Origin of the sequence: Bacteroides intestinalis DSM 17393 (assembly GCF_000172175.1) — a bacterium.
Taxonomy (GTDB): Bacteria; Bacteroidota; Bacteroidia; order Bacteroidales; family Bacteroidaceae; genus Bacteroides; species Bacteroides intestinalis.
This window is the reverse complement of record NZ_ABJL02000008.1, coordinates 748,324-863,666: the sequence shown is the minus strand read 5'-3', so window position 1 is coordinate 863,666 and position 115,343 is coordinate 748,324. Positions and strand designations below refer to the sequence as shown.

The window sequence follows — 115,343 nt, the reverse complement described above, 5'->3', positions numbered from 1 at the left end:
AGACTGGTTCAAGTTCATAAAGTCCATATCCATGGTATCCCAAGGAATTTCTTTGTTGAACTGAGTATGGAAGTGCAGCAACGGCTTCTTCAGTTCCTGCAAACCGTGAATCCACATCTTGGCAGGAGAGAAAGTGTGCATCCAAGTGATAACACCGATACATTTCTCATCATTGTTAGCAGCTTTGAAAGCCTCAGTAACTTCTTTAGAAGAGTTTACCGTACCTTTATAAACCACCTTTACTGGCAATTTACCGCTGGCGTTCAATCCGGCTACCATTTCATTACTGTGTGCGTCTACTGCGATAACTGCGTCACCTCCGTACAGGAGCTGTGCTCCGGTTACGAACCATACTTCATATTGATCAAATGCGTTCATAATTCTTTAATTTTTAGTTGTTAATTTTTAATTGTCGATTGTTTACTGTCCATAGTAAGCGTTAGGCCCATGCTTGCGGTTGAAATGCTTTTCTACCAACAGCGGATTCATGGTCAGTTTCGGATTGACGGCGTATGCAATGCTTGCCATCTTGGCCACTTGTTCCATTACCACTGCGTTGTGTACAGCATCGTGCGCATCTTTTCCCCAAGAGAAGGGGCCGTGATTCTTTACCAGTACTCCCGGTGTGTGTACAGGGTTCAGCCCTTCAAAGCGCTTTACAATTACATTTCCGGTTTCCATTTCATACGCTCCTTCCACTTCTTCCTTTGTCATATCTGCCGTGCAAGGTATGGCATCGTGGAAGTAATCTGCGTGTGTCGTTCCGATATTCGGAATGTCACATCCGGCTTGCGCCCAGGCAGTAGCGTAAGTAGAGTGGGTGTGTACCACACCACCGATTTCAGGGAAAGCCTTGTAGAGTACCACGTGGGTCGGAGTGTCTGAAGACGGTTTCAATCGTCCTTCTACCACTTTGCCATCGAGGTCAACCACCACCATATCTTCCGCCTTCATGTCGTCATAACTTACACCACTGGGTTTGATGACTACCAGCCCTGTTTCACGGTCGATAGCCGATACATTTCCCCAGGTGAAGATAACCAGTCCATGCTTCACCAGTTCAAGGTTAGCATGGAATACCTTTTCTTTCAGTTCTTCCAGCATAATTTATAATTTAAAATTCGGTGCCTTGCGGTATGCCTTCTCATTGAATTTATATAAGGCAGCTCCGCGTTTGGAACCTGTTTTATCAATTTTATCTGTTTTTTCAATGTAGTCCATTTCGGCTATCCGTTTACGGAAGTTACGCTTGTCTATCTGTTCACCGTAAATAGCTTCGTAGAGGCTTTGCAGTTGAGACAGCGTGAATAACTTCGGTAACAGGTTGAAGCCGATAGGCTCTGTGGATGCTTTCTGTTGCATCAATTCCCGTGCCTGTTTCACCATTTGCGGATGGTCGAAGATCAAAGGCGGTAATTCATTGATGTTTACCCAGTAGGCATTATGCTGGTGCACCAGTTCGCGGTCGTACTCGTTGATGTTGATCAGTGCATAGTAGGCAATGGAGATAACACGTTCTCCCGGGTCACGTTCAACTTCACCGAACGACCCAACTTGCTCCATATATACATTTTCCAAACCGGTGAGTTCCGCTAGTACACGTTTGGCAGCATCATCCACACTTTCACCTTGTTGTACGAATCCACCCATCAGAGACCATTCACCCATTGCCGGCTGAAAGTTTCGTTTCAGTAACAGCAGGTTCAGTTCTCCTTCGTTGAAACCGAAGATGATGCAGTCGATACCAACGTAAAAGGTCGGATTTGAACTATAATAGTTGTTTGTCATATATCTTTGAACTACGAGCTACAAGCTACAAGTGGGCTGCGCTATCATGCCGGATGGCACTCGTAGCCCGTAGCTTGTAACTATTTTACCAGAAATAGATATAGAAAGCGGCAGTGATACCCAGGATAATAATCGTATGGATAATATCCCAATGGTTCCAGCTGGCGCGTGTCTCTGCCAATTGTGCCGGAGTAGAGGTACCGAATACCAATCCCCGTATTTTTTCTTCAGTCGGTGCTTCTGTTGCCAAGCTTACTACAATCACTACAATGATGCAGAACAGGAACATCCATCCGCAGAAGAACAACCAGTTCATATCATAGAACAGATATTTGAATGTACCGCCAGCTACATCTCCTGCATTACTGTAATATACTTTTGCTCCCAGACGTGTCAAACCGATTACCATACCGGCGATCAATCCCCACATACCACCTTGTGCAGAAGTACGCTTCCAGCAGATACCCAACAGGAAGGCTGCGGCGATACCCGGTGCCAATACAGACTGTACATCTTGCAGGTAAGTATAAAGTACATCACCTACGCTACGCATGATAGGTATCCACAAAATACCCAGAATTACAATCACTACAGTTGCCATCTGGCCGATAACCACCAGTTTCTTTTCAGAAGTTTTCGGTTTGAAGCGTTTGTAGAAGTCAATTGTAAACAGCATGGCAGATGAGTTGAACAAAGATGCCAACGAACTCATCAAAGCTGCAAGGATACCGCAAACCACCAAACCTTTCACACCAGCCGGTAACAACTTGGCTACCAGTGTCGGGAAAGCTGCATCGGCATTGGCGCTACCATTGGCCAACATCGGCAAGAAACCTTCACCGCCTGCACCGAGGTACTTCTGATGAAGTGCAAAAGCAATCATACCCGGAATCAAGAACAAGAATACAGGTAACAATTTCAGATAAGCTCCAAAGATAGTACCGCGGCGTGCTTCTTTCTGGTTCTTACCTGAAAGCACACGTTGTACGATGAACTGGTCAGTACACCAGTACCAGAAACCGATGATAGCTGATCCGATTAGTGCTCCCAACCAAGGGAAGTTCGGGTCACTGTTACTACGGATTAATTCCGTCATGGTGTTGCCCTGATCATTAACTGTTACCGCACCACAAATTCTCATCATTTCATCCCATCCACCCAGTTCTTTGAAACCGAGTACAAGGATAATCAGCGACCCTAACAACAAAATCGGTGTCTGCAATACAGAAGTATAAAGTACCGACTTCATACCTCCAAAGATCGTATATAATGCAGTGATCAAAACCAGACCGATAGCTGCAATCCAGAAGAAGTCGATTCCCCAGAGTTCTTCAATGCCGAATACCTGTTGGAATACCAAACCACCGGCATATACTGTAACTGCTACCTTAGTCAATACATAACTGATCAAGGAGATTACGGATAATATAGTACGGGATTGCGGATTATAACGACGTTCCAAGAATTCCGGCATCGTATATACCATACTTCTTGAATAGAAAGGTACGAATACCCATCCTAAAATAAGAATCATCCATCCCTGAATTTCCCAGTGTGCCATAGCCATACCACTGGATGCACCGGCGCCTGCCAGTCCGATCAAGTGTTCCGAACCGATGTTTGATGCAAAAATAGATGCACCAATCGCAATCCATGTAGCGTCACGTCCACCCAGAAAATAATCCGCTGAGTCATTTTGTTTCTGTTTGACAACCCAAACAATAATACCAATCAGAGCTAAAGCAAAGGCTCCAATTACGATCCAATCTAATGCTTCCACAATTCTAATATTTAAAAGTTAACTATTATTTCTCTACTGAGAATTTGAAAATACATTCGCTGTTGTATGTCTGTCCCGGTTCCAATACCACGCTGGGCCATTCCGGCTTATTAGGACTGTCGGGATAGTGTTGTGTTTCCAAGCATACGGAAGCACGTTGGTTGTAAGTGATGCCTTTTTTACCTGTTACAGTTCCATCAAGGAAGTTACCGGTATAAACTTGTATACCCGGTTCGTTGGTATATACTTCCAGAGTAATACCGCTTTCAGGTGAAGTCAGTTTTGCTGCTAATTGAGCAATGTCTCCATTTGTGTTCAGCACCCAGTTGTGGTCATAGCCATTTCCGTTTTTCAACTGAACAAAGTCGAAGTTAGTGATGTCTTGTCCTATCGTTTTAGGAGTAGTGAAGTCCATCGGAGTATCTTTCACCGTTACAATTTCTCCGGTAGTCATGAAAGTGCTGTCCACTGGAGTGTAGTTGTCTGCATTTACATATAAGATATGATCTGTTGCAGCTTTTGAAGGATTACCGGATAAGTTGAAGTAAGAGTGGTTGGTCATGTTGATGACTGTCTTCTTATCTGTAGTAGCGCTATACTTTATATCTATAGCGTTGTCATCTGTTAGTTTGAAAAGAACTTTGGCTGTTACATTACCGGGGAAGTTTTCATCTCCGTCCGGTGAAATACGGGTCAGTTCTAGTGTAGTTTCATCAATCGGGTTGGCCTCATATACTTGGTATTGCCAGCCTTTAGGACCGCCATGCAAGCAATGTCCGAAGTTATTTTGCGGTAATTGGATAGTGTCTCCGTCCAGTACGATTCTTCCCTGGTTGATGCGGTTTGCATAACGACCGATGGAAGCGCCGAAGTCACTTGGGATGTTTACATAGTCGGCAATGCTGTCGAAACCCAGAACAACGTCCTGCATATTCCCGTTTTTGTCGGGAACCATAATAGAAACGATACGTCCTCCAAAGTTAGTGATGCATACTTCCATGCCCGACTTGTTCTTCAAGGTGTAAAGATCTGTTTTGGCATTGTTCACTTCTGTTTGAAAATTCACCGGATTCAGACCGGACAAAGTCAACTCCTGAGCTGGCTTGTTATTGCACGCAGATAACATCAATGCGGCAATTCCTGCAAGTAGAAAACTGTTTTTCATGGTTCTATTTTTAATGTAAATGAGATAATTATCCGATTTTGGGTGTAAAAGTAACACTTTATTTGAGTGTATTAGCTACACTTGTATATGTTATGTAACATAAAAGTAAAAAAACAGCCTCAAATGTCGGGTTGTTGAGGCTGTTTTTAGAGCCCAGATTTACCAATTCCCTACCAAGTCCGTATCAGCTCCTTACCAACTCCCTATCAAGTCCAAATGTATAGACACGAAGCAGATACGGACCAGATACGGTTCATATACTATCCGGATATGGACGGAATCTTATTTTATTTCTTCTTTTTACCCCAATACGTCTTGCTGTTGGTATACCCTGCATAAACAATTGTATGAGTTCTCGGGCTGGCTTCCCAATCCACTTCCCGTTGCAGACATACTTCCACTCCATTGCTGAATGTGATGCGCTGGTTGTCGGCATCATAGTTCCACGTTGCGCCTTTCCAAGAACCATCGGTTACTTTATGATCGGCAGAAAGTGTCATTGTATTGGATGTTTTCTGCTTTCCGTAAGAGTAGGAGAGGTCTATATGTTCCCAACTCCCTGTCAGTTCATCTTCTGTTATAGGCAGTTGGGGCACGGCGCCATAACGTTCCGGCATTACTACCGGCCATCCCGTACTGGTCCATTTGATGGAACGTACATGCCCCATCATCACGGCATTGCTCGCATTGATACCCGGTATATCTTTGGGCAGACGTCCTTGCGAGGCATAATACCAATTCCCATTTCCATCGTCAAAAATAGCACAGTGAGCGATACCTACCCATCCGTTGCTGTTGCTGAACTTGTAGGGGTGTGTAACGATGGGGAGCATTTCGCCGCCGAATCTGGTGAGATCTGTTCCGTCAATGCCTAAGTAAGGACCCAGAATGCTTTGAGAACGACACACGCGTGTGTTATAAGGTACATCCAATGCATCATAAGCCATGAACAGGTAATAATATCCAGTGTTTGGATTATAAATGATTTCCGGTCCTTCGGATGCCTGCCAGCGATTCCCAATTTGGCGGGTGACGAGTAGTTGCCCGTAAGGAGCTATATCTTCTTCCGTTCCCCAAGGCTTGGGCAATGTATTCAGTGGCTTTCCGGTGGCTGCATCTACTTCCAGCGCCGCTATGCCGCTATGCCATGAGCCGTAAACCAGATAGTGCTTGCCATCTTTGTCGATAATATAACTGGGGTCGATTGCATTCCATTTATAATAGCAATTTGTCCAGTCATCGGGCTTGACGTTGAAATTTAATTCTTTATCAGAGGCATTTGTGATGACGTATCCTTTGTCTTCCCAACCTCCATTATTGGCAGGGTCGGTGTTTTCCATCATGCCGATAAAGGCACGTTCGCCCCAAGTGTTCTCACCGTTGAGCAAGCCCGGGCATACGATGGAATAGTACATGCGGTAAAGCCCGTTTCTGACTTTCCGGACACAAGGTGCCCAATAACCAAAGGTATTTATGGCAGGCTGAACTTCATTCAACCCCATGGCTTTGCGTATTTCGTTCAATTTAGGAATCACCCAGCCGGGTAGTGAGTTCATGGTACCTCCCATGTATTCCCAATTCACGAGGTCTTTGGATCGACGGCAGTGAAAATGTCCGCCGTATTCATGCGCATTGCCATACGAGGCATCCGTCTGATACATATAATAATAACCGTCTTCAGCTAGTACTATACTGGGGTCATGTACATTGGCTAAATTCCATTGGCTTCTGTTGCTCCAGTCTGCAATGCTGGTATAATCATCAGGATAGGAAGGAGCTATGTATTTATCCAATTCGGAAGTAATGCTGCGGGCTGCTGTTGTGAATGAAATTTCTGTTGAATAGACTGGATTTCCATTGGCTACAGTAGCAAAAGCCTTGGCATAGTATTTAGTTTCAGGCTCAAGTTCCGTTATGGTCAGGTTGAGTGACAGACCTGCGCTGCTCATTTCAACAGTCCGGTTGGAAATGGTCGGATTAGACTGGGTATCATAACAAATACCTTTCTTTAAGATAGCGGATGGGGTATTTGTTGTGATAGTCGCAATTATAGTTGCTCTATCTTCCGTAACATTTGACACAGATGGTGCCGAAATGGAAATAGTTGTCTCGTCTATGTCAGGCTCATTGCTTTCGCTGCTGCACGCTCCTGATAAAACTGAATAACTGAAGAGTAATAGGGTCCACTTGAAGAACTTCATAAGTAAATTGTTATTGGTAAATTAGTACTATAGAGAAACAAATTACGAGTTACAATTTAAAAGCATTGCTTTTATAATTGTAACTCGTAATTAATATAGTTTTATTCAGTAGGTGTCTCTTCAGAAGGTGTTTCCGGTTCTGTTACTCCTACAGTCATTTCCACTTCAGGCGAATAAACTACTCCATTAGGGTAAAGAGTAGCAAAAGCCCGTACATAATATACAGTATTGTCTGCCAACTCAGTCAGAGTTGCTTCCATCTTTCCATTCTCAGGAAGAGTTTTCACTGTGGCACTGTAGATGGTAGGATTCTTGGAGGTATCATAGCAGAAACCATAGGCCATTACTCTGATAGTGCCTTCATCCAGATCTTTTTGACTGACCATTACATCAGAAGTTGCTATGGCAGTAGGGGCTGCAATCTCGGTCAGTACGGGAGTACCGAGTGAGAGTTCACCGTAATCGTTATCATCGTCGTCACAAGCGGTAAAACCGATTAGCAGTGAGCAACTTACCACTAGTATACTTAACCATTTATTAAGTTTCATATTTTCGGAGTTTTAATGAGTTTATTTTTTTATTGCATTTCCCAGCCGGGATTTTGTCCTAAGTTAGGCAATCTCTTGATTTCGGCATCCGGTATGGGGAAGTAGTAGTTTTTCGGACTGTTGAAAGCACGTGATTGGTGCATTTCCGCCGGACCGTAATTGAACACCGTACTTTGCCCCGGAGTTACAGCTACACCGTAAAGGTTATAAACCTGCTGGTAGTAGGGCAGATTCTTTTCGCTGGCGGCACTTTTGCTTTCGAATAACTTCCAGCGGCGCTCGTCGAAGAAACGATGGTCCTCGAAGCAAAGTTCGATGCGGCGTTCGTTGCGGATACGTTCGCGAAGCTGCGACTGGCTCATTCCACTGTAGGGTGGCATGCCTACACGGGCACGCACTTCGTTCACATATTGATAAGCATTGTCCGGACCTTCAGCTTCGTTGATGGCTTCGGCAGCATTCAGCAATACTTCGGCATAGCGGAAGATAGGACAGGCGTGTGTATAAGTAGTCGGACTCTTGAACGACATATTATTCAGGAACTTCTTAGTATAGTATCCGGTGAGTGTTCCACCGTGCAGTTCATGATAATCTTTGCCGGAACCATAAGTAACATCTACTTCACGTTCTTCATCTTGTTTTGCATCTCCCCAGATAGAACCGTGGTGCAGAATGGTTTGCTCCAAACGTGGGTCACGGTTGGCGTACGGATTCTGCGGATCGTAAGACGGATCTTTATCTATAGGAAGACCATTTTTAGTTTCATAGCTATCCACCAAGTTCTGTGTCGGATTGGTACGTCCGGTTGAGTTTACACTACCACTGAATCCGCAGGGAGCTAGGAACAGTTCAATTTCACGGGTTTGCCATTCTGAACGGCTCAAGATATACTCGTTGTTCAGGTGAGGCGTGGAAACGAAACATTCATAATAGTTCTTGTCCGTATCATTATCTGCCGTAGTATACAGTCTGTACGGATTGCTCTGGGTTCTGTTTTTCGTGATGAAGTCTGTTGCAGCCGTTGCAGCTTCCCTCCATAGGGAAGCGTCATTGTTAGGATTGTGCAAAGGTGATGCTCTGTACAACAATGCTCTTGCTTTCAATGCATACGCTGCAGCACCGTTCACACGTCCCCAGTTCAGCTCTTCCTGTGCATACCGGAAAGGCAACACGTCTTTTATCTTATCACATTCGTCAGCAATCCATTTCAGTGCATCGGCGCAATTGGTGCGTGCCATGTTCATTTGTTCCGGATTGGTGTATTCGAAAATGATGGGCTCGCCGTTCTCATCTTCACCTACGATGGGGATATCGCCGAACCAACTGGCCTGGTCGAAGTGGAAGATGGCACGGAGCAGTCGGGCTTCAGCCATGTAACGGTCGTACAAACGGTTGTCGTCACCCTCCATTTCAGTATTCTTCACAACGCTTTCGCGGGCATACTTCAGAAAGTTGTTGGCGGCACGGATGCCTTTGAAGTTCTTTGGCCAGAAATCTTCTGCAAACGAATGTTTGGTTGCGGAATAAGCGTCTGTCAATACACTGTGATAGTAATGTACACTCCAGAAAGAGAGTGCATTATCCGTCATACAGTCGCGTGATGCACCACGGAACTGGCCATCTGTATAACCTACGAACGCATCCGGTAGGTAGGTATATATATTTGCCAGATAGCCGCGGGTATTCTCAAATTTCTGGAACACCTGTTCCGCATCCAGGGTCAAGTCTACCTCTTTGTCTAAGAAGTCGCTGCAAGAGGTGAAATTTACAGCCAGCAGTGCGGCTGCCATATATTTGAATATCTTTTTCATATTTCTCTGTTTTTCATATTAGAAACCAATGTTTATACCGAATGTAAATGTCCGGGTTTTTGGATACCACCATACGTAGCTCATCGGTTTTTCCGGGTCACAACCATCGGGTACGCTGCTCCATGTGCAGAGGTTATATCCGCTGAAGTAGAGACGGCACTTGGTCAGGTTGGCCTTTGCAATCAACCGTTTGGGTAATGAATAACCTACTTCGACGTTGCGGAGTGACAAGAAGTTGCCGTTTACAATCCAAATGTCATTCTGATAAGTTCCCGTATCGCGGTCACTGTCGATGGCATTATAACTACCGTAAGTAGGACGAGGATAGGTTGCATTCACGTTGCGCGGATCAAGCGGATCGTCTGTATAGTAACCCCATGTTTTTACCACTTCGTGGGTACCTTGATTACCCCATCCTGACCAGGCAACAGCCGGAGACAAGAATACATCACGGTTCAGATAAGCGGTGAATACGGCACGGGCATCGAAACCTTTCCATTCGAAACCGAAGTTAAGGGTCGGAATCAACTCGGGGATAATGGTGTATGTATCCGGTATCATGTCGTTAGAGTCAATCTGGCGGTCGCCATTTAAATCTTTGAATACGGCTGTACCGAGTTTCTGTGTACCATTGGAGGCTGCATTATACGGATATTTTTCCGGATGGTCAATAGCATCCTGCTGGCTGGTTGCAATCAGGTTGGCGTCGCTGGCCCATTGAATGAATTTGTAACGGTTCCAACCGCCGACACCGTTGTTGAATGAACTTTCATACAAACCGGCTACAGAAGTGTAGTCATAGATACGATTGCCTGTTTTACGTTGCCATTCCACGTTAGGTTCTGTTTCGTCCATTTCAGTAATCTTATTCGTATTGTAGGTTAACATACCTTCAATATAGTAGTTGAAATCACCAATATGATGACGATGTCCGAGTGTAACTTCAAAACCTTTCGTTTCAGCTTTTCCGTATGAGTCTTTTGCTACGGAGATTCCTAAAAGAGAAGGTACACTGGTGCGAGTAACCAGAATGTTAGAACGCCATTCTTGGAAAGCATCTACCGAACCATAGATCTTTTTATTCCAGAAGTCGAAGTCCAACCCGATATTCAGCATGTCCGAGATTTCCCATTTGTTATTGGCGTTACCAGCCATTGTTTCCGCAAATCCGTTGATGTAAGAACCGGAATATCCAAAACCGTAACCGGTAGCGGAACCATACGTATTTTGATAAGCGTAACGACCTCCACCTGTGGTCGATTGTCCGGCACGACCGTAAGAAGCGCGAAGTTTCAAGAGGTTGATATTTTTATTTTTCAGCCAAGGCTCTTCGGAAGCTACCCAACCTGCGGATGCACCGTAGAAAGTTCCCCAACGTTGGTCTTCCCTGAAATTATCACAACCCATACGTGAGATGTTTCCAGAGAAGATATAACGGTTGGCGTAGTCGTAAGTTACTTGTCCGTTGTATGAAAGATAACGGTTGGAAGATGCATATCCGTTCGATTGGTTACGGTAAGCGCGAGCGAATGCGCGGGCTTCAACGGTGTGTTGACCGAATTTGTTGCTGTAACCTAAACCTCCCATTAGGTTCAGATTGTAGTAGAACTCACGCTGGTTAGGAGTCGGATCACTCAATGCGGAATACGTAGTGTACTGCGTATATTTGAATTGTGACGGATCGGTTACGTCCATATTCATATAATCATAGTTATATGAATTAACACTGTTCCTTTGAGTGGATTCGAACGTTTCATAGGAATCAAAACTAATGGTTGCATTCACTTTCAGACCTTTCAATATGGGGCTTAAGTCACCGTTGACGTTCAGTGTAGAATACAAATTACGACGACGGTTCTTTTCCTGACCCGAAGCGGCGAGGTAGCGACCTGCATTGTTAGCGGTACTGGAGGCGTAGATCTGACCATTCGGTGTGTATACCGGTTCCATAGGGTTGGCTTCAACTACTCCGAATGTAGCCAGATTGAATACACTTTCTGTGGGTTGTGTAATGTTGTCGATACGTCCACCTAAGTCAAGAGATACGTTGAGGTGCTTGGTTACATCAATGTCGATGTTCGAACGTAAGTTCCAGCGGTTCAGCGTATGGCCGGTATTATAATTCTTATTATAATTAGTCCACTTGTCATTCCACATGCCTTCCTGACGGAGGTAAGAGAATGAAACATAATAGCGGGCACGTTCGTTACCACCACTGATTTGCAGGTTAGTCTTGTACATAGGAGCTGTTTCGCGATAAAGTTCGTCGGCCCAACTGGTATTGAAGTATCTGTATTGGTCGATACCTTCCAGTGTTTCTCCGTTGCATACGCGGCGGTACATTTCAATTTGTTCGTCGGTGTACATGGGATCCTGACCATCCAAATATTTCACCCGGTTGCGTGTCAGAGCCATGTTATAGGAATTCTGGTTTTCCATCTTGTTGCTCAACATTTGGAAACCTACCTCTTGCGTGAAGTCGATATTCGTCTTTCCGGCACTACCGCGTTTGGTAGTTACCAAGATTGCACCATTGGCACCACGCATGCCGTAAATAGCAGTAGCAGCAGCATCTTTCAGGATGGTGATGTTCTCAATAGGGAACGCATCGAGGAAAGAAAGGTCACGTTCCATATTATCCACTATAACCAGCGGAGCACGTGCGCCGGTGTTCATGGTACGGATACCACGGATATACATGGCTGTTTCCGTCCATCCCGGTTCACTGGACCATTCGTAAGTTTCCATACCGGTAACGGTAGAGGTGAATGCATTCTGAAGCACTGTGATAGGATGCTTTTGCAATTCTTCACCGGTTACTACAGAGGTTGATTCGGTAACCAGCTTTTTGGCTTTACGTCCAAATGCAATAGGAGTAGTGTGGAGGTATTCGTCAAGGTCTGATTCCAGTTCAATCTTGAAACCTTCATTAAAGTCTACCGCTACTTGTGCATTCTTATATCCCACGCTGCTGATGCATATTTCATCCGACGCTCTTACATTCTTCAAACTGAAGTACCCGTTCTCGTCGGAGAGGACGATGCGGCTTTCTTCGGCTACATTCACCACGGCTCCGGCAATAGGATTGCCTTCCGTGTCCACAATACGGCCTTTCAACGTCTGTGTGTTCTGTGCCCAGACAGCGCCGGTGGCAAGGAGTAAAGTTACCAGCAGCAAGGCTTTGCCTGCTCCGGTTATTTTCTTTATGATATGATTCAAATTATACATATTCTATATTTGATTTAAGGATTACCATTCCGGATTGTTTTCAATTCCTGTTTTCCAGTATTCACCTTCAGGGATAGGATAGAGGTACATCTTCTTTTGGAACACGCGTTCTTGGGCCACTTTGCGGGTGATGGTTCCATTGGCAGCTACATCGATGCCGATGATATTGCGTCCCAATGCCTCTTCTGCTACATTCCAGCGGCGTACGTCCCATGCGCGATGTTCTTCGAATGCCAATTCTACCGTGCGTTCTTTGCGGATGAAGTTGCGCATTTTCTCTTTGGTGTTCAGATCTGCACGGTTGGCAACATTACCGGTGATGCCTGCGCGATGACGAATTAGGTCGAGTTGGTCGTATACTTCCTTACAAGGACCTTGTACTTCATTCAGCGCTTCGGCATAATTCAGTAGAATTTCCGCATAACGGATAATTGTCCAGAGGCGACGTGAATTACCGCTATGGTTTGCACTCAGGATGGTTTCCGGCATGTATTTGCGTACATAATAGCCGGTCGGGGTAGCGTTAGCATTTCCTACAGGATTATCACGTTGTCCTTTGACAACATTGATTACTCCATTTCCCCAGGATACACCATTATAAAGAATGGAAGCTGCCAGACGTCCGTCACGATTGGCCCACATATTGGCATCGCTGTAACCACTTGCGGCGTTGACGCTCGGATTAACCCCGTTATAAACCGGAGCGCCGGTTTCGTCGTACTCCTGAAAAGGAGAATTACCGTCAATCATGTCATACATGTCTATTAGGTTTTGGGACGGGCAGAGACCGCCATTACCTCCTTCACCTACCGGGACATCATAGCGAATGTTATTCCATGAGATGGTTCCATCGTTACGATAGAAGATCATTTCTTTGTTGCTTTCTTCGTATGGAGTCAACAACCAGGCATTGGTTAATGCTGTCTTTGAGTCCGTACCTTGCATCAACGAGTAGTTACCGCCGTAGGTTTCGATGAAACCTTTTGCTGCATCGGCTGCCTGTTGCCACGTGATGCTTGATTCGCTACTGTAGCGCGGGCTTGCCATATACAGCATAATACGGCTATAAAGCGCGCGAGCCATAGGTTGTCCGATACGTCCTGCAACATCTTTGTCTGAAGCATCTTCATAAACCATTAGACCTTTTTCACATTCGCTCAGTTCTTTTAGAATAAAGTCAACAACATATTCCTTTATACTTGGACGGCTTGTATAATTACTCAATAAATCACCATTAGGGTCGAGTACTTCTGTTACTATAGGAATAGGACCGTAACGTAGGAAGAGTTCCCAATAGAACCAAGCACGCAAGAAACGCGCTTCAGAGATGATATAAGTTTTGTGTTTGATATACTCATCTTCTTTCAGGTCTATACTTTTGGGGACGCTTTCTATGCGTGTAAGTATCATGTTGCATTTGCGAATACCACGGTAATAATGTTCCCAAGTACCGCTTAGTTCGGATGCTCCGCCGTTGCCGTAATAATTACCTATATTGAATGTTGTACGCACACCACCGGTCGCGTAACTGGTTTCTGCCAGGTCTGTAGCAGCATCCAGCCATGAATTATTGATGCGGCAAGCACCGTGGCGCAGAAAGTTGTAGGTATCGTAATGGAACTGTAACATTAGGTTCCAGTCGCTGAATACTTCTTCGCCCGTCAACTCATTACTGGGCTGCTTGTCGAGGAAGCCTCCAAACATATCTTCGCAGGAAGTAAGTGTGGCAGAGGCGATGCTCAGGGCAAATATGCCATATAATAATGTCTTCTTCATTTTATCAGAATTTAATGTTTACACCAAAGTTCACAGTCTTCATAATCGGATAGCGGTTGGAACCGTTACTTTCCGGGTCACACAGATCATCCAAATGATCCCAAGTGATGAGGTTGTTACCGTTTACATAGAGGCGGCAGTCACTCATGCCTACTTTTTCTATCCATTTGGTAGGCAATGTATAGCTCAACTCAATGTTCTTTAGACGCATGAAAGCACCGTTCTTCAGGAAGAAGGAGTTTTGGCGTTGGTTGTGGTCACCGTAACTATCGTAGTGCAGCAATGGATATTTGGCACTTGCCAAATTCTCGGATTCCGATTTAGTAGGATTCCAACGATCCAGATGGTGTTCTTTCACTTTACCGCCACTGACGAAGGCATACATAGCTTCTGCATCATAATAACGACTTACGTGATCAACACCTTGGAACATCACACTGAAACCAATGCCTTTGTAATTGCATCCCAAGGTAAGTGCATACGTATTTTCAGGTACATCGCTATAACCAATGAATGTTTCGTCTCGTTCGTCAATAAAACCATCATTATTCATATCGCGATATTTCAAATCGCCTACCTGTACATTACCAAAGGTTGATGTCGGGAAATTAGGATCAGCCACGTCGGCAGCAGTTACGAAGCCGTCGCATACCAGTCCGTAGTACTGACCGATAGGATGACCTTCGCGCTTGCGATAGTCTGTTTTTAGTGCTGGCTCATCCATATTCTTAATTTCATTCTTGGCATGAGAGAAAGTCAGACCAACGTTGTATTGAAACTCCTTTCCGATATGATTATTATGCTTTAACTCAATCTCGAAACCGCTGTTTACGGTTTCACCCAAGTTACCGGCAGCCATTGTTACGCCTACCCATTCAGGACGTGTCAGGTAGTTGGTTAGGATGTCGTTACGCTTTTCATGGAAAAGATCGATATTACCATTCAGTAATCCGTTCCATAATCCGAACTCTAAACCGACATTGTACTTGTGAGCACGTTCCCAAGTAACGCCATAGTTAGGGTATTGTGTTTCGTAGATGCCGGACTTACCACTGGTGCCGAACATATAGTCATTGCTGATCTGGCTCCATTTCTCTTCATAGAGGAAGCGTTGTGCCACTCCGCCTACGGTATATACATCGTTACCTACCTGACCGTAAGAAGCACGCAACTTCAGGTTGTTCAACCACTCCTTAGTGTTCTCCATGAAAGATTCATTACTGATGCGCCAACCTAAAGAGAAAGCGGGGAAGAAACCAAAACGTTTGCCTTTCATGAAGTTTTCCGAACCGTTGTAACCGAAGTTAACCTCTGCCAGATAACGATCGTCGTAGCCATAAGTGGCACGACCTACCAGACCTTGATAACGCTTGGCAAGATCAGCTCTATAGCGATAGTCATTTTGATTGTAGAGCACCATAGCTGTTACATCATGTCTGCCGAATTTGCGGGCATAGTTGATTTGCGCTTCCATGTAAAGCTTATAGATTGTGTAAGAATCTTTGCTACCTGCTAATTCGCCATCAGCATCGAAGCGATTGTAAGCATCGATATTTCCGAAATCATCGCGGTTGTTCAGCTCGTAAGTGGCGAAAGTGGCCTGGTAAAGAGTTTTGTCGTAGGAGTTATAGTCGAATGAAGCCATACCCTTTACGCTTAATCCTTCAGTCAGCCAGTCCATCTTGTAATCAAGGATAAAGTTGGTTTCATTGATGGTATTTGTAGCTTTGTAATATCCGCCTTTGGTCAGGGATGCTACGATATTTTTCTGATACTGTGAGCTACCACCATAGATAGTTTCCTGTTTTTCACCGTTTTGTACTACTGTAGATACAGGGAAAAGCCATCCGGGGGTGTGGTTCATTTCATAGAATATCTGGCTATAATCAGATCTTTCAGTCGTATTGGAACCTTTACGTTCTTCAAAACGAGTACCGAAGTTGACAGAGAAAGTCAAATCTTTCGTCAGGAACAAGTCCATATTAGCGCGGAATGCATAACGACGGAAGCTTGGGCTTGAAGAATTGCCATATTTGTCATTACTCAAATTCTTAATCAACCCTTTTTGGTCGTATAGTTCACCGGAAGCATAATAGCGCATACGTTTTGTACCGCCACGTACACTGACGTTATAACGTTGTGCGGGAGAAGAACTCTTCAATACCTCATCATACCAGTCTACATTGGGATATAGCATTGCCTCTAAGCCGCTCAATTCGCCGGCAACCGATCTGCGATACATTTCCAAGTCGTTGGCAGAGAACTGTGAAGGAAGTCCGTCGTTGGCGAGGGCTTCTTCCAGCAGGTTGACAGACTGGTAAGAGTTCAGGTAAGTATCCGTGCGCGTTGGACTTTGTATCTGCCAGTTGGCGGTCAGGCTTACTTCCGGTTTCTGTTCTCTACCACGTTTGGTCGTAATCAACATAACGCCGTTTGCGCCACGTACACCATAAACGGCTGTTGCCGAAGCATCTTTCAATACTGAAATCGTCTCAATATCGTCCGGGGCTATCTGTGAGAATTCGCGTTCCACGCCATCTACCAATACAAGTGGTTGGGCATCACCGGCAAATGTAGCACGACCACGGATATAGATTTGTGTATCATCCGAACCGGGAGCACCGGAAGTCTGTGATGTGATGACACCTGATATCTTACCGGCAATGGCTTGGGATACGTTGGCGGCAGGAGATTGGAGCAACTCCTTGGAAGATACTTGCGAGATAGCTCCCACAACACTTTCCTTTTTCTGTGCACCATAACCCACTACCACAACTTCTTCCAGCATTTCTGAGTCTTCTTTCAGTGTCACGACAAAAGAAGTCTTGCCTACTGTGTTGATTTCTTGCGTCTGATAACCGACGAAAGAGATTTGCAACACGGCTTTGTCGCCTACTGTTAATTTGAAATTTCCGTCAAAATCTGTTATAGTACCATTGGCAGTACCTTTTTCAACTACGCTGGCACCTATGACAGTTTCTCCGGTGACGTCTTTTACGACACCTGTAACTTGCTTTGACTGGGCGAACAACATTTGTCCTGCCAGTAGGAAGACGAATGCCAGCAGCATACCCGCCAAACGTGGGGCTGTTGATATTGTGATTGTTTTATTGTCCATAATATATTCTTGTTTATAGAGGTTATTACTTGAATAACGGAGTGTACAGATAGCAATTTGAATTATCCATCTTGAGATGAGCTCCATCCACAATAAGGAATGCCCGTACTGTCTGGTTTCCATCACCGCAGTCTGTCACAAAAGCTTCTTTATACACATTGCCATTTTTGCTGGTAGCTACCGCAATGGCTGTTACCGTAGTACCATTACGCTGGATGTCAATGACTACTGTGGCTCCTTCCATGTCGGCACGGAAAGCATCCCAGTCACCGTACCCCTCGCTGGTCCATGTACCCGAGGCATAACTGTCACCCCATCCGTAAAGATCGGAACGAATGACGAAGTATTCGGCATAACCATTGCCATTCCGCTCGGCATCGGTACAGAGGCAGAGATTCCAGTTGTTCCAGTTGCCGATGCCATTGGTATGGTTCTCGAATTCGAGATGCAGATTCTGTCCGACGGGGATCTGGAAATAGTCTGAGAATTCTGTCCACCAGGCAGCCGAACAGTCTTCGGCACCAATAGTAGTCTTTGTCAGTGGCACTGTGGTCAACGCTGCGGTTTCTTCAGTGTCGAATACTATGTGTGACCCATCCATTATAAAGAAGCCGCGAACTACTTGTGTACCGTCACCGCAAGTGGTGGTAAAAGTTTCTTTGTATACGTTGCCGTTGATGGCTTTGGCTATTGCCTCTACAATTGCCGTTGCTCCGTTGCGTTGGACAGTCACAGTCACTTCTGCACCTTCCATGTCAGCACGGAATGCATCCCAGTCACCGTAGCCCTCATTAGTCCATGTACCTGAGGCATAACTGTCGCCCCATCCGTAAAGGTCGGAGCGGATAACAAAGTATTCGGCATAACCATTGCCATCCCGCTCGGCATCGGTACAGAGACAGAAGCACCAGTTGTTCCAGTTGCCAGCACCGCTGGTGTAGTTGGTGAATTTGAATTTCATGTTACCGTCGGCGGGCATCCTGAAATAATTGGAGAATACTGTCCACCAAGCTGCTGAATTATCTTCTGCACCTACAGTGATGATGGGGTCACCCACAAGATATTCGAATGCTCCCTCTCCTATGTTCGGCATCTGGCATTGGCTGTCGGTAATTTGGTTGCGGTAAATTGAGATATCGTCTATCCACATCTCTTGTGTGGGAGAATCTGAACCATAACCTATATATATATAAGGTGTACCGGCCATGAACTGTACAATTTTTCCGAAGTCAAAGTTTGATTTTTGTACAGTCTTGTCAATGCGTTGTTTGCCATCCACGTGGATGCTATAACCGTCATTGCGGACAGTGATGGCCATGTAGTGCCATTCTCCGGTCGGTAACAGCAATGGATTTTTGGATACTTTGTTCGTTTCGGGGTTGTTGACCTCGTATTCACCGTCCACACCTTCATACTTCAGCCAGCCGTTGGCGGTGAGGAACATGCGCTGTGTACCGTTGCTGTTTTGGAAAGAGAAGAGGGCACCGACCAAGTCCGGCTCCAACTCTTCTTCCGTTTCTTCGTCAATGCGGAGTGCCTGCTTCACCCAGAATGTCAGTGACACGCCATTTTGTACTTCCACGCTATTCAGTGGATTGAACATACGGGCATAGCCATCAGGTAGGTGAAGTGCTTTACCGTGTACATTGTCGTCTTCAATCTCAGCTATGTCTCCACCTTCGTAGGCATAATAGTTGAGGCTTTGAGGATCAAAATCTTTATCCTCAAAAGTAATCTTCGCGACTTGCTCTAATTTGGGATTTTTCTGATTTCCTGCCGGAGGATCCATTTGCCCCCAATCTTCGCAGGCCCAAAATGAAAGGACTGTAAATGCCGCCAGAATGGGTACCGGCCATTTTCTTGTCTTCATAATACAGATATTAATGGTTTAACAATATTAGTTATACTACATTCATATTTTAAGTAGTGATGCAAAAGTAAGCTCAAAAGGTGTTTTGGAGGTGGACAAATGAATATTTGAGGTGGACAAATGAATATTAAGTGTGAAAATTACAATTATAATTCGGTTTCAGTATATATTACGATACTTCAGGCTTATTGTACTGTAAATAAAAAGAAAACAGGAGAAAACGTAGGTAAGGAAGACGCCAAAAGGGTGTAGCCCTAACCACCAAAGGGTGTAGCCATATAGGGGAAAGGGTGTAGCCATCCCGACCTTAAGGCTACACCCTTTTTAATCATGCTCACAGGTACTTCTCAATGGGATAATGGTATGTTTGACAACAAGGGTTATATATGTTTTTATTCTAATAGTGTCAATATCTTTGTCCCGTTCCGGCGGATTTGTAATCCGCCGACCTTACTCTTCTTCATTCAGCAATGCGCTTGGTGTCGTATTAAACTGCTTGCTGAAACAGCGGGCGAAATACTTGGGGTCATTAAAGCCTACTTCATACGCTATTTCAGCAATATTCATCTGTTTTGTTTCCCGGTTTTTGAGGAGTAGTTCCCGGGCGGTGTTTAATCTGTAGTTACGTATGAATTGTCCCGCAGATTGCCCGATGAGGCTTTGAAGCTTTTTATTCAGCAGACTTTTGCTGACTCCAACGGCCTCACTGAAATCACTTACTTCAAAGTAAGGGTTTTTATAGTGTTCTTTTATGGCTTCCATCACTTGGTTGATGAATTTCTTGTCACCGGATTCCTCCTCTATATTCAGTGCTTCCACATCCATGTTCGTCTTGAACTTCCGTTGGTAGCGTCTGCGATTATCTAGGATGTTTTCGATACGGGTCAGTAACAGAGTTTCATCGAAAGGTTTTAGCAGATATTCGTCTACGCCCGTGCGGTAACTTTCCAGTCGGGTTTCTGGTGAGGTCTTTGCGGTCAGCATCAGGAAGGGGATATGTGAGATGGCAAATGCTTCTTTGACCCGGCGCGATAGCTCTATACCATCCATTACGGGCATCATCAGGTCGCTGATGATAAAATCTACCGACTGGTTGTTCAATACATCAAGGGCTTCTGCCCCGTTGGTAGCTTCGAGTACATTATAATAATCACGGAGAATGGAACGGATGTATCCTCTCATGTCTGCATTATCTTCCACTACAAGAATGGTCAGGGCCAGCCGTTCTTTGGGTAATTCATTCTTTTCCGTTGTTGCTGCTGGTGGTATATTGTTATCAACGATCAGTTGGTCGCTTATGTTTTCTTCTTTTGGAAGTGGGAGTAGGATGCGGAAGGAGCAGCCGATAGTATGGTTATTACGAACGCAGATTTCTCCATCGTGCATCTTCACGATGCGTTTGCAAAGATATAACCCGATTCCTGTACCCGTTTGGCCGTATACAGGATATTTCGCTTGCTTCTTGGATTGATAGAAACGGTTGAATATTTGTTCGGTGTCTGGCTCTTGAATACCTGTTCCCGTGTCACTGACGCAGAGATAAAGTTTTTCTTCTTTATCGTCTTTAGCCGGAAGGGTGGCTATATATATGGATATGCTTCCGCCATCCGGTGTAAATTTAATGGCATTGCTTAGCAGATTGGTAATAACCTTGTGCATCGCTTCTTCATCAAAGAAGATTTCGGAACTTTTCATGTGGAAATAGTGTTTTATTGAAATATTCCGTTCTCCGGCAAATACTTCAAAAGGAGTAAGCAATGAATGTATAAAACTCACAAAGTCACCTTTTGTCGCAACGATATTAAGCTTACCGGATTCTATTTTCCGGAAATCCATCAGTTGGTTGACAAGGGATAGCAGATATTTGGAGTTACGTTCCACGAAGTTTAACTGTTCTATTACCTGCGGATTATAACTTAGTTTTAGTGCACGCTCGATAGGGCCGATAATTAAAGTTATCGGTGTCCGGAATTCATGCGTTATGTTAGTGAAGAAAGCTATCTTGTCTAATGCCAATTCTTGTACTTTGCGTGCCATACGGCTCAATTGTACTTTTTGCCGGGTGATTTTCTCGTTTTGCAGTGTCAGCATCCTGTTCTGTCGGGAGAGTTCTTCCGTCTGGTTCTCTAATAATTGTTTTTGTTGTTCCAGTTGGTAGGTGCGTTCTTCTACAGTGCGGTGCAATAACTCCCTCTGGCGTTTGAAGTTTCGTATGCGCCATTGGTAAGTTTGCCAAGTGGCAAGTAGTGCCAAAACTACAAGAAGCAATATGAACCAAGTTGTTTTATAGAAATAGGGTAGGATGGTGATTTTTAGCTCTGCCATGTTCTCTGTCCCGTCTCCTCCATCAGGTGTATATTTCACTTGTAGGGTATAGCTACCCGGACGCAAGTTGGTGTAGCTTGCAAACCGTCTGTTTCCGGGTGCCTGTATCCATTTGTCTTCAAAACCAAGTAGGCGGTAGCTATAAGTGGCTGTATTATCCGGTTCAAAATTCAAGGCGGAGAATTCCAACGAGAAGGACTTCTCTTTCTCATGGAGTTTTATTTCTTGAGTTACGGCAATGTCTTTGGGGAGATATTTATTGCCGGGCAGGATATTTTCATTTCCGATTCTCAACCGCGTGAAGCGTATGTTGGCAGGTTGAACAGTAACAACAGGCAGATTGCTATCGATGGCTGTCAGTCCTGCTACGCTGCCGAAATAGAGTGTACCGTCCGAAGAACGGTATGAGGCATTCCAATAGAATTGTGCATCCGGAAAGCCATCCTGTTTGGTGTAATTGGTGAAACGGTTCTCGTTTGGGTGGAAGCAGGAAAGTCCGTTATTAGTTCCTATCCAGATACTTCCATTGATATCTTCTTCCAGACTTCGTACATTGTTGTTGATTAAACCTTGGTCCGTATTATAAGATATGAATTTTTCTTTGCCTTGCTTATCAATTATCCGTTTATATATGCCATATCCATTACTGCCCAGCCATAATGTACCATCTTTAGCTTCGCAAAAGCAACTGATTTTCTCTATCAGTCCCGATTGGGGATTATCGAGCTTATAGTTTAAGTGACGATGCTGGAATTCTCCTTCCTTTGACTGGGGAGATCGGGTATTAAGATCTATGATGTAGACTCCTTCCGTAGAACCTACCCACAGCTTATTTTCTTTGTCGATAATGGCGCCGAGACAACCGCGGATGTTTTCTGCCATACGGTTAGCAAAAGGGGAAATGAACTTTTGAGTTGCCATATCATAGAAAAAGAGTCCTCGATTGGCGCCTATCCACATTCCATTATTGGTAGGGTCATAAACGAGTACTGCTATGAAGAATAATGGAAATCCTGTTTCCGGGTGGGTATATATCACTTGGAGGGGACGATTCGGTGCTTTAGGATTCATTATGTTGATTCCGCCACCCCAGGTACCTACCCATAGCCGGCCTTGGTTGTCGTTGACCAGACTGCTGACTGAGTTATGGCTTATCTCACCACGTTCCCATCTGTAATGGATAAACTGCTCGGTTCCTTGTTTTTTCAGATTCAGTCCTCCCTCTACTGTGCCTACCCACAAACTGCCTTCTTTATCTTCATAAATGACATTTACTGGGTTGTCGGACAAGCTTGCGGGATTTTCTTTATCATGTTGGTAATTGTGTATCACCAAGCGTTTCGGAGTCAGTTTATTGATTCCACCACTTTCAGTGCCGAACCAAATGTGTTGCCCGTCTACTCTTATACAATTAATAAAGTTGCTGTTCAATAGGCTGTTACTGGTTGAACTATGAGTAAGGCGTTCGAAGTTATCAGTGATAGGATTGTAGATGTTGGCTCCGCGTAAAGTTCCTGCAATCAACTGTTTATCATCGGTGATGGCAAGATTGGTCAGATAGTTTTGCGATAAAGAATGAGGGTCATTCTGATTATTCTCATACAGTTTTCTTGTATTGTTGCTTTTGTTGTAACGGAACAATCCTATGTGTGTAGCTATCCAGACTTCATTTTCTTTGGCTATCATGTCCTTGAAATATATGCCAGGCCAAAAAGTCAGTTGCTCTGATATAGAACTTTTTTCTAACTGTCCCTGTGGTGTCGGGGTTATTTTATAGATAGTACCATTGATACCGGTCCATATCTTGCCATCTTCGTCGATATCTTTTAATATAAGGTCCGGTTCATCCTGCTCAGGTAAATCTAATGTGGATAATGTATCTATGCCACCTTCGGCATCGAAAGTTATCCGGTGAAGTGCATTGTCGCATTGCAACCAGATGCAACCTTGCGAATCAAGAATGACGATATAGGTGGGGTGATTTATAAACCGGGGTAAAAGTCCTTTAGGGTCATTGGGTATTACAGATTGTAGAGTAGATAAATCGATAATATCTGTGCCTCCTTCGGATACGATCCAAAGACGGTGGAATCTGTCTTCATATACATTGTGGATAAAATTACTCTTGAGCTTGCTGTGAGGAGTGTTGGGATTGAAATGAATGAATTCATAGCCATCATAACGTGACAGTCCGCCTCCGGCAGTGGATATCCACAGAAAGCCACGGGTGTCTTTATAAATGTCATCGATGAAATTGTGAGGTAATCCGTCATCCATGGTGATATAAGAAACGTTGTATCGATCTGCAAAATGTTCTTGTGCCTGTAAGGATACGGACATTATAAAACAACTATATATAATAAGGTATATAAAGGAGTGGGCTTTCATATTGTTTCGTATTATTAAAACAAAGTTAGGAGATTATCCGGTTATTTTAAAATTTAGTGTGTTCTTTTAATCAGAATTGTTGGATTGTCCACCTTAAATATCCATTTGTCCACCTTCCGGTATTCAGCAGGGCGTATTTTTGCAACAGAATTTATTATTTGCTGATATTATGAGAAACTTACTACACGTAGCTGTACTGCTGATGGGCAGCCTGTTTGCTGGTTGCACCTCTTCTGTTTTTGCCCCTATTGATTCACCTAATCCGTGGGCAGATGATTACTCTCCATTATCTTCCATGGAGAATTACCAATTATGGGGAACCTACAACGTGCATGACCCGTCTTGCCATAAGATAGGCGATTATTACTATATGTATTCCACGGATGCTATCTTCCGGGAAAATCGTAAAGAAGCAAAAGAAAAGGGTGTGCCTTTGGGCTTTATTCAGATGCGCCGTTCCAAAGATCTGGTGAATTGGGAATTTCTGGGTTGGGCATTGCCCGAGATTCCGCAGGAAGCGGTAGAGTGGGTACGCTCTCATGCAGGAGGGCATGGGGCGACAAATATCTGGGCACCTTATATCATTCCTTATAATAATAAGTATAGATTGTATTACTGTGTTTCAGCGTTTGGACGAAAGACTTCCTATATCGGATTGGCAGAATCAGATTCGCCCGAAGGTCCTTGGACGTTGGCCGGGTGTGCTGCTAAGACAGATGATACGACAGCCATGAATGCTATTGATCCCACTATTACTGTAGATCCTTCAAATGGTAAGTGGTGGATGCATTACGGTTCATTCTTCGGTGGTCTGTATTGTGTGGAACTGAATCCGGAAACCGGTCTTCCTATGCTGGATGGTGACAGGGGGCATCTGGTAGCCCGTCGCGCCAATTATAAAAAGGATAATCTGGAAGCTCCGGAAATTATCTATAATCCGGATTTGAAAGAATACTATCTGTTTGTATCATACGATCCGTTAATGACAACCTACAATGTACGTGTAGGACGTTCAGACAAAGCGGAAGGACCGTTCATTGATTACTTCGGAAAAGAGCTGAAAGATACGACGAATAACTTTCCTATCCTGACAGCTCCTTACCGTTTCAAGAGCCATCCGGGTTGGGCGGGCACAGCGCATTGTGCTGTATTCACTTCAGATGACGGACAATATTTCATGGCTCATCAGGGACGCTTGTCACCGCAAAACCAGATGATGGATCTCCATGTGCGACAAGTCTTTTTTACTAAAGACGGATGGCCTGTCGTATCGCCTGAACGTTATGCTGGTAGTAATCCCCGGGAGTTCTCTGCGGCAGATTTAGTGGGCGAGTGGGAAATTATCCGTGTACAGGAACCTCTGTATGAACGCAAACTGGAAGCCGGACAGATATTGTGGGGTGAAGGTGAACTGCAAGATGAAGAATGGAACATGTCCCACCTCTTATATCTGGAGAAAGATGGAAAGTTAGGAGAAGATCAAGGAACCTGGGATTTTGCCAAAGAAGACCAATCCTTACAACTGACACTCAATGGAGAAGTGGTGAGGAACCTGATTGTGTTTGCAGGGCACGACTGGGAGAATGAAACGGAAACTGTCCTCTTTACAGGGCTGGATAGCCGTGGGCGCTCCGTATGGGGAAAAAGAACTAAATAACCAATTATAATTTTTATTTTGAAACCATGAAAAGATACACTGGATTATTAGCGGCGCTGACCCTTACCGCAGGTATGGCGCTTCAGGCACAAACCAATGAGTTTGTGATACAAACCAAGAAACTGGGCGCAGAGATTCAGTCTACTATGTATGGGTTGTTCTTTGAGGATATCAACTATGCCGCTGACGGCGGACTTTATGCCGAGTTAGTGAAGAACCGTTCGTTTGAGTTCCCACAACATCTGATGGGATGGAAAACCTTTGGTAATGTAACGCTTCAAGATGACGGTCCTTTTGAAAGGAATCCGCACTATGTCCGTTTGGCTGACCCGGGCCATCCGCATAAGCATACGGGATTGGATAATGAAGGTTTCTTCGGTATCGGTGTAAAAGCAGGAGAGGAGTATCGCTTCTCTGTTTGGGCACGTTTGCCCCAAGGCGGAACATCCGAAAAAATCCGTATTGAACTTGTAGATACTAAATCTATGGGTGAGCACCATGCTTTTGCTACTGAGACATTGACGGTTGATTCGAAAGAATGGAAAAAGTATCAGGTTATCCTAAAGCCGGGTGTAACTGATCCGAAGGCGACTCTTCGTATTTTCCTGGCATCAAAGGGTACGGTTGATTTGGAGCATGTCTCTCTTTTCCCGGTCGATACCTGGAAGGGACATGAGAATGGTTTGCGTAAAGACCTTGCGCAAGCTTTGGCTGATATCAAGCCGGGTGTGTTCCGCTTTCCCGGTGGATGTATTGTAGAAGGGACAGATTTAGCTACACGCTATGACTGGAAGAAGTCTGTAGGTCCGGTAGAGAACCGCCCGTTGAATGAGAACCGTTGGGAATATACTTTCCCGCATCGTTTCTATCCCGATTATTTCCAAAGCTACGGATTGGGATTCTTTGAATTCTTCCAGCTTTCGGAGGAAATAGGAGCAGAGCCGCTTCCTGTGTTGAGTTGTGGTCTGTCTTGCCAGTTCCAGAATTCTGATGCAGAGGCACATGTGGCTGTTTGCGATTTGGATAGCTATGTGCAGGATGCTCTTGATCTGATTGAATTTGCCAATGGTGATGTGACAACAAAGTGGGGAAAACTTCGTGCAGATATGGGACACCCTGCACCGTTCAACCTGAAGTTCATTGGTATTGGTAACGAACAATGGGGACCGGAATATCCTGAACATCTCGAACCATTTATTAAAGCTATCCGTAAAGCTTATCCCGATATCAAGATTATCGGAAGTTCGGGGCCTGATTCTGAAGGAAAGCAGTTTGAATATTTGTGGCCGGAAATGAAGCGTTTGAAAGTGGATCTGGTGGATGAACATTTCTATCGTCCTGAGAACTGGTTCCTGAATCAGGGAACACGTTATGATAACTATGACCGTAAAGGTCCGAAAGTATTCGCCGGTGAATATGCTTGTCATGGTAAAGGTAAGAAGTGGAACCATTTCAATGCTGCCTTGCTTGAAGCTGCTTTTATGACGGGATTGGAACGTAATGCCGATATTGTACACATGGCTACTTATGCTCCTCTGTTTGCTCATGTAGAAGGATGGCAATGGCGTCCAGATATGATCTGGTTTGATAATCTGAACTCGGTACGTACTGTAAGTTACTATGTTCAGCAACTCTACGGGCACCATAAAGGCACCAACGTACTTTCCCTTACTATGGATAAAAAGCCTGTAGCAGGTACTGAGGGACAGAATGGCTTGTTTGCAAGTGCTGTTTATGATAAGGATAAAAAAGAGATTATAGTGAAAGTGGCCAATACTTCCGATAAAGCTCAGCCCTTATCATTGAAGTTTGAAGGATTGAAGAAGCAAGATGTATTGTCTGACGGTCGTTGTATAAAGCTTCGTTCAACTGATTCCAATAAAGATAATACGATTGAACAGCCATCTGCTATTCAGCCCCAGGAAATTCCGGTTTCTATTGACGGACAGGTACTGGAGGTAGAGCTCGAACCCAATACATTTGCTGTCTACATTTTTAAGAAAGGATGAAATTAATGAATAAAGTAAGGTTAGATAAGGTTAGATTTTTGGTTGTTTCTTTTGTACTGGTAGCCTCACAAGGGCTATCAGCACAAAAAGACACCACTTTTGTAGCGAAAGGAAATCCGATTGTCAAGTATAAATATACGGCTGATCCGGGTGCGATGGTATATGACGGCAGAGTGTATATTTATGCCGGACACGATGAATGTCCTCCACCTGCTGAACATTATCTCCTGAATGAATGGTGTGTCTTTTCTTCATCCGACATGAAGACATGGACGGAACATCCTGTACCTTTGAAAGCTAAGGATTTCTCTTGGGCAAAAGGAGAAGCATGGGCAAGTCAGGTTATCGAACGTGATGGTAAATTCTATTGGTATGTTACCGTGGAGCATAAGGATATTCCCGGAAAGTCTATCGGCGTGGCTGTTTCAGATTCTCCGTTAGGTCCTTTTGTCGATGCACGTGGTTCTGCTCTGATTACCAATAATATGACGGTGGAACGTACTAAAATCTACTGGGATGACATTGATCCGACAATCTTTATTGATGATGACGGGCAGGCGTACCTGTATTGGGGAAATACTCAGTGCTATTATGCCAAACTGAAAAATAATATGATTGAGTTGGATGGTCCGATTGTTCATGTGGATATACCTCGTTTTACGGAGGCTCCTTGGATACATAAACGTGGTGATTGGTATTATCTCTCTTATGCGTCTGAATTTCCCGAGAAGATTTGCTATGCAATGAGCCGGAGTATCACAGGGCCTTGGGAATATAAAGGTATCCTGAATGAAATAGCTGGTAATTCCAATACCAACCATCAGGCGATTATTGAGTTTAAAGGTGACTGGTACTTTATTTATCACAATGGAGGTATTAATCCGACAGGTGGAAGCTATAGACGTTCTGTATGCATAGATCGTTTGTATTACAATGAAGATGGAACCATGAAGCGGATTCAGATGACAACAGAAGGAGTGCAATAGGTTTAGATATTAGAATATACTGAAGGTTAGATTAGTTGATTAGTTTATTTGAAAAGGCTGAAAAGAGAAGGGCGTCTCCCCGTGATGGGAAGACGCCCTTTTAAATTGAGTTGGATGTTTTTAAACTAATCTGCGAGCACCATCGCTGATGACTACATCATAAACTTTAGGGCTTCTACCGAATTTTTCTTTAAACTTATCCTTGGCATTCTGGATGAATGTATCATACAACTCCTCTTTCACCAGGTTGATAGTACAACCACCGAAGCCACCGCCCATAACGCGTGAACCTGTTACACCACAGTCGAATGCAAGATCATTCAGGAAGTCGAGTTCTTCGCAGCTAACTTCGTAAAGTTTGCTCATACCATGATGTGTCTCATACATTTTCTGACCTACCGTTTCGTAATCACCTTTTTCCAAAGCATCACAAACATCGAGTACGCGTTGGATTTCTTCGATTACATACTCTGCACGCATGAAGTCTTCTTCGCTGATTTCAGCTTTTGACTCTTCCAACATCTCCATTGTACAGTCGCGCAGGAATTCTACGTGCGGATGTTTTTTCTGGATAGCAGCAACGGCAGCTTCGCAACTCTGACGACGCTTGTTGTATGCAGAAGAAGCCAATTCGTGTTTAACTACAGAGTCTACCAATACCAAACGATAGCCTTTCGGATCGAATGGGAAGTATTGATACTCCAGTGAACGGCAGTCCAGACGGATAAGGCTGCCTTGCTTGCCAAATACGGAAGCGAACTGGTCCATAATACCACAGTTTACACCGCAATAGTTATGCTCAGTTGCCTGACCTACTTTAGCTAGTTCAAACTTGTCTATCTTGTTGTCACCGAACAGATCATTTAATGCATACGCATATGTACTTTCCAAAGCGGCAGAGGAAGACATACCTGCACCCAAAGGCACATCACCGGAGAAAGCTGTATTGAAGCCCTTTACATCAACGCCACGCTTAATCATCTCACGACATACGCCGAAGATATATCTTGCCCAGCTTGCACGGGGAGCGTCTTCTTCTTTCAAACCGAATTCCACATAATCCTTCAGATCGATGGAATAAGCTTTTACAATGTCTGTGCCATTCGGTTTAATTTCAGCAATCATGCCTTTATCGATTGCTCCGGGGAATACAAAACCACCGTTATAGTCTGTATGCTCACCAATGAGGTTGATGCGTCCCGGAGAAGCATAAACTGCTCCTGTTGTTCCGTCAAAATGCTTGATGAAACGGCTTCTTACGTGTTCTATATCCATAATCTTTTCAAATTTATGAGTGAATAAATTAATTACCTATACCTTTTAATTGCGTTAATCCTCTACTGGGATATCTTTATTTACATTTTTGCAACCTACCAAGCCGTAGAACAGCAGATAAGCAAGAGCTGCGATAATCAACCAGTAGCTGGCCATATAACCTACAGAGTCAGAGATGCTTTGTTGGATCAAAGGCAATACACCACCGCCAACAACCATCATCATAAAGATACCGGATGCTTGTGCTGTATATTTTCCTAATCCTTCTACTGCAAGGTTGAAGATACCACCCCACATTACAGAAGTACAAAGACCACAAAGTACAAGGAACAATGCGCTGACAGGTACTTGTGCCATCATAAATCCTTCACCTACAGTGTAACCGGGCATTGAAACTGTTACATCTTTCGGAGTGAAGATAGCAATCAATACAAAAACAATAGCGGTAGCAGATACAACGATTAACTGTGTACGGCTGGAAACTTTACCACTGATGGCGCTACTTGCAGTACGTCCTACAAGCATTAACAACCAGTAAATGGCAGCAATAGCACCACCGATAGCGGCACCGTTCGTCAGAATTCCGGCACCCTTATCACTTGCATCGGCAAGATAGAAGTTCAGTGTACCTGGGATACCGATTTCGATACCTACATAAATGAAGATACCAACTACACCCAGTACAGTGTGGCGGAAGCTCCATGGACTGTGAGAGAATTTTTCTTTCTTAGCTCCACCTTTCTGAAGGTGTGGTTCGGGGATAGCAACAAAAGAGATGATGATAAATGCAGCTACGAAAACACCCATGGCAACGAAGAGGAGAGGAGCAACATCGGACATGGCTGTCTTGGAAGTTACCGTACCAATCAAAGCACCAACGAAAAGAGGAGTCAATGTACCGGACAGAGAATTAAGAGCTCCGCCTGTTTGAATCAACTGGTTACCTTTGTTACCGCCACCACCAAGAAGGTTCAGCATCGGGTTCACCACTGTGTTAAGCATACAAACGCAGAAACCGCAGATGAATGCACCCAGCAGATAGATGACGAAGTTTAACTTGATGACATATTCACCAAAGGCGAATACTTCGACATTTGCTCCGAATAAACTGGAAAGGTATTGTGTGAACAAACCGAGGAATCCCACTGCCATTGCAATCAATGCAGTCTTTTTGTAACCGATCTTAACGAGCATGTTACCGGCAGGAATTCCCATAAACAGATATGCCAGGAAGTTCATCATATTTCCCATCATACCTAAAGTGTTAGAACCTGCATACTCATTTCTCCATATTGTACCGAATGGCGCAGCAAGGTTCGTAACAAAGGAAATCATCGCAAAAATAAAGAACATGGTAATGATAGCGACAAGATTACCGTTCTGTTTTTGTTGTGTCATGGTTTTTAATAAATTATTAGTTTATAAAATTAGGTTAGTTATATTCATTCTTGTACACCGAACTTGTAAATAGTTACTTGTTGGTATTCGTCGCCCGGAAGCAATACTGCCGACGGGAAATGTGGTTTGTTAGGAGTATCGGGGAAACATTGTGCTTCAAAGCAAACGGCACTTCGTGCAGGGAAAGTAGCTCCATGTGCGCCGGTAAAGCCGCCCAGCCAGTTTCCTGTGTAGAGTTGCACACCGTTTTCTGTGGTGTATACCTCCATGGTACGTCCGCTCTCCGGTTCTGTATAAGTAGCGGCAAGGCTCAATTCGCCACTCTCAGTTTTATTCAGTACATAGCAATGGTCATAACCTGCACCATTCACTAATTGCTGGAATTTGTCATCAATACGCTCACCTATTGTGTGCGGTGTGCGGAAATCCATAGGAGTACCTTCTACCTTCAGGATTTCTCCTGTCGGAATGGACACTTCGTCAATGGGAATATAATGATCAGCGTTGATAGTTATGGTGTGGTTCAGAACCGTAGGGGTGGGATTGGCAATACCTGCCAGATTGAAGAAGCCGTGGTTGGTGAGGTTGACAACAGTTGCCTTGTCTGTGGTAGCTCGGTATTCAATAACCAGTGCATTGGTTTCATCTTCCAGACGATAGGTCATTTCTACTTCCAGATTACCGGGAAAACCCTCTTCGCCATCTGCGGATGTATAGTTGAATACAACAGTCGTCGGATCCGGTTGGACTGCATCCCACACTCTGGCGTGGAAACCTGTAGGTCCACCATGTAGAGAATTCGGTCCATTGTTGATTGTCAGATTGTGCTCTTCACCATAAAGAGTGAATTTTCCTTTGGCTATACGGTTTCCGTAGCGTCCAATAGTAGTGTTGAGGAAAGGTTCGGGGCTGTTGACTACATGGTCTATACTGTCATGTCCCAGAATTACGTTAGCATACTTCCCGTTTTTGTCGGGGACCATAATGGAAAGGATAGCGCATCCGTAGTTAGTTACTGCAACTTCCATTCCCTGAGCATTTTTAAGAATAAATAAATCAGTCTTCTTGTTATTTATATCTTTTTGAAAGTCTTCCTTGTTCAAACCAGACAAGTTACTTTCCGTTGACACGGTGTTTATCATATCCATGGTATAAAATTAAATTTCTTGCAAATAAAAAGAAATTCTTCCGTACTCCCAAGGGTTTATCTTGAAATGTGAAGAACATTTTAGGAAAGTTTAGCGTTTAACATTTACGAGGCGAATTGATATTTTTTGTAAGTTTGTCGCGTTAATTTAAAAAAATGTAACATTTTTATTTAAAGCTCTAACAAAAACTACGAATGTATCCTTTGAAATTTGAGCCTATTCTGAAGCAGACGCTTTGGGGAGGCGACAAGATTATTGCTTTTAAGCAATTGAATGAAACGCTATCCGGAGTAGGCGAAAGCTGGGAAATCTCAGCTGTAGAAGACAATGAGTCTGTTGTTGCCAATGGCCCTGACAAAGGCCTTACACTCCCGGAGATGGTGGGAAAATACCGTCATGAACTTGTCGGTGAAGTGAATTATTCTCGTTTTGGCACAAAGTTTCCCTTGTTAATAAAGTTCATAGATGCCAGATTGGACTTGTCTATTCAGGTACATCCGGGAGATGAACTGGCTAGAAAACGCCATAATTCTTTTGGTAAGAATGAAATGTGGTATGTGGTGTCTGCAGATAAGGGGGCAAAGTTAATTTCCGGTTTTTCTGAGCAGATAACTCCGAAAGAATACAAGGAAAGAGTTTATAATGGAACTTTTGCTGAAGTGCTGCAAACGTGTGATGTAAAACCAGGGGATGTATTCTATGTGCCTGCCGGTCGTGTACATGGTATTGGTGCCGGTGCTTTCGTGGCTGAAATTCAGCAGACTTCGGATATCACTTATCGTATTTTCGATTATAACCGGAAAGACGCAGAAGGTAAATCTCGTGAGTTACACACTACTCAGGCTATCGAAGCCATTAATTTTTCCGATGTACAAGATGATTTCCGTACTGAATACGATCACTTGAAGAACGAACCGGTAGAATTGGTTGCCAGTCCTTACTTCACTACTTCCATCTATGATATGACGGAGGAAATTACGTGTGACTATTCTGAATTGGATTCATTTGTGATTTTCATTTGTGTAGAAGGTGCATGCCACATCACAGACGACAGCCAGAATGAAATTGCTGTTCGTGCAGGTGAAACGGTGTTACTGCCTGCTGTTGTACAGGAAGTGACAATTGTTCCGGAAGAAGGTGGCGTGAAGTTGCTTGAAACGTATCTGTAATCTTAGAATTGAATTAAAACAAAAAAGCTGCACTTTGTAAAGTGCAGCTTTTTTGTTTTAATATCTGTTTATCTTTTGGCAGAGAACATCCTCCTGGCTTTTCTCATTAGTTTTACTCCTAGCATCAATCCGTCGAAAACAGCCATGCCTGTATTAAAGGCACGCATGATAGCATTACCTTTATCAGCGGCGGGTGCAAGCGGAGCAAATAATTCTCTTGCCGTATCCGTCATGATTTCTTTCTGTGCATGTATTTTCTTCCGTAATTCTTTTTTCTGTAATGCAATACTTTCCAGAGTCATGGAAGAAGTATCAGGCATATTATTCATGATGGTATCATTTTTCATTATCATTATCAAAAAACAATCCGGCAATAAAATTCACCATCGGGTTGATGATGAGTTTTTTGCGGAAGGTAATTACTAATAAAACCAGTAGAAGATGGAAACAGGCGATGATGCTGAAGCTTACCATGAGTCCGCCTACGAGTGGATCTAAAATATAAGCCAGCGCAAACGACAAATAAAACAGTGCCACCATGCCTAAAATAATAACCACTGATAATAATATCAGGGCAGAAAGCAGGATTGAGAGTTTCTCAGTTATTTCCAGTTTAGTATATTCTTTTTGTAGGTTCAGATATTTCTTAAACTCAATGAATAACTGCTGGAGGTTGTCAATACTTCTATCGTCTGCAAACATCATAGTGGCTCTGTTTTTTTGTAGATTTTGTTTTATTCGGCTGCTTCGCCTTTAATTTCTGCTGCAATCTCGTCTACCAGATTTTCCATTTCGCTACGGTTCAGGCGAATTCCCTTTTTACGGAGGATTTCTGCAATTTTGTGACGAGTGTCTTCTCCTTTTTCGGGAGCAAATAAAATACCGACGGCTGCACCTATTGCTGCACCGCCCAGAAAAGCTACAAGTACATTTAATCCTTTCATAATGTTCTCCTTTCAATTTTAAAGAGGTTAATACTACAAAACTAACATTTTTCTTTGAATAGTTGTTCACGTAGCTTCTTTTTTTGAATATATTTTTTTCATTTATTTTTTCTTATCCAGTTTCGAAAGGGACCAACTCCGTGTCAAGTCCGTACCAACTCTGTAGCAAATTCGGTTCTATAGACACGGAGATGGTACGGACTTGGTATGTACTTGGTGCGGGGCTGACACGGTTCGGACTGGTTTCTATCGTAGGAAAAAAAGTGCGATTAGTTTAATTTAACTATAAGAGTAACGTTCAGATTGATTGTTCCGCGTACATTTGTCCTATTATTCGGAATATTAGCTACATGAAGATACGAAAAAGAAAGATATTTCTGATTATCGGGTTGGTAATGCTTGTACTGGCAGCTTGTAGTAATGTTGACGGCGATTTAGATAATAAATGGCAGTTAAGGCAGTATCAATATGCTGATGGTTCCATAAAACGGCAAGATAGTATCTTCTATAATTTTCAGAAAGGTAGTTTTTCTGCCATTTGTTTATTGAAAAATGGTAGTTATCAAACGTTTTTTGGGAATTATTCTTTGAAAGGAGATAAAATTTCTATTATTTTGCTGCCTGAAAGTGTAGAGTACGAAAGTTATGCATTCTATATGGGGTGGGAAAATGGAGAACGGACCTTCACGATAGAGGAACTCAGTTCCTCATCCCTCCGTTTGGAGCATGAAGGAGTACGATCTATATTCCGTAAATATTGAATATAGTTAAGATATTGATATAGAATTTATTAACAAAAATGATATGATTATGAAAAAATTAGCAATTTTAGGAATGGGATTGTGTATTGCATTGGCATTCTCTTCTTGCAAATCAAGTGAAAGCGCTTATAAAAAAGCATATGAAAAGGCAAAACAACAGGAACTGGCAGAACCTCAGACTGCTGAACCAGTGGAAGTAGCTCCGACAGTTACTGCTCCGGTAGAAGCAAGAGTAGTGGAAAGCACTCCGGTTGCAACTGCAGGTGTACGTCAGGAAAAAGTAGAAGTAGTATCTGGCGTAGGTGGTTTGAAAGATTACAGTGTGGTTTGTGGTAGTTTTGGTGTGAAAGCTAATGCTGAAAACCTGAAAAACTTCTTGGATAAGGAAGGTTACAATGCTGTTGTTGCTTTTAATTCAGATGCAGCTATGTATCGTGTAATTGTTAGTACTTTTAATGATAGAGCTTCTGCTGCCGATGCACGTGATGCTTTCAAGGCTAAATACTCAAACCGTAAGGATTTCCAAAGTTCTTGGTTATTGTATCGCCTTAAATAATTTGAATTCTTTTTGGTAATTAATAGAAAGGGAAACTCCTCTTTCAAAAACAGGGCAGTAGCTGTGAAGTTACTGCCTTTTTGTATCCGGTTTACGAAGTGAAATAGAGAAGTATCGACCTGATGAAAGATTCAATCAGGGTCGAGACTTCTTTTTGAGGGATTGTGTCAGTTAACTTTTATAAGGTCTGATTATTTAAGCCGGATATCGAAAGTTTGGGTTCTTCCGGCATATATATCGCTATTGCTGAAGTCGCAATTAATAGTTCCTGATCGTTTGGGAGCATCAATCTTTACAGTTATGTTGGACTGTGTCTGTGCAGGATCAGCAATATGAAGTTTTATTTTATCTTTATCAATCTTTTTGATGATTAGAGCACAGCCTTTGTCTACCTTTACTGTCATGTCTTTGTGGGTAAACTCTCCTGCATTATAAAAAATCATCTGCCAGATGTCTGTTTTCTTATTTCTGACTACCTGCACATTTTCTGTATTAGCCAGAATCTCAATATTATTTTTTTGCAGGTAACTCTTCATGTTTTCAGCTGTCCGGATACCAGGTACAACGATATAAGCATAAGTGGCCTGCTCAGGTGTAATACCATGATTAACTCCAAGTGTGAATATCTTTTTTCGGATGATATCTTTGGAAGTGGTATGGTTAATATCGTACCAGTTCCCTTCTTGTTGTTGATTGGCTACAAAGACTTGTTGCCCCTTTGGCAATATGTATCCTATCTTGTTGTGTAGAATCCATTCGGGAGAGGTGTACTCGGTAGTACCATCTTGGATATCAGAGAGCTTTCCTTTCTGGCAGATTATGGGATTCTCTGTAGAAGACAGGCATTGATTGATTGTTGTAAATACGGGATGTTGTGATGTGGAATGTATCCCCGCACCCAGGCATACGACTTCATTGTCGAAAAAGAACCATGCTTTGTGTGCGCTTGTATTGATTTCAGCATAGGAATCTGTATATGAATAAACAGATGCTCCGTATAAACTGTCTGATACACCTCCGGCAAAAGTCGAAGTTCCGGGAGTTTGCCAGTCACTGGCTGCCATGGGAATTTCATCAAGTTGTGGAGCCGTTGTACCGGGAATGCGTGCCCAGTTCCAGACAGGAAAGATTTCGGCATATTCATCTCCGTCGACTACAATGTTGGTACATCCGTCGGACATAAAGTAAGTCTTCAGGTTTTCTCCGTTTCCATATTCGCAACGTGCAGTGCGGGTAGATGCCATGCGAACGTCGAAAGCGTATGTGGGACGTATATGGAGAGTATAATCTCCCCTGAAGTAGTGAGTATGCTTAGACGTGAGTGCATGGTTGGCCGGTTGCTTTCCATCCAGACGGGCGATAATATCCTTAAATTCATTGGCATGATCCGGATCTAATTCAATCATACGTTTGGCGAATAAAGCTGTATGTATCTTCTTTGTGACGCCGGGGCGGCTTACACCTCTCCCGAGTACATCGAATAGCATATATTGCCCCCGTATGGTAGCATAATAGGTTTCGCGCATGAATTTGCTGAGCAATGCTAACTTGTCTTGTGGAATTGCATACTGGGTACCTTTGGTATACATCGCTATTTGGGTAACCCCTTTCAGGATTTCATCCCCATATCCGCCAATATAAAGTTGTCTGCCATGTTGAAAATAGCTGTTGTCGTGTTGAAATCCTTCTTTTGTAGTATATACAATAGGATTGTAGACATTCTCGAGTGCCACTTTCAGGTCAGTTTCATTTTTGGAAAGGCATGCACGATATATCCAGTGCAGGGCAATGTCCGTACGATTGGCGCCAGTCCACTCGGCAGGATCGCCTCCGTCAGTTTTGATTCTTTCCAATATTTTGTTTTCCAATTCCGTATTCAGGTGCTTTTCACCTATACGCAGTTGTATGAGTAGTACTCCCAAACGTTGAGGTTCTGCTATTTGGTTATACCACCAGTTATGACACCAGGGATTACGTTCATGCCAGTATTCCAAGCCTTTCTCTATTTTAGTGAAGAGGCTTTCATCCTTATAATATTTATTTTTAGAATTTGTATAAGCAAAGGCAAAATCGTACAGACGGTCGACGTGTTCCAGAGGAGGCCATTTTGTACGCTGAATACTACTATAATCTACATCTGTGAATGAACCGTCAGTTTCGTTGTATTTCTTTAAGGCTTCATCAATAGAGGGATTTTTAGCAAAGTCGAGCCTGATTTTCTGCATCAGTACTTCAAATTCATCCTCGTTGTCCGGAAGATTGCTATTTGTGGCTACGCTTGCTTTTACCGATATAATACTGCTTATAAAAAGCAAAATTATAAGGTGGATTTTATTTTTCATATTGTTTTTCAAGTTACTATTTTTATGTTATGATCATTCTCTATTTTACTTGGCCATTTTGTAGATTTGGTTGCCTGCTAACAGGAATGCACCTACACCATAAACCTCGGTCATTTCGCGGGTCACTTTCTTTGGATCGGCGCCGATGGGCTGTACATAGCCCAGCTTTCCATTCTTTTCTACAGCTTTTACCAAGGCTTTCCATCCTTTTTCTATGGCAGGCATAAAGGTTGCTTTATCTAATAATCCTTCATTTACACCATAAGCTAAGGCATATACGATAAAGCCGGTGGCACTTGTTTCGGGTGAAGGATATGAGTCCGGGTCCAGTAAACTGGCATGCCAATATCCATCTTTTCCTTGTAACTGGATGATACGGTCGGACAAGGTAATAAATAAATCCTGATAGAACTGGCGGTGCATATTATTTCGAGGTAAAGTCTGTAAGATTTCGCAAAGACCTCCCAGTACCCAACCGTTTCCACGACCCCAGAATACTTTTGTGCCGTTAGCTTCTTTTTGATTGAAATAACGGTGGTCTCTGTAGAATAATTTTTCTTCTTTATCAAACAAATAGTCGTAGGTAGCTTTATATTCCCGGTTCATGAATTCGATGTACTTCCAATCATCGGTCAGCATATACATTTTAGCATAGACAGGAGGTGCCATGAATAAAGCATCGCACCATGACCAACGTTCCAGGCTTGCCATATTCCTGTAATCCAGTTCCAGTGTACTGGCTGACGGATGATTGATCACAAATTCTGTACGTGCCAGTGTAGGAAGCCACATATTCCGGTCGTAATATTTCTGGTACATATCCAGGAATACCTGTCCCACAGCTATATGATCTGCATGATACATGTATTTTCCTACCTGCCAGGCGTTACGGCGGCCTATTTTCATCAACCATTCATAGTAGGAACTGTCTTTGTCTTCTTTTTCGGTTAACTCGGCCCAATCTATCATGCCCATGTACAATGCGGCATATGTCCAGTTCAAATCATCATGTTCATTCCCCTTTGCCGGATTGGCTATTTGCCAATCAGCAACACTTTTCATGATAGATTTGATATCAGTTTTGTTGAAACTGTTTTGTCCATATGAGTAAATCGCTACTATAGACAAAATGGAATAAATAATTAAACGCTTCATATTTCTTTTTTTAAGTAAGTGCTTCTTGATATTTATTAGTAGATGTTTTAGAGGATTTTATTTCCAGTTTTATGACGAAAGGCTCCTGGAAATCCTGTTTAGGTACTCCCACGTTATATTCATTGCGGGCAGTCTCTGTAACTTTCATTTTTTCTCCGTTCAGCAATACGGCATTGATAATTTGGGTTTCTTTCGGAACTTTTACTGTGAGTTGCTTGGAATAAGGACGATTGAATACTATCATATAAACGCTATTCTTTTTATGTGTATAATATCCCCAGTCCTGTTTTTCCCAACCTGCATAATCACAGGCGTATATGCATTCCCCATTTTTCTGCATCCATTTACCTATGGCTTTTGCAATCTCTTTTTCTTCGGTACGAAAATCTCCGTCAGCTTGTGGACCGAAATTTACTACCATATTTCCACCCATGGATACAGCATGGACGATTCTTTCCAGCACTTCGACTGGATTCTTTACATAGCTCAAAGACCAGTCCTTGTGATAGCCCCATTGGTTTTCAGGAAGAGTCATACACGCTTCCCAATCCCATTTGGTCACTTGCAGGTCCTTTATAGGATCGGGGAGGCGACGTTCATAAGCTGATTCGTAATCTCCCATAAGATGTCCGTTGCTGTCAAAGTGCCTTTTGCCGTAATCATCGGCACGTAGTCGGCTGTTGACTGTAACGCCAGGGATGAGTTCTTTCAACATACGTTCTGCATGTGCGGTCCACCAACCGTTCTTCTTGATACTTTCATCCCAGGTTCCGTCGAACCAGAAATCTTTGACAGTGGGATAGCGGGTGGCGAGTTCTTTTAGCTGGTTGTCGGTGAATGCCAGGAAGCGCTGAAAGGCGATCTCGTCTTCTTGGTTTTTGATACTGTAACGCCAGTCCGGGTGACTCCAGTCCATAACGGAAAAGTAGAAATGTACATCGATACCCACTTCGTTGTAGGCTTTTACTAATTCTCCCAGAATATCCTTTTTGTATGGGGTATTAGTTACGGTGTATTCTGTAAACTTACTTGGCCATAGGCAGAAACCTTCGTGGTGTTTAGTCGTAATTTTGACGTATTTCACTCCCATGTCTTTCGCCATTTTAGCCCACTTCTTTGCATCGAAGTTCTGTGGATTCCATTGTTTCATAAGTTGTAGCCATTCTTCAGCGGGGACTTTAGCCCACGACTTGAGCCATTCGGCAGCCCCGTTATATACCTGACCGTTCCATTCTCCTCCGGGAATGGCGTACAATCCCCAATGAATAAATGCTCCCAGTCGGTTTTCACGGAACTTTTGCATAGCTGCGTCATATCGCTTTCCTAAACGGTCTGCACCGTACTGTAGCCCTATCTCTTGTTCGGCAGGCAAAAGTTTTTGTGCCTGCATCGGGAATGAAAACAGAGACAGGATAGTAAAAGCGATTAAATGTAGTTTTTTCATAATACTGTTAATGATAAATGATTGAAGTGTTAGAAAATGATTTCATATATTTCTCCTTTTCGGGTATTGAATTCAAAGATATCATTACCGGAAAGTTTGATTTTAATTGGTTTGTTATACTTGTCGGTCACTTGTGCACTTGCTGCTTTGCAGTATTTTATCCGGCAAAGCTCTCCTTTATTAGATAGAATCCGGATACTCTGGATTGCACCGTTCTCCCATGTGGCTGAGACTTGAAAGTTTCCACGTGCCATTAGTCCGCTGAAGCTTCCTTTATCCCAATTATCCGGGATGGCAGGTAAGGGTTCAATATATCCCTCATGGCTTTGTAATAGCATTTCTGCTATTCCGGCAGTTGCTCCGAAATTGGCATCTATTTGAAAAGGAGGATGAGAACCCCATAAGTTTTCTAAAGTTCCGTAAGTCAGGATGTCTTGGTATAATTTATAGGCACGGTTGCCGTTCTTTGCTCGTGCCCATAGGTTTTGCCTGTGGGCCATGGCCCATCCTGTTGATTTGTCGCCTCGCTCTTTCAGAGTTACTTTGGCGGCTTCTAACCATTCCGGGGTGTCGGCATTAATAATAGTTCCGGGGTACATAGCACATAGCTGGGATATATGCCGGTGCTGGTATTGTCCGATTTCTCCATATTTATTTTCCTCACGGAATTCTTTTATTTGGCCGGATTCACCAATCAATATAGCATCTAATTTCCCGATTTGTTCTTTTACCGTTTTCAGGAACGGATCTTTATCTTTCAGAATCTCGGCAGCATGCAATAAGTCACGATATGTCTCCAGAATCATACTTTGGTCGAATATGCATCCTTTAGATCGATAATAAACCTGCTGGTGAACCTGTTCCGGTGAAAAAGACGGATCTACCAGTAATGTTCCGTCAGGTTGGGGTTTCAATGTTTTGGACAGGAATTTGGCCATGCCCATAAGTGCCGGATAGACATGATCTTTCAGTAGTTGTTTATCACGGGTGAAATCATAGTAATCCCAGAACAGTTTGGTTGTGAAACCTCCTGTTCCCGGGCCAGAATGTCCTCCAGGACCTTCTATGGCAAATGCCGTAGCTCCGGTACCGATTGTCCAGCCATTTTCTTCGGCTATCGGGTTTAGTGCCTCCGGATTGTTCTGAGTGATATAATCAACAGCTTTTTGAGTTGCAGCTTTGCGGAATGCTTCATTATAGTCAGCATATGGGATAAAGAGTTCAGTCAGATTTGTATTGAATACCGGCCAATAGTTCATTTGTACATTTACATTGTGCCAGTATCCTCCGGACCAGGGAGCGAACTCATATTGGTTCCAGGCACCTTGCAAGTTGGGGGGAAGAGAGCCTTGGCGTGAAGAAGCTATCAACAAATAGCGTCCATATTGGAAAAAGAGTTCTTCCAAGTATGCATCGCGTTTTCCGTTGCGGTACTGGTATAGTAACTTGTCAGTAGGGATAGAGGGGATATCTTCTGTCAATTGGAAATTAACTCTATTGAAAAGTTGTTGATAGTCAGCAATGTGTTCTTTGCGCAGGACTTCATACCCCTTCTCTACAGCTCTCCCTATACATTCAGAAACTTGTTTATGCGGATGGGTATTACCTTTGAATTTTTCTGCATTTGGTAAAAGAAAGACACTGTCTTTTAGTTGGTAAGAAGTAGCAGCGGATATGTATAGTATTACGCTGTCGGCTTTGCTTATATCTATAGTGCTGTTGTTCTCACCCTTGTTTGAACAGGAGAGTGTTCCCCCATAATTCACTACTTTTATTTGCCCTTCGTAAGGTAAATGGAAGTATTGGATTTCTCCTTTCAATGTTATGAGATCTTTTTCGGCATGTGCTTGTCCGCTACGTCCGGTTTGTTCATCATTAAACGAATGCAGGTACGGTAAGACCGGGCGAAGTGTAAATGACACCTTACCCGGTTGACTGGCTTTTAATTTTACAGCAATTATATTGGCAGGATAGCTGGCAAAGTATTCTCTGTCATATTCTATTTCCTCATGTTTGTAGTTTACAGTGGAAATTGCATCATTTAAGCGTAGTGCGCGCTTGTAATCTTGTGCATAGTTATGATGAATATCCAGGTAGATTTCTGCGAAGTTAGTGAATCCTCCCATACCATAGGCACCCTTGTTACCCATTGTTTTCTCTGCTAATTGGATACGTTCTACATCAGTTCGTCCGAAGATGCAGACTCCCATAGCACCATTCCCAATGGGAAGTGACCATTTCTCCCAATCTTCATCATAAGGAAATCCTCTTGCTGCGATTTGGCTAAAGTTTCCCCCACGATTGTATGCCGGGCGATTGTACCATAATGTGTATTCTTTATTTGACTCAGCACCTTGTATGCTTAACGTTGATAAAAACAATAGTATTGATAAGAAAATTCCTTTCATGGCTTTCTGTATTTTGATTTTAGGATTAGTGCAAAGGTATAGAAAATTTCAGAGTAGCTCTCTTTGATACATTTCATTTTTAGATGATTACACAATTTGTGCTACAAAAATGGACGTTATTGGCATAGCTTGAAACTATTAAAATCGAGAAAACTATAATTTTAAAAGTTTATTTGCCTTATTTGAATAATTTCTATAGTTTTGCTTTTAAGAAATTAATAATTTATATGAAAAGAACCAAATACTATGTAACACCTGTCTTATTATTATTTTGCATTAACTTGTATGGACAGTATTTCAAGAAACTGGATATGAAAGATGGACTTTCAAATCTTTCGGTTCTGGCCATCTACCAGGATACTTTGGGGCGTATGTGGTTTGGGACAAATGAGGGGGTTAATATCTATGATGGCGAACGGCTCTCTACATATAAATCTTATGAAATCATAGATAATCAACTTCGGAAGAAGAAGTTCATTAATGGAGTAGTCGATCAAATCGTAGGTGACTTTTACGGGGATGTTTTTCTGAAGACGGATGGAGCGCTAATTAAATATGATATTAGAAAAGAACGTTTTAAAGAAATATATCCTACAGGCATAAGTTCCATTGCTGTTTTTGATAATGAAGTCTGGTGTGCTGCCGGTGATTCCTTGTTTAGATATAATGCTGAGGCTGACTCCCTGTCTTTTTATCAGAAGTTGAATACTCCAACAATTTGGTGTATGGCTAAAAGTGGGGATAAAACATGGATTGGAACAGCCAAAGGATTATATGTATTGGAAGGAGAAACCGTAAAGTGCCTGTTACCGGAAATCGAGATTTTTAAATTATTTGTAAGTAGCAGAAATGAATTGTGGATTGCTTCCCGCATGAGAGGCTTATATAAGATAGGGCGTGATGGAATTCTGAAAAAAGAAATATCTGCTTCCGATCGTGTAGTAAGTGAACAGATACGTAGTTTTGTGGAGGATGACCAAAATAATGTCTGGTTCGGTACTTTTGATGGATTGCAAATGTATAGACCCAGTACGGATACTTATTGTGTATATCGTCCGAATTTTCATCCGGGTTCGTTATCACATGAATCTGTATTTTCTCTTTATAAGGACAGGCAAGGTACTATCTGGGTTGGCACTTATTATGGAGGTGTGAATTATTTCAATCTGAAAAAGGATTTATTTAAGTATTACGTCTATGCCGAGGCAAACAATAATTGTTTGAATTATCCGATTATAGGGCAAATAATAGAAGATAAGAGGCGTGACCTTTGGATATGTACGGATGGAGGAGGTGTAAATCGGTTCAACCGGAAAACGAATACTTTTACCTATTATACTACTGAGAGTGGTAAGAATTCAATTTCGCATGATAATGTGAAGACTATTACTTATGATGAAAGCCGTGACCAAATATATATAGGTACATATACGGGAGGACTTAGCCTCTATGATAGAGCAACTAATCTTTTTCATAATTATTTGGATGACTATAAACGTACCGGAAAAGGTCCTGACCATATTATTTATTATTCTCTATTTAAAGATGGCTGGTTGTATGTGACAGCCCGAAATGGCTTCTGGCGTATGCATCCGGATAAAGGGGAATTCCACTTAATCAGCAATAAAGATATTTTTCAGACATTTGAAATTGATTCCCGGGGATATGTTTGGCTGGCTGCCGATTTGGACCTGTATAAATTATCATTAAGTGATTGGGGCAAGATCGAATCTGTGCACTTTGACACATTAGAAAACCGTAAGGTACGGATTACTAAGATAATGGAAGCTAAGGATGGAACTGTTTACGTTTCGACCATAGGTAATGGAGTGTTTTCATATAACTATGATACAGGGAAGTGGGAACATTACACAGCTGAACAAAATAGTTTGTTAAGTAATTTCTGTTATAATCTGGCCGAATCTCCTCTAAATAATATACTGATAACTAATGATAAAGGAATCTCTATTTATTCACCTTTTAGCCATTCGATGTATTCGGTTGAGTTGGGAGCTATAAAAGGTATGATTTCTGCAGTTGCAGATGGAGGTGGAATTTGTGTAGCGGATGATGACATGGTTTATATCGGTGGGGTAGATGGTGTGATCTCGTTTCGTGAGAAAGATTTATATATAAATGATGAGAGTGACACTTCTGAACTTTATTTTGTGAGTCTTTTTGTCAATAATGTCAAGGTGTGTCCGGGAGATACCCAACATGTATTGGAGGAATCATTGCCATTTATACAGTATATCGATTTATCGTCTTGGCAGAATAATCTGATGGTGGACTTTTCCAGCTCCAACTATATCGAATTAGAAAAAAGTATCTGGTATCAGTATAAATTAGAAGGTTTTGATAAAGATTGGATATCAACAAACCAATTACGACTGATTTATACGAATCTTGCTCCGGGGAATTACGTATTAAAAGTACGTGAGGCAAAAAACAGATTGGGTGAGGATATGGGAGAGGAAATAGCACTTAACATTGTGATACATTATCCCTGGTATCGTAGTTTTTGGGCCTATCTGGTGTATTTTCTGATAGTAGCAGGAATTATATATGTTTTCCTAAGGGTACGAAATGCCCGTAAGGCACTGGCTCTTTCATTAGCCAAAGAAAAGGATGAAAAGGAACGAATAGAAGAAGTGAATAAAATGAAACTTCGTTTCTTTACTAATATATCCCATGAATTCCGTACTCCGTTAACTTTGATCGTTGGGCAGATAGAGATGTTGTTGCAATCAGAAAAGCTTTCACTTTCTGTTTATCGCAGATTACATAGTATTCATAAGAATGCAATGAATTTACGTTTTTTGATTACAGAACTATTGGATTTCAGAAAACAGGAGCAGGGATTCATGAAATTGAAGGTAGAGTGTGTTGATATAGTACCATTTCTGGAAGATGTTTACCGTTCATTTTGGGAACTTGCCCGGAAAAGAAATATAGTATATACGTTTGAACATCCCAATGAGAAGATGGAAGTCTGGTTTGATCCTGTGCAGATGCAGAAAGCAGTGTTTAATCTGTTATCGAATGCTTTTAAATATACATCTGATGGGAAAAGTGTTAAGGTATCAGTCAGGAAGCAGCAGCAGATAATGGAAATAACTGTATCAGATACCGGATGTGGAATTCCCCAGGATGATTTATCCAGAATTTTTGAACGTTTTTATCAAGGGAATGAAAAGCAACAGAGGGGGATTGCTGGAAGTGGCATCGGGCTGGCTCTTACTAAAGGAATAATTGAGGCTCACAGAGGTGATATTGCCGTAGAAAGTGTATTGGAAGAAGGAAGTAGCTTTAAAATACAACTGCTTCTGGGCAACAACCATTTTACTAAGGAAGAGTTGGAACATGAGAAAGTAACGGTACCTGCATTGGATTGGGAAGCTATTGTCTACGATGAGGTGGAACCATTACCGGAAGAAGAGTCTGAAGAGAGTGAGATGGATGCAGGGCAGGAGAAAGAAGAATCCGGAAAACCTCGTGTATTGTTGGTAGAAGATGATGAAGGAGTATTGGATATGTTGGAAGGTATTTTTTCATCAAGCTATATTGTATATAAAGCGTCAAACGGACAAATGGGTTTTGAACTGGCTCAACAGTTGCAGCCGGATCTGGTAGTGAGTGACGTTATGATGCCGGTGATGTCTGGTAAGGAAATGTGCTATAAAATTAAGAATTCTCTGGAATTGGCCTATATCCCTGTTGTATTGCTTACAGCACAATCTTCAATAGATTATACGATAGAAGGATATATGTTTGGAGCAGATGATTATATCACAAAACCCTTTAATGTGAAATTACTCTTGGCACGTTGTAATAATCTGCTAAGAAACAGACGATTGCTGCTGAAGAAACTGAGTAGGACAGAAGCTATGATCCCCCAGGAGGCAGGTGGCTTTACGGCTGCAGATCAGAAACTGCTGGATACGGCATCAGAAGTAATAAAACGTAATTTTGACAATCCGGACTTTGATATGAATATGTTGGCTTCCGAATTGAATATGGGGCGGAGCAAAATGTTCCTTCGCCTGAAAGAAGTTATGGGGTTAACTCCGAATGAGTTTACAATGAAGCTGAAATTAGAAGAAGCTTTAAGATTGCTGCAGGAAGAACCACAATATAATATTTCAGAAATCTCGTATCGGCTGGGCTTTACTTCTCCACGTTATTTCAGCCGTTGTTTCAAGTCTTTTTATGGAGTTGCTCCTTTGTCTTATAGAAAAGATTCTCCCCGGGAGGATTCTCAAGCAGAAGAGGATATTCAGGAATAAAACTTCTCCGACAAAGAGTGCTGTTAGTTTTGTCCGAAATGGGGCACAAATTGTCTGCAAGACAATTTGTGCCCCTCTATATGACCCAATGGTCAGGTACTTGTCTTGTAGATTTCATTCATTTGCACTGTTTTAGTAAGTGTATATGCGATACTAAAATATTGACCATGGTTATTCCTTATTTAATAATGTTATGTAAAATCACTTTTTTATGAAAAACAAATTGTGGATTTTTATTTTTGCTTTCTTGGTCATATGTCCCGGCAAGAGCTTAGGAGACGAAAAACGTTCCGAAGCTGTGGCTGTAACACAACAAGACAAGGAAAGAGTAGTAACGGGAGAGGTCTTTGATGACCAAGGCCCGATTATTGGTGCTACTGTCAGGGTGAAAGGTACCCAGAATGGTAAGATTACGGATTTAGATGGTAAGTTTACCTTAAGTGTTCCGATTGGTGCTACCATTGTGGTGTCCTTTGTGGGGTACGAAGACAAGGAAATTGTCTATAAAGGTGAGAGCAAGCTGAAGATTTCAATGGCTGAAAGTGCTACGCTGTTAGAGGAAGTACAGGTTATTGCCTATGGTACTACGAAGAAAGTAACTGTTACCGGTGCTTTATCTTCAGTGAAATCAGATGAAATTATGAAATCTCCGGTAGGAAGTATTGCCAATGCATTGAGTGGTAAGGTTCCCGGATTATCCAGTGTACAGAGTAGCGGTCAGCCGGGAGCTGATGATGCAACGCTGTATGTGCGTGGTGTAGGTTCCTTGTCTACCGGTTTGTCCGCTCCATTATGTCTGGTTGATGGAGTGGAACGTTCGTTCACCCAATTAGACCCCAATGAAGTGGAAGATATTACCGTATTGAAAGATGCTTCTGCTACAGCTGTATTTGGTGTGCGTGGTGCCAATGGTGTTATCCTGGTGACAACGAAGCGCGGACAATCCGGTAAAGCTAAAATAACTTTCTCCACCAGTGCTGGTCTTCAGATGCCTACCAATATTCCGGAGTTTGCTAACAGTTACGACTATGCTATGACATATAATGCTGCCCAACTGCGTGATGGTGTTGCTGAAGACAAACTGATGTTTACAGATGCAATGCTGGAAGGTTTCCGTACACATAGTAACCCAATTCTTTATGCCGATACGGACTGGACGGATTTACTGATTAAAAATTCCGCACTGCAGACACAACATAATATGACAATTTCCGGTGGTTCCGACCGGGTACGTTATTTTGCTTCCTTAGGTGTATTTACCCAAAAGGGACTTTTTGAGACTTTCCATGAAAATGATCGTGGCTTTAGCTATAACCGCTATAACTATCGTATCAATATGGATATAGATGTGACGAAAACTACCTCTATGAAGATCAATCTGGGAGGGCGTCTTACTGACAAGACGGAGCCTAACTATAACAACGGTACTTATACTGATATCTCTTATTTGTATGACAACATTTACAGTGCTGTACCTTTTTCAGGAGCTGGAATTGTGGATGGTAAATGGATTTCCGTCAATAAATCGGTATTTGGCAATTTCGGTGTTATTAATGATGGACTGAATACATATTACGGTAAAGGGTACACCACTACAGGCGGAAATGTGATTAACTTCGACTTTTCTCTGGAACAGAAACTTGATGTTCTCACAAAAGGCTTAAAAGCACATATTAAAGGAGCTTATAATAGTGGTGTGACTGATAAACGACGCCGTGAAGGAAAAGCCGACCAATATGAGGCCTACCTTACAGAAAGTGGCGAGACTTTGATAAGAAAGATACAGGAAGCACAGACTATGGGTTGGACACAGGAGGCTGGACAGTCCCGTGACTGGTATCTTGAAGCAGCTTTGAATTTCCAAAGAGATTTTGGATTACATCATGTCTCTGCTCTGGCTATGTACAATCAGACAATGAAATATTATCCCAGCAAAAATACAGGTATTCCCCGTAGTTATGTAGGCTTTGTGGGACGTGCCACTTATGATTACAAAACTCGTTATCTATTAGACCTTAGTATTGGTTATAATGGTTCGGAGAACTTTGCAGAAGGGAAGCGTTTCGGTACATTCCCTGCCGGTTCAGTCGGTTGGATTATCTCTGAAGAGAAGTTTATGGAGCCACTGAAACCTTATGTCAGTTACTTGAAACTACGTGCATCTTATGGCATTGTAGGTAATGATATCGTTTCTGATGGATCACGTTTCCTTTATTTGCCCGATAGTTATATCATCAGTACAGCGGGAGGTAATAATACTACAGGTATTTATAGTTTCGGTTCTACTACCAATAATTTTCTTCCGGGTGCCAAAGAGTCAAAGGTTGGAAACCCTGATGTAACTTGGGAGACTGCTGCAAAACAGAATTATGGTGTTGATTTGCATTTCTTCGATAGCCATCTGAAAACTTCTTTCGATTACTTCATCGAGCATCGTAAAGACATTTTGATTTCCCGCCAGGTAAACCCTGGTTATCTGGCAATTTCTCTACCTATTGTAAATATGGGTAAAGTGGATAATAAAGGTTTTGAGGTAACTGCGCGTTGGGAAGATGCAATCAGGGATTTTAGTTATTACATCGGTACCAGTTGGTCCTATGCCAAGAATAAAGTTATTTTCAAAGATGAAATTCCCCAGCCTTATGAATGGATGTGTGAAACCGGACGCCCGGTTGGTCAACAATTCGGCTATGTAAATGACGGCTTCTTTACGGAAGAGGATGCTGCTAATTATGAATCTTTGAAAGGAAAAGAAAATGGCATTCCCGATCATGGTTCCGGTTTCTCACCCATAGCCGGAGATGTGAAGTATAAAGACCTGAACAAGGACGGTAAGATTGATGCAAATGATATATCGGCTATTGGTTATCCTACCTATCCACTTCTAAATGGCAATATGCAGTTGGGCTTTTCTTGGAAAGGCTTTGACCTGAGTATGACGTGGGCAGGTGCATTCCAGACTTCCCGTCTTGTAAGTCGTATCTATCGTACTCCATTTGGAGAAACGGGTACAAATTCACTTCTTCAATATATGATTGATGATGCCTGGACAGCTGAAAAAGGGAATAGTGCAAAAGCTCCTGCCATTTCTTTGAGTGGTAGTAAAACCAATAACTATAAAGACTCGGATTTATGGTTGCGTGATGCTTCATATATTCGTCTGAAGAACATTGAGGTAGGTTATTCTTTCCCCAAAGCTATGTTACAGAAATTCCGTATCAGTTCTTTGCGTCTGTCTCTCTCCGGATATAATCTGTTGACATTTAGTGATCTGGACTTCTGTGACCCTGAATCTAATCCGGATGGACGCGCCTATCCGTTGATTAAAGTCGTGAATTTTGGTTTAAAAATAGGATTTTAATAAACAGTTATTATGAAAAATATAAGAAAGCATTTTCACGTTATATTATTGGCCTTAGGTCTATTTGTGACAATGGCGTGTGAGGATTTGGCTTTCGGGGATAAATTCCTGCAGAAGCCGCCCAGTACGGATGTTACGATTGACACCGTATTTTCTACGGCAGAGTATGCCCGTCGCGTATTGTCGTATAGCTATCAATATTTGCCTTATGGTTTGGAAACCAGTGGCTATTATACTACCATGTGGTTGGGAACTATTGAAGGACTCACCGATTTGAATTGCGATAATGTAGGATACTCCGGTGTTCAACGTGTTTATTATTCAGGTAGTTATAATTCCTCTGTCGAGAATACTCCCAGAGCAACTTACATGACTACTAAGATTCGTTTTAATGAAAGCGAGACTCACATGTGGTCGGCAATTCGCCATGCATGGATACTTTATAATAATGTAGACCGTGTGCCTGATATGACCCAAACTGAGAAAGAGCGTCTGAAAGCAGAAGCCAAAATGCTTGTTGCTATCTATTATGCACACATGTTGCGTCATTATGGTGGACTCCCCATAGTAGATAGGGTGATTGCAGCTGATGACGAAATGCCTAAACGTGCAACCCTGCAGGAAACTGTTGATTTTATCATAGGACTTCTGAATGATGTCATAGCTTGTCAGGACTTTCCATGGAGAATTTCGGATGAAGATATGGCACAGTGGGATGGTCGTTTGACCAAAGCTGGTGCTTACGGATTGAAAGCGAGAGTCTTATTGTTTGTGGCAAGCCCGTTGCTAAACAGCGATCAGCCTTATGCTGCCGGAGAGGCTTCGGAACAGCACATGACCTGGTTTGGTAATTACGACCGCGAACGGTGGAAAAAAGCTGTAGATGCTTGTGAGGCTTTCTTTAATGCCCTCGGCCAGAATGGCTTTTATCGTTTGGTACAAAAAAATGATGTTTCACCTAGTGAATATCGTTATGCTTTCCGCAAAGCTTACTTTGACCGTGGAACTACCGAAACACTGATTTCTGTACATCGGAATATCTATTCGGCAAGTTTAAGTGCCGGACAACTGGTGTTGTGGAATGCCATCCGTTGGGGAGGCTATTGTCCCACTAAAGAATACTTCGATATGTTCCCGATGGCTGATGGCTCAGATTTTGACTGGAACAATCCTGAACATACTGCAAACCCATTCGTGAACCGCGACCCTCGTTTAAACGAAACCTTTATATTGGATGGCGATATTTATCAGGGAAGAACTGTTGAATTGACTCAGGAGTATCCCAGTGATAAAACTAATTATCCGAAAGGGAAAGACTGGGGACAAGGAGCCATGCATAGTTTAAGTCTGAAAACCGGATTGGCTTGTCGTAAATGGGGATTGGATCGTGGTAATGAACTTAGCGGACATGTTATCCAGTGGCCACATCTGCGTATTGCTGAACTTTATCTGAGTTATGCAGAAGCTTTGAATGAATATAATGGCGGCCCTAACAGCCAGGCATATCAATGCGTAAATGAAGTACGTGCACGTGTAGGCTTGGGTGGCTTGAAAACAGGAATGACGCAAGAACAATTCCGTGAAGCAGTTCTTCGTGAGCGTGCTTGTGAGTTTGGTTACGAAGAAGTACGTTTCTTCGACCTCATCCGTTGGAAAATGGAAGATAAGTTCAATACACCTTTACATGGGCTGAATGTATATAAGAATAAAGGGGATGGCACGTATATTTGCGAACCTTTCTCTCTGGCTGAAACAGATAGAAACCGTGCTTGGTGGAATGCCGGTGGATTCTCTTCTATCTGGTACTTTAGTGCCTTCCCGCAGGACGAGGTGAATAAGGGATACGGATTGATACAGAATCCGGGTTGGGAATAATGTTTCTGGAACTTAGAAATGAAAAATATTATGAATAAAAAGATCAATATATTTTTGGCTGGCGTACTGTGTTCACTTGGCGTAATGGCTCAGGAAGACACACTGATAGTCCGTCAGAATGATGAGGTGGTAGAAATGGGACGTACTATTACCATGGATGCAAGAGAGATGACCGGTGCAGTTTCTGTTACAACGAATCTCTCACATAAGAACAGCATAAAACCATCTAACCAGTTATTTGGTACGCTTCCCGGGCTACAGGTTTTGCAAAAAGCCGGTACGGTTTGGGAGAATGGCGCAACGCTGTATATACGTGGAAATAGTTCTTTGAATTCCAATAGTCCGTTGGTGCTGGTGGATGGTTTTGAACGTTCGATTGATGAATTGAGTTCTGAAGAAATAGAATCAGTCAGCGTTTTAAAGGATGCTGTGGCTACCAGTTTGTATGGCATAAGGGGTGCAAATGGTGTTATTCTTGTGAAAACAAAACGAGGATCGGTAGGTGCACCTAAGATCACTTTCTCTTATGAATTTAATATGGCTTCTCCTAAGCGTTTGCCTAAATTTGCTGACGGGTATACGTATGCCATGGCATTGAATGAGGCGATGGAGAATGATGGCTTGGCTCCCCGCTATTCGGGTACGGAACTGGATGCATTCAAGAATCAGACTTATCCGGGTGTTTATCCGAATGTAGATTGGTTGGATGAATCTTTGAGAGACATGAGTTACGGTGATAATGTGAATTTCACAGCACAAGGAGGAAGTCAGTTTGTACGTTACTATACGATGCTGAACTTCCTGGATAATAGAGGTCTATTGAAACCGACATCAGATAACGATGGTTATTCTACGCAGTTGAAATATTCAAGACTGAACGTCCGCACAAATCTGGATATCACGGTAAGTCCAACGACTACTGTACAGTTAAATTTATTGGGTAATTTCACGGAGCATAATCGTCCGGGCGAGAGCACAGATAAGATTTTCAATGCCTTATTCCAGGTACCTTCAGGTGCATTTCCTGTAAAGACAGACAGGGGTATATGGGGTGGTACAACTAATTATTCCAATAATCCGGTCGCCCTTATTTCCGGTAGAGGATATGCGCGTTCTCAAACGCGTGCCATGTATGCGGATGTGAACATGAAGCAGGATTTGTCTGCTATACTTCCCGGTTGGTCGGCAGGTTTTAAAGTAGGTATAGATAATACCGCTTCATATTGGGACAATAATACTAAAGAATTTGGCTATGAGTCCGCATCTGTTGATTTTGCAACCGGTGAGAATATCTATACAACCCTACGTAATGAAGGAACTTTGGGTTTCTCGAAGAGTGTAGGTTCGGTTGCCACTCATTTTAACCTGGAGTTTTATACCAATTATATCAAACAATGGAATAAACATAGTTTAAATGCAACTTTGCTGTACTCTATGGATAAGGCAAAAACAAAAAGTCAGAACTCCGGACGTGCATTTATGGATATAGTGGGTAGTGCACACTATGCTTATAATAACCGTTATCTGGTTGATTTCTCATTATCGGGTTCTGCTTCCAGCATACTTGATCCGGATGATCGTTGGGGAATTTTTCCTGCGATAGGTGCAGGTTGGATTTTGTCTGAGGAGAATTTCATGAAGAGAGATTGGCTGAATCTTTTAAAGGTCAGGGCTTCTTATGGTATTTCCGGTCGTGCTGACTATGGTGTAAATCTGTTCCAGAATATTTATGGCAGTGGAAATTCTTACTATTTCCAGAATGCCACTAATGTGCCTTCTTCTTCATCCGGTATGAAGTTTACTCAGTTGGGAATTGATGGGTTGACTTATGAGAAATCCCATAAACTGAATGTCGGTATTGACTTCAGGGCTTGGAATAAGTTGACGATGACCTTAGATGCATTCTACGATCACCGTACAGATATTCTGGTGAGTAGTGGTGGTTCTGTTTCCCAGATATTCGGTATGTCTGTGCCTCAGATCAATAATGGTGTTGTCGACAATAAAGGTATTGAAGCTTCTTTGGCGTGGGATGATAATATCGGTAACTTTAAATATCATCTGGGTGGGCAGTTCACCTTTACCCGCAATAAAATTAAAAATCAGAATGAAGAATATCGCCCGTATGATTATCTCAAACGCACAGGAAGTTCTATGAACCAAATTTTCGGTTATGAAGTGATAGGGATCTATAAATCTCAGGATGAAATAGATAATCGCGGTGTGGAGCAATTGTTAGGTGATGTACGTCTGGGCGATCTGATGTTTAAGGATCAAAACGGTGACAATAAAATCGATGCCTATGACCAGGTACCTTTAGGTTATAATGCAACTTGTCCTGAAATCTATTATTCATTTGATTTAGGATTGGAGTACAAAGGTTTTGGTGTTTATGCACTGTTTCAGGGTGTAGGTAATTATAGTAAAGTATTGAATACGGCAAGTGTTTACCGTCCGATTGTCAACAACAATACAATCTCTACTTATTATTGGGAAAACCGTTGGAGTGAATCGAATCCTAACGGAACCTTGCCTCGCCTGACTTATTCCGGATCGGATAATAATTACAATACTAACTCTATGTGGGTGTCCGATGCTTCTTTTTTGAAGTTGAGAACTTTGGAGTTGTACTATAACTTCCCAACGAAGTTGTTGAAGAAGACTGGTTTCCTGGCTGGCGTGAAAGTTTTTGCTCGTGGACATGACTTATTCTGTCTGGATGGAATTGATCTTCGTGACCCGGAATCCATCGGTACAGAACATCCTACTATGACTCAATATGCATTCGGATTTAATCTATCTTTCTAAAAAAATGAATGTTATGAAACTAAAGAAATTATTTGCAATATTTATCTCTGTCAGTTTGTTGGCATCCTGTGATTTTATGGATTGCAATGAATCGGATTACTACTCTTTGAAAGAAATTCAGGGAAGCTATAATCGCGTTAAGCAATTTGTAACAGATGTTTATGGCTATCTGCCTTCGAACTTTTGTAATATCGATGGTGCCATGCTGGATGCTGCCACAGATGATGCGGTTCATATTTATGAATCATCTAATATAAAGCGTTTTGTGAATGGTACCTGGTCGCCTAATTATACGGTTGATGATCAATTTGCCAATTATTATAATGGTATCCATGACGCCAACTTCTATTTGGAAAACCTGACGGGGTTGAAATTTGAAACATGGGAAAATACCAACGATTATGATAACTGGATGATCACTTATCCTAACTTTGAATATGAAGTTCGCTTTCTGCGTGCCTATTTCTACTTTGAATTGGTCAGACGTTATCAAAATGTACCTCTGATAACTAAGGTTGTCACTCAGGCTGAAGCCAATGCGGCAGAACCTGCTTCGGCAGAACAGATCTTCGATTTTATTATTTCGGAATGCACGGAACTGTCTACACTTCTACCTGTAGATTATACCAAAATGCCTGGTAGCGAGTATGGACGTGCAACGCGAGGTGCGGCTTTGGCACTAAAGGCACGTGCCGCTTTGTACGCTGCCAGTCCGTTATTTAATTCCGGTAATAATAAAAGTAAGTGGGTGGCTGCTGCAGAAGCTGCTTATGAAATTATTGGTCAGAGTTCTGCATTAGGTTATAAGCTGGATGCCAGTTTCTCAAATCTGTTTGGTGCTACTAATACGGCAAGTAATGAAGTGATCTTGGTACGTCCTACAGGAACAAGTACCAGTTTTGAAGCAGCCAACTTTCCTATGGGTGTAACAGGTGGTAAAACAACTACCTGCCCGACGGAAAACCTGGCAAGTGCATTTGAAATGGCAACAGGTGAGGAGTTTGACTGGAATAATGAAGCTATGAGTCAGAATCCTTATACAGGCAGAGATCCCCGTTTCTATTTGACGATTGTGCATAATGGTATGACATGGCCGGCTAAGAATGCAGTGGAAATTCATGAAGGCGGTGCCAATGGTTTGCCTTTAACGAATGCTACTTCCACCGGTTATTATTTGCGTAAGTATGTAAATAACAGCATCAGTTTTGAAGCTGGTTCTTCCTCTGCTGCAACTCATCACAACTGGGTATTATTTCGCTATGCTGAAGTTCTGTTGAACTATGCAGAGGCCATGGTGAACGCTTATGGTGATATTAACTATACTACGGATAAATGTGGTATGACTGCCTTGGCAGCAGTGAATGCGGTTCGTGGCAGAACGGGTGTGAATATGCCGGCACTATCAGATATTCTATCTTTTGATGAGTTCCTGAAACGCGTGAAACATGAGCGTAGAGTAGAACTCGCCTTTGAAGGACATCGTTTTTGGGATCTCCGTCGTTGGAAAGAATTGGCTGAATCCAAAGATGTTTATGGAGTGAAAATAACAAAGAGCAATGATGAGGTAAGCTATAAGAAGTTTACGTTGGAGTCCAGAAAGATAAGTGATAAATTGTATTTCTATCCGATATCAAATACGGAGCTCTTTAAAAATAGTAATCTGAAACAGAATCCTGGCTGGGAATAATAAAGTTCATATAAGAAAGGTCATTTTGGTTCTGTAATACAGGTATTGGCCTTTCTTATATAAATTTTTATTTGATTGGATTTTATAGATTGATTAATATGCAATCATTAATTGAATATATAAAATATATAGAATGAAAGTATTTTACGTTTTGTGCATATCGGTATTAGTGTTGATAGCATGTAGTGGAGGAGAAGATACGAGTATTGTAGAACAAGGTTTTACCAGGGCGGAACAACAACTGTCCAATCAGTTGAAGGCTGTGCCTGAAGCTACCGAATATCCTCGTACGATAGGTAAAGACGGGAAACTGAAGGTAACTCGTAAAAATGATTGGACGGAAGGTTTTTATCCCGGTTGTCTGTGGTATGTATATGAATATACCAACAAAGAAGATTGGAAAAAGGCCGCAATAAAGTGGACGGAGTCGCTTGAACCCCTGAAGAAAATGACCAATCATCATGATATTGGTTTCTTGATGTATTGCAGTTTCGGGAATGCATATCGTTTAACCGGAAATGAGGCTTATAAAGATGTGTTAGTCGAATCTGCCCGTTCGTTGTGTACTCGTTTTAATGAGAAAACAGGTTGTATTAAATCATGGAATTATCGGAAATCCTGGAATGGCAAGGATGAATGGTTTTATCCGGTCATTATCGACAATATGATGAATCTGGAATTGCTGTACTTTGCTACGAAAGTGACAGGAGATTCTGTTTACGCAAAAGTGGCTAATCGTCATGCTGAGACGACAGCTAAGAACCAGTTTCGTGAAGATTACAGCAATTATCACGTTGTGAATTATGATGCCGAAACCGGTGAAGTTTTAAATCAAGCCACTTGCCAGGGCTTTTCAGATAACTCGGCTTGGGCTCGTGGACAGGCATGGGCTATCTATGGCTATACAATGGCTTATCGTGAAACTCACCGGCAAGATTTTCTCGATATGGCAGTTCATACAGCCGATTTCTGGCTGAATCACCCGAACTTGCCGGAAGATGGCATTCCTTATTGGGATTTTAATGCAGGACAAGAAGACTATGTGCCTGATTGGAATTATGACCCGGAAATCTTTAAGGTAGTACCACGTGATGCTTCGGCTGCTGCTATTGTTGCTTCTGCCTTTTTAGAATTATCAGGTTATGTAACGGACGGTAAGAAGTATAGTGCCGCTGCGGCACATATATTGAAGTCTCTTTCATCTCCTGCCTATCTGGCCGAACCTGGAACGAACTGCAATTTTATACTGATGCATAGCGTTGGAAGTATTCCACATGGTGAAGAAATAGATGTTCCCCTTATCTATGCAGATTATTACTATTTGGAAGCTTTGATGAGATACAAGAATATGTAAAAAAGATGATAAAAAGTTCTTTGTATTAAGTAAAAGATTAATTTTGTAAATAATTTGTGTAACATAATCTAATGGTATGAATAAAGGTATAGTAATTTTATTGGGAGTATGCATGTTAGGTAGCTCTGTGCTGGCAAATGCAGGTGATAATAAAATGCATACTCTTCCTTATTGGCAGGACATACAGACTGTTTCTGTGAACAGGGAGTCTCCCCGTACGGCTTTTATGACCTATGATAGCCGTCAGAGTGCATTGAGTGGGAAATATGAGAATAGTAACTTCTATAAGTTACTGAATGGGACATGGAAGTTCTATTATTCGGATTCACATCGTAATTTGCCGGTAGATGCTGTGCAGGAAGTAGCAGATATGAAAGGGTGGAATGATATTCAGGTTCCTGGCAACTGGGAAGTGCAAGGATATGGTGTACCTATTTATACCAATCACGGGTATGAATTCAAAGCGCTGAATCCACAGCCTCCGCAATTGCCGGAAGATATACCGGTAGGTATTTACCGACGGGAAATTACTGTACCGCAAGATTGGATGTCACGTGATATTTATTTGCATATTGCGGGTGCTAAGTCCGGTGTTTATGTCTATCTGAATGGACAGGAAGTTGGATATAATGAAGATTCCAAGAATCCTGCAGAGTTCTTGATAAACAAATATATAAAGAACGGTAAAAATACATTGGTTCTGAAAATATTTCGCTGGAGTACGGGGTCATATCTGGAGTGTCAGGATTTCTGGCGTCTGAGTGGTATAGAACGTGATGTATTTCTTTACTCTCAACCTAAAATTGCCGTGAAAGATTTCCGGGTAGTTTCTACATTGGATGATAGTTACACGAACGGTATTTTTAAATTGGCTGTCGATATTCGTAACAACGCCGCTACAGATAAAAACTTGCAAGTGTTGTATGAGTTGATAGATAAAGCTTCCGGAAAAGTGGTTGCTAATGCTACGGAGAGTTGTATCGTGAAAGGCGAAGATATTCAGACAGTGACATTTGGTGCAAATTTATTTGGAGTAAAGACCTGGACGTCCGAGGGCCCTAATCTCTATAAAATGCTGATATCATTGAAAGAAGAAGATAAAGTGACGGAAATCGTTCCTTTCAATGTCGGTTTTCGCCGTATCGAGATCAAACAGATTGACCAGATAGCTAAGAATGGGAAACCGTATGTGGTGTTAATGATTAACGGACAGCCCCTGAAACTGAAAGGTGTCAATATCCATGAGCATAATGAACACACCGGACATTATGTAACGGAAGAACTGATGCGTAAGGACTTTGAGTTGATGAAACAGCATAATTTGAATACGGTTCGTCTTTGCCATTATCCGCAAGACCGCCGCTTCTATGAATTATGTGATGAATATGGATTGTACGTTTACGATGAAGCCAATATAGAATCGCATGGAATGTATTATGACTTGCGTAAAGGCGGAACACTGGGTAATAATCGGGAATGGTTGAAGCCACACATGTATCGTACAATGAACATGTATGAACGCAATAAGAATTATCCTTCTGTAACATTCTGGTCTTTGGGTAATGAAGCCGGCAATGGCTACAACTTCTATCAGACTTATCTTTGGCTGAAGGATCAGGATAAAGAACTAATGGACCGCCCCGTAAATTATGAGCGTGCACAGTGGGAATGGAATTCGGATATGTACGTACCGCAATACCCTAGTGCAGAATGGTTGCGATATATTGGAGAAACAGGTTCTGATCGCCCTGTAGTTCCATCGGAATACTCTCATGCTATGGGTAATTCAAATGGTAATCTGTGGGATCAATGGAAAGAAATCTATAAATACCCAAATCTTCAGGGTGGATATATTTGGGACTGGGTGGATCAGGGAATATCGGAAACTGATGAGAACGGTCGTAAATACTGGACATACGGAGGAGACTATGGAGTAAATATGCCAAGCGATGGTAATTTCTGTTGTAATGGTCTGGTGGGGCCCGACCGTAAGCCGCATCCTGCTATGGCAGAAGTGAAGTATGTACATCAAAATGTAGCATTTGATGCTGTTGATGTAGCTGCCGGTAAGTATCGGGCTATAAACCGTTTCTATTTCACTAATTTGAGAAAATATACTATTCGTTATGAGCTGCGTGCCAATGGCATCCCTGTTAAAAAAGGAAGTTTGACTTTGGATGTAGCACCTCAGGAGGAAAAAGAATTCTCAATTCCGGTGAAGAATGTGAACGGAAAAGCGGGAGTTGAATACTATGTACATTTTAGTGTGGTTACCACTCAGCCTGAGCCATTGATACCGGTAGGATACGAAATTGCTTATGAACAGTTCAGATTGCCGGTAGAAGCAAATAAGATTGCATATAAAGCAGCAGGACCGGACCTGGGTTGTAAAGAAGAGGGGAGTACTTTAGTCGTTTCTTCTCCTAAAGTGTATTTTGCGTTTGACCGTACTTCCGGTATGGTTACTTCCTATAAAGTAAATGGGTTTGAATATTTTGATAAAGAGACAGGTGTGCAACCTAATTTCTGGCGTGCACCCAATGATAATGATTACGGGAACAGTAACCCGAAGCGTCTGCAAATCTGGAAAGCTTCAAGCCATAACTTTAAAGTGAGCAATGCTGCTGTGAGAATGGAGGGAAAGAATGCACTACTGAATGTGGTATATGATTTACCTGCCGGAAATCAGTATTGTGTCGATTATAAAATATATCCGGATGGAGTGGTGAATGTGGCCGTGAAGTTTACTGCTACTGACCAGGAGGCTGTGAAGACTGATGTGCCGGAGGATACTCATCTTGCGACTTATACTCCCGGTAAAAAGAAAGAAAAGAAAGACAATCTTGAAGTACCTCGTATCGGGATACGTTTTCATATACCGCAGGATATGAATATGGTAGAGTATTTCGGTCGTGGTCCGGAAGAAAACTATATAGACCGTAATGCCGGAAGCATGGTAGGGCGCTATAAGACTATTGCCGACTCAATGTATGTGGATTATGTTCGTCCGCAAGAAAACGGACATCGTACAGATACGCGTTGGGTTGTCTTGTCAGATAAGAGCGGACGTGGTTTGTTGGTACAGGCAGATAAGACTATTGGTTTTAATGCATTGAAAAATACAATTGAAGATTTTGATGCGGAAGATTCATCCCGTCCATATCAATGGCGGAACCGTTCTCCGGAAGAAATCGAAAACCATGATCTGGATGAGGCTAAAAATGCGATGCGGAAGATGACTCATGTGAATGACATTATTCCCCGGGATTTTGTAGAGGTGTCTGTTGACATGAAACAGCAAGGAGTGGCTGGTTATGATAGTTGGGGAGCAAAAGTGCAACCGGGCTATACAATACCTGCCAATCAAAATTATGAATGGGGATTCACGTTTGTGCCGATAAGGGCAAAAGCAGACGTTGATAAATCACTTCGTTATGATTATTGAGTGGATTGGTGATTTATACCTGTAAGTAGTAAATATGAACAAAAGGCAATGCTTGTGAGTTCAGTCGTATATTTAACCTGTTTCAATCGTATACTGAACCTGTTTCAATCGTATACTGAACCTGTTTCAGTCGTATACTGAATTACTGTTATTATACTATGTCTGATAATCAATGGTTTGTAAAGCTCCTATTTGGCGTTAATAAATGAAGACAATCGTTACTTTGTAATATATGCAAAATAGGCATAGGTAAAAGTTTAGTTGTTTTCTGGAAAAATAGCCGGAAAAGAAACTGTTTTTGGGATAAGGTACTTCAATATTAAGTTGAAGTACCTTTTTTGTTTTATCGATTGTGAAAAGTGCTTATAAATATATCATGTAGTTTAAAAGAAGTTATAAAACTGAGGGTGGAAACTTTTGAGGATGAAAAAGTTTTTAATTTTGCACACTATATAAGTATAGATACCATATATGGAACAACGATATATATTAAACGCGATAGATGCAGCTCTGCACGCCGGTGCGGACATTCTCTCTATCTATAATGACCCGGCATCAGATTTTGAAATTGAAAAAAAAGCGGATAACTCTCCTTTGACCATTGCCGACCGTAAAGCTCATGAAACCATTACCGGATATTTGAATGCTACCCCTTTTCCTGTTTTGAGTGAAGAAGGAAAGCATTTGCCTTATACTGAGCGCTGTGGATGGGATTCTTTATGGATTGTAGACCCGTTGGACGGAACAAAAGAGTTCATAAAGCGGAATGGTGAGTTTACTGTAAATATAGCATGGGTGAGCCATTCAGTGCCGGTAATGGGGGTGATTTATCTTCCGGTGAAGCAAGAACTCTATTTTGCAGAAGAACATATCGGTGCGTATAAGTTATCCGGCATTACTTCACGCGGAGATGTTTCATTGGAGGAATTAATGGCATCTGCTACCCGTTTGCCTGCTGAGGCTGCAAGAGATAAATTTGTAATCGTTGCTTCCCGCTCACATCTGACGCCTGAAACAGAATCCTACATTGAAGAGATGAAACGTCAGCATGCTGAGGTCGAATTAATTTCAAGTGGCAGTTCTATAAAAATTTGCCTTGTAGCAGAAGGAAAAGCAGATGTATATCCTCGTTTTGCACCTACTATGGAGTGGGATACTGCTGCCGGACATGCCGTTGCACGTGCGGCAGGAATGGAAGTCTATCAGGCGGGAAAAGAAGAACCGCTTTGTTACAATAAAGAGGATTTGCTGAACCCATGGTTTGTGGTTGAGCCTAAGCGAATGAAGTATTAACAAGATACAATGAATCTATGACATTTGAGATAATATTCGTGCTTTTGTCACTTTTGGGTATGGTTGTTGCATTAGTTTTGGACAAAATGCGTCCAGGAATGGTGTTGTTTTCCGTTGTAGTCTTGTTCTTGTGTGCAGGTATTCTGAGCCCTAAAGAAATGCTGGAGGGGTTTAGTAATAAAGGAATGATTACCGTAGCCATGTTGTTTTTGGTTAGCGAAGGTATTCGTCAGTCCGGAGCATTGGGACAAGTAATCAAAAAGCTACTTCCTGTGGGGAAAACAACTGTGTTTAAGGCCCAGTTGCGCATGCTTCCCACTATCTCTTTTATATCTGCTTTTCTTAATAATACTCCTGTTGTTGTAATCTTTGCCCCGATTATCAAACGTTGGGCAGAATCGGTAAAACTACCTGCTACCAAGTTTTTGATCCCTCTTTCGTATGTAACTATTTTGGGCGGTATCTGTACCCTAATAGGAACTTCTACTAATCTGGTAGTACATGGTATGATATTAGAGGCTGGTTATGAAGGCTTCACCATGTTTGAGTTGGGCAAAGTCGGCATCTTCATAGCTATTGCAGGTATTATTTATTTGTTTCTGTTCTCTTCCAAACTTTTGCCTGATGTTCGTACGGATGCGGTAAAATTGGATGACGACCAGGAGGAGGATAGTAGCTTGCATCGGGTTGAAGCAGTGCTTGGCCCCCGTTTTCCGGGTATCAACAAGAAATTGGGTGAATTTAATTTTAAACGTCACTATGGTGCTGCTGTTAAGGAAATCAAGCGAAGCGGACAGAGCATTACGGAGAATCTGGATAATGAAGTCCTGCGCGATGGCGATACGCTGGTGGTGATGGCAGATGATTCTTTCGTTCAGACTTGGGGAGAATCCTCAGTGTTCGTTCTGTTGGCTAATGGTAAAGACAACGAGCCGGTTCCCGGAAAAGGAAAACGTTGGTTTGCTCTTATTTTGCTGATATTAATGATTGCCGGAGCTACAGTAGGGGAGTTACCGGTTGTGAAAGAAGCATTTCCGGATATTAAGCTGGATATGTTCTTCTTTGTTTCTGTGACTACTATTATTATGGCATGGACAAAAATCTTCCCGGCGCGTAAATATACCAAATACATTTCTTGGGATATTCTGATAACCATTGCCTGTGCTTTTGCCATTAGTAAGGCGATGGTGAATTCCGGTGTGGCAGATGTGGTGGCAAGTTATATCATCGGCCTGACTGAACATTACGGACCGCAGGTGTTATTAGCTGCCGTGTTTATTATCACGAACTTATTTACTGAGTTAATCACAAATAATGCAGCAGCAGCATTGGCTTTCCCGTTGGCACTTTCCATTTCTTCGCAGATGGGCGTTAGCCCTATGCCTTTCTTTGTGGTAATTTGTATGGCTGCATCTGCCAGTTTCTCCACGCCGATCGGATACCAGACAAATCTGATCGTGCAAGGTATAGGAAACTATAAGTTTACCGATTTCGTTCGCATTGGTTTGCCATTGAATATTATAGCATTCTTGATATCCATATTCCTGATACCATTAATTTGGCCCTTTTAATTTAGATTATGACAGATAATAATATATATCCGATTTTTGATCGGATGTTGTCGAGACAAGATAAAGAAGAGCTCCTTGGACAACATAGTATGATGATATGGTTTACCGGATTGAGTGGTTCCGGTAAGAGTACAATAGCTATTGCTTTGGAACGTGAATTGCACAAACGCGGATTGCTGTGCCGTATTCTGGACGGGGACAATATCCGTAGCGGCATTAATAATAATTTGGGCTTTACCGAAGCCGACCGTGTAGAGAATATCCGTCGTATAGCGGAAGTCTCTAAACTTTTTATTGATACAGGCATTATTACTATTGCTGCGTTTATAAGTCCTAACAATGATATTCGCGAAATGGCTGCCAATATCATTGGTCGGGAAAATTTTCTTGAAGTCTATGTTAGTACTCCTCTGGCCGAGTGTGAGCGCAGGGACGTGAAAGGCTTGTATGCCAAGGCGCGCCGGGGAGAGATTCAGAATTTTACCGGTATTTCTGCTCCGTTTGAGGCTCCTGCCCACCCGGCTTTGACTTTAGACACTTCAGTGCTCAGTCTGGAAGAGTCAGTCAACAAGTTGCTTGACCTTGTTTTATCAAAGATACAGATTAAAAAGTGATTATATAAAAATGGAAGAATATAAATTAAGCCATCTGAAAGAGCTCGAAGCAGAGTCTATTCATATTATCCGTGAAGTGGCTGCGGAATTTGAAAACCCAGTGATGCTTTATAGTATCGGAAAAGACTCTTCGGTGATGGTTCGCCTTGCTGAAAAGGCCTTTTATCCTGGCAAAGTCCCTTTTCCGTTGATGCATATCGATTCAAAATGGAAATTTAAAGAAATGATTCAGTTCCGTGACGAATATGCTAAGAAGTATGGGTGGAATCTGATTGTAGAGAGCAATATGGAAGCTTTCCATGCAGGAGTGGGACCATTTACGCATGGCAGTAAGGTGCATACGGACCTGATGAAGACAAAAGCTCTGCTGAGTGCTTTGGATAAGTATAAGTTTGATGCAGCTTTTGGCGGTGCACGCCGTGATGAAGAGAAGTCACGTGCAAAGGAACGTATCTTCTCTTTCCGTGATAAGTTCCACCAGTGGGACCCAAAAAATCAACGTCCTGAATTGTGGGATATTTATAACGCCCGGGTACATAAGGGAGAAAGTATTCGTGTGTTCCCTTTGAGCAATTGGACTGAGCTGGACATCTGGCAATATATCCGTTTGGAAAATATTCCTATTGTTCCGTTGTATTATGCGAAGGAACGTCCTTGTGTTACGATTGATGGTAATCTGATTATGGCGGATGATGATCGTTTGCCTGAAAAGTATCGGGATCAGATAGAAATGAAAATGGTCCGTTTCCGTACGTTAGGCTGTTGGCCGCTGACAGGTGCAGTGGAAAGCAATGCCGATACAATTGAAACGATTGTAGAAGAGATGATGACCACTACCAAGAGCGAACGTACTACCCGTGTAATCGACTTCGATCAGGAGGCCAGCATGGAGCAGAAAAAACGCGAGGGATACTTTTAGGAATTAAAAATTAAGAATTAAAAATTAAAACCTGAGGATTGGAATCTTAAACCTGACCTTTAGAACTTTAATGCTTAGGTTTACGAAGATAAAGGTGATAATTAAAAAATAGAAGTGATGGAGAATAACTCTAAACTAAATATCAAGGAGTTTCTGGATAAAGATGAACAGAAAGACTTGCTCCGTTTTCTGACTGCCGGTTCGGTAGATGATGGAAAATCAACGCTGATCGGGCGTTTGTTGTTTGATAGTAAGAAATTGTACGAGGACCAGTTGGATGCATTGGAACGCGATAGCAAACGAATGGGAAATGCCGGCGATCATATTGACTATGCGCTGTTGCTGGATGGCCTGAAAGCAGAACGCGAACAGGGTATTACGATTGATGTGGCTTATCGTTATTTCTCTACCAACAACCGTAAATTTATCATTGCCGATACTCCGGGACATGAACAATATACACGTAATATGATTACGGGCGGTTCCACGGCTAATCTGGCTATTATTTTGGTAGATGCCCGTACAGGGGTGATTACACAAACACGTCGTCACTCTTTCCTGGTTTCTTTGTTAGGTATCAAGCATGTGGTGCTTGCTGTCAACAAGATGGACCTGGTAGATTTTTCAGAGGACCGCTTCAATGAAATAGTTAAGGAATATAAGGAATTTATTGCTCCGTTGAACATTCCGGATGTAACTTGTATTCCGCTATCAGCCTTGGATGGTGATAATGTAGTCGTTAAGTCTGAGCGTACTCCGTGGTATGCCGGTATATCCTTGCTCGATTTTCTTGAAACAGTCCATATTGATAATGATCATAATCTGGCAGACTTCCGCTTCCCGGTACAATATGTGTTGCGGCCTAACCTCGATTTTCGTGGCTTCTGTGGTAAAGTAGCTTCAGGAATTGTGCGTAAAGGTGATGAAGTAGTTGCATTGCCTTCCGGTAAGAAATCACGTATTAAGAGCATTGTTACTTATGATGGTGAACTGGATTATGCTTTTCCGCCTCAGTCTGTGACTTTGACGCTGGAAGATGAGATAGACGTATCAAGAGGAGAAATGCTGGTACATCCTGATAACTTGCCGGTTGTCGATCGTAATTTCGAGGCTATGTTGGTATGGATGGATGAAGAACCGATGGATCTTAATAAATCATTTTTTATTAAGCAAACCACTAATCTGAGCCGTTCACGTATCAGTAATATCAAGTATAAGGTAGATGTCAATACGATGGAACAACTGTCGGTCGAGAATGGACAATTAACTACTGATAGCTTGCCCATGCAGTTGAATCAGATAGCGCGTGTTGTGCTGACTACGGCAAAAGAATTATTCTTTGACCCTTATCAAAAGAATAAAGCAACAGGAGCCTTCATTCTGATTGATCCGATAACTAACAATACCAGTGCTGTCGGTATGATTATCGATAGGGTAGAGGATAAAGACATGCATATTTCGGAAGATCTTCCTGTCTTGAATTTACCGAAGCTTGGCATTGCCCCCGAACACTATGAAATCATAGAGAAAGTAGTGAAAGATTTGGAGCGTCAGGGTATTGAAGTGAAAATCATTAAATAATTTACCATTTGTATCGTAAATTGTAAAATTGTAAATGATATGGGTTTACTCGAATTTAATAAACTTCCTATAAATACATTGGTTGGAGCCGATTGGAAGACATTTAATGCTATTACGAAAGGACGTGAGATAGATGCAGCATACAAAGGCAAGTACCGCTTGACTAAAGCCGTATGCCGCTTGCTTTCTACTCTGGCTCCTTTACAGAATGGACGTTATGAGAAGCGACTGGCATCTCAACCTTTGGAACATGATCCGGTATTCATCCTTGGCCATTGGCGTAGTGGAACAACCTTTGTGCATAATGTCTTTTCATGTGATAAACATTTTGGTTATAATACTACTTATCAGACCGTATTTCCGCATTTGATGATGTGGGGGCAGCCTTTCTTTAAGAAGAATATGAGTTGGTTGATGCCCGATAAGCGTCCTACGGATAATATGGAACTTGCTGTAGACCTGCCGCAGGAGGAAGAGTTTGCACTGGCAAATATGATGCCTTATACTTATTATAATTTCTGGTTCCTTCCTAAATATCAGCAGGAATATGCAGATAAATATCTGTTGTTTAATGATATCACGGAGAAAGAACTGAAAGTGTTTGAAGAGGTATTTGTCAAGTTGATTAAGATATCATTGTGGAATACACATGGAACGCAGTTCTTGAGTAAGAACCCGCCGCATACGGGGCGTGTGAAGGAACTTGTTAAGATGTTCCCCAATGCGAAGTTTGTTTATCTGATGCGTAATCCTTATACGGTATTTGAGAGTACCCGTAGTTTCTTCACGAATACGATTCAGCCGTTAAAGTTGCAAGACATCAGTAACGAGGAACTGGAAAATAATATCCTTTCTATTTATGCTAAGTTATACCATAAATATGAGGCGGATAAATCGTGCATCCCTGCCGGGAATCTGATTGAAGTTAAATTCGAAGATTTTGAGGCTGATGCTATGGGAATGACCGAAAAGATTTATCATGATTTGTCTATTCCCGGATTTGCAGAGGCACGCGGTGACATCGAGAAGTATGTAGGTGGAAAGAAAGGATATAAGAAGAATAAATATAAATATGATGATCGTACTGTGCAATTAGTACAGGATAACTGGAATTTTGCACTGGATCAGTGGAACTATGAACTTTAATTGAAAGGCTAATGAGATGATGCAGAAGAAAATTCGTATGTATGGTATGCTATCCGCTTTTTTATATTGCGGGATGGCATCTGCACAGCAGCAACAACAACAGCATACTGTGGAGATGATTCCATTCGGCAATATGGACCAGTGGGTAGACCGCCAGATTAAAGAGTCGGGTATTATCGGTGGCGCATTGAAGAATGTGTATGCTATCGGGCCGACTGCAACTATTCGTGAGAATAAGGCTTATAAGAATATGGGTGGATCACCGTGGGCGACTTCCAATGTGATGGCACGTGTGGCTGGTATTACTAAAACAAATACCTCTGTGTTTCCCGAAAAACGTGATGAAGGTTACTGCGCACGTATGGATACCCGTATGGAGAGTGTAAAGGTATTAGGAATCGTAGATATTACGGTGCTGGCTGCAGGTTCTATGTTTTTGGGTGAAGTACATGAGCCGATTAAGGGAACGAAGAATCCGCAGAAGATGTTGAATTCCGGTATTCCTTTCACGAAGAAACCGATCGCTGTTCAGTTTGACTATAAAGTTAAGATGTCTGATAGAGAGAAGCGTATCCGCGCTACAGGTTTCAGCCGTATTACGGATGTAGACGGTAAAGACTTTCCGGAAGTGAATTTATTCCTGCAGAAACGTTGGGAAGACAAGGATGGAAATATTTTTGCGAAGCGCATAGGTACAATGGTGGTACGTTATTATAATACAACTGATGACTGGCGTAACAATGTTACTTATTCAATCATGTACGGAGATATAACAGGTGATCCTGCCTATAAACCTCATATGATGCGTTTGCAAGTAGAAGAGCGTTATGCCATCAACAGTAAGGGAGAGAGTGTTCCCGTTAAAGAAGTGGCATGGGGAACGGAAGAAGATGTTCCTACTCATCTATTACTGCAATTTACTTCCAGTCATGGAGGTGCTTATATTGGTTCTCCTGGTAATTCACTTTGGGTTGATAATGTAAAGCTGGTATATTAATACCGTATGATGTAATAAAAGTGAACAATATCTGGCCTTTTGTCAATGCCTTTTATGTATTCTGTATAAACAATCCCGAGCTTCTCTAAGGACTTTTAGAGGAAAAGCTGTATTATTTTATATTTTCTAAAAAAAAACTTTGATATTATTAAAAATGTGTCTATTTTTGCAGCATATTTTGTATCGCGTAGATGCAAAAAAGGTTGAAAATGATGAGGTGTAAAAACTCTAACATAAGGAAGTGTCTAACTACTAAAACAATAGCACAATGTGCGGCGCTCTTTTTATTCTGTTTGATTCCTTTAAGGGGATTTTGTCAAACGGGGGAAAGTACTGTAAATGTTTTAGTAGAAATGGGATTTGAAAATGTGGGGTGGACGGAAGATGACAACGAACGTGTTTATGTCTTGCAGAATTCTGCATATCGTTTGCAGGGTGTCGGTATAAGCAAAGCGGTGGATGTTATTCAAAAGATAGGATTGCCGGAACAAAAAAAATGTCGGATAATCGTTTTAGATAATAATATACCTCAAATTTCTCTTTATTATCATCCTGTAAAGGGGGATACTGTGACTCAAGTCGAACGCAATGATTGGAAAGTTACCTATGAATTGGGTGAAGCGTGGCGGGAGGCACGGAAAATAAAGGTGAAAAATAGCTCTTTGTTTAAGGTGGATGTGTTGGTGTATCCTCAGTTAGCTTTCAGGAACTTGCTTCTTACGCAGATTTACCAGGTGTTGTTTGATCTTAGTCCGGCAGTGGAAGTGTCGTTGTGGAAAGGGATGAAGCTGACAGGGCAGTTAAAGATACCTGTTTATAATGATGGGTATGGAAGTTATGAGGATAAGATTCATCCGGGGCATTTGACGATATCCCAACGTTTTCGCTTGCCATACAATGTGTTTGGTAAAGTGACAGTGGGCTATTTTAATGCCGACCGGTATGGCGTGGATGCTGAATTCTTTCGTCCCTTTGCAGATGAAAGGTTTTCTGTCATGGCGCGGATGGGATGTACAGCTATTGGCTATTGGGACGGCTTTCGGTTTCATTATGATCCGAAAATGGGATTGACTTGGACGATAGGTGGAAGTTTTTATTGGCCACAGTATAACACATCGTTCAACTTGAAGGTTGAGCAATACTTGAAAGAGGACCGGGGAGTTAAGTTTGAAATGATTCGTCATTTCCGATATTGCTCCATTGGCTTTTATGCAATGAAAGCGAAATGGGCGAAGGCTAACGGGGGGTTCCGGTTTCAAGTGGCATTGCCGCCTTACAAGTATAAACGTTACAAAAAATGGCCAAGGATAAACACTTCTGCTAATATGGGACTTGTTTATAATGCTGGTAATGAACGGTATTATTATAAGGAATATAAAGCGGAAGCCAGTGACAACATAATGGAGAAAAATAGTTTTAACCCATATTTTATTAAGTCAGAATTGTTAAATTTTTAATTTATTATTGAGATGAAAAAGATTAAATTCTTAAACGGCATTGGTAGCATGTTTGCTTTTGCCGTAGTCGCTTTAGTAGGCTCTCTTCTTTTTACGTCGTGTGAAAAGGAAGATTTGAATGCGACATTTACAACAGAACCAGCAAAAGCTACCATTAATGTGAATGTAGTAGAATTTCCAAGTGGAGCAGCTGTGTCTGGTGTAACTATTAGTGCAGATAAAGGAGAGGTAAGTGGAATGGCAGTTACATTGAAAGCCGGTGCTGATGGTAGTATCGCTGCTCAGGATGTGGTGATTAGTGCTACTGCTCCTGCCGGTTATGAGGCTATCCAGTCTGTTACGGTTCATGTTAATGCTGTGAAAGCTGGTGGTGTGGCTACATACAATGCTACGCTGGTAGCTGTGAAGACTGCTACACCGGAAGAACCAGACCAAGTTGTGATTAAAGGTGTGAGAGAAGAAGGCCCTGCTCGCGTAAGCGAATTGCTTAATCCTACTCACAATCATGCAGGTAAGTCTTGGTGGGAAAATGCAAACGATTATATTTTGATTACTAAGGTAAGCTATAAACTGTATAACCAGCAGACAGCTGCAAAAGAAGGCGAAGTGAAAGATGTTGATGTTACAGATTTCATTGAAAGTTTGAAGTACAACTATACAAAAGATTCTGTGCTTGAAATGAAGATTTCTGCATGGAGCATTTATCGTGCTTGGTTTGAGGTTTACCCGGTTACCACTACTTATACAATTTCTTATAAGAACAGCGGAGAGATCTTAGGCATAATCAAAGCTGATGCTTTGAATGGTACTGCTGCACAGTATGAAGAAATGGCTCATCCTAGCCATTCACACGCTTACCAGCATGGTCATGGACATGGTGCAAGTGAAAATGCCGGTGGTGGTATTGTTTTGCCCGATTAATAGAGTGTTGTAGGTACGTTTAAATAAGAACAATAAAAAATATATAAAAATGAAAGCTAAATTCTTAACCTTGTCCATCTTATTGGCTGGTTCTTGTGTATTGGCTAATGCGCAAGAAAAGAAAAATTATTATACGAAGAAGGCTTCAGACAACATCTTTGTGGGTGTTGGTATTGGAGGCATGTCTGTTCTGAATGGCGGCTTGAATACTCCGACCATGAACTTCAATCTCCAGATTGGTAAATACATTACTCCGACTTGGGGGGTACGTGGTGAAGTGAGCGGTTTGTGGCAGAGTCTTGACAATCAAGACAATTCCTACTTCGATAAAGGCACAAATAGTGAGTATCACAAATATTGTAAAAAGTTTGGTGAAATCAACTTGGATGCTATGCTGAACCTGACAACTCTGTTTGGTGGTTACAACCCCAATCGTGTAGTCGATTTCTATCTGTTTGCGGGTCCTACAATGAACCTTTCTTCTAAAGGCACAGAATTTACAGGCGGTATGGTAGGCGATGCTTATCAACTGGCTGCAAACGATGATGTCAAGGCTCGTTTCGGTGCTACTGCAGGTTTGGGCTTGGGCTTCAACTTGAATCAGAAGCTGGCTTTGAATGTAGAAGGTCGTTTTGGGGTGACTCCCTCTATCTTTGGCGATGCAAGCGACTGTCGTAAGGCTGAGGCCACTGCCCGCGTAAATGTAGGTTTGACTTATACATTTGGTGGTAAGAAATTTGCGAAAGTTTCTGATATTGACGAAGATGCCATCAATGCTGAAATCAACCGCTACAGAAGTGAATTGGCTCAAGCTCAGGCTGATTTGGCAAACTGCAAGAACTCATTGGCTAACATGAAACCGGAAGTTAAGGAAGTTATCAAGGAAATCCAGACAGCTGGTCCTCGTGCTATCTTCTTTAAAATCGGTAGTGCTCGTTTGGATGATTATGGTAAGGTCAATATTCAGTTGGCTGCTAAGATTCTGAAGGCTAATCCGGATAAGAAATACAAGGTTGCAGGTTACTGTGATAAGGCTACAGGTAGCGCAGCATACAACCAGAAACTTTCAGAAAAACGTGCTCAGGTTGTTTACGATGCCTTGATTGCTGAAGGTGTAGACAAAGATCAACTTGAATTCGTAGGATTTGGTGGTACTGAAAATATGTTCAGCAAGAACTATCTGAACCGCGTAGTGATTCTTGAATAATATACTCTGTTAAAAACAGAAATACTAAAGAAGGCGCCTGATTTTCCAGGCGCCTTCTTTTTAATCTCTGATTGAATTTATCTGCAATGGTGAAATTTAAGTTGTGCTTTGTTGCTCTGCTTTGTTGTTTGGCTTTTCCTGTTTCTGCTCAACTTACGTATGGCACGACAGGATTGTTGCATGCACCTTCTGCTGAAATGCAGCGTGACAAGACGCTTATGATTGGCGGTAATTTTTTGAACAAAGAATTAACTCCTCCCACTTGGTATTATCATACGTACAATTATTTTCTGAATGTTACGATATTCCCCTGGATGGAGGTGGCCTACACCTGTACGCTTTTCAAGGCGGAAGCATTGGGCTTGGCTCCTTACGGATATTCTGGGTTTACCAATCAGGACAGGTATTTCTCGCTTCGATTGAGAGCGTTGAAGGAAGGGCAGTTCTGGAAATATATGCCTGCAGTGGTGTTTGGTACTTCCGACCCCTTTACTTCCACAAACAGTCAAATGGCTTCCACGGAAGGAAACGGTTATTACAGTCGTTTTTATGTTGCAGCGACAAAACATATTCCCTTGGGAAGGGAAGAAATAGGAGTGCATCTTTCTTATCTTTACAACAAGCGTAAGGAGTATAAGTTAAACGGAATGGCAGCGGGCATTACCTACAATCCCTCTTTTCATCCTCAATTACGACTGATTGTGGAATACGACTCAAAAGATTTTGCTTTTGGCGCCACTTATTGTTTGTTTAAGTACCTGCACTTTCAAGTGGAAATGCAGAAAATGCAATATTTCAGTGGTGGATTGACAGTTAATATTCATTTGAAATGATCAGTGTATAAAAAACGTGAAAGGGATGTTTGATGTTGTCAAACATCCCTTTTTCTGTATTGTGTAATCATTTAAAAATAATAGTATAAATAGGTGTTTTGTTTTTCCAGTAGGAGAATTTTTTTCCCAATAGGAGAAAAAAAATAGTAATTGCTGATAATAAAATGGGAGAAAAATAATCATTTATGTGCCAAGTTGTTTTTTTAAGCATTACTATATATAAGATTAACGGTAGATTTCAAATTTTAATCGTAATTTTGTAGCCCATTATGAGTAGAATATTAGCTATTGATTACGGTAAAAAGCGTACGGGAATAGCTGTCAGCGATACATTACAAATGATTGCTAACGGACTGACCACTGTGCCTACGCATGAGCTGCTGGCATTCATCCTTGATTATGTAGGAAAAGAACCGGTGGAACGTATTCTTGTAGGCTTGCCTAAACAGATGAATAATGAGGCTTCGGAAAACATGAAACGTATAGAACCTTTTGTCCGTTTGTTGAAGAAAAAGTTACCGGAAATGCCTGTTGAGTATGTTGACGAGCGCTTTACCTCAGTTTTGGCACATCGCACTATGCGGGAAGCCGGGCTGAAGAAGAAAGATCGCCAGAATAAGGCTTTGGTGGATGAGATCAGTGCAACTATTATTCTGCAAAGCTATTTGGAAAATAAACGTTTTATATTATAATAAAGGTATATATACTTATATATATTGATTTAGTAATTTGTAACTTAGAGAAAGAATGATTTTACCCATTTATGTATACGGTCAGCCCGTATTGAGAAAAGTGGCGGAAGATATTGCTCCCGACTATCCAAATTTGAAAGAGTTAATTGCGAATATGTTCGAAACGATGGATAATGCCGAAGGTGTAGGGCTTGCAGCACCGCAAGTAGGATTGCCTGTTCGTGTTGTAGTCGTTGATCTGGATGTATTATCAGAAGATTATCCTGAATATAAAGGTTTCCGGAAAGCATATATCAACCCCCATATCCTGGAAGTATCAGGTGAAGAAGTGTCTATGGAAGAAGGATGCCTGAGTCTTCCGGGTATTCATGAAGCTGTGAAGCGTGGTAATAAAATCCATGTAACGTATATGGATGAGGATATGGTAGAGCATGACGAAATTGTTGAGGGCTATCTGGCACGTGTGATGCAACATGAATTTGACCATTTAGAAGGAAAGATGTTTATTGATCATTTGTCTCCCTTGCGTAAGCAAATGATTAAGGGGAAACTGAATGCGATGCTGAAAGGAAAGGCTCATTGTACGTATAAAGTCAGGACTGTGAAATAAGCTAATCTTATAATAAGGTATAAAAGGCTCAAAAAATATAAAAAGTCTTCCGTTAATCCCGCCAAGTAAATGAAAAGCATTAAATTTGTTTCGTTTACAAGCATTTATAAGACAAGATGATAAAAAAGATACTGACGGCTTTCCTGTTGCTTCCTACGTTGCTGTGTGCGCAGATCAATACGGAGCGAGTGATGACAATCGCACGCAACGCGTTGTATTTTGAAGACTATGTGCTTTCTATCCAGTATTTTAACCAGGTAATTAACGCTAAGCCTTATTTATATGAGCCTTACTTCTTTCGCGGTTTGGCAAAAATCAATTTGGATGATTTTCAAGGTGCGGAAGCGGATTGCGATGCGGCTATCGATCGTAATCCTTTTGTAGTGGGTGCCTATCAGATACGTGGATTGGCCCGTATCCGGCAGAATAATTATAACGGTGCTATTGAAGATTATCAGACAGCTCTGAAATATGATCCGGAGAATCTTGTTCTGTGGCATAATCTTTCTCTTTGCCATATGCAGAAAGAGGATTATGATGCGGCCAAAGAAGATTTGGGGAAACTATTGAAGATAGCTCCCAAGTACACGCGTGCTTATCTGATGCGTGGCGAAGTGTCGTTGAAGCAAAAGGATACAATACAGGCTCTGAATGACTTTGAAACGGCAATCGATATGGACCGTTATGATCCCGATGGATGGAGCGCACGTGCTATTGTTCGTTTGCAACAGGGCAAGTATACAGATGCCGAAAGTGACTTGGATCAGGCCATTCATCTGAGTGCGAAGAATGCCGGTAATTATATCAATCGTGCATTGGCGCGTTTCCATCAGAATAATCTGAGAGGTGCCATGAGTGATTATGACCTGGCATTGGACATCGATCCCAATAACTTCCTGGGGCATTATAACCGTGGTTTGCTTCGTGCACAGGTAGGTGACGATAACCGGGCACTTGAAGACTTTGATTTTGTCCTGAAGGTGGAACCGGATAATATGATGGCAACTTTCAACCGTGGCTTGCTGCGTGCACAGACGGGTGATTATCGTGGTGCTATCAGTGACTATTCGAAGGTGATTGGCGAATATCCTAATTTTATGGCCGGATACTATCAGCGTGCCGAAGCCCGTAAGAAGATCGGTGACCGTAAGGGTGCCGAAGAGGATGAATTCAAAATCATGAAGATGCAGATAGACAAACGTAACGGGGTTACGACAAGTGATAAGGACGTTGCAGACAATAATCAGGATAACGAGGATACGAGCAAGACGCGTAAGAAATCCGATAAGAATATGGAGAATTACCGGAAAATCGTGATTGCTGATGACTCGGAAGAAGACCAGAAATATAAGAGCGACTACCGCGGTCGTGTTCAAGACCGGAACGTAGCCGTTAAGATGGAACCGATGTATGCATTGACATATTATGAGAAATCGAGTGAAGTGAAGCGCATTGTTCATTTCCATAAATATATTGAGGAGTTGAATCATGAGAAACTGTTCCCGAAACCATTGCGTATTACTAATATGGAAGCTCCGTTGACGGAAGAACAGGTGAAATTCCATTTTGCTCTGATCGATACCCATACTTCGGATATCGTATCCAATGATAGGGATGCAAAGAAACGTTTCCTGCGCGGACTTGATTTCTATCTGGTTCAGGACTTCGCCAGTTCTATAGATGACTTTACGCAGTCTATTTTGCTGGATGATAAATTCTTCCCGGCTTACTTCATGCGTTCGTTGGTGCGTTATAAGCAATTGGAATATAAGAAGGCGGAAGCCGGTCTGACCGAAGGTGTTCCCGGAGCTGCTGTTGATAGTAAGAATCAAGCGGAAGTAACTGCCTTGGATTATGATATTGTGAGAAAAGATTTGGATCATGTCATCCAATTGGCACCTGATTTTGTTTTCGGGTATTATAATCGTGCCAATGTGCTGTCTCTGTTGAAAGATTACCGTGGAGCATTGGTAGATTATGACAAGGCAATCGAACTGAATAAAGACTTTGCCGAAGCTTATTTCAACCGTGGGCTGACTCATATCTTCCTGGGCAATAACAAGCAGGGTATTACAGACCTGAGTAAAGCAGGAGAATTGGGTATTGTTTCTGCTTACAATATTATTAAGCGGTTTACCAATACTCGTGAATAACATTTTTTTGCTAAAAAATAAAATATCAAAAAGAATTAGCTATTTTTGCGTTCTGAAAATTGAAATATACACAACATTATGATAAAGATTACATTTCCAGACGGCTCCGTACGCGAATATAATGATGGAGTAACGGGACTGCAAATTGCAGAAAGTATCAGCTCTCGCCTGGCACAGGAAGTGCTGGCATGTGGCGTGAACGGTGAGATTTATGATTTGGGGCGTCCTATCAACGAGGATGCTGAGTTTGTTCTCTATAAATGGGAAGACGAGCAAGGTAAGCATGCATTCTGGCATACCAGTGCTCACTTGCTGGCGGAAGCCTTACAGGAATTATATCCGGGCATTCAGTTCGGTATTGGTCCTGCCATTGAAAACGGTTTCTACTATGATGTGGATCCGGGTGAGGCCACTATTAAAGAATCTGACCTTCCGGCTATTGAGGCTAAAATGGCAGAACTGGTAGCAAAGAAAGAAGCTGTTGTGAGAGAAAGTATTTCAAAAGCGGATGCATTGACAAAATTCGGTGATCGTGGAGAAACTTATAAATGTGAATTGATCTCTGAATTGGAGGATGGTCACATTACTACTTATACGCAAGGTGCTTTTACGGATTTGTGCCGTGGCCCGCACTTGATGACTACTGCGCCGATTAAGGCTATCAAATTGATGTCGGTAGCCGGTGCTTACTGGCGTGGACATGAAGACCGCAAGATGATGACGCGTATTTACGGTATCACTTTCCCAAAGAAAAAGATGCTGGATGAATATCTGGTTGTTCTGGAAGAAGCCAAGAAACGTGACCATCGCAAGATCGGTAGGGAAATGGATTTGTTCATGTTCTCTGATACGGTAGGTAAAGGTTTGCCTATGTGGTTGCCGAAAGGTACTGCATTGCGTCTGCGTTTGCAAGAATTCCTGCGCCGTATTCAGGCACGTTACGATTATCAGGAGGTTATTACTCCGCCGATTGGTAACAAGCTGCTGTATATAACTTCCGGTCACTATGCTAAATATGGTAAGGATTCATTCCAGCCTATTCATACACCCGAAGAAGGAGAGGAGTACTTCCTGAAACCGATGAACTGTCCTCACCACTGTATGATTTATAAAAATTCTCCGCGTTCATATAAGGATCTGCCTTTGCGCTTGGCTGAATTCGGTACGGTTTGCCGTTATGAGCAAAGTGGTGAATTGCACGGATTGACACGTGTACGTAGCTTTACACAGGATGATGCACATATTTTCTGCCGTCCCGACCAGGTGAAAGATGAATTCCTGCGCGTGATGGACATTATTTCTATTGTGTTCCGTTCTATGGAATTTGCCAATGTGGAAGCTCAGATTTCCTTGCGTGACAAAGTGAACCGTGAGAAGTACATCGGTAGCGATGAAAACTGGGAAAGAGCTGAGCAGGCTATCATCGAGGCTTGTGAGGAAAAAGGCTTGACTGCCAGAATTGAATATGGTGAGGCTGCTTTCTATGGTCCGAAGTTGGACTTCATGGTAAAAGATGCTATCGGTCGCCGTTGGCAGTTGGGTACCATTCAGGTGGATTATAACTTGCCGGAACGATTTGATCTGGAATATACCGGTGCTGATAACCAAAAACATCGTCCGGTGATGATACACCGTGCACCATTCGGTTCAATGGAGCGTTTCGTAGCTGTGCTTATCGAGCATACGGCAGGTAAGTTCCCATTGTGGCTGACACCTGAGCAGGTGGCTATTTTGCCTATCAGTGAGAAGTTTAATGATTATGCACAGGAAGTGAAAAAGTTCCTGAAGCAATATGATATCCGTGCAATTGTGGATGAACGCAATGAGAAGATAGGACGCAAGATTCGTGATAATGAATTGAAGCGTATTCCTTACATGCTGATTGTGGGTGAAAAAGAAGCAGAAAACAGAGAAGTTTCTGTCCGCAAGCAAGGGGAAGGCGATAAAGGCACTATGAAATTTGAAGAATTTGCTAAAATTTTGAACGAAGAAGTTCAGAATATGATAAATAAATGGTAACTTTGCGCCCACTTGTGAAAGCATAGCATAAATAATGTTCTAAAGATAGCTTTTACCTAATATAAAAAATAATAATTTGGGAGTAGTAAATAAGAAACAAACTGGAAATAGAGGTTATTTAATGAAAAATGACAGCTTAAAAGGGCAATACCGGATTAATGAACAAATCCGCGCCAAAGAAGTCCGCATAGTGGGCGATGAAGTAGAACCTAACGTATATCCGATAGCCCAGGCATTGAAGCTTGCCGAAGAGCGTGAGGTGGATCTCGTGGAAATCTCTCCAAACGCACAACCCCCTGTTTGTCGTGTCATCGATTACTCTAAATTTCTTTATCAGTTAAAGAAGCGTCAGAAAGAACAGAAGGCGAAACAGGTGAAGGTAAATGTGAAGGAGATTCGTTTCGGTCCTCAGACTGATGATCACGATTACAACTTCAAGTTGAAGCATGCTAAAGGTTTTTTGGAAGAAGGTGATAAGGTAAAGGCTTATGTGTTCTTTAAAGGTCGTTCCATCTTGTTTAAGGAGCAAGGAGAAGTGTTGCTGCTTCGTTTTGCCAATGACTTGGAAGACTATGCAAAAGTAGATCAGATGCCAGTACTGGAAGGAAAGAGAATGACTATTCAGCTTTCCCCGAAGAAGAAAGAGACGCCAAAGAAGCCTGCTGCACCGAAATCTGCAGATGCTCCGAAAGCAGCTCCGGCTGAATCAGAAGAATAAAAGAAATGAGTAACGCCACAGGTATAGTGCGTTGCCATATAATTTAAATAATTTAAAAATAAGTAAGATGCCAAAGATGAAGACTAACTCCGGTTCTAAAAAGAGATTTACTCTTACCGGAACAGGTAAAATCAAAAGAAAGCACGCTTTTCACAGTCACATTTTGACTAAGAAAACTAAGAAGCAAAAAAGAAACTTGTGCCATTCAACTACAGTTGACGTGACGAACGTAAGCCAAGTTAAGGAACTCTTAGCAATGAAGTAAAAAAGCGTACAAAGTATTTTAAAGTATTAACCGAATGCATTAGCTTTAAGTCCGTTGCGTGAAGTAATGGCGCTAACATTCAAAAATTAGTAAAACTATGCCAAGATCAGTAAATCACGTTGCTTCAAGAGCAAGAAGAAAGAAAATTTTGAAATTAACCAGAGGTTACTTTGGTGCAAGAAAGAACGTATGGACCGTTGCCAAGAATACTTGGGAGAAAGGTTTGACTTATGCGTTCCGCGACCGTAAGAACAAGAAAAGAAACTTCCGCGCTTTGTGGATTCAGCGTATCAACGCTGCAGCTCGTTTGGAAGGTATGTCTTATTCTAAGCTGATGGGTGCTTTGCACAAAGCAGGTATCGAAATCAACCGTAAAGTTTTGGCTGATTTAGCGATGAACCATCCGGAAGCTTTCAAGGCTATCGTAGCTAAAGCAAAGGCTGCTTAAGTTTATTTAGCAAATAGTTTACAAAGTGCTGATTACGAAGGAGTAATCGGCACTTTTTGCTTATAATAGGGAGGATATAATATAAAATGTCCTGTATGGAGGAAACAAAATCATGTTTTTCCTTGTTTCTTTGACAGAAACTTACTACATTTGTTGTAGAAAATATAGCCGCATTGATTGGATCGGGAAACTCATCAAACTATTATGAAATACCGAGACAAGCTTCGCTTCTCGATGGCGGGCCACGCCCTTCGGGGTAACTTTGAGTCGGTGGATTACAAAGAGGACGAGCGCTCAAATCATGTCATTCGGAGTTTCATCACATCATCGGTGCGGCTTTTTTATAAAGGGGAACGGTAATCTTGGTTGGTTACCGTTCCTTTTTCTTTGTACTTTCTACAATCCAAAGATTTCCGCTTAACCTCTATTAAGCGATGTCGTAACTCAAATATTGTCAATAGCAGATTTATATAATATTAACGGAAGTAGGTTAGGAGGCTGCTTTGAGGTAGTGATATGCAATAAAAGGACTTTCGTTTCTTTTGCCAGTGTTTGTTAGGTCAAATGCTACATCTCAGTGCTCTCAATGCCACACCTTAACAGGACAAATGCCACAGGTTGCAGACAGTGAAGTGTGGAGTTAAAGATGATGGACTGTGGCATTGTGCTTGTATAAGTGTGGGTTTGCAGTTGTGCAAGTGTAAGCTGACGGTTATATAAGCGTAAGCTTTTGGAGCCTGCTGCATGAGGGGCTAAAAAAACGGAGAAGCAAAAGCTTCCCCGTTTCTATATGGTGCGAAATATAATTCAGTGAAATAGTATCTATAAATGGATAGTACAAAGATACTGTATCAAAAAGGCGATGTCAAGTATTCCACTGATTATTTTGAAAAAAGGCTATTTTTATTGGTTTTGCCGCAGATCTTTCACTCTGACGGCTTTTCCTTCGCTTTGAGGTAATGAACCTTTCTTCACGAGTTTCAATCTGGGAGTAACAAGTATTTCGTCTTTCAGTTGACGGGTAATATCTTTACGTACCTTCTCCAGTTCAATGTAATTATCAGTAGAAAGATCGCTGAGTTCTACCTCTACAATCATTTCGTCCTGGTTGTTTACGGTCTCTAAGGTAATAAGATAGTTGCTACCTAATTGTGGGAATTGTACCAATACTTTTTCAACTTGCATTGGGAAGATATTTACTCCCTTAATGATAAACATATCATCGCTGCGTCCCTTGATACGGTCGATGCGGAGGTGCGTACGTCCGCAAGGACATTCTCCGGGAAGAATACGGGTAAGGTCACGGGTACGATAGCGTATAAGCGGCATCATTTCGCGATCAAGAGTGGTTAATACCAACTCGCCGATTTCTCCATCCGGAACGGGTTCTCCTGTTTCAGGATCGATTATTTCGACGAGGTAACAATCTTCCCAGAAATGCATGCCGTTTTGTTCCTGACATTCAAAAGCAACGCCGGGGCCATTCATTTCTGTCATACCGAAGCTGTTATAGGCTTTAACACCTAACATGCGTTCGATTTTCTTGCGCTGTTCGTCTGTATGGGGTTCTGCTCCGATAACAAGTGTTTTTAAACTGGTACTTGTCGGATCAATTCCTTCTTCCTGAATAACTTCTGCCAGGCGAATGGCATAACTTGGGATGGCATGGAGTGCGGTAGTCTTGAAATCTGTGATAAACTTGATCTGGCGCTTACTGTTTCCGGCTGCTGCAGGAACAGTCAGCGCGCCCAAGCGTTCAGCACCGTATTGGAAGCCTAATCCTCCGGTAAACATGCCATAGCCCGAACTGTTCTGGAAAACATCTGTTTTGCGTATACCTACAGTGTACAAGCAGCGTGCTACCAGATTGGCCCAAGAATCCAAGTCGTGTTGCGAGTGGACGATGACGGTAGGAGTACCGGTGGTTCCGCTTGATGAATGAATACGCACACCATCTTCTTGCATATTACCTGATACCATGCCGAATGGATAGCAGGCACGCATATCGGATTTCGTGGTAAAAGGTATTTTCCGTATATCATCCAGATTTTGGATGTCGTCAGCTGTGATGTTATGTTCTTGAAATACTTTTTTATAGTACGGTGAGTTAGCCGCAATCTTTATCGTTTTTTTGAGTCGTTGAAGTTGCAATTCTTGCAACTTCTCACGACTCATGGTTTCTATTTCTTCTTCCCAGTATTTGTTATTCATGGCGGTGTATTTTTGAGGGATCTTACATTAATTTCTCAGCAATTTCCTTTCCGGCTGCGAGTGCTTTAAGATTCATTTCCACTATAGCTTCACCTTTACGTTCGAAGATTTCGCAGATACTGGTCTGTATTTTCTCATAATCGATGCCGAGGAATGGGGTGGTGGCTCCCAGTAAAACAATATTTGCTACACGGATGGAACCTATTTCTTTGGCTACTTTGTCTACATTAAGAATGATCTTGTGAGGTAGTTTATCTAATTCCGCTCTTACGTCAGCTTCTGCCGGATAGTTGGGGATATTAATAAACGGTGTTTCGTTGGTCACCAGCCAGCCCTCAGGACTTAAGAAAGGAAGATAACGTAATCCTTCCATCGGTTCAAGTGAAATAATCAGATCGCATTTACCGGAAGGAATAAGATCGGAAGCGATAGGCTGATCGCTTATGCGCAAATTGGATTGTACATCGCCGCCACGTTGGCTCATGCCATGTACTTCCGCCTGTTTCATATATAGTCCGTCTTTAAGGGCGGCTTTACCGATTACAGTGGCGATAGAGAGGATACCTTGTCCGCCTACGCCGGAAAGTATAATATCTTTTTTCATGGTTTTACTTGTTTCGTTTTTTACGTGCTAAGGTTTGAATACATTCTCTGCGTGGAATGATAACGGATACACCGCGATATTCGATTTCTTCACGGATAATCTGCTTCATCTCTTCATAATTCTTTTTCAAGGGAACTACTACACGGATATGTTCGGGGGCTACGCCAATGCCGGCACAGATAGCCTCAATACGTCCTGTTCCGGCCGAATCCTGGCCGCCTGTCATTGCAGTCGTTTCATTGTCTGAAATGACAATGGTAACATTTGCATTCTCATTGACGCAATCCAAAAGTCCTGTCATGCCGGAATGTGTGAAGGTGGAGTCGCCAATCACTGCTACTGCCGGATGAAGTCCGCCATCCGAGGCTCCTTTAGCCATGGTAATAGATGCACCCATATCTACACATGAATTGATAGCATTAAATGGTGCATTGGCTCCTAAAGTATAACAGCCGATATCGCTGAATACTTTATGTGTCGGATATTCTTCTTTCAGAACCTGGGTGAGTGTAGTGTACATATCACGATGGCCACAACCTTCACATAGTGCGGGTGGACGCATTTCTACGAGCGAAGGAATACCAAACTCTGACTTGTTTTCTTTTCCCACAGCACGTGCCACCTTATCCGGATTTAATTCACCGTCTTGTGATAATGTGCCATCTAAGCGTCCTTTTACTTTTACGCCGATACCAAGATAACCTTTAAGTTGTTTTTCTACGAAAGGTTGTCCGTCTTCCAATACCAGAATCTCATCACAGGTTTCTACCAATTGTAGGAGCTGTTTCTTAGGTAATGGGTATTGGCCAATTTTCAATACGGGGTATTCGCAACCATCAGGATAGTTTTCCATCAGATAATTGTAGCCGATTCCACACGCTATGATACCTAACTTCTTATTAGGACCATCGGTATACTTATTATAAGAAGAGTTTTCAGATGCTTCAATAAATTCGGCTTGACGTTCTAATAAAACCTTATAGCGCTTGCGGGCGTTACCTGGCAACAAGATGAACTGGCGAGGGTCTTCACTGAATGACATTTGGTTTTGGGGTTGTTGCGGTTTTTGTTCTACACCGGAACGGGAGTGTGCCAGGCGGGTGACCATACGCATCAATACCGGTTCGCCAATCTTTTCAGAAAATGCGAATCCATTGTAAACCATATCATATGCTTCCTGCTGATTGCTTGGTTCGTACATGGGGATCAATGAGAAATCACCATAAAAACGGCTATCTTGTTCGTTCTGTGAGGAGTGCATGCTGGGGTCATCCGCAGCTACTACAATTAATCCACCTTTTACACCTGTAACAGCTGAATTGATAAAACAGTCGGCAGCTACGTTCATGCCTACATGTTTCATGCAGACTAATGCTCGTTTACCGACAAATGACATACCTAGTGCAGCTTCCATGGCTGTCTTCTCATTGGAGGCCCAACGGCTATGGATATTCTGTTCAGTCGTAATAGGCGCCATTTGAATGTATTCTGTAATTTCTGTGGAAGGAGTACCGGGGTAGGCGTAAACACCTGAGAGTCCGGCATCTAATGCAGCTTGTGCAATGGCTTCATCGCCAAGTAAGAGTTGCTTGCTCATATCTGATTATTTTAATGTTAGTCATGATTATTAAAAAAGGAAATAATCTGCGTTTTTCACTCGCAAATATAGGCTTTTGCTTTTATTTTATCATGATTTTACTTGAAAATCTTTCTTTCGTTTAAAGCATTCCAATATTTTCTGGCATTTTTCATGTGATCAGCATAATTGGAAGCAAAATTGTGAGTACCTGAGAAATCTTCTTTTGCACACATGTAAATGTAGTCGTGCTTGGCATAGTTTAGTACTGCATCGATACCTATAGGTGAAGGTATACGTATGGGACCCGGAGGCAGGCCTGCATTTAAATATGTATTGTAGGGTGAGTTGACATTCAAATGTTCATTGGTTATTCTTCTTAAACCAAAGTCCTGGAGGGCAAACTTTATTGTTGGATCTGCTTGTAATGGCATACCTTTGTGTAAACGGTTAATATAGAGTCCGGCAACCATTGGTTTTTCCTCGTTGTTGTTGGTTTCCTCTTCGACAATAGAGGCCAGGGTAGAAACTTCTTCCGGTGTCATTCCGATAGATTCAGCTTTAGCCAATCGTTGCTGGTTCCAGAATTTTTCATGTTCTTTCTGCATACGCTCGAAAAATTCGTCTACACTCATATCCCAGTAAACTTGGTATGTTTCCGGAATGAATAGACTGGACATTGTTTCTTTTTTATATCCCATTCGCTTCTGGAATATAGTGTCATTCATTACAGTAGCAATTTCTGTAGAGTCGATCATTAACTGCTTACCAATACTGCGGGCAAGTCTGTCTAAAGTGCGTACGTTGCTGACAGTAAGATTGATAGGTTCCTGATATCCTCGGTATAAACGGCTGAAGACATGATACACATTTTCTCCCGGGCGGATGGCATAGCGTCCGGTGTGGATAGTCGAATCATAATTACGCCATCGGGTCATCCAGAGAAAACCTGTGAAACTTTTCGGGTGTCCCTGTATTTTTACTTTATTATATATGGAGTCTATTGTATCGTCTTTGTCGATATAAATATAAGTAGTCTTTGGGGGATGAAATTGTGGGTAGAATATATAATAATAGAATGTTCCGGCACAAGCTACGCCTATAAGGAACAGGGTTACCAATCCTCCTATGAGAATTTTTTTTGTCTTCTTTTTCATCTGTTTCTGAAGTTGTTTTAGTCTGGCAAAGGTAAGAAGAATCTATGAAATAAAAAAAGAGATGCATAAGCATCTCTCTCTTTCTGAGCCGCTAGCCAGACTTGAACTGGCGACCTACGCGTTACGAATGCGTTGCTCTACCAACTGAGCTATAGCGGCAACGTTTTTTTGTTTTTACGGGGTGCAAATTTACAGCTTTCTTCGAAACTACGAAAAGAAAAGAAGGTTTTTTTGAAAAAATCTTTCCTAAAGCTGTTTTTGAGGTCTGTTCTGTCATTTTCCTTCTAAAAAAATTGTTTTATCAATATAAAAAATACATCTTTGCAAAAGTGTATATCAACCTAAGATCTGACAATAATTATGAACCTAAAAGTTTATTATAGAAATCTTTCATCCCGCATTGCATCTAAATGGACGATTTTGGCTATTGATATCTGCTTGGTTGTGATTTCTATGCTTTTAGCATGCATACTTCAATTGGGAGTTTCTTCTATAATATATAAGGTGTCATTATATATATGGATGATTTTATTCTCGCTTTCTTGTAATCTGTGTTTCTTTTCTGTCTTCCATATCTATGTTGGAGTTATTCGTTTCTCTTCGTTTGTGGATATTTACAGAGTGTTTATATCTCTTACAATAAGCTATGGTTTATTGGGTATTGGTAATTTTTGTTGGTCGGCTTTTGGATTTGGAGAAACATTACCGAATGGGATTGTCTTTATAGCATATATTCTCAATTTTACTTTTATGGTATGTCTGCGCATTTTAGTGAAAATGCTGCATGAGGCTTTGTCTTTTGATGACCGGCACTGCGTAAATGTATTTATTTACGGCTTTCGTGGGACAGGAGTAAATATAGCTAAATCGATGCGGGTCAGTCGAAATAATCATTATCGTGTATGTGGCTTTATTTCAGATGAACCTTGGATGATAGGTAAGCATACGATGGGGTGTAGGGTTTATGCTAATAATAATAAGTTGTTTGAGCATTTGAAAAGAAAGAATGTACAAACGGTTGTCGTGGCACCGGATAAGCTGGTAGATTTGGAATCATCCGGTGTAATGGAGCGAATGTTGGCCCAAAATATTCATGTAATGACAGTACCACCCTTAAGTAACTGTTTGGATGACGGGATTATAAAAGATATTCATATAGAGGACTGGCTTCGTCGTGAGCCTATCCAGGCTGATATCCGAAAGATTGCTGCTTATATTGAAGGGCACCGGATATTGGTGACTGGTGCTGCAGGTGCTGTGGGACGTGAAATTGTTCATCAGTTGGCGGCTCTGAATCCTTATCAATTGATATTAGTTGATCAGGCTGAATCTCCTTTGTATGATGTTCAATTGGAATTATCAGATCATTGGAAGAACCTTGAAGTAAAGGTCCTGGTAGCGGATGTTGCTAATCGTAGTAGGATGGAAGCTATATTTAAACAGTATATACCACAGTTGGTCTTTCATGCAGCGGCTTATAAAAATATTTCTATGTTGGAGGATTATGCTGCTGAAGCGTTGCAGGTTAATGTTCTGGGCACTAAAAATATTGCAGATTTGGCAGTTAAATATAAGGTGTATAAATGTATGATGATTTCTACGAATCATGCTCTGTCACCAGTTCATGTAATGGGATACAGTAAGCGTTTGGCTGAAATCTATATGCGGGGACTTTCGCAAAAAATCAGGCAAGAGGAACTTACTGCTAAATTATTTGTAGTCCGTTTTGCGGATGTATATCCGGAGGCTCCCCGTAGTTTGATGACCTTACCGGAAGCTTGCCTACTGATATTGGAAGCAGGAAATCTTGGTGAAAATGGAGGTATATATGTCTTTGAGGATGAATCGGCGGAGGAAACTGAAGCTACATGTTATGACAAAGTGAGGAGAAGCAGGGAAGATATTGCAGGAGTTGATAAGGTCTGTAAACAGATTGATTCTTTAGTTGAAAAATACGAATCGGGTGAGCCTCTGACAATAATTAACGAAATGAAAAAAATAATTTCATGTATTGCTGAACATCCGGTAGAGGTCTGAGCTCTTGATAGAGACGGTTTTAAATTCTTTTTCCAAAATTTAGATGTAAAATAAATGGGCGTTATAAAATAATATGCTACCTTTGTGCCCGATTTATATTAATTGTAGGAATTCTAAAGATTAATCAAATATCTTATGCGCAGATTAATAACACTATTCTTTTTAATTTTCGTCCTTTCTGGAGTGGTTATGGCCCAGCAGATGTCGGATGATCAGGTTATTCAATACGTAAAGGAAGCAAATAAAAGTGGAAAAAGTCAGAAGCAGATAACCACTGAACTATTGCGTAGAGGGGTGACCAAAGAGCAAGTTAGCAGGATACAACAGAAATATTCGGAAAGTAATACTGTAAGTAATAAATCCAATGAAATGCCTTCTCAATTGCGTCAACGTACTTTAGTTGATGATGGGGGAGGACAGAGAAGAACTACTGATTATTCGGAAGTGGGAATGCTTGATGAGACTGTAGGGGGGAGAGTAGATAATAGGGCTGATAATACTGCTACTACAGATAATGCTTCTCAAATTTTTGGTCATGATGTATTTACAAACCGGAATTTAACGTTTGAACCGAGTATTAACCTGGCTACTCCGGTGGACTATCGTTTAGGACCTGGCGATGAGGTTATTATTGATGTTTGGGGTGCTTCGGAGAATACAATTCGCCAAAGTATTTCACCTGAAGGAACTATTCAGGTGAGTGGGTTGGGACCTGTTCAATTAAGTGGTATGACTGTAAAAGATGCCAATGCATATTTGCAACGTGAATTTTCAAAAATATACTCAGGAATATCAGGAAGTGAACCTACCTCTCAAATAAAGCTGACTTTAGGGGATATCCGGACTATACAGATTAATATAATGGGTGAAGTTGCTGTTCCTGGAACATATACATTATCCTCTTTTTCCTCTGTTTTCCATGCTTTGTATCGTGCTGGCGGTGTTAATAAAATTGGTAGTCTGCGTAGTATTAAGGTAGTTCGCAATGGTAAAACGATTGCTGATCTGGATGTTTATGATTACCTTATGAAGGGTAAGATGAAAGATGATATCCGTCTTCAGGAAGGAGATGTAATTATAGTTAACCCTTATGAATCTTTGGTGCGAATAGCTGGTAAGGTAAAGCGTCCGATGTTCTATGAAATGAAGCCAACAGAGACTGTTGCTACTATTTTGAATTATGCCGGTGGCTTTACTGGAGATGCTTACAAAAAGGCAGTTCGTATTATTCGTAAAAGTGGTCGCGAACATCAGGTATATAATGTAGACGAAATGGATTACTCTGTTTTCCGTTTGGATGACGGTGACTCCATTTCTGTAGATGCCGTATTGAAGCGTTTTGAGAATCGCGTAGAAATTCGTGGTGCTGTTTATCGCTCCGGTTTATATGAATTGAGTGGGACAGTAAATACTGTAAAGCAATTAATAAAGAAAGCTGAGGGATTAAGAGGTGATGCATTTTTGAATCGTGCACTTTTAGATCGTGAGAATGAAGATTTGTCTCATGAAGTAATTGCTGTGGATTTAGGCGGTTTGCTTAAAGGAACTGTAGCTGACATACCATTGCAGAAAAATGATATTTTATATATACCAAGCATTCATGACCTGAAAGAGGAGGAGACTATCTCTATTCATGGTGAAGTTGCAAGTCCGGGTACATTCCTCTTTTCTAAGAATATGACTATCGAAGATTTGTTGGTTCAGTCTGGTGGCTTATTGGAAGCAGCTGCAACAACAAAGGTTGATATTACCCGTCGTATTAAGGATCCGAAGAGCACTTCTTTTAGCAGTGTTTTAGGAAAGACTTATTCATTTGATATTAAAGACGGCTTAGTAGTAGGTGGAGAAGGAGATTTCCACTTGGAACCGTTTGATGAAGTATATGTTCGCAAGAGTCCTGCATATCGCAAGCAGCAGAATGTAGTTGTTGCAGGGGAAGTACTCTTCGGTGGCAATTATGCTTTAGTGAAGAAGAATGAGCGTTTGTCTGATTTGATTTCAAAAGCTGGTGGAATTACTCCGGATGCTTATGTAAAGGGGGCGCGTTTGATTCGTAAAATGACGGAAGAAGAACAACGCCGTCAGGCCGATGCTGTTCGGATGGCTCGAATGGGAGAAGGAAAAGACTCTATTTCTGTTGAGAAGCTGAACATATCAGACACTTATACTGTTGGTATTAATTTGGAGAAGGCTATCTCTAATCCAGGTAGTGATTTTGACTTGGTTTTGCGTGAAGGAGATGTTTTATTCATTCCTGAATATATTAATACGGTAAAAATTAGTGGAGCGGTTATGTATCCCAATACTGTATTGTATAAGCGTGGTGAAAGTTTACGTTATTACATCAATCAGGCAGGTGGTTATGGTAATCTGGCCAAGAAGAAAAAAGCCTATGTAGTATATATGAACGGTACGGTATCCCGTCTGAAATCTCGTGATAAAAAGGCTATAGAGCCTGGTTGTGAGATTATTGTTCCAAGCAAGGAAGAAAAGAAGCGGATGAGTACTGCTGAGATTTTAGGTATGGGTAGCACAACCGCCTCCATTGCTGCTATGATTGCAACCATGGTTAACCTCTTTAAGTAATAGAAGTTATGAGTGAAGAAAACAAACTGAATACAACTCCTCAACAGCCGGAAGAACAAGAGATCGATTTAATAGAACTTGCTCAAAAGGTGTGGGCAAGTAGGAAACTGGTTTTCAAGGCGTGTGGATATGCTGTGTTGGTGGGACTGGTTGTAGCATTCAGCATCCCGAAAGAATACTCTACAAGTGTGACGTTAGCACCAGAGACTGGTGGTAAGTCGGGTGGAGGTAGTATGGGGGCATTAGCGGCTATGGCAGGTATCAGTTTAGGTGCTTCCAGTGGTGAAGATGCTCTTTCACCGGAACTCTATCCTGATATTGTAAGTTCCACTCCCTTTCTGATTGAACTTTTTGATGTAAAGGTGAAGGATCAGAAAGATAAGATTGATACAACACTTTATGCCTATTTGGACGAGTATCAGCGTGGACCTTGGTGGGGAGCCATCACTTCAGCTCCTTTTAAAGCATTGGGTTGGGTGATATCTTTGTTTAAAGATAAAGAAGAAGAAGGTGTCGCTGCTAAAACAGATCCATTCAGATTAACCAAAGATGAAGCTGCAATTGCAACTGCCTTGAGCAAACGTATTTCTGTTTCTGTAGATAAGAAAACAGGTGTTACGACTTTGTCGGTTACTATGCAGGATCCTTTAATTTCAGCTTCATTGACAGATACGGTAATGCGTTGCCTGCAGAACTATATCACGGATTATCGGACCAATAAGGCGCGTCATGATTTAGCTTTTACAGAGAAGCTCTATAAGGAGGCTAAAGATAATTATACTGCTGCACAGTCAAAGTATGCATCTTTTGTTGATGCTAATCAAAATATAATTTTGTTAAGTTATCGTGCTGAACAAGAACGCTTGCAAAATGAAATGAATTTAGCATATAATGTGTATACTCAGGTTGCTCAACAATTACAGATGGCCAAGGCCAAGGTGCAGGAAATTACTCCGGTGTACACCGTTGTACAGCCGGCATCAGTTCCTTTGCGTCCGGCGAAACCCAATAAAGTAATGATTCTTATCGGTTTTATTTTCTTAGCTGGAGTAGGTAGTGTAGGTTGGATTTTATTTGTAAAGGATTTATTAAAAGGATGGAAAAAGCAAACAACAATATGATGATGGATGAAAATGCGCGTTGCTGGTATATTGTATATACGGCACCGAGATTGGAACGTAAATTGATGCAGCATTTAAATGTTGCAGGGTATAAGACTTTTTGTCCTATGCAAACAATATATGTAAACTGGGATGGGAAAATGAAGGAGATTATTGTTCCTTTTTTCTCAGGTTGTGTTTTTGTAGAAGGAGATTTGAAGGATATAGCTCCTGTTGTAGCATCTCAGAAAGCCGCTTTTTTAGTGGGTACTGATGGCAAAGAACTTTCTATTGTATCGGATAAAGCAAACCTTTCAAGTAAGTTTGCTCAATTGTTGAAGTAATGATAAAGCTGATTTCGGAAGAACTATTGGACGGGGTAACTCATGATGCTCAGGAGAATTCTCGTTTACGAATGAATTATAATTTTCATGAGTCTTTAGATGCACCTATTCACCGTCTTCTTAATGCCTTGGAGCCGGGAACTTATCTCCCTCCTCATCGTCATGTGGATAAGGAAGAAACTTATATTGTTCTGCGCGGAAGTCTGATAGCGTTTTTCTATGATGATATGGGCAATGTGACGGAAAAAGTAAATCTGAATCCATCAGCTGGAATGTATGGAGTGGAAATCCCTTCAGGTACTTGGCATAGCATTGTAGTTTTAGAGTCTGGTACTGTTATCTTTGAAATAAAGAGTGGTCCTTATAAGCCACTTCCACCAGAAGATGTTGCGCCATGGGCACCTGCACCTTCCGATGTGGAAGGAGCGACTATATTTATGAAACGAATGTTGGAGGTCTAGTTTGTACCTTCAAACATTCGACTTCGTGCCAACATGCATGCCCCAACAATACCCGCCTTGTCTTTTAACTTAGAGGTTGTAATGACTGAGTCTTTATTGACGAGGTTTAGAGAATACTTTCGTACTGCTGTTCTGATGGGTTGGGTAATGTAATCTTCAGTCAGAGATAATGTTCCTCCGATTATTACTAATTCGGGATTGAAGATATTTATAAGTCCTGCTATTTGTTTACCTAATTTTTGCCCTATCTCTTCTACAATTTCAATACATAAGAGGTCTTCTTTATTCACCGCAGCTATAATTTCATCCAGTGTTATTGGAGTTTCCATATTTACCCGGTTGGATAAAATCGAATTTTCTCCTTTTAGTATCCGTTCCAGCAGAGTACGATGTAATGCAGATCCGGAAGCTTCTGTTTCCAAACAACCTTTTTTGCCACAATGGCAAATAATCTCATTGTCAAATGTATTCACATGTCCAAACTCTCCGGAAAATCCTGACTTTCCTTTATAAATTTTTCCGTCTATAATGATTCCGATTCCTAATCCCCAACTGACATTAACGAAAATAATATCTTTCTCTCCTTTTACACATCCTTGCATATATTCTCCGTATGTCATGGCGCGTGTATCATTATCAATCGTTACAGGATAGCCGAGTCTTTCACTTAATACATCTGCGAGGGGACGTTCTTCAAAATTAAACTGACTGAAACTATATCCCGATTCAGGATTTACTCTTCCTGATACGTTTACATTAATATTCAATATCTTTTCCGTATCTATCGGGAGCTTTTTTATGAAATTGAGAATCAGATTGCAAAGTTCGTTCATTCCCTCTAAGGAGTTTTCAAAATTATAAGGTATATCCATTTTAAGTTCTACCATATCGCCTTTGAAATTTATTAATCCAATATTGATAGAGAATTTCTTAATGTCTACTCCTATGAAATAGCCTGATTTGGGGTTTAGTCCATATAAGTTAGGATGTCTTCCTCCGCTTGTTTCCAGTTTGCCATAATCGTTTATGTATCCTTCGTCATACATTTCTCCAATTAGCTTAGTAACTGTAGGAACACTTAAATCCAGTTCTTTTGAAAGATCAGGAATTGTCGAACTACCATTATATATATAATAGGTAATAATCCTTTTTTTAATGAGGGCATTTTTAGACCCCATTTCTATTTCTTTTAAAAACTGCTGATACATATATCTTGTTAATTTCATTATTTACCACAAAGATAATTAATATTTTTATTAACCTCAATCTTTTATAATGGAAAAGAAAGTATTTGTTCTTTTATGATTCAATTTATGCTTAGTATATTAAGCTTTATCCCACCTCGTTTTTTATATTTAGTTCGTATTCATTTCTCTTTTTTCTTTATTAAGGGCTAAAAATAAGGCATGATTTAATTAAATACTAATGAAAATGAGATTTTAATAATAAAATAATTTATTATCTATTGTTTATTTAATAAATATATCTATATTTGCATTGTATTATAAACAAGAAACGTTTTATAATAATAAAACTTAAACACGCATTCAATAGGTTAACATATATAATATACAGAAAGGAATACTATGAAAACAAGTAACCGCAGAGAATTTTTAAAGAAAGTCGCTTTAACAGGAGCTTCCGCTTTGGTAGCTCCTGGACTGCTGGCCACTGAAGCAATGGAGAGCACTTCATTTGCTTCAATACAGAAAAGCGATGCTGGTCGGCTTATTATTCCTAAAGAGAATGGGTTAAAGATTACCGGGACTTTTTTAGATGAAATATCACATGATATTCCTCATCAAAATTGGGGCGAAAAAGAATGGGATCAAGATTTCCGGCACATGAAAAATATAGGAATTGATACTGTTATCATGATCCGTTCCGGCTATCGTAAGTTTGTCACCTATCCTTCTAAATATTTATTGGGTAGAGGATGTTATATGCCCTCTGTTGATTTAGTAGACATGTACCTTCGCTTAGCGGAAAAATATCAGATGAAGTTTTATTTTGGTCTGTATGATTCCGGAAAATATTGGGATACGGGTGATTTGTCATGGGAGATTGAAGATAACAAGTATGTGATCGATGAAGTCTGGAATCAATATGGTGAAAAATATAAGAGTTTTGGTGGCTGGTATATAAGTGGTGAGATCAGTCGTAAAACCAAGGGGGCTATTGATGCTTTTCGTGCAATGGGAAAACAATGTAAGGATGTGTCTGGTGGTTTACCTACTTTTATTTCTCCTTGGATTGATGGAAAGAAGGCTGTGATGGGGACTGATAAGTTAACTAAGGAAGATGCTGTTTCAGTTCAGGAACACGAAAGAGAATGGAATGAAATATTTGATGGAATCCATGAAGTGGTTGATGCATGTGCTTTTCAAGATGGGCACATTGATTATGATGAATTAGATGCCTTCTTTACAGTAAATAAAAAGCTGGCAGATAAATATGGAATGAAATGCTGGACGAATGCGGAGACATTCGATCGTGATATGCCTATAAATTTCTTGCCGATCAAGTTTGATAAGCTTAGGATGAAATTGGAAGCTGCAAAGAGAGCTGGCTATGATAAAGCCATTACGTTTGAATTTTCTCACTTTATGAGTCCGCAATCTGCTTATTTGCAGGCGGGACATCTGTACAATAGATATAAAGAATACTTTAATATAAAATAGAAATGAAGTCGACAATTAATTTAGGCTATTTAGTTTTTCTTTCAGTAGTAGCGGCCTTGGGCGGTTTCTTATTTGGATATGACACTGCTGTTATCTCCGGTACTATTGCTCAAGTAACAGAACAGTTTCGACTGGATGCCTTACAACAAGGATGGTATGTAGGCTGTGCACTGGTTGGTTCTATTATCGGAGTACTTTTTGCAGGCATTTTGAGCGATAAGTTCGGACGAAAATTTACTATGATCCTTTCAGCTATTTTGTTTTCCACATCCGCCATTGGCTGTGCTGTATCTGTGGATTTTAATCAATTGGTTGTCTATCGGATTATAGGTGGTGTCGGGATAGGTGTTGTTTCTATCATCTCTCCGCTCTATATTTCGGAGCTTGCTGTGGCTCAGTATCGTGGACGCTTGGTTTCCTTGTACCAGTTAGCGGTTACGATTGGATTTTTAGGTGCTTATCTTGTGAATTATCAGCTTTTGGGATATTCCACGAGCAATCCTGATATTGTTACAGGGTGGTGGAGCCTGATATTTGTAACAGAAGTCTGGAGAGGAATGTTAGGTATGGAGATATTGCCCGCTTTATTGTTCTTTATCATCATATTCTTCATACCCGAAAGTCCGCGCTGGTTGATATTGAAAGGGAGAGAAGAAAAGGCTACTAATATTCTTGAGAGAATTTATACCTCTTCTAAGGATGCTTTATTTCAATTGGCAGAGACTAAATCTGTACTATCATCCGAGTCTAAATCTGAATGGAAGCTCTTGTTGCAACCTGGTATAAGGAAAGCTGTTATTATCGGTGTATGTATTGCTATGTTGGGACAGTTTATGGGTGTGAATGCCGTTTTATATTATGGACCTTCTATTTTTGAAAATGCAGGTTTATCCGGAGGTGATTCTTTATTCTATCAGGTTTTAGTGGGATTGGTGAATACATTGACTACTGTATTGGCTCTTGTTATTATTGATAAAATAGGACGTAAAAAGTTGGTTTATTATGGCGTATCAGGTATGGTAATTTCTTTAATACTGATTGCAACTTACTTTATTTATGGTGAGTCCTGGGGTATCTCCAGCATTTTCCTTTTAGTATTTTTCCTTTTCTATGTATTTTGTTGTGCCGTGTCTATATGTGCTGTGGTATTTGTGCTTCTTTCTGAAATGTACCCGACTCGGGTGCGTGGATTTGCCATGTCCATTGCCGGCTTTGCGTTATGGATAGGTACATACTTGATTGGGCAGTTAACCCCCTGGATGCTCCAGAATCTTACCCCCGCCGGAACATTCATTCTGTTTGCAATCATGTGTGTACCCTATATGCTGATTGTTTGGAAACTTGTTCCCGAGACCACAGGAAAGTCTTTGGAAGAGATTGAACGCCATTGGATGAAAAAATAAAAATTGACCTTAATATTATATATAATGAAGATTAGAAATTATTTATTGAGTAGCTGTCTTATAGCAGCATTGTGTTCGTGCGGTACTTCTCAAAAGGAGAACCTGAACCTCACCCTATCGAAAGACACGCTATTCGATAAGGTAAAGGGAGCTTGGGCCGGACAAATCTTAGGATGTACCTATGGTGGTCCAACAGAGTTTCAGTATTTGTCAACCATAATTCCTGATTCTGTGGTTATGCCATGGGGAAATGGGGAAATTAAGAAATGGTTTGATGGTGGAGGTGGTCTTTATGATGATGTTTACGTAGATCTGACATTTGTAGAGACCTTTGAAAGATGTGGATTGGATGCTCCTGTCGATTCTTTTGCGGCAGCATTCTTGGCTAAAGAATATCCGTTGTGTCATGCAAACCAACAGGCTCGCTATAACCTGTTGCAAGGTTTGTCCCCTCACGCCAGTGGATATTGGAAAAATAACCCTCATGCCAATTGCTTGGATTTTCAGATTGAAGCTGACTTTGCAGGTATTATGTCGCCGGGTATGGTGAATAGTGCAGTGGATTTTTGTGACCGTATCGGACATATCATGGCTTACGGTGATGGATGGTATGGTGGAGTATACGTGGCTGCCATGTATTCTTTGGCTTATGTAAGCGATGATATTGAATACATCGTTACGGAAGGTTTGAAAGCAATCCCTCAGCAAAGTCGCTTCTATGCATGCATGACTGATGTTATAAACTGGCACAAACAATATCCGGATGATTGGAAAAAGTGCTGGGAAGAGATTGAAAAAAAATGGGGGACTAATGATATTGCCTGTCCAGATGGTATTGAAGTACCTTTTAATATTGAAACCTATGTAAACGGAGCCTATATTATTTTGGGACTGCTCTACGGTCAGGGCGATTTTGAAAAAACAATTGATATTTCTACACGTGCAGGACAAGATTCCGACTGTAATCCGGCTTCTTCTGGAGGTATTTTGGGGACCATGCTTGGTTATAATCGCCTTCCGGAGAAATATAAGGCCGAAATAGTAATTGTTGAAGATATGCCTTTCAATAATACTGTGAGTTTTAATAAAGGTTCTGAGTTGAGTTACGGGCAGGCTTTACAGATGATAGAAAGAGAAGGTGGAAAAGTTGGTGAGAATGAAGTTAAGATCAACTTTCAGAAGCCAGTTCCTGCAAAATTGGAAATTAGTTTTGAAGGTTTAAAACTCGATAAGAAGGTGACTGTAGATAATTGGATTGCTAACTTTTCGACTGTGGAGTTCGACGGTATAGGGGCTGTTATTAAGGGGGAACTTAAGGGTGATAATGTTTCTGAAGATTATGTTGCAGAATTAGAGGTTTATTTTAATGATAAACTGGTGGAAATATGCAAGTTACCGTTGAAGTATAACCATCGCAAACATGAGCTCTTTTTTAATTATGAGCAGCCTTACGGAAAATATAAAGTGACTTGTAAATGGACTAATCCAGTGAAAGGAGCAGATATTTGGGTAAGAGACGTCATTACTTATACAACAGATAAATAGGTATAAATATATTGAGAGACCGGTTTATATGCATGCCGGATAAAAAACGTTTCCAGTCTCTCATCTTAAAAAAATAATAGAATTATGGATTTGAAGAAATTAACGGATCAGTACAAGGATGAACTGTTGGATAATGTTCTTCCTTTCTGGTTAGAACATTCCCAGGATCACGAATATGGTGGGTATTTTACCTGTCTGGACCGGAAAGGGAATGTTTTTGACACAGACAAATTTATTTGGTTACAGGGCCGGGAAGTATGGTTGTTTTCGATGCTTTATAATAAGGTAGAGAAACGCCAGGAATGGTTGGACTGTGCTATTCAGGGAGGTGAGTTTCTGAAAAAATATGGTCATGATGGAAATTATAACTGGTATTTTTCTCTTGATCGTACAGGACGTCCTTTGGTGGAACCTTATAACATATTCTCATATACCTTTGCTGTAATGGCATTTGGACAGCTCAGCCTGGCTACGGGAAATCAAGAGTATGCGGATATAGCGATGAAGACTTTCGATATTGTACTATCGAAGACTGGCAATCCTAAGGGAAAATGGAATAAGCTTTATCCGGGTACACGTGAGTTGAAGAATTTTGCTTTGCCGATGATCCTATGTAATTTGGCTATGGAAATAGAGCATTTGCTGGATAAGGGTTGTCTGGAAAAGACGATGGAAGTATGCATCCATGAAGTTATGGAAGTTTTCTATCGTCCGGAACTTGGAGGCATTATTGTAGAGAATGTTCTGGCAAATGGAGAACTTTCCGATTCTTTCGAAGGACGCCAGGTTACTCCGGGCCATGATATTGAGGCAATGTGGTTTATTATGGACCTAGGGAAACGTCTGAACCGTCCGGATCTGATTGAAAAGGCGAAGAATATAACTTTGACGATGCTTGATTATGGTTGGGACAAAGAATTTGGCGGTATCTACTATTTCATGGATCGTAAAGGATGTCCACCTCAACAATTAGAATGGGATCAGAAATTGTGGTGGGTTCATATTGAAACTCTGATTTCATTGCTCAAAGGTTATCAACTGACCGGAGATAAGCAATGTCTTGATTGGTTTGAAAAGGTACATGAATATACATGGAGCCATTTCAAAGATAATGAATATCCGGAATGGTATGGTTATCTGAATAGAAGAGGTGAGGTGTTATTGCCTCTAAAAGGTGGAAAGTGGAAAGGCTGTTTTCATGTTCCGAGAGGGCTTTACCAATGCTGGCAAATATTAGAAGATATAACTAAGAATGTATGAAACGAGAATACAATTCCTAATTTTAAATTTTAGTAATATGAAAAACAAGTATCTTTGTTTGCTATTTTTATTATTCTCTTTGCTGAGTATGAGTGCACATGCTCAAATTAAGGTAGAGGGTAATGTGTTTGATGAGAATGACATTCCATTGATTGGCGTATCCGTTGTAACCGAAGGAGGAAAGACGGGGGCTATAACTGATGTAAACGGTCATTTCTCGATTATGGTACCTAATGCTAATGCGCATTTGACTTTCTCTTATGTGGGCTATATCACTCAGAAGTTGCCACTGAAAGGAAAAAAACTTCTGAAAGTGATAATGAAGGAAGATGCTAATTTGTTAGATGAAGTTGTAGTAGTAGGCTACGGTACACAGAAGAAAATAAATGTGACCGGTGCTATTGCACAAGTGGACAATAAGGAACTGAAGATGGCACCGAGCGGAAGCCTTTCCGGTATGCTGGCCGGCCGTTTGCCCGGTTTGATTTCCAAACAGAGCAGCGGACAGCCAGGAGCCGATGGGGCTAACTTGTACATCCGTGGTAATGGTGCCGGAGATGGCAGTCCATTGATTGTTATTGATGGCGTTATTACTGATTACTTTCCATCATTTTCTCCTGACGAAGTAGAATCTATTACTATTTTGAAAGATGCGACTGCTGCAGCTGTTTATGGTGTGCGTGCTGCTGCTGGTGTGATTCTTATTACGACGAAACGTGGTGCTGTTCAAAAGCCTACCGTAACGTATAACGGATCACTTACATTGAGTCAGAATACTGATTTTCCGAAATTCCTGAATGGACCGGATTATGCCTATTGGTATAATAAGGCTCAGCTTTTGGATGGAGTTGCGGAGGAAAACCTGAGATTTTCACCTGAAGAAATAGACCGCATTACCAACCCGGGAGAGAATGAGCACATCTATGGAAATACAGACTGGTTTGATTTGTTATTCCGTAATACAGCTCCTACCTATACAAACAATGTTTCTGTTTCCGGTGGTACGGAAAAAATTAAGTTCTTTGCTTCGGTTGGTGCATACAATCAGGAAGGTATCATTAAACGTACTTCTTATGATAAGTATAATTTTCGCTCTAATATGGATGCAAAGATTACTGATAACTTCGATTTGTCTCTTGATTTATCCGGTTATGTTTCCGAGCAAGATGAACCGGGTGCTTCTGCAGGTGTAGGTTCTTATGCTTCTATTTTCCAGCAGGCATTGTTGTCATATCCTTACTTGAAACCTTATACGGCTGATGGAATGCCTATAGCCAGTATAAATACGGCTGGTAATGGAAATAACAACCCTATTGCAGCACGAGATTTGTCTGGTAATAATAACGTAAAGAAGACATATTTCCAGGGTAATATTGCCATGAAGTATCAGTTACCTTTTGTGAAAGGACTATCTGTTAAGTTGAATGCTTCTTATCTGAAGAATTATACTATGCAGAAGAAGTACTTCTTAACTTATGATGTGTACGGTTGGAACCAGACTACCCGGCAAGGTAATGTAGAGACTGGTAGAATCGCTAATAAAGTTTCTTTGAATCAGTGGTTTACAGAAAGTGAAGGTTATACAATTCAACCTGCTCTTGAGTACTCAAACAAATTTGGTAAGCATGCCGTATCCGGATTATTCTTGTATGAATTTTCCAGAACAGACCAGTCCAGTATGTCTGCCGGTAGAACGGATTTTCCTATAACTGATATCATGGATTTGAACTATGGACTTGAGGTGAATAAAGATTTGGTGAAAGGCGGACACAGTCAGGCTAAACGCGCCGGCTATGTAATTCGTCTGAACTATTCTTATGATGATAAGTATTTGTTGGAGTTCACCAGTAGAATTGATGCTTCTACAGCACTTCCCAAGAAATACAGATGGGGTGTGTTCCCGGGTGTTTCGGTAGGATGGAGACTTTCTCAGGAGGACTTCTTTAAAGAAGCCGTTCCTTTTATGGAAAACCTGAAGATTCGCGCATCTGTAGGACGTTTGGGTAGCGATCGTGCCATTAGCAATACGATGACTTATTTCTCTACAGCCAGTTTATCAGCTGACCCGACTGTATTATTCGGTACCAGTCCTCAGAAATATTTGGGATTGAGCAGTCCGGTAAATCCTCTTTTGAAGTGGCAGTTGACTGATACTTATAATATTGGTATCGAATCCAGCATGTGGAATGGTTTATTGGGTGTTGAATTAGATGTGTTCTATATGAAGACCACCCGTTCATTGGAGTCTCAGTCAGCCAACTTCCCGCCGTCGTTGGGATCTTACTATCCGACATATATCAATTATGGTTCTCATGATAACCGTGGTTTTGAGCTCGTATTGTCTCATAATAATCAGATTAGAGATTTTACTTATCGCGTAAGAGGTAATCTTTCTTGGGCTCGTAATAAAGTGTTGAAAATGACGGAAGATGCCAATGTGCCTGATTATAAACGTGCTACTGGTGGCCCGATGGGAAGATACTGGGGATTTGTTGCAGATGGTTTATTCCAGTCGGAAGAAGAAATAGCCCATAGCGCTGTTTTCGGTCCGACATTACCCGGTGATATCAAGCTGAAAGATATTAATGGCGATGGTAAGATTACTTGGGATCAGGATATGGTTCCAATTGGTCGTAGCAATACACCGGAAATGATGTTTGGTTTGAATCTGGGTGCTGAATGGAAAGGTTTTGATTTTAATATGCTGTTGCAAGGCGCCGCTCTGTTTGATGTAAATTTATGCGGATTGTATAGTAGTGGAATTCGTGATGATACATTCTATACGCGTCCTTTCTATGCTGATGGAAACACTCCTTATTATTTGGTGGAAGGTGCTTGGCGTCCCGATCATACCGATGCTAAATATCCCCGTTTAGGAATCGATTCGAGATCAAATGGTGGAAAATTCTCTTCCTGGTGGGTAGTAGACGGTTCTTATGTGCGTCTGAAGTCTATTCAGTTGGGATATACCATACCAAAGAAATGGAGTAAAAAGGCTGGCTTTGAAAGAATTCGTGCTTATGTGGCTGGTGGTAATCTGTTTACTTTATCCCATCTGGAGCACATGGACCCTGAAATGCCAAGTGTAAATCAGGGATACTATCCTCAACAGCGTACGTATGAATTTGGATTAAATGTAACTTTCTAAAAAACTAATACAATGAAATCAGTAAATAAGATATTAACAATATTTGCTTCTGCTTGCTTCACGCTGAGTAGTTGTGATATTGATCCTGTTCTGACAAGTAGTTATCCTGACGATATCACTTGGTCGAATGAAACAAATCTGCAATTGTATATTAATGGCTTTTATTCTTTGATCGGAGGATATTATTCAATCACTGATGATGCATGTGCTGACCTTTTGAAAGCCAATAATCCGGTTGCCAATACTAATTTGTTTGTATTCGGTTCTACTCCTATTACTTCTGCCAGTAATCTTTTTGATAACTGGAATAATAGGCATTCCTGGCAATTGACTTGTTGCCGTGCCTTGGAAGGATTGGAAAAACACCGTGAAAACTTTACCGAGGAGGTAGCCAAACGCGCAGAGGCGGAATTCCGTTTTTTCCGTGCTGTGGCTAATTTCGATTTGGCGAAACGTTATGGAGCCAGTTTTATCCTGTACAAGCAGTTGCCTGAACTTGGACAAAAGGATCATGCACGTTGTACGCCCGATGAATGCTGGGATTTCATAGCAGAAGACTTGGACTTTGCTGCTAAAAATTTACCTCTGAGAGGTACTGTAGAGGCCGGTAAGTTGACAAGTGGTGCAGCCTATGGAATGAAAGCTCGTGCTATGCTTTATGCTGAACGTTGGAAAGATGCTTCCGATGCTGCTGCCGAATTGAAAAAGCAAGGGTATGAATTGTATGAGGATTATGGAAAGTTGTTCTTAAATAGAAGAGCGAAACCGGTTGCAAATAATGAAAGTGTCATAGAGTTCGGCTATGTTTATGAAACGTTGGATTATTCTTTTGATTATTTCAATTGTCCGCCCAGTGATGGAGGTTATGCTGAAATCAGTCCGACAGAAACATTGGTATCAGCTTATCAGATGGCTGATGGTAAAGAGTTTGACTGGAATAATCCGGAAATGGCTGCCAATCCCTATGAAGGCCGTGAACCACGTTTCTATGCTTCCATACTTTATAACGGTTGTCAATGGAAAGGAGAAACACTTTATACATACGAAGGTAGTGTGGATGGTTATGGCTTAGGTGGTGGCACTACTTGTACAGGCTACTATATGCGTAAGTTGTTTGATCCGGAAATTAGTAAAAGCCAAATGCGTAGAACTGACTTGACTTTCTATTACATGCGCTATGCTGAAGTTTTATTGATTTATGCTGAAGCAATGGCAATGCAAGATAAACTTACTGAAGCATTGGAAGCATTGAATGAAGTGAGAGACAGAGTTGATTTGCCGGCAGTATCTGCCAGTACAAAGACTGAATTCATGAAACTTCTCCGTCACGAAAGAATGGTAGAGTTAGCTTTTGAAGGACATCGTTTTTGGGATCTCCGCCGTTGGGGGCTGGCAACTACAGTCCTGAATGGTACTCACATGGAAGGAGTGAAGCCGACAAAAGTAGGCGACGGATATGAATACGATGTTGTGGATTGTGATGCTGGTAAAACGCGTGTTTATCTGGAAAAATACAACCGTTTCCCTATTCCTATTGCAGAAATTCAGCAGAACTCTGCTTGTGAACAGTTTGATGAATGGAAATAATTAAAAAATGAAACTATGAAAATACTTAATAGAATTGCAGCAACAGCGTGTTTGTTTGGGGCAGTGCTCTTAGTTTCCTGTGAGTCTCCTGACTTGAGTACAGCACATGAAAGCCAAGTAAATGGTCTACTTAATGTAACCATTCAGATACCTGATAATCCGACGGAGTTTTATGCTACCAAGAAAGGTCCTTATGAAGAGGGAGAAGAAATTACGGTGAAAGTTCCTACCACGGATGAGGACCCGCTCGATGTAAGCCGTCTGATTTGTACTGTAAGTGTGGAACATAATTGCTATGTTGTTCCGGGAGTTGGAGGTGAAATGGATTTCACTGAACCTTATAAAATAACAGTAATCGATGCATTGGGCAATCGTCATAACAATACGATTCGTGTCGTACCGACACCGCCTAAAACCAAGTTCTCCAAAGTGTGGGAAAAGAACTGCACCGATTTGGGACTAGCAAGCCGCAACAATACAGGCTTGGCAATATACGGTCAATATCTGGCAGTTCAGGAATACAATGGTCCTATCTACCTGTATGACATGAAGACGGGAGCAGCGGTTAAGACTATAGATGCAGCAAGATCGTTTATGATGAAGGCTCGTACGGATGATGCCGGTCACTTGATTACTTCCCGTGAAAATATTTACGGTGCAGGTTTCATGGTCTTCTATTATTCTGAAGCAGATCAGGAACATAAGTTACTGCTTGACTATACTGCCGGTGATGGTTGCCCGGGAGATTTGGGGTATAACATGAATGTAGCGGGTGATGTAACCAGCGGTACAGCTTATATTTATGGTACAGGGCCTAATGATATGACTATTTATTATTGGAAATTACAGGATGGTCAGTTAGTGACTCCTGCCAATCAGCCTAATAAACTACGTTACGGACCGGCCGGAAGTTCTTGGACTGCCGCACCTGCCATACAGCGTGTTTCATTGGCCGATGATTCAGATCATTACATCAGTTATACGAAGTGGGTAAATGGAAATAGTGATGAGGCTTTGAAGAGTCGCTTCAATATCTTTACGACATCCATGGAGGTTACGGCCTTGAATGCTGCCGACCATGAATACCGTTTGCTTGGCTTCAATGTGTTTAAGGTGGAAAATGATACCTATTTGGCACTCAATGACCAAGGTGCTGACCAATGGGCTGGTGGTGGTGCTACCCTCAAGGTATTCGACATTACCAATACTTCTAAGATGGAACTGGGACCGGACGATGACGGATATAGTGACTTCTGTGTATTTACAAGCGATATGTCCGCATGGGGGCAGAATTACTTTAGCTGGGGAGACGTTGCTGTCTACAAAGAAGTAACCTCAACCGGGTATGACGTGTACATTGCAACCTCTGTTGTTGGCTTTGATTTATCACAGTCTATTGTAAGAATGTATAAGATGAGTTATTTCCGTCAATAATACACATTGATTAATTCAAATCGGGAGTGCCGCTAATCCGGCGGCACTCTCTTTTAAAACTAATGCCTTATGAAAACAACTGCTATATTGGTAAGTCTGTTCTGTTTTATTTTGACTTCCTGTGGAAGTGATGATCATAACGGAGGAGGAAACGATCAGGATGGTGACTATAACCTGAAAGAAGAGATACGCAAAGTATTGAATAGCACGAAAGCTACTAAAAATATTAACCCTTTCGATGAATTAGGGTGCGAAATTTATCGTACTGGTCCTACCAGTGCCGAAGAACCTACCAAAGCCACTATTGACTATGACTTAGGTGATGACTATAAAGAAGGAGTAGGAAGCTTTAAGCTGAAATACAGTTTTTCCGGTAAACCTATGACTTCAAATCCTGAGTATGTCTATTTCGAAGAAACATGGGGAGATTATCGCCCCGACTTGTCTTTTTATCCTTTGGGACTTTCTATTTGGGTAAAAGGCCAAAAAGGTAACAAAGGTGTTTTCCGCTTCATCATTATGGAAGATGAGAAGCAATTCAATGCCGACAAACCGCATGACAGTACACGTAAGAGATGGCAATATTATGCTTTCGAAGACGAAGAAATATTATCCAAAGAAGGCTGGAACCGTTTGGTTATGCCCTACAGTGCGTTCAAATTGTATAAAAAGGGCCAGGGGGCTACGGCTGACGGCTTATTGCTAAACCGTTTTGAGGGATTCCGGATTGAAATCGTAAATACGAAACATGAAGTCTGCACCGGTGAAGTAGGTATCGATGCGTTGGAGCAATTGACTTCTTATGAGCTGAAAAACGGTAAGCCCAAGTTCTCCAGCATTTTTGTACAATTGAATACCGCCTATGTCAACGAAGACTGGGATAAACAGTTTCAGGATAGCCGTGCCATCGGCATTGATACTTGGATTATCCAGTATGTGGAACAGTTTACAGACGGAGAAAATACTAGTATTTCGTTCTATAAGAATACCAATATGCCTTGGATTACCGAGAAGTATGACTTTGTAGACAAAATGTTCGAGGCTGCCGAACGCAATGGCATAAAACTGATTGTAGGCCTTTACCCCGGTGATTACAGTAAAACAAATACGGCATCACCGGAGAAATATAATCTCAATTTGGAGAGAAATAAGATGGTGTTCGATGAGGTGTATGAACAATTTGGCAATCACCCTTGCCTTGAAGGTTGGTATATAACCGAAGAATTTCATGATGGTTCTTATCCTGTAGGCTGGCAGCAAGAACCCTCTTTATCCATGTTGGCTAAGTATCTTGAAGGAGTGGCTTCTTATATTAAGACCAAATCGGATAAGCCCGTTTCTATCGCTCCGGCTTTATGGAGAGGTATGCCGGCCGATCTTTGCGGGCAATGGTTTGGACGGATCTTCGCTCAGACGCCCAATATTGATTATTTATACATTCAGGATCTTGGCGGACGCTGTCTGGTGGATGTGGATGTAGACCTGCCTAATTGGTTTGCTGAGATTAAAAAAGCATGTGATGCCAACGGCGTACATTTTGGTGTTGATATAGAATCATTCCAGAGTTGCTGGTGTCCGAATGTCCCTTATCGGGAAAAGAACTGGAGTGAACTAAAGGAGCAATTATTCGTAGCAGGGTTGTTTACCGAATATATCACGAATTTCAGTTGGGTTACTTTTAAGAAGGGTACAAACAATTATACAAGTTATAAAAAGTACCTGGAAGACAATGGACTTTTGTAAATAATGAAGACTCTAATACCCGAAGGTGTAGTGGTAAACTGAAAAGGGCTACACCATAAGGGCGAAAGGGTGTAGCTATCCGAGCAAAAGGGTGTAGCCTTAACACTGAAAGGGTGTAGCCCGTTTAAATAATCGCTACGACTATGTGTGAACGGGATAAGTAGACGGAATTTATTATTGCGGATATAAATAACGATTTTATGGATGTGTATATTTGTTATTGATAGAATAGGATGAAAAATGCAATCTTTATAGCAGGAATGCTTCTTAGCTCCTTCGTCATGAGGGCCGGAGATATTTCGAAGTATGTGTTGGATAATTATCTGATTCCCGTGGGGCAGTCGGGGAGTGCAGTGGGTCGGATATATCCCACACCCTCCAATGTTTGTTTGCTGAGTGATACTTCTTCTCTTTTCCGGATTGATCTTAAAGAGAAATCAATCTGTCTGAAAAAGAATAAGGCATTATCAGCAGGGCAGACGAGTTATAGATACGGCATAACCCTTTTGATTGACGGGCAGCAGTGTGAGTTTGAATTATTGAAAGACGGCTTCAGCAAGAACAGAGTGGTGGCTCATCGGGGTGCCTGGAGACAGAAAGGGGTGTTGCAAAATTCAGTTCGTTCTTTTCAGAATGCGGTGGAATTGGGATGTCAGGGATCTGAAATGGATGTCTGGTTAACTGCCGACAATAGAGTTATTCTTTCCCATGATCCGCATGTATATGGATTGGAAGTTGAAAATATCACCTCATTGCAGTTGTTTCAACAAACGATTAATAAGAAAGACCCGGTGCCTTCACTTCAGGAGCTCTTGATAGCTGCAAGGGCGCAGAATAGTACCCATCCTATTATTGAAATAAAAGATTCCCAGAAAGGGTTGGAGCGTACGTTACAGTTGACAGACTCTGTGGTGAGTATTGTTCATCGCATGAAAATGCAGGGGTATGTGGAATATATCAGTTTCAATTATGAAGTCTTGAAACGTATCCGTGAACTGGATCCTACAGCCAGAACTCTTTACTTATGGGAAGGTAAGAAGGAACTGAAGGACCTGGTGAACGACCGCATCTCAGGAATTGATTATTCTTACTATGCATACAGGCAAGATAAGAACCTGACTCAAAAAGCCAGGGAAGCCGGTTTACTTACCAATGTCTGGACGGTGAATAGTGCGGAAGAGTTGCAACAATATTATTTGTTGGGAGTAGACTATATTACTACAGATGAACCTGAATTATTATTGAAGATTATAGATAGTTTAAAATAAAAGATATGATGTGTAAGAAAATAGCTTTATGCTTAATGGTATTATTTAATGCTCTTACGGTTTGGGGCCAGAAAGAAGTATTGAAGTTCAATCGTGACGGCAAGTTTAAGATTGTACAGTTTACGGATGTTCATTATAAATATGATGATCAGGCAAATTCACAAATATCTCTGGATCGTATTAACGAAGTATTGGATGCTGAACGTCCTGATTTCGTCATGTTTACGGGAGATGTGGTTGTTTCCAATGAAGCTTTCAAAGGGCTGGACATTGTTTTGGAGCCTTGCATCAGACGCAATATTCCGTTTGGAGTGGTATTTGGCAATCATGATGATGAGTATGATCGCACCCGGGTGGAATTGTATGATTATCTCTCGCAAAAGAAAAACAGTATGATGCCTGCCCGTGGGGGCGAAGTCGCCCCCGATTATGTTTTGACGGTGAAGTCGTCAAAGGATAAGAATAAAAATGCGGCTCTTTTATATTGCATCGATTCTCATGCATACACGCAGATAAAGTCAGTACCCGGATATGACTGGATTAAGTTTGACCAGATTGCTTGGTACAGAAATCAAAGTAAGGAATTTACGAAGCAGAATAATGATATTCCTCTTCCTGCATTGGCTTTTTTCCATATTCCCATACCCGAATACAAAGATGCTGTGATGGAAGATAAAAACAGATTGTTCGGAGTGAGAGGTGAAGGAGTTGCTTGCCCTACCACTAATTCAGGTCTGTTTACTTCTATCAAAGAGTGTGGTGACGTCATGGGAACATTTGCCGGCCACGATCATAACAATGATTATGCAGTTATATATAAGGAGGTGCTATTGGCTTACGGGCGTTATACAGGTGGAAATACGGTGTACAATAATTTGGCTAACGGTGCCCGTGTAATCATATTGCAGGAGGGAGAACGCAAGTTCGATTCCTATATTCGTCTGACTGGTGGCGAGACGGAATCACGGATTTCTTATCCGGGTAGTTTTAACTAATTCTAATTTAAAAAGATGATTATGAAACGTACTTTTTTACTTCTTTTTTCTTTGTTCAGTCTGGTGAGTATGCAGGCAGAGAATAAAGTGAGCTTAACTTTAATACCTCCGGGAAAAATCACCAATAAGGTCGATCTGGATATCCGCGGTGGTATTGTGAACGAAAGTGCTTCACAACAGACTTATCAGGTAGCTTTGTATTGGAATAAAGAGAATAAGGATGCACTGTTATACGAAACGGTTGTGACAATCCCTGCCGGAAAGGCCGAAACGGTGAAGGTGGTTATACCTACCAAGGATCGGGTGGGAAAGAATAAAGTGATCTTCAAGGTAGCCAATGAAGATAAGACCTGTCGGAAGACAAAGGATATAGAAGTGATTGAATCGGACATTCGCTCTATCCAACAGATATCCGGTGCCTGGACGGGCATCTATCACTGGAGTGAAATCGAAGGAAAACATTGGAATCAGGATATCAAGAAGATGACCGACGATCAGTGGAGAGAGTTGATTCGTTCCATGAATAAGCTGGAAATGAATATGGTGGTTATACAGGAAGTTTTCCGTAATGAAGAATATGTAGGCAAACATACTACCAATGTGGATAACTATGTAGGTAAAGCCTTCTATCCTTCCAAACTGTATCCCGGCCGTATGGAACTTACAGCCAAAGATCCGATTGAGGCCATCCTGACGGAAGCCGATAAACAGGGCATGAACGTACTGATGGGAGTGGGTATGTTTGCTTGGTTCGACTTTACCCCCGAATCTTTGGAATGGCACAAGCGGGTGGCTAAAGAACTGTGGGATATGTATGGTCACCATGAATCCTTTTATGCTTTCTATGTGTCCGAAGAGAGTGGCGGTGGTCTGGATAACTGGGAACAACGCCCCGAAATGCGTAAAAAGAGAAAAGACGATATTGTGAATTTCTTCAAAGAGTTTAAGGCTTACTGTAACGGATTTGCACCGGACAAACCGATCATGTTGGCTACCAACAGTTTTGAAGTTCCCAACGGAATGGATACGTATCCGGCACTTATGGAACATCTGGATATCTTGTGTCCATTCGGATTTGCCCGTATGCCGGATGGTGATCTGACCGGTAAGGAAGCGGCTAACATGTTGCAGAAAGTTTGTGATGAGGCTAAAGCTCATTTGTGGTTCGACCTGGAAGTATTCCTGTTCAATCCAGATAACTCCCTCTATCCCCGTCCGGTAGAAGAAATCATCCGTGACCTGAACCTGTTTGATAACTTTGAGAAGATTCTTTGCTATCAGTTCCCGGGTGTATTCAATGATCCGAAGATGTCTATCCGTGTGGGCGAAGCACGCACTATCGACTTGTTCAACGGATACATGAAATACCTGAAAGAATTGAAAGCTAAAAATAAGAAACGTAAATAAGGAAAATGATGAAACGTTATTGTCTATATCTGTTTATCCTGATAGGGATAAGTTGTTCTGCGGAACTGAAAGCTCAAAGAAACGGAACTGTTTATAAAGGGAATGATCCTGCCGTGCGGTATACCGGCAGAACATTGGTTTCCTCCGATGGTTCGGTAGCTTTCGACTGGGTAGGTACTTATCTGGAAACCCGTTTTACTGGTGGAAGGCTGTCAGTGAAAGTTTCTGAAACAGGAACGAGTTATTATAATGTATTTGTTGATGGCAAACTGCATAAAGTCGTGAAAGTATGCGGAACGGATACATTGATCCATCTGGTATCGGGCATAGATAAGCGCATTCATAGTTTGAAGATACAGAAACGTTCCGAAGGTGAATTCGGCAAGACAACTATCCATCAGTTTGTCTTGTCCGGTTCGGGACGCCTGGCGGAAGAGCCGGCAGTACGCACACGGCATATCGAGTTTATCGGAAACTCGCTTACCTGCGGATATGGCACAGACGGGAAACATCGCGATGAGCCTTTCCTGGTGGAGACGGAAAATTGTAATCTCACATTTGCCTCTATGGTAGCCCGTTATTATGATGCGGACTATACACTGATTGCCCATTCCGGTAGAGGAGCCGCTCGCAATTATGGTGATTCGGTACGCGTGTCGAAGGTTACGATGAAAGACCGGATGCTGAATACCTTTGACGAAGACCTTACTCATAAATGGAATTTTAAGGGATATCTTCCGGATCTGGTAGTTATCAATTTAGGTTCCAATGATTTCTCAACGGAGCCCCATCCTTACAAAAGCGAATTCACCAAAGCATACAAACAGATCCTTGCACAACTGCGTGAGCATTATGGAGATATTCCCATATTGTGCATTTACCCTGTAGCTATGCAAGCTCCTGTATTCAGTTATTATGAAGCGATAATAAACGAAGTGAATGATCCGAAAGTCTTTCTACTGAAACTGGATAAGAACCTCTATAACCGGACTACCGACCTAGGGGCTGCATGGCATCCCGGATATTCGGGACATAAGAAGATGGCGATGTGGATAATTCCTTATATCTCAACGATTATGGGCTGGGATCTGACGGATAAAGTGATTGAGTAAAGCCCGAAAGTAAAAACAAGAAATGAGTATGTCGAAAAGAAATCTAATATGGCTCCTGATGGCTTTCTTCTTTATAGCCGATCTGGCTGCCGCCGTTCATAAAGGAAATAAAGAAGTTGTTCTGTCCGAGCAGAGCCTGCGTGATAAAGTGAAGGGCGCATGGGCGGGGCAGACCCTGGGATGCAGTTACGGGGGACCTACTGAGTTTAAATTCTTGGGAACTATCATTCAGGATTATATTCCCATTCCCTGGGATAAGCATACGGTCAAGAATTGGTATGATACCTTTCCCGGTTTGTATGATGATGTTTATGTGGATCTGACTTTTGTGGAAGTCTTCGAAAGATGCGGGCTGGCTGCTCCGATTGATTCTTTTGCGACGGCTTTCGGGCGGACAGAATATCCATTGTGGCATGCCAACCAGGTAGCCCGCTACAATCTGTTGCAGGGGATGAAAGCACCCCAGAGTGGTTACTGGAAGAATAACCCTCATGCACATTGCATCGACTTCCAGATTGAAGCGGATTTTGCCGGGATTATGTCACCGGGAATGCCTAATCAGGCCGCTGAAATCTGCGATAGGGTGGGGCATATCATGTCCTATGGTGAAGGATGGTATGGCGGAGTTTATGTGGCAGCCATGTACTCTCTGGCTTATGTCAGCAATGATATAGAATATATCGTAAAAGAAGCGTTGAAGGTGATACCGGAAGAAAGCGATTTCCACAAATGTATGTCGGACGTAATTCGCTGGCACAGGAAATATCCGAAAGACTGGAAACGAACCTGGTTCGAGTTGCAGAACAAGTGGAGCGAAGAAATCAGTTGTCCCGAAGGCATTCATAACTCCTTTAATATCGGTACGAAGATAAACGGTGCCTATATACTCCTGGGCTTGCTTTACGGACAGGGGGACTTCACAAAGACCATAGATATCGCCACGCGTGCCGGTCAGGACTCCGACTGTAATCCGGCTTCAGCCGCAGGCATCCTGGGAACCATGATAGGATACAGCAACATCCCCGAATCCTGGAAAGAAGCTTTGTATGAAGTAGAAGACATACCTTTCTCCCATACGGATATCAGTCTGAATAAAGCCTATGACATGACGTACAGACATGCCAGCGAGATGTTGCAGAAACATGGAAACGGGAAGGCAGGAACAGACTTCATAATCAGACGGGAGAACATCAGACCTGTTGCTTTGGAAGTAGCTTTTGAGAATCTGAAAGTGAGCGATAAACTTACAATAGAGAAATCCATAGATGATGTAAATCCCTTCTCTTTCGAAGGAACCGGACTGGTTGTAAAAGGATACGTGGCAGGTGGGCTTCCGGCGGACTATACGGCGGAGATGGATGTATATATCGATGGACAGTTCTATGAAACCACCGCCTTGCCCCAATATATCAATCACCGGAAGTGTGAATTGTTCTTCTGCTATGACCGTCCTGTAGGGAAGCACACTGTAACTTTTAAATGGAAAAATCCAGTATCGAACGGGAAAATATGGATAACCGAAGTAATAATCTATACAACGAAACAAATATGAAAAATATACTATCCCTAATCAGTATTTCTTCTCTGCTGCTTGTGTTGGCGGCTTGCGGTAGTAAACAGGCCCCCACAGCAGAGGAGATAATAGCGAAAGCACGTGCGGTAAAGACTTTGAATGCTTACGACGAGATGAGCTGTGTGGTGTACGAAATGAAAGGACTTCCCGAGTCACCGCAAACCTCGATAGACCGTTTTATCAGCGATGACTGTGTGGAGGGAACGGGAAGCTTTGAGCTTAAATACTCTTTTTCCGGCAATGCGTCCGGAACCGAATCCGTATATATCCAGCAGAGTGGGGGAGACTATCGCAGTGATTTGTCTTTCCATCCGTTGGGACTTTCCATCTGGGTGAAAGGTAATAAGAATAATAAAGGTACCTTCCGTTTCATGCTTATTCAGGATGTGGATCAGTTTACGCAGGATGCGCTTCATGACAAAGATCGCTGGCAGTTCTTCGAGTATGTGGATAAGGATGTACTGACCAAGGAAGAATGGACACGTGTAGTGATGCCTTATGAGGCCTTTACTTTTGCCAAAGGGCGTGATCTGGGCGAAAACAAACTGGTTCTGAACCGTCTTGAAGGTTATCGTCTTGAAATCACGAACGATGATAACAG

Annotated in this window: 77 protein-coding genes, 1 tRNA gene and 2 pseudogenes (2 of these 80 only partly in view); 51 read left to right on the top strand and 29 right to left on the bottom strand. The window is 41.7% G+C overall.

Going from position 1 to position 115,343, the window contains the following annotated elements; genetic code table 11:
• The 13 genes from araA to BACINT_RS12995 form a co-directional block, all read right to left on the bottom strand.
• Positions 1-378: the 5' end (the start) of an L-arabinose isomerase gene (gene araA, locus BACINT_RS13055; protein ID WP_007663865.1), read on the bottom strand. Its footprint begins 1,131 nt before the window's first position; only the first 378 of its 1,509 coding nucleotides appear in the window; the start codon lies at positions 376-378; its stop codon lies beyond the left edge, outside the window.
• A gap of 42 nt (positions 379-420) precedes the next feature.
• The gene (locus tag BACINT_RS13050; RefSeq protein WP_007663863.1) at positions 421-1,104 is read right to left on the bottom strand and encodes an L-ribulose-5-phosphate 4-epimerase; all 684 of its coding nucleotides are present in this window, start codon (positions 1,102-1,104) and stop codon (positions 421-423) included.
• 3 nt (positions 1,105-1,107) lie between these two features.
• Complete coding sequence (locus tag BACINT_RS13045) at positions 1,108-1,788, bottom strand: NUDIX hydrolase (protein WP_007663861.1); 681 nt, start codon at positions 1,786-1,788, stop codon at positions 1,108-1,110.
• Between the two features lie 85 nt (positions 1,789-1,873).
• A complete protein-coding gene (locus BACINT_RS13040) occupies positions 1,874-3,568 on the bottom strand; it encodes a sodium:solute symporter (protein ID WP_007663859.1) in 1,695 nt (564 codons plus the stop codon).
• A gap of 25 nt (positions 3,569-3,593) precedes the next feature.
• Positions 3,594-4,733, bottom strand: coding sequence for an aldose epimerase family protein (locus tag BACINT_RS13035; protein WP_007663857.1), 1,140 nt, complete (start codon positions 4,731-4,733; stop codon positions 3,594-3,596).
• Between the two features lie 287 nt (positions 4,734-5,020).
• Positions 5,021-6,934: an arabinan endo-1,5-alpha-L-arabinosidase gene (locus BACINT_RS13030; protein WP_007663855.1), complete on the bottom strand. Its 1,914-nt coding sequence runs from the start codon at positions 6,932-6,934 to the stop codon at positions 5,021-5,023.
• 101 nt (positions 6,935-7,035) lie between these two features.
• A complete protein-coding gene (locus BACINT_RS13025) occupies positions 7,036-7,482 on the bottom strand; it encodes a hypothetical protein (RefSeq protein ID WP_007663854.1) in 447 nt (148 codons plus the stop codon).
• 29 nt (positions 7,483-7,511) lie between these two features.
• The gene (locus BACINT_RS13020; protein ID WP_007663853.1) at positions 7,512-9,293 is read right to left on the bottom strand and encodes a RagB/SusD family nutrient uptake outer membrane protein; all 1,782 of its coding nucleotides are present in this window, start codon (positions 9,291-9,293) and stop codon (positions 7,512-7,514) included.
• 18 nt (positions 9,294-9,311) lie between these two features.
• On the bottom strand, positions 9,312-12,521 hold the full coding sequence (locus tag BACINT_RS13015) for a SusC/RagA family TonB-linked outer membrane protein (RefSeq protein WP_007663852.1): 3,210 nt from the start codon (positions 12,519-12,521) through the stop codon (positions 9,312-9,314).
• 21 nt (positions 12,522-12,542) lie between these two features.
• Positions 12,543-14,297, bottom strand: coding sequence for a RagB/SusD family nutrient uptake outer membrane protein (locus tag BACINT_RS13010; RefSeq protein WP_007663851.1), 1,755 nt, complete (start codon positions 14,295-14,297; stop codon positions 12,543-12,545).
• A gap of 4 nt (positions 14,298-14,301) precedes the next feature.
• Positions 14,302-17,367, bottom strand: a complete 3,066-nt coding sequence (locus BACINT_RS13005; protein ID WP_044155240.1) for a SusC/RagA family TonB-linked outer membrane protein — start codon at positions 17,365-17,367, stop codon at positions 14,302-14,304.
• 73 nt (positions 17,368-17,440) lie between these two features.
• Positions 17,441-19,285, bottom strand: coding sequence for a LamG domain-containing protein (locus tag BACINT_RS13000; protein WP_007663849.1), 1,845 nt, complete (start codon positions 19,283-19,285; stop codon positions 17,441-17,443).
• A 450-nt stretch (positions 19,286-19,735) separates the two neighbouring features.
• A complete protein-coding gene (locus tag BACINT_RS12995; protein WP_044155035.1) occupies positions 19,736-23,998 on the bottom strand; it encodes a hybrid sensor histidine kinase/response regulator transcription factor in 4,263 nt (1,420 codons plus the stop codon).
• A 169-nt stretch (positions 23,999-24,167) separates the two neighbouring features.
• On the opposite strand from BACINT_RS12995, the gene BACINT_RS12990 reads away from it, so the two are divergent.
• The 3 genes from BACINT_RS12990 to BACINT_RS12980 are packed head-to-tail and all read left to right on the top strand — an operon-like array spanning position 24,168 to position 28,650.
• A complete protein-coding gene (locus BACINT_RS12990; RefSeq protein WP_007663846.1) occupies positions 24,168-25,655 on the top strand; it encodes an arabinan endo-1,5-alpha-L-arabinosidase in 1,488 nt (495 codons plus the stop codon).
• 26 nt (positions 25,656-25,681) lie between these two features.
• Positions 25,682-27,664, top strand: a complete 1,983-nt coding sequence (locus BACINT_RS12985) for an alpha-L-arabinofuranosidase C-terminal domain-containing protein (RefSeq protein ID WP_007663844.1) — start codon at positions 25,682-25,684, stop codon at positions 27,662-27,664.
• Positions 27,665-27,669: 5 nt separating this feature from the next.
• On the top strand, positions 27,670-28,650 hold the full coding sequence (locus tag BACINT_RS12980) for a glycoside hydrolase family 43 protein (protein ID WP_044155239.1): 981 nt from the start codon (positions 27,670-27,672) through the stop codon (positions 28,648-28,650).
• A gap of 120 nt (positions 28,651-28,770) precedes the next feature.
• On the opposite strand, the gene galK is transcribed toward BACINT_RS12980, so the two are convergent.
• Genes galK through BACINT_RS12965 form a run of 3 tightly spaced genes read right to left on the bottom strand, consistent with a single transcriptional unit; the run spans position 28,771 to position 32,465 of the window.
• On the bottom strand, positions 28,771-29,925 hold the full coding sequence (galK, locus tag BACINT_RS12975) for a galactokinase (RefSeq protein WP_007663840.1): 1,155 nt from the start codon (positions 29,923-29,925) through the stop codon (positions 28,771-28,773).
• A gap of 54 nt (positions 29,926-29,979) precedes the next feature.
• Positions 29,980-31,323, bottom strand: a complete 1,344-nt coding sequence (locus BACINT_RS12970) for an MFS transporter (protein WP_007663838.1) — start codon at positions 31,321-31,323, stop codon at positions 29,980-29,982.
• 44 nt (positions 31,324-31,367) lie between these two features.
• A complete protein-coding gene (locus BACINT_RS12965) occupies positions 31,368-32,465 on the bottom strand; it encodes an aldose epimerase family protein (protein ID WP_044155238.1) in 1,098 nt (365 codons plus the stop codon).
• A 200-nt stretch (positions 32,466-32,665) separates the two neighbouring features.
• On the opposite strand from BACINT_RS12965, the gene BACINT_RS12960 reads away from it, so the two are divergent.
• Positions 32,666-33,640: a type I phosphomannose isomerase catalytic subunit gene (locus BACINT_RS12960; protein ID WP_007663835.1), complete on the top strand. Its 975-nt coding sequence runs from the start codon at positions 32,666-32,668 to the stop codon at positions 33,638-33,640.
• A gap of 68 nt (positions 33,641-33,708) precedes the next feature.
• On the opposite strand, the gene BACINT_RS12955 is transcribed toward BACINT_RS12960, so the two are convergent.
• From BACINT_RS12955 to BACINT_RS12945, 3 genes are read right to left on the bottom strand one after another with little or no spacing between them, the layout of a single operon-like run.
• Positions 33,709-33,993 (bottom strand): hypothetical protein, encoded by a 285-nt coding sequence (locus tag BACINT_RS12955; protein WP_007663834.1) that lies wholly within the window; start codon positions 33,991-33,993, stop codon positions 33,709-33,711.
• Positions 33,977-34,342 carry a phage holin family protein gene (locus BACINT_RS12950; protein WP_044155033.1) on the bottom strand — a complete coding sequence of 122 codons (366 nt, stop codon included), beginning with the start codon at positions 34,340-34,342 and terminating at the stop codon, positions 33,977-33,979. The genes BACINT_RS12955 and BACINT_RS12950 overlap by 17 nt, the downstream gene beginning before the upstream one ends.
• A 32-nt stretch (positions 34,343-34,374) precedes the next feature.
• Positions 34,375-34,584 carry a YtxH domain-containing protein gene (locus BACINT_RS12945; RefSeq protein ID WP_007663832.1) on the bottom strand — a complete coding sequence of 70 codons (210 nt, stop codon included), beginning with the start codon at positions 34,582-34,584 and terminating at the stop codon, positions 34,375-34,377.
• Positions 34,585-34,934: 350 nt separating this feature from the next.
• On the opposite strand from BACINT_RS12945, the gene BACINT_RS12940 reads away from it, so the two are divergent.
• The gene (locus BACINT_RS12940; protein ID WP_007663830.1) at positions 34,935-35,345 is read left to right on the top strand and encodes a lipocalin-like domain-containing protein; all 411 of its coding nucleotides are present in this window, start codon (positions 34,935-34,937) and stop codon (positions 35,343-35,345) included.
• Between the two features lie 49 nt (positions 35,346-35,394).
• Positions 35,395-35,901 carry an SPOR domain-containing protein gene (locus BACINT_RS12935; protein ID WP_021967826.1) on the top strand — a complete coding sequence of 169 codons (507 nt, stop codon included), beginning with the start codon at positions 35,395-35,397 and terminating at the stop codon, positions 35,899-35,901.
• Between the two features lie 191 nt (positions 35,902-36,092).
• Here the strand turns inward: BACINT_RS12935 and BACINT_RS12930 are convergent, their stop codons facing one another.
• Genes BACINT_RS12930 through BACINT_RS12915 form a run of 4 tightly spaced genes read right to left on the bottom strand, consistent with a single transcriptional unit; the run spans position 36,093 to position 43,250 of the window.
• Positions 36,093-38,243: a polysaccharide lyase 8 family protein gene (locus BACINT_RS12930; protein ID WP_007663827.1), complete on the bottom strand. Its 2,151-nt coding sequence runs from the start codon at positions 38,241-38,243 to the stop codon at positions 36,093-36,095.
• Positions 38,244-38,288: 45 nt separating this feature from the next.
• Positions 38,289-39,398: a glycoside hydrolase family 88/105 protein gene (locus tag BACINT_RS12925; protein ID WP_007663825.1), complete on the bottom strand. Its 1,110-nt coding sequence runs from the start codon at positions 39,396-39,398 to the stop codon at positions 38,289-38,291.
• Positions 39,399-39,408: 10 nt separating this feature from the next.
• On the bottom strand, positions 39,409-40,842 hold the full coding sequence (locus tag BACINT_RS12920) for an alpha-L-fucosidase (RefSeq protein ID WP_007663823.1): 1,434 nt from the start codon (positions 40,840-40,842) through the stop codon (positions 39,409-39,411).
• A gap of 29 nt (positions 40,843-40,871) precedes the next feature.
• Positions 40,872-43,250 (bottom strand): glycoside hydrolase family 95 protein, encoded by a 2,379-nt coding sequence (locus BACINT_RS12915; RefSeq protein WP_007663822.1) that lies wholly within the window; start codon positions 43,248-43,250, stop codon positions 40,872-40,874.
• A 227-nt stretch (positions 43,251-43,477) separates the two neighbouring features.
• Here BACINT_RS12915 and BACINT_RS12910 point away from each other — a divergent pair, with 227 nt between their 5' ends.
• The 25 genes from BACINT_RS12910 (at position 43,478) to rplT (ending at position 81,510) form a co-directional block, all read left to right on the top strand.
• Positions 43,478-47,536, top strand: a complete 4,059-nt coding sequence (locus BACINT_RS12910) for a hybrid sensor histidine kinase/response regulator transcription factor (protein WP_007663821.1) — start codon at positions 43,478-43,480, stop codon at positions 47,534-47,536.
• Between the two features lie 211 nt (positions 47,537-47,747).
• Positions 47,748-50,897, top strand: coding sequence for a SusC/RagA family TonB-linked outer membrane protein (locus BACINT_RS12905; RefSeq protein WP_007663820.1), 3,150 nt, complete (start codon positions 47,748-47,750; stop codon positions 50,895-50,897).
• A 12-nt stretch (positions 50,898-50,909) separates the two neighbouring features.
• The gene (locus tag BACINT_RS12900; RefSeq protein ID WP_007663819.1) at positions 50,910-52,772 is read left to right on the top strand and encodes a RagB/SusD family nutrient uptake outer membrane protein; all 1,863 of its coding nucleotides are present in this window, start codon (positions 50,910-50,912) and stop codon (positions 52,770-52,772) included.
• A 30-nt stretch (positions 52,773-52,802) separates the two neighbouring features.
• The gene (locus BACINT_RS12895; protein WP_044155236.1) at positions 52,803-55,580 is read left to right on the top strand and encodes a SusC/RagA family TonB-linked outer membrane protein; all 2,778 of its coding nucleotides are present in this window, start codon (positions 52,803-52,805) and stop codon (positions 55,578-55,580) included.
• Positions 55,581-55,593: 13 nt separating this feature from the next.
• Positions 55,594-57,267 carry a RagB/SusD family nutrient uptake outer membrane protein gene (locus BACINT_RS12890; RefSeq protein WP_394330157.1) on the top strand — a complete coding sequence of 558 codons (1,674 nt, stop codon included), beginning with the start codon at positions 55,594-55,596 and terminating at the stop codon, positions 57,265-57,267.
• A 133-nt stretch (positions 57,268-57,400) separates the two neighbouring features.
• A complete protein-coding gene (locus BACINT_RS12885) occupies positions 57,401-58,621 on the top strand; it encodes a glycoside hydrolase family 88 protein (protein ID WP_007663815.1) in 1,221 nt (406 codons plus the stop codon).
• 76 nt (positions 58,622-58,697) lie between these two features.
• On the top strand, positions 58,698-62,066 hold the full coding sequence (locus BACINT_RS12880) for a glycoside hydrolase family 2 TIM barrel-domain containing protein (RefSeq protein WP_007663813.1): 3,369 nt from the start codon (positions 58,698-58,700) through the stop codon (positions 62,064-62,066).
• A 471-nt stretch (positions 62,067-62,537) separates the two neighbouring features.
• A complete protein-coding gene (gene cysQ / locus BACINT_RS12875; protein WP_007663812.1) occupies positions 62,538-63,359 on the top strand; it encodes a 3'(2'),5'-bisphosphate nucleotidase CysQ in 822 nt (273 codons plus the stop codon).
• Positions 63,360-63,376: 17 nt separating this feature from the next.
• A complete protein-coding gene (locus BACINT_RS12870) occupies positions 63,377-64,930 on the top strand; it encodes an SLC13 family permease (RefSeq protein WP_007663809.1) in 1,554 nt (517 codons plus the stop codon).
• Positions 64,931-64,938: 8 nt separating this feature from the next.
• Positions 64,939-65,544: an adenylyl-sulfate kinase gene (gene cysC, locus BACINT_RS12865; protein WP_007663805.1), complete on the top strand. Its 606-nt coding sequence runs from the start codon at positions 64,939-64,941 to the stop codon at positions 65,542-65,544.
• A 10-nt stretch (positions 65,545-65,554) separates the two neighbouring features.
• Positions 65,555-66,463, top strand: coding sequence for a sulfate adenylyltransferase subunit CysD (gene cysD / locus BACINT_RS12860; protein ID WP_007663801.1), 909 nt, complete (start codon positions 65,555-65,557; stop codon positions 66,461-66,463).
• A 117-nt stretch (positions 66,464-66,580) separates the two neighbouring features.
• On the top strand, positions 66,581-68,044 hold the full coding sequence (gene cysN, locus BACINT_RS12855) for a sulfate adenylyltransferase subunit CysN (protein ID WP_007663798.1): 1,464 nt from the start codon (positions 66,581-66,583) through the stop codon (positions 68,042-68,044).
• A gap of 39 nt (positions 68,045-68,083) precedes the next feature.
• Entirely contained in the window at positions 68,084-69,190 is a 1,107-nt protein-coding gene (locus BACINT_RS12850) for a sulfotransferase family protein (protein WP_007663795.1), read from the top strand.
• Between the two features lie 16 nt (positions 69,191-69,206).
• A complete protein-coding gene (locus tag BACINT_RS12845) occupies positions 69,207-70,187 on the top strand; it encodes a PCMD domain-containing protein (protein ID WP_007663779.1) in 981 nt (326 codons plus the stop codon).
• Positions 70,188-70,399: 212 nt separating this feature from the next.
• A complete protein-coding gene (locus tag BACINT_RS12840) occupies positions 70,400-71,644 on the top strand; it encodes a YjbH domain-containing protein (RefSeq protein ID WP_021967786.1) in 1,245 nt (414 codons plus the stop codon).
• 12 nt (positions 71,645-71,656) lie between these two features.
• Positions 71,657-72,565: a DUF3869 domain-containing protein gene (locus BACINT_RS12835; RefSeq protein ID WP_007663757.1), complete on the top strand. Its 909-nt coding sequence runs from the start codon at positions 71,657-71,659 to the stop codon at positions 72,563-72,565.
• A gap of 49 nt (positions 72,566-72,614) precedes the next feature.
• Positions 72,615-73,772: an OmpA family protein gene (locus BACINT_RS12830; RefSeq protein ID WP_007663755.1), complete on the top strand. Its 1,158-nt coding sequence runs from the start codon at positions 72,615-72,617 to the stop codon at positions 73,770-73,772.
• Between the two features lie 86 nt (positions 73,773-73,858).
• Positions 73,859-74,605 (top strand): YjbH domain-containing protein, encoded by a 747-nt coding sequence (locus BACINT_RS12825; protein WP_007663745.1) that lies wholly within the window; start codon positions 73,859-73,861, stop codon positions 74,603-74,605.
• Positions 74,606-74,874: 269 nt separating this feature from the next.
• Positions 74,875-75,297 carry a Holliday junction resolvase RuvX gene (gene ruvX / locus BACINT_RS12820; RefSeq protein ID WP_007663744.1) on the top strand — a complete coding sequence of 141 codons (423 nt, stop codon included), beginning with the start codon at positions 74,875-74,877 and terminating at the stop codon, positions 75,295-75,297.
• A gap of 55 nt (positions 75,298-75,352) precedes the next feature.
• On the top strand, positions 75,353-75,907 hold the full coding sequence (gene def, locus BACINT_RS12815) for a peptide deformylase (protein ID WP_007663743.1): 555 nt from the start codon (positions 75,353-75,355) through the stop codon (positions 75,905-75,907).
• Positions 75,908-76,023: 116 nt separating this feature from the next.
• A complete protein-coding gene (locus BACINT_RS12810) occupies positions 76,024-78,060 on the top strand; it encodes a tetratricopeptide repeat protein (RefSeq protein WP_007663742.1) in 2,037 nt (678 codons plus the stop codon).
• Between the two features lie 78 nt (positions 78,061-78,138).
• Positions 78,139-80,079 (top strand): threonine--tRNA ligase, encoded by a 1,941-nt coding sequence (gene thrS / locus BACINT_RS12805; RefSeq protein ID WP_007663740.1) that lies wholly within the window; start codon positions 78,139-78,141, stop codon positions 80,077-80,079.
• 121 nt (positions 80,080-80,200) lie between these two features.
• Positions 80,201-80,797 (top strand): translation initiation factor IF-3, encoded by a 597-nt coding sequence (gene infC / locus BACINT_RS12800; RefSeq protein ID WP_007663738.1) that lies wholly within the window; start codon positions 80,201-80,203, stop codon positions 80,795-80,797.
• A gap of 67 nt (positions 80,798-80,864) precedes the next feature.
• The gene (gene rpmI / locus BACINT_RS12795) at positions 80,865-81,062 is read left to right on the top strand and encodes a 50S ribosomal protein L35 (protein WP_007214084.1); all 198 of its coding nucleotides are present in this window, start codon (positions 80,865-80,867) and stop codon (positions 81,060-81,062) included.
• Between the two features lie 97 nt (positions 81,063-81,159).
• Entirely contained in the window at positions 81,160-81,510 is a 351-nt protein-coding gene (gene rplT / locus BACINT_RS12790) for a 50S ribosomal protein L20 (RefSeq protein WP_007214085.1), read from the top strand.
• A 903-nt stretch (positions 81,511-82,413) separates the two neighbouring features.
• Here the strand turns inward: rplT and BACINT_RS12785 are convergent.
• The 5 genes from BACINT_RS12785 to BACINT_RS12765 all read right to left on the bottom strand — a co-directional run bounded on the left by BACINT_RS12785 (position 82,414) and on the right by BACINT_RS12765 (position 87,217).
• Positions 82,414-83,721: a phenylacetate--CoA ligase gene (locus BACINT_RS12785; RefSeq protein ID WP_007663724.1), complete on the bottom strand. Its 1,308-nt coding sequence runs from the start codon at positions 83,719-83,721 to the stop codon at positions 82,414-82,416.
• Between the two features lie 22 nt (positions 83,722-83,743).
• The gene (locus tag BACINT_RS12780) at positions 83,744-84,325 is read right to left on the bottom strand and encodes an indolepyruvate oxidoreductase subunit beta (RefSeq protein ID WP_007663722.1); all 582 of its coding nucleotides are present in this window, start codon (positions 84,323-84,325) and stop codon (positions 83,744-83,746) included.
• Positions 84,326-84,329: 4 nt separating this feature from the next.
• Positions 84,330-85,922 carry a thiamine pyrophosphate-dependent enzyme gene (locus BACINT_RS12775; protein WP_007663720.1) on the bottom strand — a complete coding sequence of 531 codons (1,593 nt, stop codon included), beginning with the start codon at positions 85,920-85,922 and terminating at the stop codon, positions 84,330-84,332.
• A 98-nt stretch (positions 85,923-86,020) separates the two neighbouring features.
• Positions 86,021-87,058, bottom strand: a complete 1,038-nt coding sequence (gene mltG / locus BACINT_RS12770) for an endolytic transglycosylase MltG (protein WP_007663718.1) — start codon at positions 87,056-87,058, stop codon at positions 86,021-86,023.
• Positions 87,059-87,144: 86 nt separating this feature from the next.
• A tRNA-Thr gene (locus BACINT_RS12765) sits at positions 87,145-87,217 on the bottom strand.
• Between the two features lie 201 nt (positions 87,218-87,418).
• On the opposite strand from BACINT_RS12765, the gene BACINT_RS12755 reads away from it, so the two are divergent.
• The 6 genes and pseudogenes from BACINT_RS12755 to BACINT_RS12735 all read left to right on the top strand — a co-directional run bounded on the left by BACINT_RS12755 (position 87,419) and on the right by BACINT_RS12735 (position 93,586).
• The gene (locus BACINT_RS12755) at positions 87,419-89,095 is read left to right on the top strand and encodes a polysaccharide biosynthesis protein (RefSeq protein ID WP_044155029.1); all 1,677 of its coding nucleotides are present in this window, start codon (positions 87,419-87,421) and stop codon (positions 89,093-89,095) included.
• Positions 89,096-89,230: 135 nt separating this feature from the next.
• A pseudogene (locus tag BACINT_RS24875) lies at positions 89,231-89,432 on the top strand (hypothetical protein); the annotation flags it as partial.
• A 179-nt stretch (positions 89,433-89,611) separates the two neighbouring features.
• A pseudogene (locus BACINT_RS12750) lies at positions 89,612-91,681 on the top strand (SLBB domain-containing protein); the annotation flags it as partial.
• Between the two features lie 8 nt (positions 91,682-91,689).
• Positions 91,690-92,802, top strand: coding sequence for a GNVR domain-containing protein (locus tag BACINT_RS12745; RefSeq protein WP_007663715.1), 1,113 nt, complete (start codon positions 91,690-91,692; stop codon positions 92,800-92,802).
• Positions 92,778-93,125: a UpxY family transcription antiterminator gene (locus BACINT_RS12740; RefSeq protein ID WP_007663714.1), complete on the top strand. Its 348-nt coding sequence runs from the start codon at positions 92,778-92,780 to the stop codon at positions 93,123-93,125. The genes BACINT_RS12745 and BACINT_RS12740 overlap by 25 nt, the downstream gene beginning before the upstream one ends.
• The gene (locus tag BACINT_RS12735) at positions 93,125-93,586 is read left to right on the top strand and encodes a WbuC family cupin fold metalloprotein (RefSeq protein ID WP_007663712.1); all 462 of its coding nucleotides are present in this window, start codon (positions 93,125-93,127) and stop codon (positions 93,584-93,586) included. The genes BACINT_RS12740 and BACINT_RS12735 overlap by 1 nt, the downstream gene beginning before the upstream one ends.
• Here BACINT_RS12735 and BACINT_RS12730 read toward each other — a convergent pair.
• Positions 93,583-94,794, bottom strand: a complete 1,212-nt coding sequence (locus BACINT_RS12730) for an ROK family transcriptional regulator (protein WP_044155235.1) — start codon at positions 94,792-94,794, stop codon at positions 93,583-93,585. The two genes, BACINT_RS12735 and BACINT_RS12730, sit on opposite strands and share 4 nt — an antisense overlap.
• 378 nt (positions 94,795-95,172) lie before the next feature.
• Between BACINT_RS12730 and BACINT_RS12725 the strand changes: the two genes are divergently transcribed.
• From BACINT_RS12725 to BACINT_RS12660, 14 genes are all read left to right on the top strand, one after another.
• Positions 95,173-96,267: a DUF4434 domain-containing protein gene (locus tag BACINT_RS12725; RefSeq protein WP_007663705.1), complete on the top strand. Its 1,095-nt coding sequence runs from the start codon at positions 95,173-95,175 to the stop codon at positions 96,265-96,267.
• Between the two features lie 2 nt (positions 96,268-96,269).
• A complete protein-coding gene (locus tag BACINT_RS12720) occupies positions 96,270-97,670 on the top strand; it encodes a sugar porter family MFS transporter (protein WP_007663702.1) in 1,401 nt (466 codons plus the stop codon).
• A 24-nt stretch (positions 97,671-97,694) separates the two neighbouring features.
• On the top strand, positions 97,695-99,215 hold the full coding sequence (locus BACINT_RS12715; protein WP_007663700.1) for an ADP-ribosylglycohydrolase family protein: 1,521 nt from the start codon (positions 97,695-97,697) through the stop codon (positions 99,213-99,215).
• A gap of 84 nt (positions 99,216-99,299) precedes the next feature.
• Positions 99,300-100,475 carry a n-acyl-d-glucosamine 2-epimerase gene (locus BACINT_RS12710; RefSeq protein ID WP_007663698.1) on the top strand — a complete coding sequence of 392 codons (1,176 nt, stop codon included), beginning with the start codon at positions 99,300-99,302 and terminating at the stop codon, positions 100,473-100,475.
• 37 nt (positions 100,476-100,512) lie between these two features.
• Positions 100,513-103,623 (top strand): SusC/RagA family TonB-linked outer membrane protein, encoded by a 3,111-nt coding sequence (locus BACINT_RS12705; RefSeq protein WP_044155026.1) that lies wholly within the window; start codon positions 100,513-100,515, stop codon positions 103,621-103,623.
• A gap of 12 nt (positions 103,624-103,635) precedes the next feature.
• Positions 103,636-105,210 carry a RagB/SusD family nutrient uptake outer membrane protein gene (locus BACINT_RS12700; protein WP_007663695.1) on the top strand — a complete coding sequence of 525 codons (1,575 nt, stop codon included), beginning with the start codon at positions 103,636-103,638 and terminating at the stop codon, positions 105,208-105,210.
• Between the two features lie 15 nt (positions 105,211-105,225).
• Positions 105,226-106,644, top strand: coding sequence for a DUF5018 domain-containing protein (locus tag BACINT_RS12695; RefSeq protein ID WP_007663692.1), 1,419 nt, complete (start codon positions 105,226-105,228; stop codon positions 106,642-106,644).
• A 69-nt stretch (positions 106,645-106,713) separates the two neighbouring features.
• Positions 106,714-108,387, top strand: a complete 1,674-nt coding sequence (locus tag BACINT_RS12690) for a DUF4434 domain-containing protein (protein ID WP_007663690.1) — start codon at positions 106,714-106,716, stop codon at positions 108,385-108,387.
• Between the two features lie 233 nt (positions 108,388-108,620).
• Entirely contained in the window at positions 108,621-109,655 is a 1,035-nt protein-coding gene (locus BACINT_RS12685) for a glycerophosphodiester phosphodiesterase family protein (protein WP_007663689.1), read from the top strand.
• 5 nt (positions 109,656-109,660) lie between these two features.
• On the top strand, positions 109,661-110,650 hold the full coding sequence (locus BACINT_RS12680; protein ID WP_007663688.1) for a metallophosphoesterase family protein: 990 nt from the start codon (positions 109,661-109,663) through the stop codon (positions 110,648-110,650).
• A 21-nt stretch (positions 110,651-110,671) separates the two neighbouring features.
• Positions 110,672-112,057 (top strand): DUF4434 domain-containing protein, encoded by a 1,386-nt coding sequence (locus BACINT_RS12675; protein WP_052302195.1) that lies wholly within the window; start codon positions 110,672-110,674, stop codon positions 112,055-112,057.
• 5 nt (positions 112,058-112,062) lie between these two features.
• Positions 112,063-113,169, top strand: a complete 1,107-nt coding sequence (locus tag BACINT_RS12670) for an SGNH/GDSL hydrolase family protein (protein ID WP_007663685.1) — start codon at positions 112,063-112,065, stop codon at positions 113,167-113,169.
• 22 nt (positions 113,170-113,191) lie between these two features.
• A complete protein-coding gene (locus BACINT_RS12665; RefSeq protein WP_007663684.1) occupies positions 113,192-114,721 on the top strand; it encodes an ADP-ribosylglycohydrolase family protein in 1,530 nt (509 codons plus the stop codon).
• Positions 114,718-115,343, top strand: partial view of a DUF4434 domain-containing protein gene (locus tag BACINT_RS12660; RefSeq protein WP_007663682.1) — the 5' end (the start) only. It continues 985 nt past the right edge of the window; 626 of the gene's 1,611 nt are visible here — the first part of the coding sequence; its start codon is at positions 114,718-114,720; the stop codon falls past the right edge of the window. Before BACINT_RS12665 ends, BACINT_RS12660 begins: the two co-directional genes overlap by 4 nt.

What these genes read in the sequence shown, in the direction of transcription:
- BACINT_RS13035 (WP_007663857.1), bottom strand. Translation starts at nt 4,733, where the DNA reads ATGAAAAACAGTTTTCTACTTGCAGGAATTGCCGCATTGATGTTATCT.
- BACINT_RS12840 (WP_021967786.1), top strand. Translation starts at nt 70,400, where the DNA reads ATGAGGTGTAAAAACTCTAACATAAGGAAGTGTCTAACTACTAAAACA.
- BACINT_RS12965 (WP_044155238.1), bottom strand. Translation starts at nt 32,465, where the DNA reads ATGATAAACACCGTGTCAACGGAAAGTAACTTGTCTGGTTTGAACAAG.
- BACINT_RS13030 (WP_007663855.1), bottom strand. Translation starts at nt 6,934, where the DNA reads ATGAAGTTCTTCAAGTGGACCCTATTACTCTTCAGTTATTCAGTTTTA.
- cysQ (WP_007663812.1), top strand. Translation starts at nt 62,538, where the DNA reads ATGGAACAACGATATATATTAAACGCGATAGATGCAGCTCTGCACGCC.
- BACINT_RS12685 (WP_007663689.1), top strand. Translation starts at nt 108,621, where the DNA reads ATGAAAAATGCAATCTTTATAGCAGGAATGCTTCTTAGCTCCTTCGTC.
- BACINT_RS12850 (WP_007663795.1), top strand. Translation starts at nt 68,084, where the DNA reads ATGGGTTTACTCGAATTTAATAAACTTCCTATAAATACATTGGTTGGA.
- BACINT_RS12950 (WP_044155033.1), bottom strand. Translation starts at nt 34,342, where the DNA reads ATGTTTGCAGACGATAGAAGTATTGACAACCTCCAGCAGTTATTCATT.
- BACINT_RS12970 (WP_007663838.1), bottom strand. Translation starts at nt 31,323, where the DNA reads ATGACACAACAAAAACAGAACGGTAATCTTGTCGCTATCATTACCATG.
- BACINT_RS12825 (WP_007663745.1), top strand. Translation starts at nt 73,859, where the DNA reads ATGGTGAAATTTAAGTTGTGCTTTGTTGCTCTGCTTTGTTGTTTGGCT.
- BACINT_RS12985 (WP_007663844.1), top strand. Translation starts at nt 25,682, where the DNA reads ATGAAAAGATACACTGGATTATTAGCGGCGCTGACCCTTACCGCAGGT.
- BACINT_RS12945 (WP_007663832.1), bottom strand. Translation starts at nt 34,584, where the DNA reads ATGAAAGGATTAAATGTACTTGTAGCTTTTCTGGGCGGTGCAGCAATA.
- BACINT_RS12885 (WP_007663815.1), top strand. Translation starts at nt 57,401, where the DNA reads ATGAAAGTATTTTACGTTTTGTGCATATCGGTATTAGTGTTGATAGCA.
- cysD (WP_007663801.1), top strand. Translation starts at nt 65,555, where the DNA reads ATGGAAGAATATAAATTAAGCCATCTGAAAGAGCTCGAAGCAGAGTCT.
- BACINT_RS12775 (WP_007663720.1), bottom strand. Translation starts at nt 85,922, where the DNA reads ATGAGCAAGCAACTCTTACTTGGCGATGAAGCCATTGCACAAGCTGCA.
- BACINT_RS12695 (WP_007663692.1), top strand. Translation starts at nt 105,226, where the DNA reads ATGAAAATACTTAATAGAATTGCAGCAACAGCGTGTTTGTTTGGGGCA.
- BACINT_RS12670 (WP_007663685.1), top strand. Translation starts at nt 112,063, where the DNA reads ATGATGAAACGTTATTGTCTATATCTGTTTATCCTGATAGGGATAAGT.
- BACINT_RS13015 (WP_007663852.1), bottom strand. Translation starts at nt 12,521, where the DNA reads ATGTATAATTTGAATCATATCATAAAGAAAATAACCGGAGCAGGCAAA.
- BACINT_RS13050 (WP_007663863.1), bottom strand. Translation starts at nt 1,104, where the DNA reads ATGCTGGAAGAACTGAAAGAAAAGGTATTCCATGCTAACCTTGAACTG.
- BACINT_RS13020 (WP_007663853.1), bottom strand. Translation starts at nt 9,293, where the DNA reads ATGAAAAAGATATTCAAATATATGGCAGCCGCACTGCTGGCTGTAAAT.
- BACINT_RS12735 (WP_007663712.1), top strand. Translation starts at nt 93,125, where the DNA reads ATGATAAAGCTGATTTCGGAAGAACTATTGGACGGGGTAACTCATGAT.
- BACINT_RS12740 (WP_007663714.1), top strand. Translation starts at nt 92,778, where the DNA reads ATGGAAAAAGCAAACAACAATATGATGATGGATGAAAATGCGCGTTGC.
- BACINT_RS12880 (WP_007663813.1), top strand. Translation starts at nt 58,698, where the DNA reads ATGAATAAAGGTATAGTAATTTTATTGGGAGTATGCATGTTAGGTAGC.
- BACINT_RS12675 (WP_052302195.1), top strand. Translation starts at nt 110,672, where the DNA reads ATGAAACGTACTTTTTTACTTCTTTTTTCTTTGTTCAGTCTGGTGAGT.
- BACINT_RS12870 (WP_007663809.1), top strand. Translation starts at nt 63,377, where the DNA reads ATGACATTTGAGATAATATTCGTGCTTTTGTCACTTTTGGGTATGGTT.
- BACINT_RS12690 (WP_007663690.1), top strand. Translation starts at nt 106,714, where the DNA reads ATGAAAACAACTGCTATATTGGTAAGTCTGTTCTGTTTTATTTTGACT.
- cysC (WP_007663805.1), top strand. Translation starts at nt 64,939, where the DNA reads ATGACAGATAATAATATATATCCGATTTTTGATCGGATGTTGTCGAGA.
- BACINT_RS12980 (WP_044155239.1), top strand. Translation starts at nt 27,670, where the DNA reads ATGAATAAAGTAAGGTTAGATAAGGTTAGATTTTTGGTTGTTTCTTTT.
- rpmI (WP_007214084.1), top strand. Translation starts at nt 80,865, where the DNA reads ATGCCAAAGATGAAGACTAACTCCGGTTCTAAAAAGAGATTTACTCTT.
- BACINT_RS13045 (WP_007663861.1), bottom strand. Translation starts at nt 1,788, where the DNA reads ATGACAAACAACTATTATAGTTCAAATCCGACCTTTTACGTTGGTATC.
- BACINT_RS12990 (WP_007663846.1), top strand. Translation starts at nt 24,168, where the DNA reads ATGAGAAACTTACTACACGTAGCTGTACTGCTGATGGGCAGCCTGTTT.
- BACINT_RS12665 (WP_007663684.1), top strand. Translation starts at nt 113,192, where the DNA reads ATGAGTATGTCGAAAAGAAATCTAATATGGCTCCTGATGGCTTTCTTC.
- BACINT_RS12785 (WP_007663724.1), bottom strand. Translation starts at nt 83,721, where the DNA reads ATGAATAACAAATACTGGGAAGAAGAAATAGAAACCATGAGTCGTGAG.
- BACINT_RS12905 (WP_007663820.1), top strand. Translation starts at nt 47,748, where the DNA reads ATGAAAAACAAATTGTGGATTTTTATTTTTGCTTTCTTGGTCATATGT.
- BACINT_RS12960 (WP_007663835.1), top strand. Translation starts at nt 32,666, where the DNA reads ATGTATCCTTTGAAATTTGAGCCTATTCTGAAGCAGACGCTTTGGGGA.
- thrS (WP_007663740.1), top strand. Translation starts at nt 78,139, where the DNA reads ATGATAAAGATTACATTTCCAGACGGCTCCGTACGCGAATATAATGAT.
- BACINT_RS12900 (WP_007663819.1), top strand. Translation starts at nt 50,910, where the DNA reads ATGAAAAATATAAGAAAGCATTTTCACGTTATATTATTGGCCTTAGGT.
- BACINT_RS13005 (WP_044155240.1), bottom strand. Translation starts at nt 17,367, where the DNA reads ATGCTGCTGGCATTCGTCTTCCTACTGGCAGGACAAATGTTGTTCGCC.
- BACINT_RS12955 (WP_007663834.1), bottom strand. Translation starts at nt 33,993, where the DNA reads ATGATAATGAAAAATGATACCATCATGAATAATATGCCTGATACTTCT.
- def (WP_007663743.1), top strand. Translation starts at nt 75,353, where the DNA reads ATGATTTTACCCATTTATGTATACGGTCAGCCCGTATTGAGAAAAGTG.
- BACINT_RS12920 (WP_007663823.1), bottom strand. Translation starts at nt 40,842, where the DNA reads ATGAAAAAACTACATTTAATCGCTTTTACTATCCTGTCTCTGTTTTCA.
- BACINT_RS12930 (WP_007663827.1), bottom strand. Translation starts at nt 38,243, where the DNA reads ATGAAAAATAAAATCCACCTTATAATTTTGCTTTTTATAAGCAGTATT.
- BACINT_RS12910 (WP_007663821.1), top strand. Translation starts at nt 43,478, where the DNA reads ATGAAAAGAACCAAATACTATGTAACACCTGTCTTATTATTATTTTGC.
- BACINT_RS12755 (WP_044155029.1), top strand. Translation starts at nt 87,419, where the DNA reads ATGAACCTAAAAGTTTATTATAGAAATCTTTCATCCCGCATTGCATCT.
- BACINT_RS12830 (WP_007663755.1), top strand. Translation starts at nt 72,615, where the DNA reads ATGAAAGCTAAATTCTTAACCTTGTCCATCTTATTGGCTGGTTCTTGT.
- ruvX (WP_007663744.1), top strand. Translation starts at nt 74,875, where the DNA reads ATGAGTAGAATATTAGCTATTGATTACGGTAAAAAGCGTACGGGAATA.
- infC (WP_007663738.1), top strand. Translation starts at nt 80,201, where the DNA reads ATGAAAAATGACAGCTTAAAAGGGCAATACCGGATTAATGAACAAATC.
- BACINT_RS12935 (WP_021967826.1), top strand. Translation starts at nt 35,395, where the DNA reads ATGAAAAAATTAGCAATTTTAGGAATGGGATTGTGTATTGCATTGGCA.
- BACINT_RS12780 (WP_007663722.1), bottom strand. Translation starts at nt 84,325, where the DNA reads ATGAAAAAAGATATTATACTTTCCGGCGTAGGCGGACAAGGTATCCTC.
- BACINT_RS12915 (WP_007663822.1), bottom strand. Translation starts at nt 43,250, where the DNA reads ATGAAAGGAATTTTCTTATCAATACTATTGTTTTTATCAACGTTAAGC.
- BACINT_RS12730 (WP_044155235.1), bottom strand. Translation starts at nt 94,794, where the DNA reads ATGTATCAGCAGTTTTTAAAAGAAATAGAAATGGGGTCTAAAAATGCC.
- BACINT_RS12715 (WP_007663700.1), top strand. Translation starts at nt 97,695, where the DNA reads ATGAAGATTAGAAATTATTTATTGAGTAGCTGTCTTATAGCAGCATTG.
- BACINT_RS12705 (WP_044155026.1), top strand. Translation starts at nt 100,513, where the DNA reads ATGAAAAACAAGTATCTTTGTTTGCTATTTTTATTATTCTCTTTGCTG.
- mltG (WP_007663718.1), bottom strand. Translation starts at nt 87,058, where the DNA reads ATGAAAAAGAAGACAAAAAAAATTCTCATAGGAGGATTGGTAACCCTG.
- BACINT_RS12995 (WP_044155035.1), bottom strand. Translation starts at nt 23,998, where the DNA reads ATGAAAGCCCACTCCTTTATATACCTTATTATATATAGTTGTTTTATA.
- BACINT_RS12895 (WP_044155236.1), top strand. Translation starts at nt 52,803, where the DNA reads ATGAATAAAAAGATCAATATATTTTTGGCTGGCGTACTGTGTTCACTT.
- galK (WP_007663840.1), bottom strand. Translation starts at nt 29,925, where the DNA reads ATGGATATAGAACACGTAAGAAGCCGTTTCATCAAGCATTTTGACGGA.
- BACINT_RS12940 (WP_007663830.1), top strand. Translation starts at nt 34,935, where the DNA reads ATGAAGATACGAAAAAGAAAGATATTTCTGATTATCGGGTTGGTAATG.
- BACINT_RS12845 (WP_007663779.1), top strand. Translation starts at nt 69,207, where the DNA reads ATGATGCAGAAGAAAATTCGTATGTATGGTATGCTATCCGCTTTTTTA.
- BACINT_RS12725 (WP_007663705.1), top strand. Translation starts at nt 95,173, where the DNA reads ATGAAAACAAGTAACCGCAGAGAATTTTTAAAGAAAGTCGCTTTAACA.
- BACINT_RS13010 (WP_007663851.1), bottom strand. Translation starts at nt 14,297, where the DNA reads ATGAAGAAGACATTATTATATGGCATATTTGCCCTGAGCATCGCCTCT.
- BACINT_RS12700 (WP_007663695.1), top strand. Translation starts at nt 103,636, where the DNA reads ATGAAATCAGTAAATAAGATATTAACAATATTTGCTTCTGCTTGCTTC.
- BACINT_RS12835 (WP_007663757.1), top strand. Translation starts at nt 71,657, where the DNA reads ATGAAAAAGATTAAATTCTTAAACGGCATTGGTAGCATGTTTGCTTTT.
- BACINT_RS12720 (WP_007663702.1), top strand. Translation starts at nt 96,270, where the DNA reads ATGAAGTCGACAATTAATTTAGGCTATTTAGTTTTTCTTTCAGTAGTA.
- rplT (WP_007214085.1), top strand. Translation starts at nt 81,160, where the DNA reads ATGCCAAGATCAGTAAATCACGTTGCTTCAAGAGCAAGAAGAAAGAAA.
- BACINT_RS12745 (WP_007663715.1), top strand. Translation starts at nt 91,690, where the DNA reads ATGAGTGAAGAAAACAAACTGAATACAACTCCTCAACAGCCGGAAGAA.
- BACINT_RS12810 (WP_007663742.1), top strand. Translation starts at nt 76,024, where the DNA reads ATGATAAAAAAGATACTGACGGCTTTCCTGTTGCTTCCTACGTTGCTG.
- BACINT_RS13000 (WP_007663849.1), bottom strand. Translation starts at nt 19,285, where the DNA reads ATGAAGACAAGAAAATGGCCGGTACCCATTCTGGCGGCATTTACAGTC.
- cysN (WP_007663798.1), top strand. Translation starts at nt 66,581, where the DNA reads ATGGAGAATAACTCTAAACTAAATATCAAGGAGTTTCTGGATAAAGAT.
- BACINT_RS12710 (WP_007663698.1), top strand. Translation starts at nt 99,300, where the DNA reads ATGGATTTGAAGAAATTAACGGATCAGTACAAGGATGAACTGTTGGAT.
- BACINT_RS12890 (WP_394330157.1), top strand. Translation starts at nt 55,594, where the DNA reads ATGAAACTAAAGAAATTATTTGCAATATTTATCTCTGTCAGTTTGTTG.
- BACINT_RS12680 (WP_007663688.1), top strand. Translation starts at nt 109,661, where the DNA reads ATGATGTGTAAGAAAATAGCTTTATGCTTAATGGTATTATTTAATGCT.
- BACINT_RS13025 (WP_007663854.1), bottom strand. Translation starts at nt 7,482, where the DNA reads ATGAAACTTAATAAATGGTTAAGTATACTAGTGGTAAGTTGCTCACTG.
- BACINT_RS12925 (WP_007663825.1), bottom strand. Translation starts at nt 39,398, where the DNA reads ATGAAGCGTTTAATTATTTATTCCATTTTGTCTATAGTAGCGATTTAC.